94 protein-coding genes (1 of these 94 cut by a window edge) are annotated in these 106,554 nt (G+C 61.0%); 44 read left to right on the top strand and 50 right to left on the bottom strand.

The window, feature by feature from the left end:
• Positions 1-44 precede the first annotated feature (44 nt).
• Positions 45-2,492 carry an SIR2 family protein gene (locus IGB42_RS07040; protein WP_159669029.1) on the bottom strand — a complete coding sequence of 816 codons (2,448 nt, stop codon included), beginning with the start codon at positions 2,490-2,492 and terminating at the stop codon, positions 45-47.
• An 864-nt stretch (positions 2,493-3,356) separates the two neighbouring features.
• Positions 3,357-4,271, bottom strand: a complete 915-nt coding sequence (locus tag IGB42_RS07035) for a LysR family transcriptional regulator (protein WP_159669026.1) — start codon at positions 4,269-4,271, stop codon at positions 3,357-3,359.
• A 107-nt stretch (positions 4,272-4,378) separates the two neighbouring features.
• On the opposite strand from IGB42_RS07035, the gene IGB42_RS07030 reads away from it, so the two are divergent.
• Entirely contained in the window at positions 4,379-5,053 is a 675-nt protein-coding gene (locus tag IGB42_RS07030; protein ID WP_159669024.1) for a carbonic anhydrase family protein, read from the top strand.
• Between the two features lie 386 nt (positions 5,054-5,439).
• On the opposite strand, the gene fabI is transcribed toward IGB42_RS07030, so the two are convergent.
• From fabI to IGB42_RS07005, 5 genes are all read right to left on the bottom strand, one after another.
• Entirely contained in the window at positions 5,440-6,228 is a 789-nt protein-coding gene (gene fabI / locus IGB42_RS07025; protein ID WP_159669021.1) for an enoyl-ACP reductase FabI, read from the bottom strand.
• Positions 6,225-7,406, bottom strand: a complete 1,182-nt coding sequence (locus tag IGB42_RS07020) for an acetate/propionate family kinase (RefSeq protein WP_159669018.1) — start codon at positions 7,404-7,406, stop codon at positions 6,225-6,227. Before IGB42_RS07020 ends, fabI begins: the two co-directional genes overlap by 4 nt.
• A gap of 27 nt (positions 7,407-7,433) precedes the next feature.
• On the bottom strand, positions 7,434-10,235 hold the full coding sequence (locus IGB42_RS07015; protein WP_236822520.1) for a DUF3141 domain-containing protein: 2,802 nt from the start codon (positions 10,233-10,235) through the stop codon (positions 7,434-7,436).
• A gap of 409 nt (positions 10,236-10,644) precedes the next feature.
• Positions 10,645-11,100, bottom strand: coding sequence for an SgcJ/EcaC family oxidoreductase (locus IGB42_RS07010; protein WP_159669014.1), 456 nt, complete (start codon positions 11,098-11,100; stop codon positions 10,645-10,647).
• 140 nt (positions 11,101-11,240) lie between these two features.
• Positions 11,241-12,170 carry a LysR family transcriptional regulator gene (locus tag IGB42_RS07005; RefSeq protein ID WP_159669011.1) on the bottom strand — a complete coding sequence of 310 codons (930 nt, stop codon included), beginning with the start codon at positions 12,168-12,170 and terminating at the stop codon, positions 11,241-11,243.
• 120 nt (positions 12,171-12,290) lie between these two features.
• Between IGB42_RS07005 and IGB42_RS07000 the strand changes: the two genes are divergently transcribed.
• The 3 genes from IGB42_RS07000 to IGB42_RS06990 all read left to right on the top strand — a co-directional run bounded on the left by IGB42_RS07000 (position 12,291) and on the right by IGB42_RS06990 (position 22,773).
• On the top strand, positions 12,291-12,830 hold the full coding sequence (locus IGB42_RS07000; RefSeq protein WP_159669008.1) for a DUF1993 family protein: 540 nt from the start codon (positions 12,291-12,293) through the stop codon (positions 12,828-12,830).
• Positions 12,827-13,480, top strand: coding sequence for a glutathione S-transferase family protein (locus tag IGB42_RS06995; RefSeq protein ID WP_159669005.1), 654 nt, complete (start codon positions 12,827-12,829; stop codon positions 13,478-13,480). The genes IGB42_RS07000 and IGB42_RS06995 overlap by 4 nt, the downstream gene beginning before the upstream one ends.
• 353 nt (positions 13,481-13,833) lie before the next feature.
• Positions 13,834-22,773 (top strand): glycoside hydrolase family 94 protein, encoded by an 8,940-nt coding sequence (locus IGB42_RS06990; protein WP_159669002.1) that lies wholly within the window; start codon positions 13,834-13,836, stop codon positions 22,771-22,773.
• A gap of 12 nt (positions 22,774-22,785) precedes the next feature.
• Here IGB42_RS06990 and IGB42_RS06985 read toward each other — a convergent pair whose 3' ends face one another.
• The 3 genes from IGB42_RS06985 to IGB42_RS06975 form a co-directional block, all read right to left on the bottom strand.
• Positions 22,786-23,412 carry a GGDEF domain-containing protein gene (locus IGB42_RS06985; protein WP_159668999.1) on the bottom strand — a complete coding sequence of 209 codons (627 nt, stop codon included), beginning with the start codon at positions 23,410-23,412 and terminating at the stop codon, positions 22,786-22,788.
• 43 nt (positions 23,413-23,455) lie between these two features.
• Positions 23,456-23,890: an RNA polymerase-binding protein DksA gene (gene dksA / locus IGB42_RS06980; protein WP_159668996.1), complete on the bottom strand. Its 435-nt coding sequence runs from the start codon at positions 23,888-23,890 to the stop codon at positions 23,456-23,458.
• Between the two features lie 607 nt (positions 23,891-24,497).
• Positions 24,498-25,202 (bottom strand): Crp/Fnr family transcriptional regulator, encoded by a 705-nt coding sequence (locus IGB42_RS06975; protein ID WP_236822519.1) that lies wholly within the window; start codon positions 25,200-25,202, stop codon positions 24,498-24,500.
• A 287-nt stretch (positions 25,203-25,489) separates the two neighbouring features.
• Between IGB42_RS06975 and IGB42_RS06970 the strand changes: the two genes are divergently transcribed.
• The 3 genes from IGB42_RS06970 (at position 25,490) to IGB42_RS06960 (ending at position 27,444) form a co-directional block, all read left to right on the top strand.
• The gene (locus IGB42_RS06970) at positions 25,490-25,876 is read left to right on the top strand and encodes a DUF4398 domain-containing protein (RefSeq protein WP_159668993.1); all 387 of its coding nucleotides are present in this window, start codon (positions 25,490-25,492) and stop codon (positions 25,874-25,876) included.
• An 87-nt stretch (positions 25,877-25,963) separates the two neighbouring features.
• Positions 25,964-26,860: an OmpA family protein gene (locus tag IGB42_RS06965; protein WP_159668990.1), complete on the top strand. Its 897-nt coding sequence runs from the start codon at positions 25,964-25,966 to the stop codon at positions 26,858-26,860.
• Positions 26,861-26,907: 47 nt separating this feature from the next.
• Positions 26,908-27,444: a bacterioferritin gene (locus tag IGB42_RS06960; RefSeq protein WP_236822518.1), complete on the top strand. Its 537-nt coding sequence runs from the start codon at positions 26,908-26,910 to the stop codon at positions 27,442-27,444.
• A 34-nt stretch (positions 27,445-27,478) separates the two neighbouring features.
• On the opposite strand, the gene IGB42_RS06955 is transcribed toward IGB42_RS06960, so the two are convergent.
• Positions 27,479-28,201: a Crp/Fnr family transcriptional regulator gene (locus IGB42_RS06955; RefSeq protein WP_236822517.1), complete on the bottom strand. Its 723-nt coding sequence runs from the start codon at positions 28,199-28,201 to the stop codon at positions 27,479-27,481.
• A 233-nt stretch (positions 28,202-28,434) separates the two neighbouring features.
• Between IGB42_RS06955 and IGB42_RS06950 the strand changes: the two genes are divergently transcribed.
• On the top strand, positions 28,435-28,593 hold the full coding sequence (locus IGB42_RS06950; protein ID WP_159668984.1) for a DUF3309 family protein: 159 nt from the start codon (positions 28,435-28,437) through the stop codon (positions 28,591-28,593).
• Positions 28,594-28,765: 172 nt separating this feature from the next.
• A complete protein-coding gene (locus IGB42_RS06945) occupies positions 28,766-29,098 on the top strand; it encodes a hypothetical protein (protein ID WP_159668981.1) in 333 nt (110 codons plus the stop codon).
• Between the two features lie 72 nt (positions 29,099-29,170).
• On the opposite strand, the gene dgoD is transcribed toward IGB42_RS06945, so the two are convergent.
• From dgoD to IGB42_RS06895, 10 genes are all read right to left on the bottom strand, one after another.
• Positions 29,171-30,319, bottom strand: coding sequence for a galactonate dehydratase (gene dgoD, locus IGB42_RS06940; protein WP_159668978.1), 1,149 nt, complete (start codon positions 30,317-30,319; stop codon positions 29,171-29,173).
• Positions 30,316-30,942: a 2-dehydro-3-deoxy-6-phosphogalactonate aldolase gene (locus tag IGB42_RS06935; protein ID WP_159668975.1), complete on the bottom strand. Its 627-nt coding sequence runs from the start codon at positions 30,940-30,942 to the stop codon at positions 30,316-30,318. The genes dgoD and IGB42_RS06935 overlap by 4 nt, the downstream gene beginning before the upstream one ends.
• A gap of 6 nt (positions 30,943-30,948) precedes the next feature.
• Positions 30,949-31,722 (bottom strand): SDR family oxidoreductase, encoded by a 774-nt coding sequence (locus tag IGB42_RS06930; RefSeq protein ID WP_159668972.1) that lies wholly within the window; start codon positions 31,720-31,722, stop codon positions 30,949-30,951.
• Positions 31,719-32,603 (bottom strand): aldose 1-epimerase, encoded by an 885-nt coding sequence (locus IGB42_RS06925; protein ID WP_159668968.1) that lies wholly within the window; start codon positions 32,601-32,603, stop codon positions 31,719-31,721. The genes IGB42_RS06930 and IGB42_RS06925 overlap by 4 nt, the downstream gene beginning before the upstream one ends.
• Before the next feature lie 35 nt (positions 32,604-32,638).
• Entirely contained in the window at positions 32,639-33,538 is a 900-nt protein-coding gene (locus tag IGB42_RS06920; protein ID WP_159668964.1) for an SMP-30/gluconolactonase/LRE family protein, read from the bottom strand.
• A 79-nt stretch (positions 33,539-33,617) separates the two neighbouring features.
• Positions 33,618-34,382, bottom strand: a complete 765-nt coding sequence (locus IGB42_RS06915; protein ID WP_159668961.1) for an SDR family NAD(P)-dependent oxidoreductase — start codon at positions 34,380-34,382, stop codon at positions 33,618-33,620.
• A gap of 11 nt (positions 34,383-34,393) precedes the next feature.
• Positions 34,394-35,386: an L-arabinose ABC transporter permease AraH gene (gene araH / locus IGB42_RS06910; RefSeq protein ID WP_159668958.1), complete on the bottom strand. Its 993-nt coding sequence runs from the start codon at positions 35,384-35,386 to the stop codon at positions 34,394-34,396.
• Between the two features lie 9 nt (positions 35,387-35,395).
• Positions 35,396-36,910: an L-arabinose ABC transporter ATP-binding protein AraG gene (gene araG / locus IGB42_RS06905; RefSeq protein WP_159668956.1), complete on the bottom strand. Its 1,515-nt coding sequence runs from the start codon at positions 36,908-36,910 to the stop codon at positions 35,396-35,398.
• 116 nt (positions 36,911-37,026) lie between these two features.
• On the bottom strand, positions 37,027-38,013 hold the full coding sequence (locus tag IGB42_RS06900) for an arabinose ABC transporter substrate-binding protein (protein WP_159668953.1): 987 nt from the start codon (positions 38,011-38,013) through the stop codon (positions 37,027-37,029).
• 110 nt (positions 38,014-38,123) lie between these two features.
• Positions 38,124-39,137 carry a 2-dehydro-3-deoxygalactonokinase gene (locus tag IGB42_RS06895; RefSeq protein ID WP_159668950.1) on the bottom strand — a complete coding sequence of 338 codons (1,014 nt, stop codon included), beginning with the start codon at positions 39,135-39,137 and terminating at the stop codon, positions 38,124-38,126.
• Between the two features lie 104 nt (positions 39,138-39,241).
• On the opposite strand from IGB42_RS06895, the gene gcvA reads away from it, so the two are divergent.
• Positions 39,242-40,126 carry a transcriptional regulator GcvA gene (gene gcvA, locus IGB42_RS06890; RefSeq protein WP_159668947.1) on the top strand — a complete coding sequence of 295 codons (885 nt, stop codon included), beginning with the start codon at positions 39,242-39,244 and terminating at the stop codon, positions 40,124-40,126.
• An 80-nt stretch (positions 40,127-40,206) separates the two neighbouring features.
• Here gcvA and IGB42_RS06885 read toward each other — a convergent pair whose 3' ends face one another.
• From IGB42_RS06885 to ettA, 9 genes are all read right to left on the bottom strand, one after another.
• Positions 40,207-40,830, bottom strand: coding sequence for a hypothetical protein (locus tag IGB42_RS06885; RefSeq protein ID WP_159668944.1), 624 nt, complete (start codon positions 40,828-40,830; stop codon positions 40,207-40,209).
• Positions 40,831-40,856: 26 nt separating this feature from the next.
• Entirely contained in the window at positions 40,857-41,417 is a 561-nt protein-coding gene (locus tag IGB42_RS06880; RefSeq protein WP_159668941.1) for a hypothetical protein, read from the bottom strand.
• Between the two features lie 105 nt (positions 41,418-41,522).
• Positions 41,523-41,945 carry a hypothetical protein gene (locus tag IGB42_RS06875; RefSeq protein WP_159668938.1) on the bottom strand — a complete coding sequence of 141 codons (423 nt, stop codon included), beginning with the start codon at positions 41,943-41,945 and terminating at the stop codon, positions 41,523-41,525.
• 548 nt (positions 41,946-42,493) lie between these two features.
• Entirely contained in the window at positions 42,494-43,603 is a 1,110-nt protein-coding gene (locus tag IGB42_RS06870) for an HD-GYP domain-containing protein (protein ID WP_159668935.1), read from the bottom strand.
• Positions 43,604-43,919: 316 nt separating this feature from the next.
• On the bottom strand, positions 43,920-44,111 hold the full coding sequence (locus IGB42_RS06865; RefSeq protein WP_159668932.1) for a hypothetical protein: 192 nt from the start codon (positions 44,109-44,111) through the stop codon (positions 43,920-43,922).
• Positions 44,108-44,662, bottom strand: coding sequence for an NADPH-dependent FMN reductase (locus IGB42_RS06860; RefSeq protein ID WP_159668929.1), 555 nt, complete (start codon positions 44,660-44,662; stop codon positions 44,108-44,110). The genes IGB42_RS06865 and IGB42_RS06860 overlap by 4 nt, the downstream gene beginning before the upstream one ends.
• 61 nt (positions 44,663-44,723) lie before the next feature.
• Positions 44,724-47,267 (bottom strand): hypothetical protein, encoded by a 2,544-nt coding sequence (locus tag IGB42_RS06855; protein ID WP_159668926.1) that lies wholly within the window; start codon positions 47,265-47,267, stop codon positions 44,724-44,726.
• Positions 47,268-47,474: 207 nt separating this feature from the next.
• Positions 47,475-47,708, bottom strand: coding sequence for a VF530 family DNA-binding protein (locus tag IGB42_RS06850; RefSeq protein WP_159668922.1), 234 nt, complete (start codon positions 47,706-47,708; stop codon positions 47,475-47,477).
• A 100-nt stretch (positions 47,709-47,808) separates the two neighbouring features.
• Complete coding sequence (gene ettA, locus IGB42_RS06845; RefSeq protein WP_159668919.1) at positions 47,809-49,476, bottom strand: energy-dependent translational throttle protein EttA; 1,668 nt, start codon at positions 49,474-49,476, stop codon at positions 47,809-47,811.
• A gap of 126 nt (positions 49,477-49,602) precedes the next feature.
• On the opposite strand from ettA, the gene fumC reads away from it, so the two are divergent.
• The gene (gene fumC / locus IGB42_RS06840) at positions 49,603-51,003 is read left to right on the top strand and encodes a class II fumarate hydratase (protein ID WP_159668916.1); all 1,401 of its coding nucleotides are present in this window, start codon (positions 49,603-49,605) and stop codon (positions 51,001-51,003) included.
• A 69-nt stretch (positions 51,004-51,072) separates the two neighbouring features.
• Here fumC and IGB42_RS06835 read toward each other — a convergent pair whose 3' ends face one another.
• The 4 genes from IGB42_RS06835 to IGB42_RS06820 all read right to left on the bottom strand — a co-directional run bounded on the left by IGB42_RS06835 (position 51,073) and on the right by IGB42_RS06820 (position 57,650).
• On the bottom strand, positions 51,073-52,401 hold the full coding sequence (locus tag IGB42_RS06835) for an MFS transporter (protein ID WP_159668913.1): 1,329 nt from the start codon (positions 52,399-52,401) through the stop codon (positions 51,073-51,075).
• A gap of 202 nt (positions 52,402-52,603) precedes the next feature.
• Positions 52,604-53,359, bottom strand: a complete 756-nt coding sequence (locus IGB42_RS06830) for a pseudouridine synthase (RefSeq protein ID WP_159668910.1) — start codon at positions 53,357-53,359, stop codon at positions 52,604-52,606.
• Between the two features lie 57 nt (positions 53,360-53,416).
• Entirely contained in the window at positions 53,417-57,073 is a 3,657-nt protein-coding gene (locus tag IGB42_RS06825) for a DNA translocase FtsK (RefSeq protein WP_159668907.1), read from the bottom strand.
• Between the two features lie 67 nt (positions 57,074-57,140).
• Complete coding sequence (locus IGB42_RS06820) at positions 57,141-57,650, bottom strand: TIGR00645 family protein (protein WP_159668904.1); 510 nt, start codon at positions 57,648-57,650, stop codon at positions 57,141-57,143.
• A gap of 95 nt (positions 57,651-57,745) precedes the next feature.
• On the opposite strand from IGB42_RS06820, the gene IGB42_RS06815 reads away from it, so the two are divergent.
• The 3 genes from IGB42_RS06815 to IGB42_RS06805 all read left to right on the top strand — a co-directional run bounded on the left by IGB42_RS06815 (position 57,746) and on the right by IGB42_RS06805 (position 59,684).
• On the top strand, positions 57,746-58,585 hold the full coding sequence (locus IGB42_RS06815) for an alpha/beta hydrolase (RefSeq protein WP_159668901.1): 840 nt from the start codon (positions 57,746-57,748) through the stop codon (positions 58,583-58,585).
• On the top strand, positions 58,578-58,979 hold the full coding sequence (gene msrB / locus IGB42_RS06810) for a peptide-methionine (R)-S-oxide reductase MsrB (RefSeq protein WP_159668898.1): 402 nt from the start codon (positions 58,578-58,580) through the stop codon (positions 58,977-58,979). Before IGB42_RS06815 ends, msrB begins: the two co-directional genes overlap by 8 nt.
• A gap of 93 nt (positions 58,980-59,072) precedes the next feature.
• Positions 59,073-59,684, top strand: a complete 612-nt coding sequence (locus IGB42_RS06805) for a hypothetical protein (protein ID WP_159668895.1) — start codon at positions 59,073-59,075, stop codon at positions 59,682-59,684.
• 107 nt (positions 59,685-59,791) lie between these two features.
• On the opposite strand, the gene IGB42_RS06800 is transcribed toward IGB42_RS06805, so the two are convergent.
• From IGB42_RS06800 to IGB42_RS06775, 6 genes are all read right to left on the bottom strand, one after another.
• Positions 59,792-61,009, bottom strand: a complete 1,218-nt coding sequence (locus tag IGB42_RS06800) for an EAL and HDOD domain-containing protein (protein ID WP_159668892.1) — start codon at positions 61,007-61,009, stop codon at positions 59,792-59,794.
• A gap of 78 nt (positions 61,010-61,087) precedes the next feature.
• The gene (locus IGB42_RS06795) at positions 61,088-62,995 is read right to left on the bottom strand and encodes a chemotaxis protein CheA (RefSeq protein ID WP_159668889.1); all 1,908 of its coding nucleotides are present in this window, start codon (positions 62,993-62,995) and stop codon (positions 61,088-61,090) included.
• A 30-nt stretch (positions 62,996-63,025) separates the two neighbouring features.
• Positions 63,026-63,802, bottom strand: a complete 777-nt coding sequence (gene cheZ / locus IGB42_RS06790) for a protein phosphatase CheZ (protein ID WP_159668887.1) — start codon at positions 63,800-63,802, stop codon at positions 63,026-63,028.
• Positions 63,803-63,815: 13 nt separating this feature from the next.
• Positions 63,816-64,205, bottom strand: coding sequence for a chemotaxis response regulator CheY (cheY, locus tag IGB42_RS06785; protein ID WP_159668884.1), 390 nt, complete (start codon positions 64,203-64,205; stop codon positions 63,816-63,818).
• An 84-nt stretch (positions 64,206-64,289) separates the two neighbouring features.
• Positions 64,290-65,228, bottom strand: coding sequence for a chemotaxis protein (locus IGB42_RS06780; RefSeq protein WP_159668882.1), 939 nt, complete (start codon positions 65,226-65,228; stop codon positions 64,290-64,292).
• A gap of 27 nt (positions 65,229-65,255) precedes the next feature.
• Positions 65,256-66,203 (bottom strand): chemotaxis protein, encoded by a 948-nt coding sequence (locus IGB42_RS06775; protein ID WP_159668879.1) that lies wholly within the window; start codon positions 66,201-66,203, stop codon positions 65,256-65,258.
• A gap of 336 nt (positions 66,204-66,539) precedes the next feature.
• On the opposite strand from IGB42_RS06775, the gene IGB42_RS06770 reads away from it, so the two are divergent.
• The 12 genes from IGB42_RS06770 (at position 66,540) to IGB42_RS06715 (ending at position 78,544) form a co-directional block, all read left to right on the top strand.
• On the top strand, positions 66,540-67,592 hold the full coding sequence (locus tag IGB42_RS06770; RefSeq protein ID WP_159668876.1) for a PAS domain-containing sensor histidine kinase: 1,053 nt from the start codon (positions 66,540-66,542) through the stop codon (positions 67,590-67,592).
• A gap of 84 nt (positions 67,593-67,676) precedes the next feature.
• Positions 67,677-67,982: an STAS domain-containing protein gene (locus IGB42_RS06765; protein ID WP_159668873.1), complete on the top strand. Its 306-nt coding sequence runs from the start codon at positions 67,677-67,679 to the stop codon at positions 67,980-67,982.
• A gap of 10 nt (positions 67,983-67,992) precedes the next feature.
• Positions 67,993-69,720, top strand: coding sequence for a fused response regulator/phosphatase (locus tag IGB42_RS06760; RefSeq protein WP_159668870.1), 1,728 nt, complete (start codon positions 67,993-67,995; stop codon positions 69,718-69,720).
• Positions 69,721-69,864: 144 nt separating this feature from the next.
• Positions 69,865-70,509 (top strand): chemotaxis protein CheB, encoded by a 645-nt coding sequence (locus IGB42_RS06755; protein ID WP_159668866.1) that lies wholly within the window; start codon positions 69,865-69,867, stop codon positions 70,507-70,509.
• A gap of 33 nt (positions 70,510-70,542) precedes the next feature.
• Positions 70,543-71,892, top strand: a complete 1,350-nt coding sequence (locus tag IGB42_RS06750; protein WP_159668861.1) for a sigma-54 dependent transcriptional regulator — start codon at positions 70,543-70,545, stop codon at positions 71,890-71,892.
• A gap of 101 nt (positions 71,893-71,993) precedes the next feature.
• On the top strand, positions 71,994-72,317 hold the full coding sequence (gene fliE / locus IGB42_RS06745; RefSeq protein ID WP_159668858.1) for a flagellar hook-basal body complex protein FliE: 324 nt from the start codon (positions 71,994-71,996) through the stop codon (positions 72,315-72,317).
• A gap of 68 nt (positions 72,318-72,385) precedes the next feature.
• Positions 72,386-74,083 carry a flagellar basal-body MS-ring/collar protein FliF gene (gene fliF, locus IGB42_RS06740; RefSeq protein ID WP_236822516.1) on the top strand — a complete coding sequence of 566 codons (1,698 nt, stop codon included), beginning with the start codon at positions 72,386-72,388 and terminating at the stop codon, positions 74,081-74,083.
• Between the two features lie 15 nt (positions 74,084-74,098).
• Positions 74,099-75,106, top strand: a complete 1,008-nt coding sequence (gene fliG / locus IGB42_RS06735) for a flagellar motor switch protein FliG (protein WP_236822515.1) — start codon at positions 74,099-74,101, stop codon at positions 75,104-75,106.
• Between the two features lie 11 nt (positions 75,107-75,117).
• The gene (locus tag IGB42_RS06730) at positions 75,118-76,140 is read left to right on the top strand and encodes a flagellar assembly protein FliH (protein ID WP_159668849.1); all 1,023 of its coding nucleotides are present in this window, start codon (positions 75,118-75,120) and stop codon (positions 76,138-76,140) included.
• On the top strand, positions 76,130-77,530 hold the full coding sequence (fliI, locus tag IGB42_RS06725; RefSeq protein WP_159669107.1) for a flagellar protein export ATPase FliI: 1,401 nt from the start codon (positions 76,130-76,132) through the stop codon (positions 77,528-77,530). The genes IGB42_RS06730 and fliI overlap by 11 nt, the downstream gene beginning before the upstream one ends.
• A gap of 25 nt (positions 77,531-77,555) precedes the next feature.
• On the top strand, positions 77,556-77,987 hold the full coding sequence (gene fliJ, locus IGB42_RS06720; protein WP_159668843.1) for a flagellar export protein FliJ: 432 nt from the start codon (positions 77,556-77,558) through the stop codon (positions 77,985-77,987).
• A complete protein-coding gene (locus tag IGB42_RS06715; RefSeq protein WP_236822514.1) occupies positions 77,984-78,544 on the top strand; it encodes a C40 family peptidase in 561 nt (186 codons plus the stop codon). Before fliJ ends, IGB42_RS06715 begins: the two co-directional genes overlap by 4 nt.
• 65 nt (positions 78,545-78,609) lie before the next feature.
• On the opposite strand, the gene flgN is transcribed toward IGB42_RS06715, so the two are convergent.
• Both flgN and flgM read right to left on the bottom strand, forming a co-directional pair.
• Positions 78,610-79,095 (bottom strand): flagellar export chaperone FlgN, encoded by a 486-nt coding sequence (gene flgN, locus IGB42_RS06710; protein WP_159668838.1) that lies wholly within the window; start codon positions 79,093-79,095, stop codon positions 78,610-78,612.
• A gap of 3 nt (positions 79,096-79,098) precedes the next feature.
• The gene (gene flgM / locus IGB42_RS06705; protein ID WP_159668832.1) at positions 79,099-79,386 is read right to left on the bottom strand and encodes a flagellar biosynthesis anti-sigma factor FlgM; all 288 of its coding nucleotides are present in this window, start codon (positions 79,384-79,386) and stop codon (positions 79,099-79,101) included.
• Between the two features lie 224 nt (positions 79,387-79,610).
• Here flgM and fliW point away from each other — a divergent pair, with 224 nt between their 5' ends.
• The 3 genes from fliW to tilS all read left to right on the top strand — a co-directional run bounded on the left by fliW (position 79,611) and on the right by tilS (position 82,544).
• Positions 79,611-80,033, top strand: coding sequence for a flagellar assembly protein FliW (gene fliW, locus IGB42_RS06700; protein WP_159668829.1), 423 nt, complete (start codon positions 79,611-79,613; stop codon positions 80,031-80,033).
• Between the two features lie 195 nt (positions 80,034-80,228).
• On the top strand, positions 80,229-81,197 hold the full coding sequence (locus tag IGB42_RS06695) for an acetyl-CoA carboxylase carboxyltransferase subunit alpha (protein ID WP_159668822.1): 969 nt from the start codon (positions 80,229-80,231) through the stop codon (positions 81,195-81,197).
• A 9-nt stretch (positions 81,198-81,206) separates the two neighbouring features.
• Positions 81,207-82,544: a tRNA lysidine(34) synthetase TilS gene (tilS, locus tag IGB42_RS06690; protein WP_159668816.1), complete on the top strand. Its 1,338-nt coding sequence runs from the start codon at positions 81,207-81,209 to the stop codon at positions 82,542-82,544.
• Here tilS and IGB42_RS06685 read toward each other — a convergent pair.
• Positions 82,532-83,260, bottom strand: a complete 729-nt coding sequence (locus tag IGB42_RS06685; protein ID WP_159668810.1) for an ABC transporter substrate-binding protein — start codon at positions 83,258-83,260, stop codon at positions 82,532-82,534. The two genes, tilS and IGB42_RS06685, sit on opposite strands and share 13 nt — an antisense overlap.
• Before the next feature lie 140 nt (positions 83,261-83,400).
• Positions 83,401-84,387 carry a serine/threonine protein kinase gene (locus tag IGB42_RS06680; RefSeq protein WP_159668807.1) on the bottom strand — a complete coding sequence of 329 codons (987 nt, stop codon included), beginning with the start codon at positions 84,385-84,387 and terminating at the stop codon, positions 83,401-83,403.
• A gap of 115 nt (positions 84,388-84,502) precedes the next feature.
• Between IGB42_RS06680 and IGB42_RS06675 the strand changes: the two genes are divergently transcribed.
• Together IGB42_RS06675 and IGB42_RS06670 are read left to right on the top strand one after the other, a co-directional pair.
• Positions 84,503-85,141 carry a glutathione S-transferase family protein gene (locus IGB42_RS06675; RefSeq protein ID WP_159668805.1) on the top strand — a complete coding sequence of 213 codons (639 nt, stop codon included), beginning with the start codon at positions 84,503-84,505 and terminating at the stop codon, positions 85,139-85,141.
• A gap of 173 nt (positions 85,142-85,314) precedes the next feature.
• The gene (locus tag IGB42_RS06670) at positions 85,315-86,346 is read left to right on the top strand and encodes a Gfo/Idh/MocA family protein (protein ID WP_159668802.1); all 1,032 of its coding nucleotides are present in this window, start codon (positions 85,315-85,317) and stop codon (positions 86,344-86,346) included.
• Between the two features lie 514 nt (positions 86,347-86,860).
• On the opposite strand, the gene IGB42_RS06665 is transcribed toward IGB42_RS06670, so the two are convergent.
• The 5 genes from IGB42_RS06665 to IGB42_RS06645 all read right to left on the bottom strand — a co-directional run bounded on the left by IGB42_RS06665 (position 86,861) and on the right by IGB42_RS06645 (position 93,278).
• Positions 86,861-87,220: a hypothetical protein gene (locus IGB42_RS06665; RefSeq protein WP_159668799.1), complete on the bottom strand. Its 360-nt coding sequence runs from the start codon at positions 87,218-87,220 to the stop codon at positions 86,861-86,863.
• 319 nt (positions 87,221-87,539) lie between these two features.
• Entirely contained in the window at positions 87,540-89,153 is a 1,614-nt protein-coding gene (locus IGB42_RS06660; protein ID WP_159668796.1) for a methyl-accepting chemotaxis protein, read from the bottom strand.
• A gap of 138 nt (positions 89,154-89,291) precedes the next feature.
• Positions 89,292-89,900, bottom strand: coding sequence for a LysE/ArgO family amino acid transporter (locus IGB42_RS06655; protein WP_159668793.1), 609 nt, complete (start codon positions 89,898-89,900; stop codon positions 89,292-89,294).
• Between the two features lie 151 nt (positions 89,901-90,051).
• Positions 90,052-90,732 carry a Fe2+-dependent dioxygenase gene (locus tag IGB42_RS06650; protein ID WP_159668790.1) on the bottom strand — a complete coding sequence of 227 codons (681 nt, stop codon included), beginning with the start codon at positions 90,730-90,732 and terminating at the stop codon, positions 90,052-90,054.
• Positions 90,733-90,923: 191 nt separating this feature from the next.
• A complete protein-coding gene (locus tag IGB42_RS06645; RefSeq protein ID WP_159668787.1) occupies positions 90,924-93,278 on the bottom strand; it encodes a TonB-dependent siderophore receptor in 2,355 nt (784 codons plus the stop codon).
• Positions 93,279-93,908: 630 nt separating this feature from the next.
• On the opposite strand from IGB42_RS06645, the gene IGB42_RS06640 reads away from it, so the two are divergent.
• From IGB42_RS06640 to IGB42_RS06585, 12 genes are all read left to right on the top strand, one after another.
• Complete coding sequence (locus tag IGB42_RS06640; RefSeq protein ID WP_159668784.1) at positions 93,909-94,535, top strand: PepSY-associated TM helix domain-containing protein; 627 nt, start codon at positions 93,909-93,911, stop codon at positions 94,533-94,535.
• Between the two features lie 12 nt (positions 94,536-94,547).
• Positions 94,548-95,069 carry a DUF2271 domain-containing protein gene (locus tag IGB42_RS06635; protein ID WP_159668781.1) on the top strand — a complete coding sequence of 174 codons (522 nt, stop codon included), beginning with the start codon at positions 94,548-94,550 and terminating at the stop codon, positions 95,067-95,069.
• 58 nt (positions 95,070-95,127) lie between these two features.
• Complete coding sequence (locus IGB42_RS06630) at positions 95,128-95,928, top strand: DUF4198 domain-containing protein (protein WP_159668778.1); 801 nt, start codon at positions 95,128-95,130, stop codon at positions 95,926-95,928.
• A gap of 3 nt (positions 95,929-95,931) precedes the next feature.
• Complete coding sequence (locus tag IGB42_RS06625; protein WP_201799846.1) at positions 95,932-96,930, top strand: FAD:protein FMN transferase; 999 nt, start codon at positions 95,932-95,934, stop codon at positions 96,928-96,930.
• A gap of 19 nt (positions 96,931-96,949) precedes the next feature.
• Positions 96,950-98,533 (top strand): sulfite reductase subunit alpha, encoded by a 1,584-nt coding sequence (locus tag IGB42_RS06620; protein WP_201799845.1) that lies wholly within the window; start codon positions 96,950-96,952, stop codon positions 98,531-98,533.
• A 176-nt stretch (positions 98,534-98,709) separates the two neighbouring features.
• A complete protein-coding gene (locus IGB42_RS06615) occupies positions 98,710-100,044 on the top strand; it encodes a TolC family protein (protein WP_159668772.1) in 1,335 nt (444 codons plus the stop codon).
• Between the two features lie 55 nt (positions 100,045-100,099).
• Entirely contained in the window at positions 100,100-101,497 is a 1,398-nt protein-coding gene (locus IGB42_RS06610; RefSeq protein WP_159668769.1) for an efflux RND transporter periplasmic adaptor subunit, read from the top strand.
• Positions 101,497-102,258, top strand: a complete 762-nt coding sequence (locus IGB42_RS06605; protein ID WP_159668765.1) for an ABC transporter ATP-binding protein — start codon at positions 101,497-101,499, stop codon at positions 102,256-102,258. The genes IGB42_RS06610 and IGB42_RS06605 overlap by 1 nt, the downstream gene beginning before the upstream one ends.
• Entirely contained in the window at positions 102,255-103,484 is a 1,230-nt protein-coding gene (locus IGB42_RS06600) for an ABC transporter permease (RefSeq protein ID WP_201799844.1), read from the top strand. The genes IGB42_RS06605 and IGB42_RS06600 overlap by 4 nt, the downstream gene beginning before the upstream one ends.
• Before the next feature lie 61 nt (positions 103,485-103,545).
• On the top strand, positions 103,546-104,058 hold the full coding sequence (locus tag IGB42_RS06595; RefSeq protein WP_159668762.1) for a DUF3617 family protein: 513 nt from the start codon (positions 103,546-103,548) through the stop codon (positions 104,056-104,058).
• Between the two features lie 168 nt (positions 104,059-104,226).
• On the top strand, positions 104,227-104,577 hold the full coding sequence (locus tag IGB42_RS06590; RefSeq protein ID WP_174764177.1) for a DUF1304 domain-containing protein: 351 nt from the start codon (positions 104,227-104,229) through the stop codon (positions 104,575-104,577).
• Between the two features lie 65 nt (positions 104,578-104,642).
• Positions 104,643-105,494, top strand: a complete 852-nt coding sequence (locus tag IGB42_RS06585) for a PA4780 family RIO1-like protein kinase (protein ID WP_159668759.1) — start codon at positions 104,643-104,645, stop codon at positions 105,492-105,494.
• An 80-nt stretch (positions 105,495-105,574) separates the two neighbouring features.
• Here IGB42_RS06585 and IGB42_RS06580 read toward each other — a convergent pair whose 3' ends face one another.
• Complete coding sequence (locus IGB42_RS06580; RefSeq protein ID WP_159668756.1) at positions 105,575-106,093, bottom strand: Spy/CpxP family protein refolding chaperone; 519 nt, start codon at positions 106,091-106,093, stop codon at positions 105,575-105,577.
• Between the two features lie 167 nt (positions 106,094-106,260).
• Here IGB42_RS06580 and IGB42_RS06575 point away from each other — a divergent pair, with 167 nt between their 5' ends.
• Positions 106,261-106,554 carry the 5' end (the start) of a response regulator transcription factor gene (locus IGB42_RS06575; RefSeq protein ID WP_159668753.1) on the top strand. It continues 390 nt past the right edge of the window, so the window shows 294 of its 684 coding nt (coding positions 1-294); its start codon is at positions 106,261-106,263; the stop codon falls past the right edge of the window.

Raw genomic sequence — 106,554 nt, 5'->3', positions numbered from 1 at the left:
GAGACCTGACCCCGGATTTGTGCAAGAAGTAGTGTGGCGGGGTGCTATTGCCTGTTCATTTCTTTTTCGTTTTTTATCTTGTTGATTATCCCATCAAGCATATCGAGAACTCGAACGATTATTCGTGGGCGGGTAACTGGCCAAGCCTCCGGCAACACCCGAGTCAGGTTTACATGCATAGCCTTGCATGCTTGTTCAAAGTCCGCTTTTTGAGCTTTTGAAAATAACGGGAATTTCTTGTCAAAAACTTCTCCATATAATTCAACCTGACGATATTTATGAACATCGTCCGGCAGAACCTGAATAAGTTTTTTGCCATCCAAGAATAACTGAAATGATCTTGAACGGTCCTCTGCTGATATCGCTCTGAGAAAGAATAAACGCGCTTGCTGCGTGTCAAGATGGTCAGTGTGATAGTTGTACTTTTGAGCCGCTAATGCATAAGCTTGGTGGAAGTATCCTTGCGCTTTTTCGTATTGCTTGTATGTAAGTTGTGCCATTCCATACTGTAGCCAAAAATGCGGATCGTTTTTCAACCATGAAATTTCACGTTTTAAGTGTTCGTAATATCGGACCAGATTTTGCATGCGCTGTTTTTCAGGTAAAAGTCGTTCGACAACAGAAAATCTCAATAGGCTTTTTTGGATTTCTCGAAGGTCATCAACTCCCTTGTCAATAGCTGCAACTATCTTCAATAACTGATCCACGATGTACGTAGCAGAAAACTGCTGAGAAATAAGCGAGATGGCAAATGTACTCGATTTCGACACAACTTTTGTCCCCTCGATTCGGAAAATCTGTCGGAAACTTTCGTTGTTACGCAATTCGGAGGAATATATTTCATTGTTTAGGGCTATTTCCGAAATCAGGCTTGATGTGAGTGGCTTATCATTTGCGGCAAGAAGTGCAATGGAAAATATCGTATCTCGGTATTGTGGGTTTAATAAAATCCCATTCAAAATTTCTCGTACACGGCCAATCATCTGAGGGGATGATAATAGCGACAGCAAATTCAAAGAAATCTGCCTGTGATGATCATGGTTCACGATGGACTGTTTAGAATGGGGGGGCAATGCTGCTTTTTCTCCCCAATACCCAACGTTGTCTATTATGCCTATAAACTGATCTGCCTCTTCTGAAGAAAGTTCATCCAAAGCTATTTCGCTCAATTGTAGGCCTGCCTCGGCCAATCGAGAGCGAGAACGCTCATGAATGCTTGTTCGCGCACCAATAACGAGTTTGAGATTCGTCGGCTGTAGTTCCGCGTAGTGTAAAAGCAAATCAATATTCTGTTCGTAAGAGTCGATGAACAAACAGCCTTTCGTCCCTTCTTTTACGAGTTTATCAAGGTCATCGTGCTGATGTGCATCTGCCTGATCAGCAGTAAAAACTCGGATGCCGGTCAAGGCTAGTCTGCTTTTTAAGGCTCGGATAAATGTAGATTTTCCGTTGCCAAATTCTGCCGTAACGATCAAATTTGCATTTGCATTCAATAATTGATTGGCATATGTGATGTCATCGCGGGAGATGAGAATGGGGGCTCCCTTTGCTCCTGAGACTGCAGCATCAATAATTTTGTCGGAGATTTCACCGCGCATAAGGAATGCGTCAACATCAGCGTCGCGAATTTCAACGTCATCTTCACTAAGTTGATATTCCCATAGGCTCGCAAGAATCAATTCTTCTGGCTCGTCAGAAAAACTGCTTGCTTCCTGAGAGATTGCATTGGCAAAGGCTTCTGCACCAATTGGTAAAATTGAACCAAATTGTGAAATGGTAAACTGATCGCGCCCTTTTTTTAAGGATCGGGTAATGAAAAAAGTTTTTTCGCGATATGTAGGATCGGAGTGGAGAATTTTTTGCACTTCGATGTCATACATTGAATATCCGACAAATATAATTGCCGAGCAAAAATCTATATCTCGCTGAAATGGATATCTCCACCTTGATGTCAAAAATGAATCTGGCGAGAGATAAGAAGAGTTTGTTAGTTTGAATTCATTGTTGAGTGTGTCGATATTAAGATTTTTTAAGGAACCATTTAAGTGGACGCAAATATTGTTTCGTGCAGAAAACTCAGAAGGATTTGAAGCTAGATCAACTGAGTCGTATATTTTCCCCGTTTGTTCGGCAGCACGCTCGAAACAAGTGTCATAATTGGTAGTGTATACTCTCCTCCATGGCATAGATGCAATTGTGATATGATGGCTTTCTACGCCTTTAACAGAAAACGTTTCACGAAGGAGCTTTATTAAGGAGTTTTTGTCTCCACCTTCATCCAAGTAGCGGGATGAAGCATAGCGCAGGTCATTTTCCGCATCAAAGCCTTGGAGGGTTGCAATTTTTTGCGCTAAATCGTGTGCTGTAGGCATTTCTTCATTATTTATGCCGCGTGCAGAAACTGAAAATCCGGATCCTAAGAATAATATTGCATTTCGTGATGCAATATGATGGAGCGCATCAGCCAAAATAGCTTCTTCAGATGTCATCATACATTTTCCTGTGCGTTTCTATTTTAAGGGCATACTTGTATTAAAGTTTTTTTCTATTGGGAATGACATTCAGGGCATGCTGCCGTCAAAATTTTTCCATGCCGAAAGGAGTTTGTTTGTCTGTGCAATTTCGAGAGGTAATTGAAGCCAATGAAAATCTCGGCGCAATTTTTAACATTATTACCCCGAAATATCGATGTTTATGATTTGAGATGTTGATCTCACCATTCTGTAGCCCATTGATCCCACTTCTTCAATCAGCACGATTAAGGCTAAGGTGACTGGAAGGCTATCCGAATCTATAAGTCAGATTCTGAAATTTTGCCGCCTTCGCATTAACCAATAGCTTTCTCTAGACGGCGGCACGAACTGAGCCTGAAGTTAGAAAGCGGCCGCACAGTTTCCAACTTCGATGACCCCTAGTTAACACAAATGCTGTGACCATCCAGACATGTTGCGCTGGCTGCGGCCTAAGGCCTCCGTCCGAGGTAACAATACGGAAATCACGGTGCATCTGCCTGCGTCGACCTTTCGGGGATCAGGCGGATGCCGCATAGCCGGCTGAAGCTAGAGCATAACGTTTGTCCGGCAGGATAAAACCTTATGATAGAACTTGCTTTATGCTTACGCCATAATATTCACACCCCCATCCACATAAAACCGTATTACCCGAAACTCGCGGCGCATCGGGCCTGGCAAGGCGGTGGTGGCATCTCTAAATCCATGCTGCCCACCAGCGCTCAGCACTTTGCCATGCACGCCTGCCGCGACGAGTGACCACCAGCAGCGTTGGTGGCGGGCAAGATTTGCCGCAGCGATGCTCGAGTTGCTGCGGTGGTTGATGGCAGGCTGCCGCCACGCCGCCTACAACCCCGACTCCCGCCGCTCACTCCATTCCAACGCCGTTCGTTCGAGATGCTCCAGAAAAACCGCCGCAACCGGCGATAGCCGTTTGCCGCGCGGATAAAGCGTGAACCACCGTGACTGGAGGGGAAAACCGTCCACATCGAGGATGGTCAGCTGATCGTCCGCCGGGCGCGCGGCAAGCGCATGGCGCGACACCACGGCCAGGCCGAGGCCGCCGGCAACCGCTTGCTTGATTGCCTCGTTGCTGCCCAATTCGAGCCGGACTTGCGGTACGAAGCCGGCACGCGAGAAAAACGCATCGCATGCCAGGCGTGTGCCTGAACCACGCTCGCGCAGGATGAAGCGCTCAGTAGAGAGGTCTGCAAGCGCCAGATGGCGCCCCTTCAGTGGATGCCCATCAGCGGCAATCAGCACCAGCGGATTGGGCAGGAAGGCGTGCTGTTCCAGATCCAGGTTCTCTGGCGGCATCGACATGATGTAGAGATCATCACGGTTTTCGCGCAGGCGGGCGACCACGCCGTCGCGGTTCAGAATCTCCAGTGATATCTCGATGTTCGGGTGTGCTGCACAAAAGTTGCCCAGCAGGCGGGGTACAAAGTACTTTGCGGTACTCACCAGCGCCACGCGCAAGCGCCCTTGTTCCAGCCCCTTCATGGCATCCAGGGTTTGCTCGAATGCCAGCCACTCGTCGAGCATCGTGCGTGCCGTTGCGGCCAGCGCCTCGCCGGCAGCGGTCAGGAACAGACGTTTGCCGATTTGCTCGTAAAGCGGCAGACCGGCGGCGTCGGCCAGCTCGCGCAGTTGCATCGATACCGTCGGCTGGGTGACGTGGCAGGCTTCTGCGGCGGCGGTGACGCTACCGCGCTCGGCCAGCGCCAGAAACAGGCGCAACTGACGAAAGGTGGCGTTCATAGATATTTGTCGATCATTGTTATCATGAATATCGATTATTGCTTATTTCTGATCGCCGGTAATATCTCGCTCCAGCGCAATCGCTGGAAAGCTGGATAAAACGCATCATGAAAACGCACACCCTGGAAACTCAAGCAACCGTTACCCCGGCACTCGCCCTGCGATTTCTCAAGGAAGGCAACGCGCGCTTCGTCAACAACCTGCGCGCCAGCCGTGATCTGTTGCAGCAAGCCAATGAAACGCGCGATGGCCAATGGCCGTTCGCCACCATCGTGAGCTGCATCGACAGCCGTACCTCCGCCGAGCTGATTTTCGATCAGGGCCTTGGGGATATTTTCTCCGTGCGCATTGCCGGCAATGTGATCAACACCGACATCCTTGGCAGCCTTGAGTTTGCCTGCAGCGTGGCCGGATCGCGGCTCATCGTGGTGCTCGGGCACTCTTCGTGTGGCGCCATCAAGGGTGCCTGCGACCACGTGCAACTGGGCAACCTGACCGAGCTGCTGTCCAAGATCCAGCCCGCCGTGTACCAGGAAGGCCAGACGCTGGAGCCGGCCAAGCGCAATTCCAGGAACCCGGCGTTCGTCGAGAACGTTGCCAACCTGAACGTACGCCACTCGGTGCGTTCGATCATCAACCGCAGCTACATCCTCGAGCACATGGTGGCTGCTGGCAAGATCGGCATCATTGGTGCCAAACACGATCTGGCTACCGGCGAAGTCACCTTCTTCGATGACACCTGGTTGAGCGACAAGGCATCGGTTGAGGCAATGGCCGGGTAGCAGGCCGTCTTTACGCAGGACCGGAAGCAGATCCTGTTTGCCGGGCGCTCTGCGCCTGGCTTGGCCATGAACCGGTCACGCCCTGTCAGAACGGGCCTTTTGCCATTGCGGGGAGGCGGTTCGATGTCAGCCAGAAGCCGCGCGATACGGTTTTCCTTTTCGCTTGGCGCCCGTGATGAAGCGCAATGCTTGATTTGCAAAGACCCGATGCGTGCCACCGGCGAGCGTAGCGAGGCGCCCTCGCGGCGGCGAGGGCGGGGGGAATGGCATTAAACAGCAGAGCGCCGCGGTTTTCCCGTCAAAAACCCGTCAGAACCCGGCCTGGCCGGGTTGTTTGATGCCGGTTAACACATCACGGCTGAGGGTGCATGACAGCCCCTCAGCGCTCAGGCCATGATGTTCACGCCGCCATCTACATACACGGTATTGCCCGATATCCGGCGCGCATACGGCGTGGCAAGGTAGGCGGTGGCAAAGCCCACGTCCATGATGTCCACCAGCTCGCCCAGCGGGGCGCGCTCTTGGGCTTCGTTCAGCAGCAGGTCGAAATCCTTCAGGCCGGATGCGGCGCGGGTTTTCAGCGGGCCGGGGGAGATGGCGTGCACGCGGATGCCCTTGGGGCCCAGCTCGTAGGCCAGGTAGCGGCAGGTAGCTTCCAGCGCCGCCTTTACCGGCCCCATCAGCTGGTAGTTGGGCACCACCTTCTGCGCGCCGTGGTAGCTCATGGCGAACAGCGTGCCGCCTTCCCCCATCAGTGGCACGGCCAGCCTGGCCATGCGGATGAAGGAGTGGCAGGAGATATCCATGGCTATGGCAAAGCCCTCCGCCGAGCAATCGATCAGCCCGCCCTGGATATCGCTCTTGGGGGCAGAGGCAATGGCGTGCACCAGGCTATCCAGCCGGCCCCAGCGGGTGTGGATGGCATCGAATACCGCTTGCAGCTCGCCAGCGTCTGCCACGTTCAGCGGCAGGAACAGTTCGGCTTCCAGCGCCTGCGCCAGTGGTTCCACATGCGGGCGGGCCTTGTCGTTCAGGTAGGTGATGGCAAGGTCTGCACCCAGCTCCCGGAAGGCCTTGGCGCAGCCGTAGGCAATGGAGTGCTCGTTGGCGATGCCGGCAATCAGCACTTTCTGGCCGGCCAGTGGCAGATGGGCAGGGCGGTTATCCGTGGTCATGATTGCAGCAGCTCCTTGGTATGGCGGGCGATGACGAGTTCTTCGTTGGCCGGGATTACCCATGCGGCCACGGTGCTGTCTGCGCGGCTGATACAGGGCGCGCCGGATTTGTTGGCGGCACTGTCGATCAGCAGGCCCAGCCAGCGCGCGTGCTGGCACACCTGCTCGCGCACCGGCGCCGAGTGCTCGCCGATGCCGCCGGTAAACACGATGGCATCCAGCCCGCCCAAGGCCGCCGCCAGCGAGCCCAGCTCGCGGCCGATGCGGTAGCAGAACAGCTCGATCGCTTCGTGCGCATCCGGGTTGCCGGAGCTTTGCAGTACGCGCATGTCGCTGGATACGCCCGATACCCCCAGCAGGCCGGATTCCTTGTACAGCAGGCGCTCCACATCGCGCGCGGTCAGCTTCATTTCATCCTGCAGATACAGCAGCACGCCCGGATCCAGGCTGCCGCAGCGGGTGCCCATGGGCAGGCCCTCCACCGCGCTGAAGCCGGTGGTGGCCGCCACGCTGCGCCCGGCATTCATTGCACACATGCTGGCGCCGTTGCCCAGGTGCAGCACCACGGTTTTGCCGGCTGCGGCCTTGCCATCGTAAGAGGGCAACACGGATGCGATGTGCTCGAAAGACAGGCCATGGAAACCGTAGCGGCGTATGCCGGCATCGGTCAGCTTGCGCGGCAGCGCATACATTTGCGCGATCTTGCTCTGGCTGCGGTGGAAGGCGGTATCGAAACAGGCCACCTGCGGCAAATCAGGCATGGCCTGCAGCACCGCCTTGATCGGCAGCACGTTGTATGGCTGGTGCAGCGGCGCCAGCGGGGTGAGTGCTTCCAGCGCGGCCACGGTGCTGCCGGTAACGCGCATCGGCCGCGCAAAGCGCGTGCCGCCATGCACGATGCGATGGCCAACGCCGATCAAGCGCAAGCTGCCCAGATGCAGGCCCAGCCATTCACGCAGAAACTGCATGGCGCCCGCATGGCCGGGCGGCGCATCGTCGGCCCAGCGATGCTCGTCCACCACGTGGTTTTGCGCATCACGCGCCACGAAGCGTGCGTTGCCGCCCAGTTCTTCAATCAGCCCCGATAGCGCAACCGAGAGCAAATCCTGCTCCAGTGCAAACAGCGAAAACTTGATGCTGGACGAACCGGCGTTGATCACCAGAATCGCATCGCTCATTGCGCCTCTCCTTGGGGGCCGGGTGTTTCAGCGTTTGGGTTTGGTCTCTTTGCTTGCGTTTGCGCTACGGGTGGTTTTTGCCGTTGCCGGCTTCGCTTCTGCAGCCGGGGCGATCTCCGCCCCGGCGGCAGGTTTGGGTGCTGTTGCCGTGCGTGCCTTGGCTGCCGGTTTCGCAGCAGGTTTTGCTGCCGGGGCTGTTGGAACCGTCGTTGCCGACGGTGTTGCTTGCGTTCCTTCCGCGCCTGCCTTGGCGACTGCTGCGGGCTTGGGGGCTGTGGCAGGTTTGCTGGTGGCCGCTGCAGGCTTGGCCGGGATGGCGGCCTGGGCTGCAGTTGTGGTTTTGGCCGCTGTACCCGCTTGGGCGCTTGCCTTGGTTGCGGGTGGTTTGGTTGCAGGCGCAGGGTTTGTTGCAACTGCTGGTTTGGTTGCTGCCGCTGCTTTTGTGACATCAGCCGCAGCGTTCGAGGTGCCTTGGGCTTGGGTTGCCGCTGGTGCAGCGGTTGTCTTGCGCGCAGCCGGTGCTTTGGGGGCTGCCGCGGGTGCTACGGGTGCTGCTGGTGCAGCGGCGGTGGTTGTCGCTGTTTTGCTGGCAACTGGCGCGGGCGTGCTTGCTGCCTTGGCGGGTTGTGCTGCGGGTGAGGCTGCCGGCTGGTTGTCCAGCGGCAGTGGCACATCCAGCACCTGGGCAATGCGGGCTATACGTGTGTTGCGCTCGCTGCTGGCTGGCTGCAGCGAAGCCATCTGCTCCAGCAAGGCAACGCAGCGGCGGCGCTGTGCGGCATCCGGCAGCAGTGCCGGCAGGCTGGCGAGCGCCTTGTTTTCGTCATGCATGATCAGCAGTGTCTGGCGCCGGACGGTATCCCTGAGCGCGGCGATGGTGATCTGCGTGTCCAGCCCGGCATCGCGCACCACCTGGCGCAAGGCGTTGAACGGGCGCTCGTCTGCAGCCTGGCCATGTACCGCGCAGTACAGCAATGCGCGCAGATGGGCATCCAGCACGGTGGCGTGCTCAAACTGGTATGCCAGTTCCACCTGCTTCAGGCGCAGCAATTCTTCCTGCTGGGCCGAGCGCGCCACCTGCGGGCGGGCGCCTTGCGGCGCTTTCGGGTCCAGCCCCACCAGGCGTGCCAGCCATGGTGATTCGTAGATGGCCTTGAAGAGTTGTTCCTGCTGCGCGTCCCGCGTATCGCGGTACTGATCCAGCGCGTTCTCTATCGCCCGCGACTGGCGCTTTTCCAGGGCCAGCAAGGGGTTGTCTGTTGCCACTGCCTGCCGCTCTGCACGCACGCTGGCGGCCAGTGGCTTGATGGCGAGCACCGCAGGGTTCAGGTCGGAAAACAGCACGCGCTCGAAACGCGCCGGGTTCAGGTGGCGCAGCAGGTTGGCGCTGAATTCGTTGGAGAACGCCTTGATCCACGGCGAAACCCAGGTGTCGTACACACGCTGATTGGCCTGCGCCACGCGCTTCACCACCTCGAATGCCGCTTCATCCTGGCGCCCGTCATCCAGCGCCAGGATGTCGTCGATCTGCCGTGTTTCAAAGCGTACGAGGTAGCGGCCTTCCACGAATTCCAGCCCCGGCATGTCCGGGTGGGTATCGGTAATCATCGCCTCGTACAGGCCCGGCGGCAGTACGTCGATCAGATCCAGCGTGAACGCCAGTTGCTCGTGCTGCTTCCTGGCCACGCCGCCGGATACGAAAATGCCCAGGTGGCCCACTTTCTCGTGCAGGCAGTAAACAATGGTCTGGTCGTTGGCGCGGATGTCTTCAACTGATTCATACAGATCGGGAATCCAGTTCAGCGCCTGCTGCGGCGGCGTGATATTGTCGCCCCACGAGGCAAACACCACGATGGGCGAACGGATATTGCGCAAGTCCAGCCGCACCTCGCCCGCCTGATCGGTGATCTCGCCCGCAGACAGCCGGTTGCCGATGAACAGGTTCTGCACGATCCAGTCCATTTCCTCCTTGTTGAGCAGGAAATGGCCACCCCACCAGCGCTCGAAGCCCAAAAAGCGCTCGCGCTCGGTATCTACATTGGCGTACAGGTTGTAGAGCTTGCTCCAGTAGGTATTGGCCGGATCGAGCTGCTCGAAATTGTTGACGAGGTAGGTGCCGTCAAAACGGCCATTGCCGATATCGCCGGCAAACGACGCTGCCCACGATCCCCCCAGCAAACCGCCCGAATAGCGCATGGGGTTCTTGCCTTCCACGCCGGCCCAGTACGAAATGGGCGAGCCCGCCAGCAGGATGGGGCCGACCGATTCCGGCGCGGCCGCGGCCAGCATTGCCAGCGCCCAGCCACCCTGGCAGTTGCCGATCACGAACGGCTTGCCGGCGGCATCCGGGTGGCGGCGGTTGATTTCATCCAGAAAAACCTGCTCGGCGCGCGCCACGCATTCGATGGTCTGGCCCGGTACCGGTTGCGGGAAGAACACCATGAAGTAGCACGGGTGCCCGGCCCTCAGCGCAATGCCGATTTCGCTGTCGAGCTTGAAGCCGCCGATGCCGGGGCCATGCCCGGCGCGCGGGTCGATCACCACGAAAGGGCGCTTCAGCGGATCGCTGGCCGGGTAATCTGCCAGCGGCTTGATCAGCGCCAGCGCGTAATTGGCTGGCCGTGCCAGCGTGCGGCCATCGATGAGGATGTCGTAATCGAACACCAGCACCGGCGGCTTGCCGTCATGTGCGTGCTGCAGGTAGAGATTGCCGCGCTCGCGCAGCACGTCCAGAAACAGGATGCCGCGTTGCCAGGCATCCAGCCAGTACGCTTGCGCACTGGAAAAAGACTGGGAAAAGGCAGGAACGACCGAAGACGTGGACAGCATTGCACTTCCTCCGCATACCGGGTTTTGCCGTTCATTATATGCAAGCGGTGATGCGATGCAGCATAAAGTTGTTCGGTCAAGCGATGCGGTGGATTTGTGCAACAAAATCAGACGGATGACTACACGTGTAATCAGATTGTGGTGCGCCTGGGCACGTGTTGCTGTGCATTGCCCGTTGCCTTGCAGCAACGGGCAATGATCGGGTGCAGTGATTGATACCGGGGCTTGGCGCTGCCAACAAAACCCGGTGAAATGCGGGCTGCGAGGCGGTGCCGGCGAGGTGCGGCCGGCGAGGTGTGGCCGATGAGGCACGCGGAACGCAAGTGGTGCCAGGGTACGACAAGTAAGGCTCGGCGCCCCCGGCTCGGCACCCCGCACCAAGCCGCCAGATGGGGTTTGTTGGCGGCGCTTATTCCGGCATGCGCGACGAATGGTGGCTGCTGATCAGCCATTGCTTGCCTGTCCACACATAGGTGTAGGTGTAGCGGGCTTTTACCGTGCTGCCGTCGCCCATGGTGAAGGTATACAGGCCGGCATCCACGGCGGTGTTACAGCCGATGAAGATCTTGCTCAGGTCGATCTTGCCAGCCGGCTTGTTGGGCAGGAAGTGCTCGAAATAATCCAGCTTTTCTTCCCGGCTGATGCGCGGCTTGTTGGAAACCGTAGGCAGCAGGATGGAATTGTCGGCGTAGTTGCTGACCACGCGCGCCGGCTCACCGGTTTGCAGCGATGCATTCCAGCGGTCGAACAGGGCGGCAATCTGCTTTTCCGTCGTAGCATGGCAGGCCGCTGTCTTGGCCATGGCCACAGGTGCTGCACACAGGCCGGCCACCAGCGCTGCGGTGGTGAAGAACATGGTTTTCATCGTGATTCCAATAAGATAGATGCGGGCTTCGAAGGTGTGCATGACACCACCAGCTTGTATCCTATGACAGATAAATAATGCTTATTTGTATTTAACTGCTGATGAATGGCAAGGGTGCAGTCAGGATGCCGGTCGTGCATTCATGCTGATGGCGAATCCACTGGCAGATGTGCCGTCACTTCGTATTGCCCGAAGCGCCCGATCAGGAAATCGAGCAGCGCGCGCACCCGTAACGGCAGGTGTTTTGCGCCGGGGTAAACCGCGAATAGCGACACGGCGTCGCCAAGGTAGCCGGGCAGCAGTGCAAGCAGCCGGCCCGCAGCAATATCCGGCGCTACATCCAGCGCGGATTTATAGACGATGCCTGCGCCTTCCAGCGCCCATTGCCGCACCAGCGCGCTGTCGTCCGCGCAACGGTTGCCGCTGACGGGCACGGTGATGGCTTTCTTGCCGTCGCTGAATGTCCATGCAGTGGCTGGCCGCCCGCCGGTATAGAACGTCAGGCAGTTATGCCCGGCCAGCTCGGCAGGGTTGGCGGGGCTGCCATGCCGGGCGATATAGGCGGGGGCGGCGCAGGCAATCTGCCTGCTGCCACACAGCTTGCGTGCCACCAGCCCCGTATCCTGCATGTCGCCGTAGCGTAGCGCCAGGTCCACGGTATCGCGCAGCAGGTCGTGCAATGCATCGGATACATGCAGCACCACGCGCAATTGCGGGTGCAGTGCCAGGAATTCATCCAGCCACGGGCTGAGTACCGCCCGCGTCAGGTCCGAAGGCGCTGCCAGGTGGATATCGCCAGCCAGCTGCTGCTGGCCGGCCTGCAATTGGGCTTCGCCCTCGGCCAGTACGGCTAGCGCGCGCTCGCAATGATCGCGAAACAGCGCACCGGCAGCGGTCAGCCGCAATGATCGGGTGGAGCGCTCGAACAGCCGCACCTGCAGTGCCAGTTCCAGCCGCTTGATGGCGGCGCTGGCGGCAGCCGGTGTCAGCTGCAGTTGCCGCGCCGCGCTGCTGAAATTGCCGCTGTTGGCGGCGCGGATGAAGAGCTGGAGGTCGTTGAGCGTGTACATCTGCAAATTTTCATTGAAACTGAATCAATATTCGCACTGATTATCAATTTGCAGGCGGGCGAGCACAATGGCTGTGACCGGGTATCACGTTGCTTGCCCCGAACCGAGCTCAAGCCAGCCATGTCCTCTTCGCTTTATCTTTCTTCCGTTCCCGTCTTCACGCGCTACCTGCAGCAGCTGGCTGCCATGCTGGCGCTGGCACAAACCCATATCAGGCAAACCGGGATGGATGAGCAGGCGCTGCTGGCTACCCGCCTGGCTGCGGATATGCATCCGTTTCTCAGCCATGTACAGATCGCCGACGACTTTGCCCGCAGGGCATGCGCGCCGCTGGCGGGCGTAGCCAAGCCGGAATATGCCGGCAACGCCGCTAGCCTGGCTGAGCTGGCTGCGCGCATTGCCACTACGCTGGCGTTTCTGGCAGCGTTGCCTGCAGCCGCATTCGACGGCAACGCCACGCGCCAGATCAGCAGCGCGGCAGGGCAGCAGCAGCTGGTGCTCGATGCCGGCACCTTCCTGCTGCACTACGCATTGCCCAACTTCTTTTTCCACATCACGATTGCCTACGCCATCTTGCGCCACCTGGGCGTGGAGATCGGCAAGCGTGATTTCGATGGCTTCCACCTTTACCCGTCCGCCCGCAATGGAGATACCGCATGATCGATTTCTACACCGCCGCCACCCCCAATGGCCACAAGGTGGCCATCGCGCTGGAAGAACTGGGTTTGCCATACACGCTGATCCCGCTCAACCTGTCCGCGCTGGAACAGAAGCAGCCGGCATTCCTCGCCATCAACCCCAATGGCCGCATCCCGGCGATCATCGATCACGGCAATGAAGATTTTGCAGTATTCGAATCGGGCGCCATCCTGATCTACCTGGCGGAGAAAACCGGCCAGCTGTTGCCCGTGGATGCCAAGCGCCGCTCGCAGGCATTGCAATGGCTGATGTTCCAGATGGGCGGCATCGGCCCGATGATGGGGCAGGCCAATGTGTTCTACCGCTACCTGCCGGAGAAGATTCCGCTGGCAATCGATCGCTACCAGAAAGAAGGCCGCCGCCTGTTCGAAGTGCTGAACAGCCGCCTGGCCGGGCGGGAATACCTGGCCGACGAATACAGCATTGCCGACATCGCCACCTGGCCTTGGGTGCGCATCCACGATTGGAGCGGCATCGCGGTGGATGGGCTCGAGCACCTGCAGGCGTGGATGGAGCGCATGGCGGCACGGCCCGCATGCCAGCGCGGCATCCTGCTGCCACCGCAGCAATCCAGTACGCCGCAGGATGCGTTGAAGATGGTGGTGAGGTAAACACAATCTGGCCGTCATCCCTGCGGCAGCGACGGCGTTGCACAAAGCGCAGCCACATGGCTGCGTTTTTCAGTGTTGCGCCTGACGGCGCTGCCTGGCCGGCAGAGGCATGCAGGCCAGGCATGCTTGGCAAGACCCGATCATTGCGCGAATGGCGATACAGACCTTCACCCTGTTTGCCCGCCCCCGGCGCTATGTACGTCAGCGCACAGACCCCCGCTGCTGTTCACGTTAGCTTCACCGGCTGATCGTCCGATCCAGCTGTTCTCACGCGGCGCCCGCCTGCAGCGCAACGCGTTTGCCCGCCCGGGCGCTGCCGCCCCCGCCTGAACCATGTCACCACCGCAGATGCCATGCATCTGCAACCAGCAAGGAAAACCTTGAACGCATACGCCACGCTTGTCGAACAGCTTCGCAACTGGATCCCGTCGCTGCGCAGCAGTGAATGGTCACGCATCTCCACCAAGGGTGAAGAGCCGCCGTTGCGCGCTGCGCTTTTCAGTGCCGAGCAGATGGCACTGCATGGCAAGGCGCTGGCCGCCACCCATGCGCTGGCGCGCGGGCATGCGCCCGATCAGTTGCTGGCACGGCTGGCCGCCAATGAAACCGCGCTGATCAGCGTATGCAAGCTGTTGACCGAGGCGGTGACCGCCAAGCGGCGCGTATCGCCCGGTGGCGCATGGTTGCTGGATAACTTTTACCTGATCGAAGATCAGATCCGCACCACCAAGCGCCACCTGCCCAAGGGTTACAGCCGCGAGTTGCCGCGTTTGCTGCAAGGCCCATCCGCCGGCCGGCCGCGTGTATACGACATTGCGCTGCAGGTGATCTCGCATGGCGACGGGCGCGTGGATGCGGACAGCCTCAGCCGCTTCGTGGCCGCCTACCAGAGCGTGACGCCGCTCAAGCTGGGGGAGCTGTGGGCGATTCCCATCATGCTGCGGCTGGCGGTGATCGAAAACCTGCGCCGGGTGGGCGTGCGCATTGCCGCAGGGTGGGATGAGCGCAATCTGGCCGATACCTGGGCAGACCAGATGACGGAAACCGCCGAGCAGAACCCGCGGGATCTGATCCTGGTGATTGCCGATATGGCGCGCTCCAACCCGCCCATGGTCAGCGCCTTCGTGGCCGAGCTGGCCCGGCGCCTGCAGGGGCGTGGCCCGGCACTGGCGTTGCCGCTGACGTGGATTGCCCAGCGGTTGTCCGAATCGGGCCTGACCATCGAACAACTGGTGCAGCTGGAAAACCAGCAACAGGCGGCAGACCAGGTGTCGATCAGCAACAGCATCGGCAGCCTGCGCGTACTCGGTGCGATGGACTGGCGTGATTTCGTCGAATCGCTCAGCATCGTGGAGCAAACGCTGCGCGCCGATCCGGCAGGCGTTTACCCGGATATGGCCTTTGCCACCCGCGATCGTTACCGCCACGCTACCGAGGCCATTGCCAAACGCGGCAACTTCAGCGAAGGGGAAGTGGCCAATGCTGCACTGGCCATGGCCCGCGCTGGCGCGACTGCACAGCAGGGCGGCACGCAACCTGATCGCACCGCGCACGTAGGGTATTACCTGGCTGGCAAGGGTTTGCCTGCGCTGGAGCAGGCCGCAGGCGCACGGCTCTCCTTTGGCGGCCGCCTGCGCCGCAAGGCCAGGCAGTGGCCGCTGGCGCTGTATCTGGGCACCATCACTGCCGTCACCTTGTTGCTGACGGCGCTGCTGCTGCTGCCGACACGGTTTGCAGCGCTGCCACACTGGTGGCCGGTGTGGTTGCCGGTACCCGAAGCGGATCACATGGCCTTGTGGTGGTGGCTGCCGCTGGCAGCGCTCAGCCTGCTGGCAATCAGCCAGCTCGCCGCCGCACTGGTGAACTGGCTGGTGACCTTGCTGGTGGCCCCCACCGCTTTGCCCAGGATGGATTACTCGGAGGGCATACCGGCCAGCGCCCGCACGCTGGTGGTGATTCCCACCATGCTGACCGGCGCGGCCAGCATCGAGGATCTGATCGAAGCGCTGGAAGTGCGTTTCCTCGCCAATCGTGATGACAACCTGCACTTCGGCCTGCTTACCGATTTGCGCGATGCGCCGCAGCAGACCATGCCGGGTGACGAAGCACTGGTCACGCTGGCACAGCTACGCATCAACGAACTCAATGCCAAGTATGCAAGCACGCCAGATGTGGCCGCGCAGATCTTCTTCCTGTTTCACCGTGCCCGCAGCTGGAACGCGCAAGCGAACCAGTGGATGGGGTACGAGCGCAAACGCGGCAAGCTGGCCGACCTGAACGCGCTGCTGCGCGCCAGTGGCGTAGCAGAAGGCAGCAAGCGGTTTGCGGTGATCGTGGGCAATATCGCGCCGCTGCGCAGCGTGAAATATGTGATCACGCTCGATACCGATACCGCGCTGCCGCTGGATGCTGCCCGCCAGATGGTCGCCGCCATGGCGCACCCGCTGAACCGCCCCCAATACGATGTCGCCACGCAAAGCGTGGTGGATGGCTACGGCATCCTGCAGCCGCGCGTGGCCGCCACGCTGCAAGGCACGCACCGCTCGCGCTATGCGCGCATGTACAGCGGCGATGTGGGCATAGACCCGTATACGCGCGCGGTATCCGATGTATACCAGGATGTGTTTGCCGAGGGCTCGTTCATCGGCAAGGGCATCTACGATGTGGACGCATTCGAGTTTGCGGTGGGCGAGCGCTTCCCGGAAAACCGCATCCTGAGCCACGATTTGCTGGAAGGCTGTTATGCCCGGGCCGGCCTGCTCAGCGATGTACAGCTGTACGAAGATTATCCGCCCCGCTATGGCAGCGATGTCAGCCGCCGTCACCGCTGGATACGCGGGGATTGGCAACTGGCAGGCTGGCTGTTGCGCGGCGTTCCCGCGGATGGCGCCCGCAGGCAGCGCAACCCGCTGTCTGCGCTGTCGCAATGGAAGCTGTTCGACAACCTGCGCCGCAGCCTGGTGCCTGCCGCACTGATGCTGATGCTGGTGCTGGGCTGGACCGTGCTCGCGCCCGCCGGCCTGTGGACAGCAGCGGTGCTGGCTATCGTCTTGCTGCCTTCGCTGTGCGCGATGCTGCTGGACTTCCTGCGCAAGCCGGCCGAGGCCTTGCTGGTGCAACATGTATCCGCCAGCGCGCAAGCGGCGGTGCGTCGCACTGCACAGCTCGGCTACGAATTTGCCTGCTTGCCGTACGAGGCGTACTACAGCCTGGATGCAATCGGCCGCACGGTGTGGCGCATGCTGGTATCGCACCGGCACCTGCTGGAATGGCAGACCTCCGCCGATTCGGCGCAGCCAGCCGGCCGTGGTGACTTCGTTGCCACGCTTCGGCAGATGTGGGTTGCACCGGCACTGGCATTGGCAATTGCGCTGTATCTGGTTGCGACCAGCCCGGGCACCTTGCTGATTGCCGTACCGATACTGCTGTTGTGGTTGCTGGCCCCGGTGCTTGCTTGGTGGATCAGCCGCCCGCTGGCACAGCGCCAGGCGGCCTTGACGGCCGTGCAGACACGCTTCCTGCGCATGCTGTCGCGCCGTACCTGGGCATTTTTCGATCACTTCGTGGGGCCGGACGATCACTGGCTGCCGCCGGATAATTACCAGGAATACCGCGTGGCCGCGGTGGCGCATCGCACCTCGCCCACCAATATGGGCCTGGCGCTGCTGGCCAACCTGTCTGCCTACGATTTTGGCTACGTGCTGAGCGGGCCGCTGCTGGAGCGCACTGCCAATACCCTGCGCACCATGGCCAGCCTGGAGCGGCATCGCGGGCATTTCTACAACTGGTACGACACGCAAACGCTGCAGGCATTGGCACCGCTGTATATCTCCACCGTGGATAGCGGCAATCTTGCCGGCCACCTGCTGACACTGCGGCCCGGCCTGCTGGCGCTGTTGGATGACAGCATCCTGCCACCGCAACTGTATGCCGGCCTGAGCGACCCTTTCCAGATCCTGCTCGATACCGCAGATGCCAGTGCCGCTGCGGCCATGGCGATGTTCTGGAACGAGCAGGACTGCAGCTTCAGCACCCAGCCCGTGACTTTGCAGGCGGCCTTCAGCCATCTGCAGCGGTTGGCCAGCTGCGCGGATGCACTGGCTGAAAAAGTCGCTGCAACAGCACCGGCCACCTTGCCTGCCGGCAGCCAGAATGCCAATCACGAACAGGCGGCGCTGCAAGCGGCAAAAACGGCGGAAGTACATGAATGGGCGCAGGCGCTGGCCCGCCAGTGCCACGATGCCGTGGCGGAGCTGGCCTGGCTGGCGCCGTGGCTGTTGCAACCGGCTGCGCCGGATACGCTCACGCAGGCACTGGCAGGGTTTGGCGGACTCAATGCCATTCCCACGCTGTATCAACTTTCCCAATTGGTGGGCACATCAGCTGCGGAGATCGATGCATTGCTTGGCGCCCACCCGGCGAGCGCGGAACAGGCGTGGCTGGCAGCACTGCAGCAAAACGTGCAACTGGCCAGCCAGCGCGCAGACACGCGCATTGCCTGCATTGCGCAGTTGGCTGCGCAGGCCGGCGAGATGGCGCGTATGGATTACGACTTCCTGTACGACAAGACGCGCCACCTGCTCACCATCGGCTACAACGTCAGCGATCACCGTGCGGATGCCAGCTATTACGACTTGCTGGCTTCCGAGGCACGGCTGGGCTGCTTCGTGGCCATTGCGCAGGGACATTTGCCGCAGGAAAGCTGGTTTGCGCTGGGCCGCCTGCTCACGGGTACCGGGGGCGACCCGGTATTGCTGTCGTGGAGTGGCTCGATGTTCGAGTACCTGATGCCGCTGCTGGTGATGCCCGGCTACGACAACACGCTGCTGGACCAGACCTGCAAGGCGGCGGTGGCGCGGCAGATCGAATATGGCCGCCAGCGTGGCGTGCCGTGGGGGATATCCGAATCAGGCTACAACACCGTGGATGTCAGCCTGGATTACCAGTATCGGGCGTTCGGCGTGCCGGGGCTGGGGCTCAAGCGCGGCTTGGCAGAAGACCTGGTGATTGCACCGTACGCCACGGTAATGGCATTGATGGTGGCGCCGGAAGCAGCCTGCCAGAACCTGCAGCGCATGGCAGACCGGGGCTTTGTCGGCAAGTATGGGTTCTTCGAAGCCATCGACTACACGGCCACACGCCAGCGGCGCGGGCAATCGCACGCGGTGGTGCGCTCGTTCATGGTTCATCACCAGGGCATGAGCCTGCTGGCGCTCGATTATCTGTTGCTGGATAAACCCATGCAGCAGCGTTTTGCATCGGACCGGTTGTTCCAGGCCGCCATGCTGCTGTTGCAGGAGCGCATTCCCAAGGCCACCGGCCTGTTCGCGCATACCGCGCAGCGCTTTGATGTGCGTTCGATCTCGCTGGCGGCAGAACCGCCGATGCGGCTGTTCACCACGCCCGATACCGCGCAGCCCGAGGTGCAATTGCTGTCCAACGGCCGCTATCACGTGATGGTAAGCAACGCCGGCGGCGGCTACAGCCGCTGGAAGGATCTGGCGGTTACACGCTGGCAGGAAGACGGCACCAGCGATCACTGGGGCAGCTTCTGCTATATCCGCGATGTGAGCAGTGGCGCGTTCTGGTCCACCAGCCATCAACCCACGCTGGCAAAGCCCGCCCATTACGAAGCCATTTTCTCCGAAGGCCGCGCAGAATTCCGCCGCCGCGATGTACTGGGCGAGGCGGATGGCGGCAATGCAGCCGATGCGCTGGAAACGCATACCGAAATCGTGGTGTCGCCAGAGGATGACATCGAGCTGCGGCGTATCCGCATTACCAACCGCTCACGCCAGCGCCGTGAAATCGATGTAACGACGTACGGCGAAGTGGTCATCGCGCCGGCCGATGGCGATGCCCAGCACCCCGCATTCAGCAAGCTGTTCGTGCAGACGGAAATCCTGCAGGCGCAACATGCCATCCTGTGCACGCGCCGGCCCCGTGCGGTGGGCGATGCGGCGCCATGGCTGCTGCACCTGATGACCGTGCACGGCGCGGAAATCGGCACCGTTTCCTACGAAACGGATCGCGCCCGCTTCATCGGCCGCAACCGCACGCTGGCGTCTCCGCTGGCCATGCACGAGCCGGGTGCGCTATCGAATACCGATGGTTCGGTGCTGGATCCGGTGGTGGCGATACGCTACCGCATCGTGCTGGAGGCCGAGCAGACCGCCACGCTGGATGTGGTATCGGGTATGGCGGAAAACCGCGAACTGGCACTTGGTCTGATCGACAGGTACCAGGATCGTCATCTGGCCGACCGCGTGTTCGATCTGGCATGGACGCATAGCCAGGTGGCGTTGCGCCAGCTCAATGCAACCGAAGCGGATGCACAGCTGTATGCACGCCTGGCCAGCGCGGTGATCTACGCCAATGCCACATTGCGTGCCGATGCCAGCGTGCTGATCCAGAATCGCCGTGGCCAGTCCGGCTTGTGGGGCTATGCGATCTCTGGCGATCTGCCCATCGTGCTGCTGCAGGTGAGCGATGCCGCCAATATCGATCTGGTACGGCAGATGGTGCAGGCGCACGCATACTGGCGCCTGCGCGGGCTGGTGGTCGATCTGGTGATCTGGAACGAAGACCATGCCGGTTACCGGCAACGGCTGCAGGACCAGATTCTGGGCCTGATCGCATCCGGTATCGAAGCCAGCGTGATCGACCGGCCGGGCGGCATCTTCGTACGGCTGGCCGAACAGATATCCGGTGAAGACCGCACGTTGTTCCAGGCGGTAGCCCGTGCGGTGATCAGCGATGAACGCGGCACACTGGTCGAGCAACTGGATGACCGCAAGCGCGCGGAGCCACGCGTGGCCAAGCTGGTACCCACCCGCGCCTACCGCGCCGAAAACACCGCGCCGCTGCCCCGGCGCGAGCTGGTGCTGTTCAACGGGCTGGGTGGCTTCACCCGCGATGGCCACGAGTACGTGATGACGCTGATGCCCGGCCAGGTTACCCCAGCACCTTGGGTTAATGTGCTGGCCAACCCGCTGTTCGGTACTGTGGTGTCGGAGGCGGGCAGCGCATATAGCTGGCACGAGAATGCGCATGAGTTCCGGCTGTCACCCTGGCAGAACGACCCGGTCAGCGATGGTAACGGCGAGGCCATTTACCTGCGTGATGACGAAACTGGCCATGTGTGGTCGCCCGCGCCATTCCCGGCGCGTGCCGATGTGCCCTACGTGGTGCGCCATGGCTTTGGCTACAGCGTGTTTGAAACCACGCTGAACGGCATCCGCTCCGAACTGTGGGTGTATGTGGCCATGGATGCAGCCATCAAGTTCTCGGTGCTGAAACTGTTCAACGAATCAGGTCGGGCGCGGTTGCTGTCTGCCACCGGCTATGTGCAGTGGGTATTGGGCGACCTGGGCGCCAAGACCGCCATGCACCTGAATACCGAGATCGACCCGGGCACGGGTGCGCTGTTTGCACGCAACCCGTACAGCAACGAATTTGCCGGGCGCGTGGCCTTCTTCGATGTGGATGACCCGGGCCGCACGCTGACCGGGGATCGCAACGAGTTCATTGGCCGCAATGGCCAGCTGCGCCAGCCCGCAGCGCTGGCACGCACGCATCTTTCCGGCAAAACCGGCGCGGGGCTTGATCCGTGCGGGGCGATCCAGAGCAGTTTCGCACTGGAAGAGGGCGAAACGCGCGAAGTGGTTTTCCGCCTGGGGGTGGGGAACGATACGGCCGATGCCGGCAAGCTGGTACAGCAGTTCCGCGGCGAGGGCGCCGCGTTGCGCGCACTGGAAAACGTCTGGCAGCACTGGAACCATGCGCTGGGTGCCATCAAGGTGGAAACGCCCAATGTGGCGGTCAACGTGCTGGCCAACGGCTGGCTGGTTTACCAGACGCTGGCTTGCCGCATCTGGGCGCGCAGCGGGTATTACCAGTCTGGCGGTGCATTCGGCTTCCGCGATCAGTTGCAGGACATGATGTCGCTGATCCACGCCAAACCGGCGCTGGTGCGCGAGCACTTGCTGCTGAGCGCCAGCCGGCAGTTCGTGGAAGGCGATGTGCAGCACTGGTGGCATCCGCCTGCCGGCCGTGGCGTGCGCACGCATTGCTCGGATGATTACCTGTGGTTGCCGCTGGCGGTATGCCGCTACGTGACCGGCACCGGTGACACTGGCGTGCTGGATGAGCACGCGCACTTCCTGGAAGGGCGCCCGGTGAATGCCGAGGACGACTCCTACTACGATATGCCGGGCCGCTCTGCCGATACGGCCAGCCTGTACGAGCACTGCGTGCGTGCCATTCGCCATGGCCTGCGCTTTGGCGAGCGTGGCTTGCCGCTGATCGGCTCCGGCGACTGGAACGACGGCATGAACCTGGTGGGCATGGGTGGCAAGGGCGAGAGCATCTGGCTGGGTTTCTTCCTGTGCGAAGTATTGCGCCAGTTTGCCGGCGTTGCGCAAACGCGTGGCGATCAGGCCTTTGCCGACGAATGTACCCGGCAGGCCGAGCAATTGCGCCAGAACATCGAACGCAATGGCTGGGATGGCGCATGGTACCGGCGTGCCTATTTTGACGATGGCACGCCGCTTGGCTCTGCCGGCAATGCCGAATGCCAGATCGATTCGATCTCGCAAAGCTGGTCGGTGCTGTCCGGTGCGGGCGACCCCACACGGGCGAGGCGCGCCATGCAGGCGGTGGACGAGCGCCTGGTGCGCAAGGACGATGCATTGGTCCAGTTGCTGGATCCGCCATTCAATCAATCCAGCCTGAACCCCGGTTATATCCGTGGCTATGTGCCGGGTGTACGCGAGAACGGTGGGCAGTACACGCATGGCGCGGTATGGGCTGCCATGGCGTTTGCAGAGCTGGGCGAGAACGAACGCGCATGGGCACTGCTGGCGATGATCAACCCGGTGAACCATGCACTGTCGCCAGCGGCTGCAGCGCGCTACAAGGTCGAACCCTATGTGGTGGCTGCCGATGTATACGGCGTTGCTCCGCACACCGGGCGTGGTGGCTGGAGCTGGTATACCGGCTCTGCCGGCTGGATGTACCGGCTGATCGTCGAATCACTGCTGGGCTTGAAACTGCAGGGAGAAACGCTGCATCTGGCGCCACGCCTGCCAGCAGACTGGCCTTGGTTCAAGCTGCATTATCGCTACCGGAATACGGTTTACCACATCACCGTGACGCAAACGCAAAGCGGTGATGCCAGCGCAAGCGCATCGACGACGCTCAGTGTGGACGGGGTACCGCAGCAGGATACTGCAGTGCAGTTGCAGGATGATCACGGCGAACACATGGTGGAGGTCGGCGTACGGGCATCCTGAGCGCACGCGCAATCAGGCTGCAGCCTTGGCCTGTTTGCGCTCGCGTGCCAGCCGGTTTTTGTTGGTCCGCAGCGCACTGGCCCGTTCATGCCGGCGCATTTTCACCCGGTACATGTTGCGGTCGGCCTGCTGCAGCAGCTGGGCCGGCCGCTGCCTCTGGCCCTTGTACAGCGTGACCCCGATGCTGGTGCCCACCAGCACCGTTTCCTGTGCCAGCAGGTACGGCGCGGCAAGGCTGCGGCGCAGTTTGGCGATCACGGCGGATACCGATTCCGGGCCGCTGATCTGCGGCAGCATCACGACAAACTCATCGCCGCCCAGCCGGGATGCGGTATCGGTCATGCGCAGGCAACTGCTCAGCCGCCCGGCGACCTGCTGCAGCAACACGTCACCGGCGTTGTGGCCCAGCCGGTCATTGATGGTCTTGAATCCGTCCAGGTCCATCATCAAAACGGCAAGTTGCAGATGCTGGCGATCTGCCAGTGCCATGGCCTGCTGCAGGCGATCGTAAAGCAGACGCCGGTTGGCAAGCCCGGTCAACACATCGTGATCGGCGCTGTGGCGGGCAATGCGCAGCATGTCTGCCAGTTTGATCAGCCGTTTGCGCAAGCGCAGATTGGTTTGTACCAGCGTTTCCATGGGATACCCCCCCGTGTGCTTGCAGCGTGCGGCGCGCAGCTGGCTAGCGGCGCGCCCTTACCTTGCGCCGCATTTCGTGGCGCTCTTGCGCTTCCAGCGCCAGCGTGGCGGTAGGGCGGGCCGTCAGGCGCGGCAGCCCGATGGGCTCGCCGGTTTCCAGGCACCAGCCGTAGCTGCCATCCTGCAGCCGGGCCAGCGCGGCATCGATGCTGTGCAGATGCTTGCGTTCCCTGTCGCGCACGCGCAGCTCGAGCGCGTGGTCTTCTTCCACCGAAGCACGGTCGGACGGATCCGGCGTGGCCTGGAAGGTCTGGATATTTTCGGCGGTTTCATGTGCGGCATTGAGCAGCATTTCCCGCTCCGAAAACAGCAGAGTGCGGAAATACAACCGTTGTGCGGGCGACATGTATTCATCGCCGCTGGCCAGCAGCTGGGCCGGCAGGGTGGGAACGATGTGGGCCAACCGGGTGATCGTCATGAGCAGCCTCCTTGCAATGCCGGCCGGCAACTGCATGCAGGCCGACCATTAGTTGAACCGGCTGTGCCGGCGATAGTGCCAGAGCTGCTTGCCATCAGCATCGAGCAGGGGTGCCGGGTTATCCTGGGCGGTGCCCGCCAGCCAATGCGCAAGGTTCTGGCCGGCGGGCAACTGCAGCATGCTGACCGGGCCTTGTTGCAGCTTGATGTGCGTACACGAAGGGGTTTGTGCAGTAGCTGGCCCCGTTGCTGGTTGCGCGGAAGTCGCTGCTGCAGGCGCGGTGGACGATGTGCCGCTGGCCGACGGCAAAGCATTTGCGGCTGGCGGTTCCGGCTGTGGACAGGCGGTGCGGGCGGGCCCGCTTCTGCGTTCCACGCCGGGTGAGGCAGGCACGCCATAAATACCGGCTGTCCTCGGAGCCCAATCGCTCGGATGGGGTGTCAGGTACTGTTTGTAGATATTCATTTGGGGTCCCCTTTCATTCCGGTGTGCGCTGGCAGCCAAGGTGTCACCGGTTCGACAATGGCGTGGCTGGTGTACAGCGTCTGTACGCTGGCAGACGTACTGCCTGCGCCGTTCGCCAGACGGTGCGATGCCCTTGCAGCGTTCAGTGGCCCTGGCTTGCATGGCAGCTGCACGCTGCGGCTTCGAGGCCCGCGCGGTCGAGCACGGTGATGTCGCCGCGGCGATAGCTGATCACGCCAAGTCGCTGCAGCTCGGTGGCCGCCATGGTGATGCCCACGCGGCGCACCCCCAGCATGCGGGCCAGAAACTCGTGCGTGATATGGAATGCGTTGCCGGGCATGCGGTCATGCGTGAGCAACAACCAGCGTGCCAGGCGGCCTGCCACCAAGTGAAAACGTGCGCAGACAGCAGCTTGGGCCAATTGCTGCATGTGCAACTGCAGTGCCAGCTTGAGTTCGTGTTGCAGCTGGGGGCTTTGCGCCAGGCGCTGGGTAAACAATGCACGCGCCACGCACAGTGCGGTGCCCGGGCACTGCACCTGCGCATGCAGCAGCGCACTGTCCGCACCGAGGATCAGCTCGTTGCCCAGCATGCCCTCGTTGCCCACCAGGCCCACGCCCAGGCTGTTGCGGGCCGAGCCGGCTGCGGTCAGTGAAATCACGCAATCGAGCGGGAAATACACGGCGCTGATGGCTTCGCTGCAATGTGCCAGCACCGTGGCGCCCACCAGCCCGACGTATTCGCCATTGGCAAGCAGGTAGTGCCTGTCGGCAGCGGGCAGCCGCGCCAGCATGCCGTTGACTGCAAAGGGTAGGGCCAGTGGTGGGAGCATCGCCGGATTATTCATGGATTGCTGCAAAACAGCCTTTTGATCAAGGGGCCAGGCGCGTGCGGGGGACTGCTTGCGATGAATCTGCAGCGCCGATGCCATGCAGCCTGAACGCAAACCCGGGTGGGGGTCTGCGCGCTAACGCACCAACACGCAATTGCTGCCGCTGCCGCAGGGATGCGCTGCGGGGTGTGAACAATTGCCCCCGCCTATGTACGTCAACGTACCGAGCCGATCTGCAAAGGCGCCCATAAAGCAGCCATGGCGGCACTTGTCGCGTGCAGTTCAACTACCCGGGGAATCACATGAAAAACAAATCCACACTGGCGCTTACGGCCATTTTTGGCGGCATGGCGTTATTGGCTGCCGGTTGCAGCAGCATGAAAACACCGGCAACCAGCAAGGTGGCCGTATCTGCCGCAGCGGTGGATAACGCCACCAGCGCAGGCGGCGCCGAGTTTGCACCGCTGGAAATGGGCATGGCGCGCGACAAGATAGACCGGGCCAACAAGGCCATGGCGGCCAAGGATTACAAACTGGCCAATACGCTGGCCAACGAAGCCGAGGCCGATGCAAAGCTGGCCCAGGGCAAGGCAGATTCGGCTAAGGCCAAGCTGGCCGCTACCGCCTTGCAGGACGACCTGAACGTGCTGCGTGAAGAACTCAAGCGCAGCAGCGAAGCCACCCAATAAGCCACCCAATAAGCAGCCCATCCATCCCTAACCGGCGCATTGCCTGCCTTTGCAGATGCGTGCTGCCCACCCTCCAGGAACATCATCATGACAAAACGTAATCGATACACCACGCCAGTATTGCTGACCATTGCCGCACTGCTGGCCGCCTGCAGCTCGGTGCCTAAGACCACCAGCCTGCTTGAACAGACCCGCAGCGATTACCAACTGGCACAGAATAATCCGGATGTGGTGCGCTATGCCCCGCTGGAACTCAAGCAGGCTGGTGATGCACTGGCCGCGGCGGATGTGGTTGCAAAGAAGGGTGACGATGCTGCCAGCATCGACAAGCTGGCCTATGTAGCCAAGCAGAAGGTGGCACTGGCACAGGAAGCCGGCAAGAAGAAAACCGCCGAGGCCGATGTCGCTACCGCCGGCAAGGAGCGTGATCAGCTGCGACTGGATCAGCGCACGCAGGAGGCCGACAAGGCCAAGCTCAGCGCCGCGCAGGCCGATGCAGCCACCAAGGCCGCGCAGGGTGAAACGGCAGAGGCGCAAACCCAGATCCAGCTGGCCAATGCGCGCGCAGCGCGGTTTGAAGCACAGCTTGCCGAGCTTGCCGCCAAGAAGACGGATCGCGGCATGGTAATCACGCTGGGCGACGTGCTGTTCGGTACCGATCAATCACGGCTGACGGCAGACGGCATGCGTACCGCGCAGAAGCTGGCGGACGTGCTGACGCAGAACCCGGAACGCAAGGTGCTGATCGAAGGCTTCACCGACAATACCGGCAGTGATGCACACAACCAGGAATTGTCCGAACGACGCGCAACCACGGTGCAAAGTGCACTGGTGGGCATGGGCATTGCCAGTGCGCGCGTCAGTACACGTGGCTACGGTGAATCACGCCCGGTGGCAGCCAACGATACCGCGCAAAACCGCCAGCTGAATCGCCGCGTGGAAATCGTGCTGTCGGATGTGGAAGGCAAGATGGCGCAGCGCTAGGCTGTGCTTTGCAACCTTCCCTCACGCAGCACCGGCAGGAGAAACGCATGCTCAATGAAATGACGGCAATCCGCGCGGACGTGGATACGCAGGCGATCCGCGATGCGGCCCGGCGTATCGACGATGGCGCAGTAACGGTCGGTTATCGCGCTGATCGCGAGGCCATCATCGCCATGCTCAATGGCGCACTGGCCACCGAGCTGGTGTGCGTGATGCGTTACAAGCGCCACTATTACACGGTGAGTGGCCTGCAGAACGGGCCGGTGAAAGCCGAGTTCCTGCAGCATGCCAAAGAGGAACAGGCACACGCCGATATGCTGGCGCAGCGCATCGTTCAGCTCAATGGCAAGCCTGACTTCAACCCGGCTACGCTCAGCACACGCAGCCATGCCGAATATGACGATTCGGACAACATCCAAGCGATGATCAGGGCCAATCTGGTTGCGGAACGGATCGCCATCGAGGCCTACCGGCAAATGATAGAAAACATCGGCAGCATGGACCCGACCACCACGCATATGCTGGTTGGCATCATGGCGACCGAGGAAGAACATGCAGACGACATGCGTGATTTACTGATGTAAATGGCCGTGCCAGCGCCGATTGCTCGGTTTGCAATCAGTGCTGGCAGGATTCCGGCAGCAAGCGGTCGAACTCGCGTTTGACCACCGCGTAGCACTCGCAGGAGCGCGCTTCCAGCCCCGGGCGGTCCAGCACGGTGATGTGGCCGCGTGCATAACGGATCAGGCCGGCGCGGTGCAGGTTGCCGGCGGCCTCGGTCACGCCTTCGCGGCGTACCCCCAGCACGCTGGCGATCAACTCCTGGGTCATGATGAGTTCGTTGGACGGCAAACGATCAAGGCTGAGCAGCAGCAGCCGGCACAACTGCTGGTCCAGCGCATGGTGGCGGTTGCATACGGCAGTCTGTGCCATCTGCGTGAGCAGCGCCTGCGTGTAGAACAGCAGCCGCCGCTGCATGGGGCCGGCACGGAAAAATTCGTCTTTCAGCAACTGGCCCTTCAGCCGGTATGCATGGCCGGCGATTTGCACCACAGCGCTGCTGGTGGTGGTTTCGCCCCCCATGAACAGCGATACCCCGACGATGCCTTCATGCCCCACCACGGCCATCTGGCCGGCAGAGCCGTTTTCCATCACGTACAGCAGCGACACGATGCACGAGGTGGGAAAGTACACATGGCGCATCAGCCCGCCCGATTCGGACAGCACATGGCCCAGTGGCATGGGAAACAGCTCCAGGTGTGGCAGCAGGCGCTGGTAATCGTCTTCCGGCAGGGCGGCCAGCAGATGATTCTGGCGGGGATCATGTGGGGCGGCAGGCACTGCGGACTCCATATCAGCCACCGCATGCCGGCAGGCAGGCAAGGTAGGTGATCAAACCACTGTTATACGCTGATCGCCTGCATACCACGCTCATCAATTGCCGATAACCCGGCGTGCAGCGGGATGCTGATGTTCGCTAGCGCACCGATGCCGGTGCCGCTTGCGCATAGGCTATGGGTATTCAGGCGGCGCATTGCCAGCCGCTGTTCAACCGAGTAGCCAAGGAGTCGTTCATGAGTTTGGGAACCCTGTTATTGATCGTACTGGTGTTGATGCTGATCGGCGTGATACCCAGCTGGCCGCACAGCCGGAACTGGGGTTACGGCCCCAGTGGCGGCGTGGGGCTGATCGTGATCATCCTGCTGGTGTTGTTGCTGACAGGCCATCTGTAGCCAGCCGGGTATCCGGGTGCGGGCCGGCCAGCAGCGCTGGTATAGCTTTGCCTGCAGATACATGGCCTTATGATCGGCAGCGCACAGACGCTACCCCGGTTGCGACGGCAATCTTCAGCGTCACCCGGCATGCCGTATTCACGCGGATTGCCCGAACCGACCGGAGATCACCATGGACAAGCAAGCCCCGCACGGCCCGGAAGCCGTACCTGCCACGCCAGTTGGCAAGACGCGCATTGCTCCCGCTTTCGGTGGCATCGAGCGCCGTGCCGATCCCGAGCGCATGGACCGGATCAATACCATGCAGCCGCCAGCCAGGCACATCATCCACATGCCCGCGCGGCGCACTGAGCTGCTCGCTGCGAACGCGGCTGGTCATGGCAGCAATATCCAGCCTCAAGAGCCATGCAGCGTGAACGTGGATGAAATGACGGCAAAATCCGTGGGGCAAGTGGCCAGTGCACTGCAAACCTGGGATCGCCTGACCGAAAGCGGCCGGGTCTGATCCACCTGATCTGGCTGACCCTGATCAGTCGGCTACCAGGCCGACAATCTGATCAGGTGTGGTGGCCGGCGCTTACCACTCCGCCACGCTACCATCGGCATGCCGCCATAGCGGGTTTTTCCAGTCGGTAGCCTGCTTGCTGCGCGCGATCACCAGGTCTTCGTCGATTTCCACACCCAGCCCCGGTTTGGGCAGCGGCTTGATGTAGCCACCTTCCGGCGTGAAGTCGGCCTTGTTGTGTACATAGTCGAGCACTTCGCCGCCCTTGTTGTAGTGGATGCCCATGCTTTGTTCCTGGATGAAGGCATTCCAGCTCACGAAGTCCACATGCAGGCAGGCAGCCAGCGCAATCGGCCCCAACGGGCAGTGCGGGGCCAGCGCCACGTCGTGCGCTTCGGCCATTGCGGCGATCTTCACGCATTCGGTGATGCCACCGGCGTGCGACAGATCCGGCTGCAGGATGCTGATACCGCCCGCCTGCAGTACCTGCTTGAATTCAAAGCGCGAGTACATGCGCTCGCCCGCCGCCAGCGGGATATGCGTGGCTGCTGCCAGCTTCGGATAATATTCGGCCTGCTCGGCCAGCACCGGCTCTTCGATGAACAGCGGCCGGTATGGCTCCAGCTCCCGGATCAGCACCTTGGCCATGGGGGCTGCCACGCGGCCGTGGAAATCCAGCCCGAACTCGATGCTGTTGCCGAATGCCGCACGGATTTCCGCTACCTTGGCCACCGCAGCATCGATGGCGCGGCTATTGTCGACGATGCCCAGCTCTTCGCAGCCATTCATCTTGAAGGTGTCAAAGCCCAGGTCCACGCGCGCCTGGATATCGCGGATGATATCGGCCGGCCGATCGCCGCCCACCCAGCTATAGGTTTTCATGCAGTCACGCACCAGCCCGCCCAGCAACTGGTACACCGGCACACCCAGTGCCTTGCCCTTGATATCCCACAGCGCTTGGTCGATGCCGGCAATCGCGCTCATCAGCACGCCGCCGCCACGGTAGAAACCGGCGCGGTACATCACCTGCCACAGGTCGTTGATGCGGGCCGGATCTTGCCCGATCAGGTAATCGGCCATTTCGTGCACGGCGGCTTCCACGCTGCGCGCATGGCCTTCCAGCACCGGTTCGCCCCAGCCGGTCACGCCTTCGTCCGTTTCCACCTTCAGGAACATCCAGCGCGGTGGCACGCGATAGGGGGTGAGCTTGATGATCTTCATTGAACCTGTTCCTGATAGCGCCGGTAGGCGGCAACAAAGGCCTGTGCCCGCTCGCGGGTGGTTTCCAGAAACTGGCCGGGCTTGTAGAGATCACTGCCGAGGCCTGCCCCGGCGCAGCCCACCGCCAGGTATTCATGCAGGTTGGCCGGCGTGATGCCACCGACCACGAATACCGGGACGTGCTTGGGGATCACCGCCAGCAGCGCCTTGATATAGGCCGGGCCCAGCAAGCCACCCGGGAAGATCTTCAGCGCCTGCGCGCCGGCCTTGATGGCGGTAAATACCTCGCTGGGCGTCATGCAGCCGATGCAGGTGGTTTGCGACAACGCCACCGCGCTGCGGATGACTTCCTCGTTGGTATTGGGGGTGACCACCAGCTTGCTACCCAGCGCGGCCAGCAGCTCCACCTCGGCAGGCTCCAGCACCGTACCAGCGCCGATCAGCGCTTTCAGGCCGTAGGTTTGCACGGTGAGCGCGATACTGCGCTGCCAGTCCGGCGAATTCAGCGGTACTTCGATGGCATCGAAGCCTTCTTCGATCAGTACCCCCACATGATCGAGCACTTCATCCGGGGTAATGCCACGCAGGATGGCAATCAATGGCAATCGGGTAGGCCAGGGCATGGATATTCACTCGTGGTAAAGCTGCGAGCGGCCACCATCGATCAGGATGTCGGTCGCGTTGATGAAACGGGCTTCGTCGCTGGCCAGGAATACGGCGGTATACGCCACTTCTTCCGGCTCGCCGATGCGCTTGCATGGCAGCAGTTCGGCCTGGCGCTGGCGCTCGGCAGCGGGGTCTGTACAGCTGTTGAAATAGGCTTCGGCAATCGGCGTCATGATCAGGCCGGGCGAGATCGAATTCACCCGCACGCCCTGCGCCGCATACTGTATGCCCAGTGCCCGCGTCAGCCCGATCAGGCCGTGCTTGGCCACCGGGTAGGGAAAGGCACCGGGGATGATCTTGTGCCCGTGCACCGAAGCAATATTGATGATGCTGCCCGCACCCTGCGTCAGCATGTGCGGCAGCGCCGCCTGGCAGCAGTGCCACGCGCCTTTCAGGTCCACCGCGAAGCAGCGTTCCCATTCATCGTCGCTCAGCGCCAGCGGGTCGTTGAATACATTGATGCCGGCATTGTTCACCAGCACGTGCAGGCCACCGAAATAGTCTGCGGCGTGGTCTAGCGCGCGCTGCACCGCTGCGCGCTCGGCCACGTCGGCCGCCACGATCAGTGCATTGTCCGGCCCCAGCTCGGCCAGCAGCGCTTGCGCGCGGTTATCGTTGCTGCGCACGTTGATGGCCACCTTGGCGCCCTCGGCCACGAACAGCCGGGCAATGGCTGCGCCTATGCCTTGCGCGGCGCCAGTGACCAATGCCACCTTGCCATGCAGCCGTCCGCTCATGCAGCCGCCTCGTCGCTGGGGTGCACGGTAAACTGGAAGCGGCGCGACAGTGTCTGGCCGGTTTCCAGGATGGTCAGCCCGCTTTCCGCCGGGTTGCCGGCGTAGTTGTGTGCATTGATCGAGTGATCGGCCGGCTCGAAGCAGAAGAAATCCTGCCCGGGCGGGGTATACAGCACGTAATGGCCGGCATCCGCAGTGATCTGCGTGTGTACATCCCGGTTGAGCACTTCCGCCCGGCCGCTCCAGCCGGCGTAACCGTGGTTGATCATGGTGCTGGCCGGCAGCGCCTGCTGCAGGTTGAAGTCCCATTCGCCTTCCGGCGTGCTCAGCTGCGTGGGCAGGTTGTCGCTCCCGGCCTGCCACAGGCTGCGCGCCGGTGCGGTCAGCCGGGTGGCATCATCGCGCGGGAAGAACGGGTGCAGTCCCAGCCCGAACGGCAGCCGCTGGCCCAGGTTGCGCACCGATACCGTCACTGCCAGCCGGTTGCCCGACAGCTGGTAGCGTTGCCATGCCTCGAAAGTGAACGGCGTGCCGCTGTACTGCAGATACAGCTCTGCACTGCTGGCATCGCTGGCCAGGGTTTCCCACGCGCTGAAGGCGCCGTGGCCGTGTATCGGGTAAGCCTCGTCGCTGCGCGTGGGCGGCAACGTGTGCGTGGTGCCGCCAAAATCGAAACGGCCGTGGCCGATACGGTTGGACCACGGCACCATTGCATAGCACGCCAGTGTGTTGGGTTCCTGCGGATCGGCGCTGCTGCTGCGCGGGCGCAGTACCGGTATCGCCTTGCCGCCGGCTACCCAGTCGAGCCGGGCAATGCCGCCCGCCAGTTCCGGCAGCAATTCGAGGTGGAGCAGGCCATTGTCGAGTATCAGTGTGTTCATGGATGGGCTCCTGTTGGTGTGGGGCGGCGGCGGGATCAGCGCAGGCTGCCGCCGTAACGTGGCTCGGGCAAACCGTGAATGCCGTCCGGTTGTGCGGTGAACACCGCACCGGCAGTGGCCTCCTGTGCCAGTGCGGTATCGCTCATGCCGGCGCGCGCGGTGGTGATGTAGAGCGTATCGAGCGTGGCCCCCGCAAACGTCAGGCAGGTGGCTTGCGATGCCGGCAGGCGGATTTCGCGCTCGATCTCGCCCGCTGGCGTATAGCGCACCACGCGGTTGCCACCCCATTCGGCATTCCACAAATGCCCGGCGGCATCGACGATGGAGCCATCCGGGTCTGGCGCGTTGCTGCGCTGGTGCGTGGCATCGGCAAACAGCCGGATGCGTTCCGTGTTGCCGCTGGCTGCGTCGTAGTCGCAAGCCATGATGCATTTGGTGGGTGAATCGGTGAAATACAGGGTGCCGCCATCCGGGCTGAAGCAGATGCTGTTGGCGATGGCGCAGCCAGGCAGTGCCAGCTTCTGCAAGCTGCCGTCCACGCCATACCGGTAAAACGCGCCGATCGGCTCCGGCCCGCCCTCGTTCAGCGTGCCGAACACGAAATTGCCGGCCCGGTCGCAACGGCCATCGTTGATGCGGGTTTTCGGGTATTCCGGCTCTACATCCTGCAGATGGGCCAGCTCGCCACTGCCGGCATCGAAGCGGGCCAGCCCGCGTTCCAGTCCCAGCAGCAATACGCCATCCGTCGCCGTCAGCGCAAAGCAGCCCAGCCGCTCGCGCAGCGGCCAGCTGCGCTCGGCCCGGGTGGCCGGGCTGTATTGCCACAGCGTGGCGGCATGGATATCGGTCCACCACACCACCTGCAGGCGGTCATCCCACAGGATGCCCTCGCCCAGGTTGAAGCGGGATGGAGAGATGGGCTGTACATTGTGCATTCGGAAGCTCGGAAAGACCGGTGATCATTCAGATTAGGGCCGGCAGGTTGCATTTGCATCTACAGATGTATGTAGCGGCTCAGGTCCAGCCCGCGTCGACCACGAATTCCTGTGCGGTACACATGCGGCTGTCATCGGCGGCCAGGAACAGCGCCATCTGCGCCAGGTCTTCCGGCTGCAGGCGGCCGGGCAGGCACTGGCTGCGGTCGATCTCGGCCTCGCCAGCGGCATCTACCCACAGCCGCAGCTGTTTTTCCGTCATCACCCAGCCGGGGGTGAGCGTATTCACACGGATGCGATGTGGCCCGAACTCCCGCGCCAGGCTGCGTGTGAGGCCATTGATGGCGGCTTTGCAGGTGGCATACGCCGGGTAATCGGGCACCTTCAATTTCCAGCTGGTGGAACTCAGATTGATGATGCTGCCGCCGCCTTGCGCCTGCATATCGGCCACCACCGCCTGCGCGGCAAAGAACTGGTGACGCAGATTGATGGCGATGGCGGCATCCCAGAATTGCTCGGTCACGTCGGGCGTTTTATGGCGCTCGTCGTTGGCGGCATTATTCACAAGTACGCTGATCGGGCCGTTTGCCATGCGCGCGCTGGCGATGGCAGCTTGCAGCGCAGCCGTATCGGTTACATCGCACTGGATGAACAGCGGGCGCTGCGGCACTGGCGGCAAGTTGGCAATCAATGCTTCCGCCGCTTCGCGGTTGCGGCCGATAAAGGCCACTCTGGCGCCCTGGCGGGCAAAAGCGGCAACAAAACTGGCGCCGATGCCGGTGGTGCCGCCGCTGATGAACACACTCTTGCCGACAAGACTGGGGTAGTGGGCGAATTCGCTCATGCTGCGCTTCCTCAATCGGCCTGGCCGCGGTTTTTCAGTTGGTCGATCAGCACCGCCAGCAGCAGGATGCCGCCGCGCACCAGGTACTGGTAGAACGCATCGATATTCATCAGGTTCATCGCGTTCTGCACGGTACCCATGATCAGCACGCCCACGATCACGCCGCTCATGCTGGCGCGGCCACCCATCAGCGATACGCCCCCCAGCACGCAGGCAGAAATCACGTTCAGCTCGAAGCCCTGCGCGGCATTGGGTTGGCCGCTGGTAATGCGCGATGCCAGGATCACGCCCGCCAGCGCGGCAATCACGCCCTGGATCAGGAAGATATAGATACGCGTTGCATCCACGTTCACACCGGCCAGCCGCGATGCATCCGGGTTACCCCCGACGGCCAGCGTATTGCGGCCGTATACGGTCTTGTTGAGCATCACGCCGAACACCACGAAGCACAGGATGGTGATCCACACCGGGCTGGGAATGCCGAAAATGATGGTGTTGCCCAGGTTGAAGAAGGCTTCGTCCGATACGCCCACTGCCTGGCCATTGGAGGCGATGAACGCCAGCCCACGCACCATTTCCATGGTGGCCAGCGTGGTGATCAGCGCGTTGATGCGCAGCTTGGCGATCACCGCGCCATTGATGAAGCCGATCACGCCGCCCGCCAGCAGGCTGGCGGCAATGCCGACCACGATGCTGCCGGTCTGGTTGATGACCATCGCACACAACACGCCGGCAAACGCCACGGTGGAGCCGATGGACAGATCGAAATCACGCGATGCCAGGCAGAACATCATGGTGCAGGCCACCATGCCGATCTGCGATACCGAGAGTGCCAGGCCGATCATGTTCTGCCACGAGAAGAAATACTCGACGGTAAAGCTCAGTACCGCGAACAGCGCAATGAAGATCAGGATCAGGCTGTAGTCATCCAGGTGGCGGAGCAGTTTGCGTTTGTCCATGGCGTGGCCTCCGATGGCCGGGGCGGTTTGGCTTGCTGTGTTCATGATCTGTTCCTAGGCAGCAAGGCGCTGCGGGCTATCACTCACCGGCAAGGCCAGCGAGAGGATTTTCTGTTCGCTGGCATCTGCGCGGGCCAGCTCGCCGGTAATGCGCCCCTGGCACATCACCACGATGCGGTCGGCCACACCCAGTACCTCGGGCAGCTCGCTCGATACCATCACGATGGCGACGCCCTTGGCGGCCAGCTCGTACAGCACCGCATAGATTTCGTTCTTGGCGCCCACGTCGATACCGCGCGTGGGCTCGTCGATGATCAGCACCCGCAGGTCCTGCTCGGCCAGCCAGCGCGACAGGATCACCTTCTGCTGGTTGCCGCCGGACAGCAGGCGGATGGGCTGCTGGCGGTTGGGGGTCTTGATGCGCAGCAGCTTGATGTAGCCATCGGCTATCTCGGCCTCCGCGCCGTCGTTCACGAAGAAGTGCGCGCGGCGCGAATGGCGGCGGCAACTGATATTGATGTTCTCCGCCACCGAGCGGCAGCCGATGATGCCGTGCTCCTTGCGGTCTTCCGGGCAGAACACCAGGCCGGCGGCAATGGCATTGCGGATATGGCGGCCGGGCAGCGGGGCACCGTCGATCAGCACCTCGCCGCTGTCGCGCTTGTCGGCACCGTACACCAGTTGCATCAGCTCGCTGCGGCCGGCGCCCACCAGGCCGAAAAAGCCGACGATCTCGCCGCGGCGCACGCTGAAGTCTGCCGGTGGGGCCAGCTTGGGGCCATGCATGCCGCGCACGGCCAGCCGGGTTTCGCCCAGCGCGCGCGCCCGGTAGCCGAAGATATCGCTGATTTCACGCCCCACCATGCGGTTGACCAGTTCATCCCGCGTTACGCCCGCCAGGCTGGGGTAATCGGCCACCTTGCGGCCATCGCGGAAGATGGTGGCGCTATCGCACAGCGCAAAGATTTCTTCCAGCCGGTGCGAGATATAGATCATCACCTTGCCCTGGCTGCGCAGCTCGCGCACCAGCCGGAACAGGATTTCCGTCTCGCGATGCGAGAGCGAGCTGGTGGGTTCGTCCAGCGCAATCACTTTGGCATCGCGCAGGATAGCCTTGCAGATTTCCACCATCTGCCGCTGGCCGATGGACAGGTCTCGCAGCCGCGCCAGCGGGTCGATCTCCACGCCGATTTTCTGCAGCTGTTCACGCGTCCAGGCAATGGCGCCGCGCTTCTGCACAAAGCCGAAGCGGCTGGGCAGGCGGCCCAGCAGCAGGTTTTCCATCACCGTCAGCTCCGGCACGTATTGCAGCTCCTGGTGGATGATGGCAATGCCGGCATCGATGGCATCGCGGCTGCGCTGGAAGCGGCGCACCTGGCCACCCACGATCAGCTCGCCTTCGTCCGGTACGTATTCACCGCCAAGGATTTTCATCAGCGTGGATTTGCCCGCGCCGTTTTCGCCCAGCAGGCCATGCACGCGGCCGGCTTCCACCCGGAAGCTGATGTCGGACAGCGCACGCACGCCGGGGAAAACCTTGCCGATGGCCTTGAATTCGAGATCGCTCACACATCACTCCACACGTCACGCCAACTCTGTTGTGCTCTGCTTTTGTTGCCCACAGGTCGCCGCGGGGCAGGGGGCGGGTGCCGGTTTTGCTGCCGGCACCCGCAACCGGGATGGCTTTACAGGCCCATTTCCTTTTTCACTGCGGCAGCGTTGTCACGCGTCATCAGCTTGCCCGAGGTGAGGATCAATTTTTCCGGCGCCTTGCCGTTCTTGATCCACTCGTACATGTTCAAGGTGGTTTCATAGCCATGGCGCTTGGGGCTGATCAGCACGGTGCCGAAGAAACCGGTCTTTTCGTTCTTGGCAAACTCGTTGAGAGCCGACTGGCTGCCACCGATGCCCACGCCGATCATGTTGTCTGCCTTGGCACCCTGGCCTTCGGCTGCACGCACGGCACCCAGCACCGCTTCGTCATTCAGGCCGAATGCCAGCCAATGCTTGAACTTGGGGTTCTGCGTGATGGCGATATTGGCGGCGTTGAAGGCGTTTTCGGTGTCGGTCTTGGCTTGCGGCGCGTTGATGATGTTGGCCTTGGGGAAGCCCGCTGCAGTCAGTGCGGCAATCGCGCCATCGGTGCGTTCCTTGGCAGTGGGGAGCTGGTCATACGCGATGCGGATGGCGCCCACTTCTGCCAGGTTCCAGCCGCGCTTTTTGGCTTCTTCTGCCAGTGCGGCGCCCACCTGCTCGCCAATCTTGTAGGCCGAGATCCCCATGTGCGGCACTGCCTCGATCGGCTTGCCGCTGCCGTCTACCAGACGGTCATCCACCGTCATCACTTTCAGGTTGCTCTGCTTGGCCTTGGCCACCACCGCCGGCCCCAGCTTCACGTCCGGCACGCAGATGATGAAGCCTTGCGCATGTTGCGCCGCCAGGTTATCGATGGCGGTCAGTACCTTGTCGCCACTGGGCACGCCGATCTTCACCAGCTTGAAGCCTTTCTCCCTGGCGGCCTGCTCGGCAAACTTCCATTCATCCTGGAACCACGGCTCTTCAGCCTGCTTTACCAGGAAACCGATCTTCACTTCATCCGCTGCATGTGCAGCGCCACCCAGCAGCGCCAGCGACAGGCCGACCGTGCCCAGTAGTGTGCGAAATTGCTTCATGATCCGACTCTCCTAAATGCCATGGATGGCCCTTTGCGTTGGCATGGGCCGGAAAAGCGGGCAATCCGTGCAGGCAGCCCGAAAAACGCGGCGGATTTCCGCCGATCTTGTTATCGCTTGCCGGTGGTACTCAACAGGCCCCGTTCGCGCGCCACTGCGATCGCGCCGAAACCGGCGAGATCGGCTTGCTGGTCGTCGCGGGTGATCGTGACCTTGCCGGAGAAAAAATCGTCACCGCGCACGAGCAGCCCAAGGGCTTCCCGCAAGATGGGTTTGCCGGTGACGATGAACTGGGTGCCGGGGCTCATGCGGATGGCGCTGCTGTTTTTCAACGTCAGCAGGTCCGCACCGAGCACGGCGCCCAGGAGGAAGTTGGCGCGCGCATTGCGCTCGTAAATGGTGAACTGATCCAGCGTGCGCACGGTAAAGCACGCGCGCCCCAACCCGATATGGCTGGCAGAGCGGGCGCCTGCCAGCAGCATTTCTTCATCGATCTCGCTGGCAAAATCGCTATCGAGCGAGCCGGCCAGGATGGTGTTGTGGGTGATCACGTGCAGCAGCTCGCCCGCCAGCGTGGTGACGCAGCCGGTGATGTGCTGGCTGGCATCCAGATGCACAAACTTGGAGTGCGAACCGGGCAGGATGACCACGGCCGGCTCGGTAATGGCCAGGCGCTCGATCAGCGCAATGGTTTCCACCTCTTCGCCGCGCATCATGTCCATCGCCTCGCAGTTGTGCAGCCCGATGTTCTCTACCGGGTTGCGCACGCCGGGCACAAACCAGATCGGCTTGTTGCACACCTCGGGGATCAGCGCCTGCTGCATGCCTGCGCCCAGCTCGCGGCGGCTTACTGGTGCCAGCAGGTGGGGGATTTCATGCAGCCCCACATTGGAGGTGATCATGCCGGAGGCCAGCACCAGATCAACCGCATCCATGCCCAGATGCGCCTTATCCAGCGCTGCCTCGATGGTGGCGCGCACGCCTGCCTGCAGCGTGGTGGCATTGCCGGTGATTGCCGTATCGCGCACCCCTACCTGGCGAGCGGCATGCGCCACAGCGGCCTCGTGGCGCCATACGGTCACACGGGTATTGGTGGTGCCGGTGTCTATGGTCAGGATGTTCATTCTGGTGCATCGCCGTGAGGGTTTGCACCATTGTTGGTTTCGTAACTGTTTGTGGCAAACTACAAATTCTTGTTGCTTCGTTAAGAAAAACTTAATGAGTTGCCATGGTCAGACGTTTACCACCACTTAACGGTTTGCGCGTGTTCGAGGTTGCCGCGCGCAACCTCAGCTTTACCCGCGCTGCGGGCGAGCTATGCGTGACCACCGCTGCGGTCAGCCACCAGATCAAGCAGCTGGAGGAATTCCTCGGCCTGAAACTGTTCGAGCGGCGCAACAACCAGCTGCAGCTGACCAGCGCCGGAGAGAACTACCTGCCGCGCGTGCGTGATGCATTTCGTGCGCTACAACAAGCCACAGACCTGCTGCTGGACGACAAGACCATCGTGCTGCGCGCAGCGGTGCCACCTGCTTTCGGTGCCAAATGGCTGGTGCCACGGCTGTACCGCTTCTTCAACCAGCACCCGGATATCCGCGTGGAAGTCTCCACCGATCCGGTACGCGATCACCACGCATACGATGTGGTGATCGACGACCGCCAGGTGGATGCGCGTGACCTCACCGTGGAGCGGTTTGCCAGCACCGGCTTCTTCCCGGTATGTAGTCCCGCCGTGCAGGCTACGCTGAAAACCCCCAATGACCTCGCCGGCCACACGCTACTGCACGAACGTGGTGCGCAGCGCTTGTCCCACCATCCCGGCTGGCAGCAATGGCTGGACGAAGCCGGCGCCAGCAACGTGGACGCCAGCCGCGGCCCCGGTTTCTCGGACGCATCGATGACCTTGCAGGCCGCCATAGACGGGCAGGGCGTGGCCTTGGGGCAACGGCTGCTGGTGGAATACGACATCGCCGCCGGCCGGCTGGTGAAACCGCTGCCGGTGGAGGTATCGCTACGGCTGTCGTATTACCTGATCTTTCCGCCGGCCGCGCTGGAGAAGGCGGGGTTTGCGGCGTTCAGGAATTGGTTGATTGCGGAGGCGTTGCGGGATTGAGGCGGAGACGATAGTCGATGGAACCGAAGCGCTGGATGAGTGTGACTGGCAATGCCAAATTAGGCCCTTTATAGGGAGTACTAAAATTTATGGTTTCTCAGGAGTGCATCCAGAAGTTGCGTCCTGATTTCCTCGGGCCCAAGCACCATCATCTCAATAGTTGGCTTTCGCTCCGGCTCCTGCTCACGTGGTAACTTCATGCCCAGATAGCAGGCTGCTTCAGCAAGAGCGTTACGACAGTATGGATTGGAAATGCACTCCCAAGCGGAAGTGATTGCGAGTCTCACAAAGGCAGAGAAATTACCTTTATTCGGCCCATCTCTTCCCGCCCTTATTACAGGGATGCCAGACTGAAATTGCAGCAGTTCTGTCGTCATCCCGTCAATCATCATGCCGAAAACAGCATCGGGGTTTGTGATTGGAACCATTGACGCAAGCAATTTCGAGAATACCTCAGCGGAGATGGATCCTTGGGCACGATCGGTAAGCATCGGCTTGGGTTTGAACTGATGCCAAACCATGGCTCGCGCGCTGACAACCGATACTTGGCCTTCGGCGAAGGTGATACATATTTCGGGATGAAAGGAGGGCATCAACAAAATGCGCATCGCTGCTGCCGGGGCGGTGCAAGCGGCGTCGCTCTCGAAAGATGTCATCCCCATGCATTTGCAAATCGTTTCTGCGGTGTAATCTTTTGTGTGCATACAAAGATCAGTTTGTGAGTAAGTAGCTATGGCGCGGTGGATTGGTTTTCATGCTTGAAGTTTGTTATGAATATAGCCTTAACTCTCTGATCTGGAGAGTCTACAAGACTTTGCTCTTCTGCATAGAATGAAATGAGGCCCATTTCTTTTCCTTCGATGGGAACGTGCATTTCTTCTGCATCATCATATGCTAAGTCAAAAAATTGCAGTATGGTCTTTAGCTCATCACCTATTTTTACCGAACCATAGAGAGACCCACGGTATCCCACGCCGATTTCTATGCAGTCCAGCACCTCGTCCTGATTGAAGTGTAGCACTACTGCCCCTCTGCCATAATAAAGTTTCCGGCCTGATAACACCTCAGAAAATTCTCCGTTGTATTGAAAATCTGGCGAGCGAAGCTGAGCATCTTCAATCATTAGCCACTCGTCTGTGCCATCAATCGCTTGTGCGAGCTGCAACAGAGATTTATCCCAACGTGCTGCATCTAAAACAATCTCATGGAAAAATTTAAGTGACTGCCCAAGAAAGTAGCCAGCGGCACCTTGTCCTGGAGTAATGTCGGCAAAGAGGTCTGGTATCTTCATGGTGATTCTCTCTGTATGTCGAGAAAGGCGAAATTCTTAAAAAAAATCCCGAAAAATGGCAAATGATGCAATCATTCAAAATTTTCTGGATGGCTTTCTGGGTTGTTAGCTGTTTTTCTGTAAATTTATAAAACCATCAAGTATGCATTTGATGCTGGAAGGGTCAGCTTCAAAGCCCCCTGATAATTTGATTGGCCAGTATGTTGGGCCACTATATTGATATTGGCAAAGCTGAATCTCGATAACGATATGCCCTAAAGTATCCCGATTGCGAAATTCAAGCCTGAAATCTTCCGGGCTATATGATTCCAGTATGGCTGATCCACTTCTTGTCGATGCAAGAATGCTCAATTCGCTGATGAAACGGTTCAAGGGTTCTTCTTCAATCCAAACAGATTTGTGAAATGCTGAAAATTCACCAAGGGTTGCCCGCACGCTGATGTGAACGTTACCTTCATTCGGAAGTCCTTTCGGTATTCTCTCAAGTAGCGAAAGCTCTACCAGATTGTCATCGGATTTTATTTGCATATTTTATTAATGGCCAAAAAATAACATGGGCATAGCTAACCTACCAAGACATTGCCAAGGATACGTATGGGATCGGCAGTTGCAAACTCTATCGGATTTCCCTGCTGCAGAGGCTTGCTCGATCAGCACCAGTTTTTTGACAACTTGACCGTCGCAAAGTCTGTAAATCACAATTCTAAGGCTGTTTGGAGTCACAACTGAAATGTCCGCAGTGGAGGGACTTCGAGCGCTTTGCAACTTGGCCAGCCAGCAGCATGCTCCTGCCTTTCCAAACCATCCATACCGTTTACACACAAGCCGGGGATGAGCGTGTGCATACCCTGTGGGTAAGTCACTCAAGCGCTTGAACGGACAGGGTATTCCGGGGTTGCCTGTTATTTGGGCAGCGGCTGTGCACTATCCCCACATCGCAGGGATGGGGGTGTTGATACACTGTGGATAAGCCACCCAAGTGGCTGTTTTGTATGGCTTGTTGGCCGCTGCCTAATTAACGGGCAGGTTCTGCATGGCAAGATACCCGACGGGGAGCAGTCCAGCCGCTATCTAGCTTATGCGTATTCCCAGATGCGCGGCGGGGCGGGCAGGCGCAGGTTGAGCTTTTTCGGGCACACCACTTCGCTGACTGCGTAGTTTTCATCGGCGGTATTGCGTGGTTGTGGCGGCCATACCGGCGAGCGATGCTGGTTGAACAGCGTGAGTACACGCGGGGCATTGGCTTTGTCGGTGCGCCTTACCACCAGGCCGATATCGCCGTTTTTCAGCCGCACCACGGTGCCGGGTGGGTAAACGCCCAGGCCCTTGATCAATGCGCCGGAGATCTGCTGATCCAGCTGCTTCCCTTGGAAGATCAGCGCCAGGGCCTTGTTGGGCGGCAGCGCTTCGCGATAGCCGCGTGGCCACAGTTTGGCGCCCAGCACATCAGCCACGTGCAGCAAATGGGCCAGCGGATTGATACCGGCTTTGTCCAGGTGACAGGGGTAGCCGCTGCCATCCCATTCTTCATGGTGTTGTGCCACGATCTGCAGCCATTCCTGATCTGCCACGCCGGCATCTTGCAGCAGTGTCACGCTGCGTTGCGGGTGCTCATCCACCTGGCGGCGCTGATCGCTCGATAGCTGGCCCGATTGCTGGAACAGCCGGTTCTGCAGCGCATACATGCTGATGTTCATGGTGAGCGTGGCGGACAGCAGCGGGTTCAGCTGCGCTGCCGGCAGTGCCAACTGGTTGTTGGCGCACAGCACCAGCACCGCACAATGCACGGCATGCTGCGTGGCATAACAGCCGGCATCACGCTGGTGCAGCAGGGCAGCCAGCGCGGCATCGGGCTTGAATTTCCACAGCAGTTGCAGATCGGTGTGGATGCCGCCCAGCTGATTGGCAAATTCGCCATTGGGCCGGTTGGAGAGCAGCAGATCCAGCTCGCGCACCACGTTGCTGTAAAAGCCGAACGGATCACGCATGACCGGGTGCAGATCGGCGTTGCCACCGGCCTGCACGCTGGGCAGTTTGTAGAACAGTGATTTTTCCTGCAGCTTTTCCAGCAGGCTGCCTGCTTCCAGCGTAAAACCTTCACGCAACAGCAGTGTGCCGCCTTCGTCGTACAGGTTGTAGGGAATGGTATAACCCGCATGCAAGCGGCTAGAAACAAAACGCTCCATTTCACTTTTCCTGACTGGTGCATGCAATTGCTGCATACATGTTTCAGTAGAGCATGCTTTTCTAATATTTAGTAAGCAATGTGCCCACGAAACGAGGGAATACGTGATTTTTTCTGCTGAGCGGTGGCTTTTTACTTGTAAGCGTTGCGCTGACCTTGGCAAAACAGCAGGGATTTTTTTGGCCTGACCAGAACCAATTCCCGAGAAAATGTAATACCACTTTGTTTTTAATTACTTTCTTTGTTTGTAATAGACAACGGACAGGCAACAAAAAGCCGGCCCATGGGCCGGCTTCGGGCAGCGCGGGCCGTGGTTATTACTTGCCCGTTGCATCGTCCAGTTGCTTTTGTTGGGCTTCGTCCTGCTTCTGCATCGTCTGCTCAACACCTTTGGCTTTTTCCAGTGCCTGGCGTTGTGGCTCGGCAATCTTGGCCGCGGGCTCATCTTTTTTCTGCCCGCAGCCTGCCAACAACAGCAGTGTGGTCAGGGTCAGTAGCGCGGTTTTCATACGGTGTCCTTTTCGCGGTCATGAACAGCATTGCAGAGGGTGGCCAGCACGGCGCCAAGTGATGCGGCGCTGTCCGTGTGTTTGATTTCCCCATCCAGGCCAAAATGGATTGCCACTTGCGGAATCAGCAAGATAGCATCATCGCTGACGCTGGCACTCATCACCCGCAGTGTTTGCACCAGCGCAGCACTGGCCTTGTCGCCACCCGCACCGGATGATGATGCGGTGATCACTGCAGTGGGTTTGTCCACGAATTCACCTGAAGAGACCACCCAGTCTAGCGCGTTCTTCAATGCACCAGGTACGCCAAACGCATACTCGGGCGATGCAATCAGGATGGCGTCCGCCGCAGCCAATGCCGTGCGCCAGTGGGCGACCGCCGCTGGCACCTCTTCCGTATCCTGATCGGGGTTGAATGCAGGCACTTCGGCCAGCGCGTTGTAGCGCATCAGCGTGGTAGCGGGCGGCAAAACCGCTTGTGCAGCGATCAGCACACCGTTATTGAATGAACCGGCACGCAGGCTGCCACAAACTGCCAGTATTCGCGTCATTGCCAAGGTGGAGATCCAGGATGAAAAGCTGCCGGCCAGCCGGCCGGCAGCGTTGCTGCAGTTAACGGCGGAAGCCGCCAAAGTGCGGCCGGAAGCCACCCACCTTGCCGCTGAAACCGGAAGAGAAATTGCTGCGGTCAAAGCTGCGGGTAGGGGCCGGTTGCGGGCGTACCGGTGGGCGCGGGTTGTTGAAGGTGTTGTCATGCGCAAAGCTGCGCTCTGATCCACGGTCGCGGGCCAGCCGGTCGGTGTTGATGCCGGCATCTGCCGGCGGTGCCGCTTTCTTGAACGAGCCATCCGGCGTCACTTGCTGCCAGCCCTGGCCCTTGTCGTAGCGGTACACATTGCCGTCCTTGCCGGCATACACATGATCGCCATTGTTCACCACGCCGCCGTGGCTGATGTCGCCGGTGTTCTTGTCGTAGTGTACATAGCCGCCGCCGCTCACATCGCCGCCCTTGCCGGCACTGTTGAAGCCGCCGGCAGCAGTGGCGCCGTTATTGGTGTTCACTGCGCCACCCTTGCTGTTGGTTACGCGGCCAGTATTGGTGTTGACGGTGGTTTTGCTGCCGCCAGCAACGCCGTTGCCGGTATAGATATTGCCTGCGGCACCGCCTTGGCCGGCCACCACACGGCCGGTTTCCGGGTTGTAGCGCACGCCGCCCGCTGCGGCGGTGGTGTTGCCGGTGTAGGCATTGGTGTTGCGGCCGGCATAGCCCCAGCCACGGCCACCGGTGGCCTCATTGTAATAACGGCCACGGCCGGCGGCGCCGTAGTTGCCGGTCCACGGGTTGGCCCATGCTGCGGCACGGCCGGCAGCAACGGTATTGCCCCAGCGGCCATACACATTGGCCACTGCTGCGCCACCCCCCCAGTACCACGGGGTATAGCCGCCCCACGGGCCCCACCACGGGCCGTACCACGATGCCCATGCCCAGCCGAATGCAAAGCCGAAGCTCCAGCCGATATACGGATCCCAGCCAAATGCCACGCCATAGCCATAGGTGGCCGGGCAGCCGTACCACACGTCACCTATCCACGCGTTGCAGGTATAACCGGTGCCGTATACCACCACGCCATTGCTGGCCACGGTGCCGTAGTAGCCCGGCGTGTAGCCCACGTACACCACCTGGTCGTTGTAACCGTATACATAGACATAAGTGATGTAATGCAGCGGTGAGCTGGCCGGTATGGTGTAAACCACCGCCGGTACCGATGTGGCCACTACCCATGGGCCATTGGCACTGGTGGCGGTGAACCAGATGCCGTTCTGCACCGCGTAGAAGGCGTTTTCCGTTACCTGGATCACCGGCGATGCGGTATTCCATGCATAGGTGAGCGTGGTACCGGGCAGCGGTTTGAACTGTGCCGGGCCATCGTAGGTGATATTGGCCTTGGCCTCGTTGCGGTTCACGGTGGCCGTTTGCGGGATCGCGTTGGCAATCAGCGATTCACGTGCTTCCGGCGTGCCGGGGATGGATGCCAGCACTGCGCTCTTTTCGCTGCTGCTGGGGATTTTGGCAAAGTCTGCCGGCAGCTTGTCGCCGGCGATATACGTCCACGGCCCCCTGGATGACGTAGCGGTAAACCAGCGGCCAGACAGCAGCACGTACCAGGCGTTATCCGCGCTGGCATCGACGAACACATCCGCGGGGGTATTGGTGATGTAGCTCAGCTGCGTGCCCTTGAGCGGCGCAAACTGCGGTTCGCCATCCACCACCACCAGCTCGGTCGGCGTGGTGCTGGTGTAGATCACCGGGAACTGGCCGGCAGCAATGGCTGTTTTCAGTGCCTCCGGCGGCGGGTCCAGCACATCCACCTGTTTGGCGGCCTGTGCCTGCTTCACGGCCTGATCCACGCCTTGTGGCACGCTGCTGGTACGGTTCCATGGCCCGGTGATATCGCGCGCGGCTGCCCAGTGGCCAGCAAAGCGCAGGAAGTATTCACCCTCGAACACGAATACCGCAGAGCGGGTATTGATCACGCGCTGCACGCCGGCCACTGTTGTGGGCTTGAGTACCGGCTTGCCGTCGACGGGCAGCAACATGGCCGGGCCAAACGAGAAAATCACCGTTGGCGCGGTATTTTCCACCGCGACCGATGCGGTTTTGGCCTCGTTCTGGTCGATGGCGAGTGCAGATTCGAGATGATCCAGGTTCACCACCAGCTTCTGCGCGGGCACCACCTTTTGCAGCAGTGCCTGGTAACGCGCCTGGTTGGCGGTATCGGTGGGGAAGTTCACCTTGTCGACGGTGGTGTTGTCCAGCGTCACGCTGCGCGCCTGTTTGTCCGTATCGGTACGGGCGGAGAACCACAGCACGCCATAGGTCAGCTTGTCGTGCGATTTGCCATCACTGCCTTGCACCACGCCGGTCTTGATCGCCACGGCGATGCGGCCTTTCAGTTGATTGCCTTGCCAGCTATCGAGCTGCGGCTGGTGCAGCGTGAGGCTGGTATTGTCCACCGTGTAGCTGCGCGGCCATGGCTGGCCTTTGGTCGGGGATTGCGTGGTGGATTTGGCTGGCGCGGTGGCCGCCATGACGGGCTGCAGCAAAAAGCCGCTGGCCAGCAGTGCAAAGAGCAGGGTACGACTGGTGCGCAACATGGGTGAGCTCCTGGGATGGATATCCACGGCGTAATGGAATTTGACCCACCATCTTCGCAGCTGGTTCAGTTGCTGACAATCGCTGTTTGTACTGATGAAAGCAAAGCGCGGCCTTTTTTCCCGGGCGCAATGTGCCAGCCATCAAGACGGGAAAGCCCGTGTCTGGCACGGGCTTTCAAAGGCAACTGCGTGGGCGATGTGGGCCGCCTATTTCTTGCCGTAGCGTTCCACGCAGTATGCGTACAGCTGCTCTACCTGCTCGCGCGCCCATGGGGTGCGGCGCAAAAAGGTCAGGCTGGATTTGATGCTGGGGTCCACCTGGAAGCAGCGCACATTGATCTTGCGGCCCAGCTCTTCCCAGCCGAAGAAATCCACCAGGTCGATCAGCATGTTTTCCAGCGTTACCCCATGCAGCGGGTTGTTGGCTTGTGGCGTGGACATCGCGGTCTCCTGCAATCAACGCGGTAGTAAAGCAAACGGGCCGGAGCGAACGCCGGCCCGCTTGCGTGGCGCTGCCGGCACAGCGGCAGCGCAGCCATGCTCAGCGCGTAACCGGCTTGTAGCGGATACGCTTGGGCTTGGCGCCTTCTTCACCCAGGCGTTTTCTCTTGTCGGCTTCGTACTCCTGGTAGTTGCCGTCAAAGAATGTCCATTGGCTGTCGCCTTCCGCCGCGATGATGTGCGTGGCGATACGGTCGAGGAACCAGCGATCATGCGAGATCACGAACACGGTGCCGGCAAATTCCAGCAGTGCGTCTTCCAGCGCGCGCAGGGTTTCCACGTCCAGATCGTTGGACGGTTCATCCAGCATCAGCACGTTGCCGCCCTTGAGCAGGGTCTTGGCCAGATGCAGGCGGCCGCGTTCGCCACCGGATAACGAGCCCACTTTCTTCTGCTGGTCGCCACCCTTGAAGTTGAAGCGGCCCAGGTAGGCGCGGCTGCTCATCTCGAACTTGCCCACGGTGATCAGGTCGTTGCCGCCGGATACATCGTCGAACACGGTTTTTTCGTCTTCCAGGCCTTCACGGCTTTGTTCGACGAACGCCATCTGCACGGTCTGGCCGATTTCCACCGTGCCCGAATCCGGTTGTTCCTTGCCAGCAATCATCTTGAACAGCGTCGATTTACCGGCACCGTTGGGGCCGATGATGCCGACGATGGCACCCGCCGGGGCGGAGAAGCTGAAGTTGTCCATCAGCAGGCGATCACCGAATGCCTTGGACACGCCGTTGAAATCGATCACCTTGTCGCCCAGGCGCTCGGCCACCGGGATGAAGATTTCCTGCGTTTCGTTGCGCTTCTGATGCTCGAAGCTGGACAGTTCTTCAAAGCGGGCAATCCGCGCCTTGGATTTGGCCTGGCGCGCCTTGGGGTTCTGGCGTACCCACTCCAGCTCCTTGTTCAGCGCTTTCTGGCGTGCCGATTCCTGCGATTCTTCCAGCTTCAGGCGGGCCTCTTTCTGCTCCAGCCAGCTCGAATAGTTGCCCTTCCATGGAATGCCATGGCCGCGGTCCAGTTCCAGGATCCACTCTGCTGCGTTATCCAGGAAGTAGCGATCATGGGTGACTGCCACCACGGTGCCGGGGAAGCGCACCAAGAATTGTTCCAGCCATTCCACCGATTCCGCGTCCAGGTGGTTGGTGGGTTCGTCCAGCAGCAGCATGTCGGGTTTGGACAGCAGCAGCTTGCACAGCGCCACGCGGCGCTTTTCACCGCCAGAGAGGTTGCCGATCTTCGCATCCCATGCTGGCAGGCGCAGTGCATCGGCGGCCAGTTCAAGCTGCAGCTCGGTGTTGTCGCCGGCACCGGCAGAAATGATTGCTTCCAGCTTGCCCTGTTCTTCGGCCAGCGCATCGAAATCCGCGTCTTCCAGCGCGTATTCGGCGTATACCTCTTCCAGGCGCTTTTGCGCGGCCATCACTTCGCCCATGCCGCTTTCCACTTCTTCGCGCACGGTGGCTTCGTTGTCGAGCTTGGGCTCCTGCTCCAGGTAGCCGATCTTCACGCCGGCCAGATGTTGCACTTCGCCGTCGAATTCCTTGTCTGCGCCGGCCATGATGCGCAGCACGGTGGATTTGCCCGCGCCGTTCAGGCCCAGCAGGCCGATCTTGGCACCCGGAAAGAAGGACAGCGAGATATCCTTGATGATCTGACGCTTGGGCGGAACGATCTTGCTCACGCGGAGCATCGACATTACGTATTGGGCCATGACTGAAACCGTGAAGGTGAAAGATGCGTGATTTTAACAGGCGCTGGTCGGCCTGATGCGTATGGTGGAATCATTTTGCGATCAGGGCAGTCTAGCCTTGAATAAACCGCGTGCCGGAGCACCACGATGACCTATTTCCGTACCGAAACCGATTCCATTGGCACCATCGACGTCGCTGCAGACCGCTACTGGGGTGCACAAACGCAGCGCTCCATCGTCAATTTTCCCATCGGCGTGGCGCGCTTCCGCTGGCAGCGGCCGATGATCCGTGCGCTGGGCATCCTCAAGCGCGCAGCAGCGGAAGCCAACCTGGAATTGGGCGAGCTGACGGAGGATGTCGCCGCGCTGGTGGTACAGGCGGCCGACGAAGTCATAGCCGGCGAGCTGGACGGGCACTTCCCGCTGGTGGTATTCCAGACCGGTAGCGGCACGCAGTCGAACATGAATGCCAACGAGGTGATCAGCAATCGCGCCATCGAAATGGCTGGTGGCGAGCAGGGCAGCAAAACGCCGGTGCACCCGAACGACCATGTGAACCGGGGGCAAAGCTCCAACGATACTTTCCCTACCGCCATGCATATTGCCGTGGTGGAACAGGTATGCGGGCGGTTGCTGCCGGCGGTGCGCACCTTGCGCGATACGCTGGCGCACAAGGCCGAGGTGTACGAGGACATCGTCAAGACTGGCCGCACACACCTGCAGGATGCCACGCCGATCACGCTGGGGCAGGAAATCGGCGCTTGGGTGGCGCAACTCAATTTCGGGCTGGAGGCCGTGAAGGCGGCGCTGCCCGGCGTGTTGCAACTGGCCATCGGTGGCACGGCGGTAGGCACCGGCTTGAACGCACATCCGCAGTTTGGCCGGCTGGCCGCACAGAAGATCGCCGCCATCACCGGCCAGCCGTTCGAGGATGCCAACAACAAGTTCTTTGCGCTGGCCGCGCATGATGCGCTGGTGCAAACCTCGGCCGCGCTGCGCACGCTGGCAGGCGGGCTGATGAAAATGGCCAACGATGTGCGCTGGCTGGCCTCCGGCCCGCGTTGCGGCATCGGCGAGCTCAATATCCCGGAGAACGAACCGGGCTCGTCCATCATGCCCGGCAAGGTCAACCCCACGCAGTGCGAGGCAATGACCATGGTGTGCGTGCAGGTTTTCGGCAACGATGCCGCCGTGGCCTTTGCCGGCAGCCAGGGCAATTTCCAGCTCAATGTGTACAAGCCGGTGATGGTGCACAACGTGCTGGAGAGCATCGAGCTGCTGGCCGATGCCTGCCTGGCGTTCAACGAACATTGCGCGCAGGGCATCACGCCCAACCAGGCAAAGATCAGCGAGAACCTGGCGCGCAACCTGATGCTGGTCACGGCACTGAACCGCCATATCGGCTACGACAAGGCGGCTGCCATTGCCAAGAAGGCACACAAGGAAGGGCTGACGCTCAAGGAGGCCGCGCTGGCGCTGGGTGATGTGAGCGAGGCCGATTACGAGCGCTGGATCGTGCCGCTGGACATGACGCGGCCCAGCGCATGAGTTATCGACGGTGATAAAAAACACCCGGCATGGCCGGGTGTTTTTTCATGCTGCAAGCGGGCGGTGGCGTTACACAGTCGTGCTGCCCAACGCGCCGGATGTCTTTCCGGCCGGCTGATTGGCCGCATGGGAGGTGAATGCCAGTGCAAAGCCCAGAATCGCCAACGCGCCCACGTAATAGGCCGGTGCGTGTGGCTCTTTGCTCACCCACCAGCTCAGGAATACAGGCGTCAGGCCGCCGAAGATCGCATACGCGACGTTGTACGAGAAAGACAGGCCGGAGAAACGCACCGCGGCCGGGAAGGCGCGTACCGCCACATATGGCACGGTAGCAATGGCACCGACAAAGAAACCGGTGAGTGCATACGTGGCCATCAGGTGTTCCGGCGAGCCAGGCAAGCCGCTATAGAACAGGTAGCTGCTGGCCAGCAGACCGGTGTAGCCCACCAGCATGGTGTTGCGCGCGCCAAAACGGTCTGTCGCCCAGCCAAAGACCACGCAACCCAGCGTAAGGGTCAGCGTGGCCAGTACATTGGCTTCCGATGCCAGTACCGGCAGGATATGGTGGATTTTCTGCAGATAATTCGGCGTGAGCAGGATCACCACCACGATGGCGGCAGACAACACCCAGGTCAGCAGCATGGATACGACCACGCTGCCGAGGTGATTGCGCAGGATGGGGGCCAGTGGCAGGCCTTCGGCCAGCGCCTTGCGTGCGTGCAGCTCCTTGAAAATGGGCGTTTCCTGCAGGAAGCGGCGCAGGTAAACGGCCAGCAGGCCAAACACGCCACCCAGGATGAACGGAATACGCCACGCCCACGCGGTGATTTCTTCCTGCGTGTACTGCTTGTTGATGATCACGGCCACCAGCGAACCCAGCAGGATGCCGAAAGTGAGGCCCGCGGTCAGCGTACCCACCGCCAGGCCGGTTTTGCTGCCGGGCACGTGTTCGGAAACGAATACCCAGGCACCCGGCACTTCGCCACCGATGGCGGCGCCTTGCAGGATGCGGAACAGCAGCAGCAGCAGCGGGGCGGCAATGCCGATGCTTTCGTAGGTAGGCAGCAGGCCGATGGCGAGGGTGGGTACCGCCATCAGGAAAATGGACAGCGTGAACATCTTCTTGCGGCCCAGCTTGTCGCCGTAGTGCGCAATGATGATGCCGCCCAGCGGGCGCGCAAGGTAGCCAGCCGCGAAGATGCCGAAGGCCTGCGTCTGACGCAGCCACTCGGGCATATCGGGCGGGAAGAACAAGTGGCCGAGCACGGCAACAAAGAACACGAAGATCACGAAGTCATAGAACTCCAGCGCGCCACCCAGGGCAGACAGCGAGAGGGTCTTGTAATCGTTGCGGTTCAGCGGCCGGTGCAGCTCGGCATCGGTAAATTCGGTGGTCATGGGCGTATCGCTGGCAGGGAGTCGATAAAGATCGGCTGTGCGTCGACATGGCGGGGATAGAGCCTGCCGGCAGCGGTCCAGATCACTTCGGAGTGGGAAGCAAAACAGCCCGGATCGGGGGTGGAACCCGGGCGCGGTAACCGGCATGCACAGCCAGCGGGCATTGTAAGCTCGTTTTGGTGCGCAGCGGCAGCTGCCGGTTTCACTGATAGGGTTGCTGCAACAAAACATCCTGCCAGCCCAGCGCGTCGATCACGCTTTGCATGTCGTCCGCCAGCGCGCAGCGCAGATCGACGGCTTCACCGCTCACCGGGTGGATAAAGTGCATGCGCGTGCACGCCAGCAACATGCGCTGCACGCCGAAGCGCTCGGCAAACATGCGGTTGTGCGGCCCCTTGCCATAGGTGGCATCGCCGATGATGGGGTGGCTCAGGTGCTTCATGTGGCGGCGCAACTGGTGGCGGCGGCCGGTGACCGGATGCAGCAGCGCCAGCGCATAGCGGCTGGTGGGGTAGCGGTCGTTGGCCACTGCCAGCTCTGCGGTGGCCAGGCGTACGTAATCGGTCACTGCATCCTGGATCACCGGTTCCTGCGAGGCCAGGCCCAGCTGATTGCCATAATCGTCGGCCTGGCGCACCAGCGCATGATCGATATGGCCGGCTTCGGGCAGCCAGCCACGCACCACCGCCAGGTAATCCTTGCCGACGGTCTTTGCCTCGAACGCGCCAGACAGGCTGCGCCCGGTGGCCGGGTCCAGCGCAAACAGCAGGACGCCGGAGGTACCCTTGTCCAGCCGGTGCACCGGGTACACATGCCGGCCCACCTGGTCACGCACGATCTGCATGGCAAAGCGCGTTTCGTGCCGGTCTATCATCGAGCGGTGCACCAGCAGGCCGGATGGCTTGTGGACGGCAACGAGGTATTCATCCTGATACAGGACGGGAAGGACTTCTTTCACGTGGATACAGCCAGAATGGGCGCCGCAGCTGGGCTGCGGCGCGGGTGTTGAAGGAGATCAGGGCTCGCCGGCGGGGGCAAGGATGGTGCGGTTGCCGTTGCTTTCCATGCCGCTGACCAGGCCGGCAGCTTCCATGCTTTCGATCAGCCGCGCCGCGCGGTTGTAGCCGATGCGCAATTGCCGCTGTACCGATGAAATCGATGCGCGGCGGCTTTGCATCACGAAGGCCACTGCTTCGTCGTACAGCGGATCTGCCTCGGCATCGGCCGGTGCCCCGCTCAGGCCCGGTGCTGCTTCGGCATCGAAGCCCGGGTTGAGCACGCCATCTACATAATCGGGTTCGCCAAACTGCTTCAGGTACTCCACCACTGTATGCACTTCGTCATCTGCGCAGAACGCACCATGCACGCGCTGCGGGTAGCCGGTGCCCGGCGGCAGATACAGCATGTCGCCCTGGCCCAGCAGCGCTTCGGCGCCCATCTGGTCGAGAATCGTGCGCGAATCGATCTTGCTGGAAACCTGGAACGCAATCCGCGTGGGGATGTTGGCCTTGATCAGGCCGGTGATCACGTCCACCGACGGGCGTTGCGTGGCCAGGATCAGGTGGATGCCGGCCGCACGCGCTTTCTGTGCCAGCCGGGCGATCAGTTCTTCGATCTTCTTGCCGGCCACCATCATCAGGTCGGCAAATTCGTCTACCACCACCACGATGAAGGGCAGGTGTTCCAATGGCTCCGGGTTGTCCGGCGTCAGCGTGAACGGGTTGGTAAGTTTGCGGCCGCTGGCTGCTGCTTCCTTCAGTTTCTGGTTGTAGCCGGCCAGGTTGCGTACACCCAGCGCACTCATCAGGCGATAGCGCTTTTCCATTTCGCCCACACACCAGTTCAGTGCGTTGGCGGCCAGCTTCATGTCGGTGACTACCGGGGCCAGCAGATGCGGAATACCGTCATACACGGACAATTCCAGCATTTTCGGGTCCACCATGATGAAGCGCACTTCATCGGGCGTAGCCTTGTATAGCAGGCTGAGGATCATCGCGTTCACGCCCACCGATTTGCCCGAACCGGTGGTGCCGGCCACCAGCATGTGCGGCGCCCTGGCCAGATCGGTCACCACCGGCTTGCCGGTGATGTCCATGCCCAGCGCCATGGTCAGTTTGGAATCGGTCCGGATGAATTCATCCGATTCCAGCACCTCGGACAGGCGGATCATCTGCCGCACCGGGTTGGGCAGTTCCATGCCCATGCAGGTTTTGCCGGGTATGGTTTCCACTACGCGGATCGACGCCAGGCCCAGCGCACGCGCCAGGTCCTTCATCAGGTTGACGATTTGCGCGCCGCGCACGCCCACTGCCGGTTCGATTTCGTAGCGGGTGATCACCGGGCCGGCGTAGGCATCGAGCACACGCACCTTCACGCGGAACTCGCCCAGCCGTTCTTCGATCAGGATGCCACGCTCGATCAGTTCTTCTTCCGATTGCGCGGCCACGGCAGCGGCGCGCTCATGCAGCAAGGTCAGTGGTGGCAGGATGCTTTCATCGTACTGGGTGCGGGCAATTGTCGGTGCTGCTTGAGCCGGGACCGTTGCCAGCGCAGGAACAGCTTGCAGCGCAACGGGGGCAATCGTTGCGGCAAAGCGCTCGCTGGCTGCGGCCAGTGCAATGCCCAGTGCCGTGGTTGGCGCTGTAACCCCATGCAGCGGTACCGGGATCGCAGCCGGTATGGCGATAGGGGCCGGAACAGCGTGGTGCCACGGCGCAGTGCCGGTTTCGCTGTCCGGTGTATTTGCTAGCGGCAGCGAGGCTGGCGATGCTTCTTCATCGATGGGCAGATCGAAATCTTCATCCACCAGCACCGCAGCCTGGCTGTGTTCGAATACGGGCAGCCCGGGTTCAGCGTACGGGCTTGCGTTGTTGGCTAGCCAGGACAGCGTGACATCTTCCGCGGGTATGGCTGGCGGATCGATCTGTACCGGTTCCGGCACCGTTGCCCGGGCTGCAGTGTCTATCTCCGCTGCACTGGATTGCCAGGTCGGCAGCGACGATGTGGCATCGGCACTGGCTTGCGCCGGGCTCTCGGTGGCACCGGCCGTTGCCATCACCGTAGCGGTTACTGCAGCAGGTGCTGCTACCGGCTCTGGCTGCTGCAGGATGCCCGGCGTTGCCGGGGCCAATGCATCGGCAGCTGACAGGACCGCTGACCACGCAGCAGGTGCAGCAATAACTGCCGGAGCGCCAGGCGGCAAATCTACTTGCAACAGCGGCGCTGCCGGCGGCGTAATGGTCGGCGCGACGGGCTGGAGTTCGACGGCTGGCGGCAGCTCGATCGCCGCCAGTTCGATCGGCGGCAGCAGTGCGTCATTGATCTCGAGCGGTGGCAGCAATGGCACTATCGCAGGCACCGCTGCGGGCAGAACTGCGCTGGCCGGGGCTGCGCCATCGCCAACAGGCGGGTTGGCTGCCCTTTCCAGCGGTGTGGCGGTATTGTCGGCACTGGCGATATTGGGGATCACCATGCGCGGCTTGGCAATGATGCTGCGCCGTGCCGGTTCTGGCTTGGCGGCGCCGGTGGGCGTGGGGGCGGCGGGCGTGTCGATCTTGTCGCCATGGATCTCGCGCAGCCGCGCCCGCACTTCCGCGGGATTGATCACCGGCAGTTCGCTGGCTGCGGGCGGCGCGGTGCGATGGCCGTGCCGTGCGTAGGAGGCCTGCTTGAGGTTGTCGAGTACCTGCGGCAATTCTATGGTGGGCAGCGGCCGCGGTGCGCGCGTTTGTGCTGTTGCAGCGCGTGGTGGCGCAGCCAGTTTGACGATTTCCGGCGCCGTGTGTGGCGCAGGCACGCCTGCTGGCTTGGTAGATGGGGTTGCCAAGCGCGCAGTCGCCACCGGCGCGGTGGTGCCGGGCTGGCCGGCTACTGCCGTTGCCGCTGGCGTGCTATCGCTTTGCATGGTGACCGGTGTTGCGCTGCTTGCTGTTGGTTGCAGGTTTTCCGCCACGGTATCAGCGGCTTCGGGGGCCAGTGCGCGTTGCAGGCGGGCCCGCATGCGTTGCAGCAGGGTGGGCATCCGGTCCGTGGTTTCTTCTCCGTCGTTATCGGCATCGCCATGCTCATCGGCGCCGGGCTGCCAGGCGGGTTCCGCTACGGCGGGCACTCCCATTGCACCGGCATCTGGTTGTGGCGTGTAGTAGGGCTGGCTGCGGATATCCTGCCACCAGCTGGTGACGGCCTCGCCCCACGGGCGGCGGGCATCGTCGACCTCGCGGGCCGGCTGCAGCAGTCGCAGCAATGCGGGCCAGCTCAGCCGTGTGAGCAGCGGTACGGCGATTGCGGTGGTCAGCACCAGCCCCAGCAGGGTGCCGATGGCCGTATCTGCGGCGATGCCCATCCTGCCCAGCAGCCATGCACCCAGCAGCGGGTGGCCGTCGTTGCCGGCCAGATAGTCGGTCAGCGTGAAGCCCAGCAGCAAGGTGGCAGCGCCGGCCATGGTTTGCCAGTGGTAGCGGGCAAGGCCTGCGCGACGATGGCAACGCCAGGTCTCACGTGCCAACGGCAGCAGCAACAGCAGGCTGGCGTGCCCGAGCAGCGCAAATAGCGGGCCGCCAGGCATGCTCATCAGCAGCACCAGCGCACAGGTGAATAGCCACGCCAGCAAGCGGATGAAATGATGCTGGGCGGAGGAAGGAAGAAGGGGATCTTGCTGTGGCACTTCGGTCATGCTTGCGGGCTTTGCAAAGCCTGCGCAGCCGGGGCGGCGCAGGCGGGGAAAACGGGAAAGGCGGCGATCAGTGCTTGCCGCCGAAGGCGATACGATCCATTACGGCAAACAGCACGCCGGAAACCACGAAAGTGAGGTGGATGCCCAACTGCCACGCCAGGTGCGTCTGGTCCATCGACTGGATGTTGACGAAGCCCTTGAGCAGGTCGATGGCGGAAATGGCCACGATGGAGCCGATCAGCTTGAGCTTGAGATCGGCATAGCTGACCTTGCCCATCCAGCTGGGTTTGTCGACCGAATTATGCGCGATATCGAGCCTGGAAATGAAGTTCTCGTAGCCGCTGAAAATCACGATCAACAGCAAATTGGCCACAAGTGTCACATCCACCATGCCCAGAATGGCGATAATGGCATTACCCTCACCGGTGAGCAGGATCTGGAAGAGCGCAGCCACTTCTTTCAGCATCTTCACGAACAGCGCGAGGATGCCCAGTATCAGCAGCAGGTAGAACGGCGCCAGCAGCCAGCGGCTATTGAAAATGGCGCCTTCAAGGGCAGATTCAAGTTTGTCGCGCATGGCAGGGATTCCGTGGGGCATGATGCAATGGGCCGGGTTGGGATTGTACCGCGCAAGGCGATGAAGGACAGCGTATGAAGAGCGGGAAATATTGAATGAGTCGTGAACTGGAAGTTCTGCACCATCCGCCAACTGGCGCGGCACAGGATGCGCCACCATTGTTGTTCGTGCACGGGGGCTACACCGGCGCGTGGTGCTGGGATGCGCATTTTTTGCCCTGGTTTGCCGAGCGGGGATTCGATGCGTATGCAGTCAGCCTGTCCGGGCACGGCGGTAGTGCCGGGCGGGAGCGGCTGGACTATCTGGGCCTGCATGATTTCAAGGCTGACGTGATGCAGGTAATGGGAGACTTGCCACGTGCGCCGATTCTGGTCGGCCATTCGCTGGGCGGTTATCTGGTGCAGGCGATCGCACGGCAGATGCCTGTTCCCGGTATTGCGCTGCTGGCCAGCGTGCCGCCGTCCGGGCTGGCAGGCTCGATCAGTTATATGGGTTTTACCGCGCCGCATCTGCTGTGGGGCTTGGGCCGCCATCAGTTCGAGCATCCGCTGTCTTCGCGGCTGCCGGAGTTCGATCTGGTGTTGATGCGCGAGCTGCTGTTCTCGGATGAAATCGATTCTGCGCTGATCCGCGACTTTGCCGCGCTGACCCAGCCCGAATCGATGCGTGCATTGACCGAGCTGCTGATTCCGCATCCGTTTCAGGCGCTTGGCGTTGCAGGCGTGCCTGCGCTGGTCATCGGGGTGGAGCGTGACCGCGTTATCCCCAGTGGCGATGTATGGGCAACAGCCCGCGCATGGCGTACGGAACCGCAGTTTTTCAGTCACACCGGGCATGCCTTGATGATAGACACCGGTTGGGAACGGATCGCAGCCCGCATTGCCCAATGGGTGACGGCTGGCATGCCACCCAGTACAGGAGAGCAGCATGGATGAAAAATATGTAAAGACCGATGCCGAGTGGCGCGCTCAGCTCACACCGGAACAATATCGCGTTACCCGCCAGGCGGGTACCGAGCGGCCGTTTTCCGGTGAGCATTACTATCACAACAACGCAGGCGAATACCGCTGCGTATGCTGCGATGCATTGCTGTTCAAATCCGATACCAAGTTCGATGCCGGTTGCGGCTGGCCCAGTTTCTTCGAGGAAGCAGGCGAGGGTGCGATACGGCGCATCCGTGACGATAGCCACGGCATGACCCGCGTAGAGGTGCGCTGCGCGCGCTGCGATGCGCACCTGGGCCACGTGTTTCCTGACGGCCCGGAGCCCACAGGGGAGCGTTATTGCATCAATTCCGTGGCAATCACATTCGATCCAGAACGTAACTAAATGTAGTGGAAAGAATTGTGGTAATTTTGATACCCGAAAAGTGCAGCCAGGGAAACCTGATTTTGCGTTAATAACCTCGTCGAGAGTGAGCTTATGAAAACGACTTATAAAACTGGATTGGTGTTGGTATTGGCCGCGTTCGGCCTGATGGCTTGCGGCAAGAGTGAAGATGCAAAAGATGCGAAGGTCGACCAGGCCGAGTTGATTGCGTCCATCAATGGTGACCTGAGCACCGCAGAGCATAACTGTGTTGCCGTGCCAGTCCGTTTTGATGAGCCTGTCGAGAAAGACTATGCCAAGCTCACGGAGCCCAATGGTGCGCAGCTGGAAGCGTTGGTAAAGGTCGGCCTGATCAAGGCAGACCCGGTTGAGGGCGGCAAGGTCAGCTTCACCGCTACTGATGCCGGCAAGGAAGTGTATTCCGGCCTGGCGGGTACGGGCGGCCCCGGTTTCTGTGCGGGCGAAGTAACGGTGGCGTCGATTACCGAAGACAAATCGCTGGAAGAGCGCGAAAAGCTCAGCCGCCATGTGGTGACTTACCAGTACAAGTTTGAGCATCCCGCTGCCTGGCAGTCTGATCCCGCCGTGCGCACAGCCTTCCCCAAGCTGGCCGAGTTGATCGACCAGGCTGGCAAGCAGCCGTTGAAATCCGAGCTGACCAACCGCGGTACCGGCTGGAACGTGGTGGCGCCGTCGAGCAAGTAAGCCGCTGTCCGTGGTGCGGCATTTACCGCAGCCAGCAAAGCCGCAGCCAACAAAAAACCCACCGATGCGGTGGGTTTTTTGTTGGCTGGCGTGCCGGAGCGAGCGGTTCAAACGCCCAGTTCTTCCACCCAGGTCAAGGATTGCACATGGGCGCGGTTGAGCATTTCCGGCGTCAGTTGCAGCTGTTCGCACAGGCGCGGCACTTCGGACATTTCCGGGTCTTCGCATGCTTCTGCAAGTTCCAGGAACGGGCCATACACGCCACTGCGGTGCTGCAAGGCATCGCAAACGTTTTCCGGCAGGATGAGCGTCTCGAGTACGCGGTCCATCGGCATATCCAGCAGCACGTCCAGCAGCGAGAACATGCCGACGATGAACAGGTTGTCACGATCCTGGCCATCGAGGAAATGCGCGCCCAGCAATTCGACCAGCCGGCCACGGGTGACCGCTGTCTTCAGCAACGCCGGTGCCGCACCGGTTTCAGCGCCGGCTGTGACCAGCAGCAGCGTCAGCCAGCGGTACAGCTTCTGGTAACCGAGGATGGTCACTGCATGGCGGAACGACTGGATTTCGCAGGAAAGACCGAAGCCTGCCGAGTTGATGTAGCGCAACAGCTTGAACGACAGCGCCACATCGCGCTTGAGCGCGTTCTCGATATCCTTGATCTCTGCGTTGTTGCGCAGCATGTTGAGCAAATTGAGGATGTTGGCGTAACTGGGGTTGATGACCTTGGCCGACAGTGTTTCCGGGTGGGCAAAGTAATAACCCTGGAAACAGTCGAAGCCGATGTCCATGCACTCCTTGAACTCGGGCTTGGTCTCGACCTTCTCCGCTACCTGCAATACCGGGTATTTGCGCAGCTCTTTCGAGATCGCCGGTACCTGCGGCATGCCCAACTGCTGGATATCCAGCTTGATGTAGTTGGCAAATTCGACGAAGGCAGCGGTCTGCGGGGTGAGGATGAAGTCATCCAGCGCAATGCCGAAGCCCTGTGCGCGCAGCTCTTTCAGCCTGCCCAGCAGCTCAGGCGTGGGCTGCGTGGTTTCGACGATTTCCAGCACCACGCGCTGCGGATGCAGCAGCTCGAGGAAATTGCTTTCCAGCATGGATTCGGCAACGTTGATGAAGGCAAGCTTGCTGCCTACCAGCCAATCCGTACCCATATTGGATATGGTATTGACCAGCACATTGGTGCCGGCCTGCATGTCACTGGAGAACTCTGCCGAGATCGCCTCTTTGTTCAGGCGAAACAGCAGTTCATAACCGATGATCTGCTGCTGGCGATTCAGGATAGGTTGACGGCCAATAAACGCGTGGTCTTGCATCTGTTCTGCCCCGAAGTGGCTATTTTCAGCGAGTATATCAGTTTGTACTGATTAGGAATGCCGGGCTTGCGCCCGGCTCTAGGCTGCGTGCGTGATGAAACGGCTGGTTTTCAGCGATGACGCATCTGCGGTACTGGATGCCAGCAAGCTTTCCATATCGAGCACCAGCACCACGGATCCGTCGCCAGACAGCGTGGCGCCTGCCACACCATTTGGCCGGATATTCTGCAGCGGCTTGATCACCACGTCATCACGGCCGACAAAGCTATCGACAGCCAGGATGAAGGAATGTTCTGCCGTTTGCATCAATACCCCGAAATGTGGCACCTGGGTTTCCTGCCAACCCAGCAGGCCGGCCAGTGACTTGACCGGCAGGATTTCGTCGCGCACCACGATGGTGGCTCGGCCGGATACTTCCTGTACCTGCTTGGCATCGATCGGGATGATCTCGCGCACCATGGCCAGCGGGACTGCAAACGGCTGGTCGCATACACGCACCACCAGCACCGGCAGGATGGCCAGCGTCAGCGGCAGCGAGATCGAAAAGCGTGATCCTTCGCCCACCGCAGAGTTGATGTCGATGCGGCCGTTGAGCTTCATGATGTTGGTTTTCACCACATCCATGCCCACACCACGGCCAGAAATGCTGGAAATCTGGTCCTTGGTCGAGAAACCCGGCAGGAAAATGAGCTGCAGGCTCTGCTTCTCGTCGAGGCTGTTGGCGGTCTCGACGTCGATCAGACCTTTCTCGATGGCTTTCTTGCGGATCACGTCCGGGCGCATGCCGCGGCCATCATCGGTGATTTCGATCAGGATATGGTCGCCAACCTGCGTGGCCGACAGTTCAACCACCGCCTTTGCAGACTTGCCGGCAGCAATGCGCTCTTCGATGGTTTCCACACCATGGTCGACTGCGTTACGCACCAGGTGAACCAGCGGATCGTTCAGATCCTCCAGCATGGTCTTGTCGAGCTCGGTTTCTTCGCCGGTGAGCACCAGTTCCACATCCTTGCCCAACTGGCGGGCCAGGTCGCGCGCCAGGCGCGGGTATTTCTGGAACAGGCGGCCAATCGGCTGCATGCGGGTCTTCATCACCGCATTCTGCAGATCGCCTACCAGCAGGTCGAGCTGGCTGATGGCTTCGTCCAGCGCCTTGAGCGTGCCGGTGTCCATCTTGCCGGCCATGATGTCACTGCGCAGCGTAGTCAGCCGGTTTTTGGTCAGGCCGATTTCGCCGGACAGGTTGAGTACCTGGTCAAGACGCACGGTATCGATGCGGATGGTGGTTTCCGGCGCCGCAACCTGCTGCATGCCGCCTTGCGGCTGGGTCTTGGGCGCAGGCGCAGGCTTCAGGCTCTGCATGGGCTCAACCATGACGGCTCTTGCTTCGCCTTCGATCACCGCGGGTGCGGCAGGAACAGGTGCCGGCTCAGCGGCAACGGCCGGTACCGGTGTGGGTGCCTTGTCGAGCAGATTATCGTAGAGATTTTGCCAGTCCGGCTCGCTGCCGCCTGCCGGTGCAGCAGTTGCGGGCGCGGCGACAGGGGCAGCAACCGGGGCTGCCGGAGCAGCAACGGGTGCCAACGCAGCAATTTCGCCTTGCAGCACCAGATCGAGCGCGGCGAGGATGTGCGCAGGGGCCGGTGGAGGCTGGCGTTTCTGCGACAGCGCACCGAACATTTCGCGCACTTCGCCAGTGGCCGCCATGATCACGTCCATGTTTTCCAGGCTGAGCGTCAGTTCGCCATTGCGCAGCTTGTCGAACAGGTTCTCGGTGCGGTGGCACAGGCTGACCATTGCCTCGACATTCAGGAAGCCCGCACCACCCTTGATGGTGTGAAAGCCCCGGAAAATATCGTTGAGCAGGTTTTTGTCGTTCGGCCGCTTTTCCAGCTCGACCAACTTGTTGTCAACCTCGGACAGTAATTCCGACGATTCGGTCAGAAAATCCTGCAGCAGGTCTTCCATTCCGCCAAATTCACTCATTTGGCCTCCCGAGCATGTTCGTTAAGCGGGTCAGAAACCCAGGCTGTCCAGCAGATCATCGACCTGCTGCTGATTGGTTACCACATCGGTACGGCCATCGCTGTTGACAACCGGCCCGTTGAGCAAGGAGTCATCGTGCTTGCTGATGACCGCACCTTGCGGCGAGAACATCAGCAGGAAGTCCAGCAACTGGCTTTCCATGGTTTTGGCCATTTCGACCACTTTCTTGATGACCTGCCCAGTCAGATCCTGGAAGTCCTGCGCCATCATGATTTCCAGCATCTGGCCGGAAATCTGGTCGGAGTTGCTGACGGTGTTGCCCAGGTGCGTACGCGTGCGGGCAACCAGTGCCTTGAATTCATCTACCGACAACTGGTTGGCGTAGAGCTTGTCCCAATCGGCGGCCAGCTTGCGCGAATCCTCACAGATGCGGTCCTGCAGCGGCTTGGCCGCATCCAGCGCATTCAGCGTACGCTCCGCAGCCTGCTCGGTCAGCGTTGCAATATAGGACAGGCGGTCTTTTGCGTCCGGAATCTGCGACACCGCCTGTTCCAGCGATTTGTCGAGGCCCAGCTCGCGCAGCGTATCGTGCAGCTTGCGGGTCATCTGGCCGATGTGCGAGAACATCGAACGCGCAGGCTCTGCCAGTTCTTCAGTCGGACCGGCTGCGGGGGCCGCAGCGGATACCGGGGCCGCGGCGCTGGGTGCAGGTGCCGGCGCTTCGTCGGCGTTGCTGGCCTTCAGTATGCTGTCGAACAGTGCTTCGAGTTCGTCTGAATCGCCGGTATTTTGGGCTTGATCGCTCACGTCAGCCTCCTGGTTATTTATTCATGTTGGCGAAGATTTTCTTCAGCTTTTCGTCCAACGTAGCGGCCGTGAACGGTTTGACGACGTAACCGGAAGCCCCTGCGGTTGCCGCCTCGATAATGTTCTCCTTTTTGGCCTCGGCCGTGACCATCAGCACCGGCAGGTGCTTGAGTTGGGCATCCGCCCGGATGGCCCGCAGCAATTCGATGCCGGTCATGTTTGGCATGTTCCAGTCAGTAACGACAAATTCATAGTTGCCGTTTTTCAGCTTGTGCAAAGCAACCTGACCATCTTCGGCTTCCTCGACGTTCGAGAAGCCGAGTTCTTTCAGCAGGTTGCGGACGATGCGACGCATGGTGGAAAAATCGTCCACCACGAGAAAGCGCATATTGGAATCAGCCATCTTGTTCTAGCTCCGTCGCGTTCCCCAAAACCGGGGGCGCGTTTCAATGTCTCAAATCTAAAGCGTGCAGATCGTTGCAGCTACTCAGCCTACCAGTAGCGGCGACAGGGTATCGGCGAGGATCAGCGGATCGAATTTTGCCACATAGGCGTCCACACCGACGCTGGCGCCCATTGCGCGGTTGGCATTGGACGACAGCGACGAGTGCATCACCACGGGAATCCCCTCGAAGCGATGATCGGATTTGATGTGCTTGGTCAGCACGTAACCGTCCATTTCCGGCATCTCTGCATCGACGAGGATCAGGCGCAGCTTCTGATGCAGCGCCTCGCCATCCTGGGTGGCACGGTTGGCCAGCCCCTGCAGTTTTTCCCAGGCCTCGAGGCCATTGTTGGCCTGGTAATACTTGATGCCGATCTTGTCGAGTACGCCGACGATTTCCTTGCGGGCTACCATCGAGTCATCAACGAAGAACATGAAGGTGTCCTGGTCGACCGCCACCGCGGCAAGATCAGGGATCACCGGCTCGCCGATCACCGTGGCCAGGATCTGCTCCACGTCCAGGATCGAAACCAGCTTGCCGTCGGGCAGTTCGGTAATGGCGGTGATCAGCGCCTGACTGCCGGCCAGCATGGTTTCCGGTGCGCGCACCTTGTCCCAGTCCACCCGGATGATGCGGTCCACGTCATGCACAAGGAAGGCCTGCGTATGCTTGGAAAACTCGGTAACGATCATCGTGCTGGTGGTATCGACCGCCGGGTAATCCTGTGTGGCGATGAACTTGGACAACGCGATGACAGGAATGATGTTGCCGCGCAGCGACAGCACACCCTCCACGCCCAGCGGCATGTTCGGGGTCTTGGTGATCTTGGGTGTTTGCGATACTTCGCGCACCTTGAACACGTTGATGCCGAAAATTTCCTTGGTGCCCAGCGAGAACAGGAGGATTTCCATCTTGTTCGAGCCGGCGAGCTTGGTCCGCGCGTCAATGCTGTCCAAGAGATTGGTTTGGTTAGCGCTCATTCGGTACTCCGTTCATCGCAGCGATGATTACTTCAACAAGTAACTGGCCAGCATTTGCGACAGCTTGTGCGGCTCGAACTTGGGTACGTATGCATCCACACCGACCGATTGCCCCAGCTTCTGGTTGGAGGCGCCCGATAGCGAAGAATGCATGATGATGGGAATGCCGGCAAAACGTGGGTCGCTCTTCACCATCTTGGTCAGCATGTAGCCGTCCATTTCCGGCATCTCCACGTCGGTGAGGATAAGCTGGATCAGGTCTTTGACCTGCTTGTGCTGGATTTCGGCCGATTTGGCCAGCCGCTGCAGGTCGTCCCATGCGCGCTTGCCGTTGATGGCCTGCATGTAATGCACGCCCATCGCATCGAGCGTCATCTCGATCTGGTGGCGGGCCACGATGGAGTCGTCGGCAAAGTAGACGGTCATCTCGCTGAACTTGCTGTCGCGGATCACCACCGATTCATCGATGGAGTGGTCGGTCTGCGTGGTTTCCGCCAGCACCTTTTCCACATCCAGCATCATCACCAGCCTGTTGTTGTCGAGCTCGGTCACCGCGGTAACCAGACCGCCCATCTGCGCGGTCAACATGTCCGGCGGAACACGCATCGATGACCAGTCCAACCGCAGGATGGTATCCACCGCCTCGACCAGGAAACCCTGCGTGTGACCGTTATACTCGGTCACGATCATGATCTCGGGGCGGTTTTCGCTGATCACGCCGGTGTACTTGGCCAGATCGATCACCGGCACCAGCGAGCCACGCAGGCTGACCATGCCTTCAACCGATGGCGGCATTTCGGGCGCCTGGGTGATTTCGGGGGTGCGCATGACTTCGCGCACCTTGAATACGTTGATGCCGAAGTTTTCGCGCCGACCGGAGCGCTGATCCAGCCCCAGTGTGAATAGCAGGATTTCCAGCTTGTTGGTGCCGGCGAGCTTCGTTCGGGCATCAATCTTTTTCAGAAGGTCAGACACGATGAGGCTCCACGCTGCGGATGTGCGTAAGGTACGGCGGTATTGGGCAACTTGATTTGTCTTTCTTTTACAAAAAAAGCCATGAGGTCAGGGTAAACCGTAATTGTAATCGGCTGGCGGAATGAAAACTTGATCAATAATCGCCAAACCAAGGCTGTAAGCGGGTTCTAGCCTCTTTATAATTCAAAAGCGCAAAAGCAACAAGGACACGGAGTTGTGACTGAACATACCGGTGGTATTGGTCCTCAAGAGTTGGAGGCCGCATTTTCCCTGTTTACTGCTGCATCGCAGCAATTGACCGATGCTTACGCTGATTTGGAACGGCAGGTGGTTTCATTGACGCAGCAGCTGGAAATCGCCAATGGGCATTTGCGGCGGGAGCTGGACGAGAAGGCTGCCTTGTCGCGGCGTTTGTCGCTGCTGCTGGAGCGGTTGCCGGGCGGCATGCTTGAACTGGATGCCGAGGGCCGGGTCGCGCTGATGAACCCCGCAGCCGCCAGGATGCTGGCGCCGCTGGCTGTGGGCATGGCTTGGGCGCCGTTTGTGGCAGAGTACCTGAACCAGACGTCGGTGCAGGATATCTGGCTGCACCCCAAGGCCGGGGATGAGCTGCGGCTGAGCATTGTCAGTGCGGATGTGCCCGAGGAGGGTGGCCAGATCCTGCTGGTGCAGGATCTGACGGAAAGCTGGCAATTGCAGCAATCGCTGGCGCACCACAAGCGCCTGGCGGCGATGGGCGAGATGGCCGCAGGTCTGGCGCACCAGTTGCGCACGCCGCTGGCCACTGCCTTGCTATACGCCGGCCACCTGGCCAAGCCGGCGCTAGCCGAGCCGGACCGGCTGAAGTTTTCCGCCAAGGCGCTGGCGCGGCTGCGGCATCTGGAGTCGCTGATCCAGAACATGTTGTGGTTTGTACGCAGGCAGGAAATACCGATGGAGCCGGTGGCGATGAGCGCATGCCTGCACGAGGCGGTGCAGACGCTACAGCCGCAAATTGACGCCGCGGCCATCATTCTCAAGCTGGATGTCGATCAACCTGGCGAGGTGATTGCCAACCGCAAGGAGCTGCTTGGTGTATTTATCAACCTGCTGGAAAATGCACTGCAGGCAAGCCCACCCGGTGCTGTCATCGAACTTTCCCTCTTCTTTGCTGCGGATTTCGCTACAATTGATGTCATTGATCACGGCAAAGGCATGCCGCCTGACGTGATCGAGCGCCTGTTCGAGCCGTTTTTCACCACGCGCAAGGAGGGGACAGGGCTGGGGCTGGCCATCGTGCGCAACCTGCTGGATCAGTTTGGCGGGGATATCGCGGTCAGTTCAGTGTTGGGCCGGGGCAGCACTTTCTCGGTAAAGTTGCCAGTCAAGGGCGATGCATCTAATGTTTGATGGCATTGCGGGTAGCGATGGGCTTAAACCACGCTGTTCGCTATGGTAATTTGTGGTCGTGATTTGCTAAAAGGTTCTTACTTTATGACCCCTACGGTTCAAATTGAAGAGGAAGTCGGCCGAGTTGTCCTGTCTGGTCAATTCGATTTCAGCGCACATCGCGAGTTTCGTCAGGTTTGCGAAACGTTGATTGCGAATTCGTCTGTCAGAGAAGTGCTGATCGATTTCCAGAACGTCAACTATCTGGATAGCTCCGCACTGGGCATGCTGTTGTTGCTCAAGGAAAAAATCGGCGCCGCCAACAAAAGCCTGGCACTGGTCAATTGCCGCGATACCGTAAAGCAAGTGCTGGAAATCGCCTGCTTCGGCAAGATCTTCACGATCCGTTAATCGCTGCTTCATGAAAATACTGGTCGTTGACGATACCGAAGCAGTCCTGCTATTGATTTCGCGGTTCGTCGAGGCGCTGGGGCATGTGGCCATCGCTGCACGCAACGGTGTCGAAGCACTGGATACCTGGCGGGCAGAGCGCCCGGACCTGGTATTGATGGACATGATGATGCCGGTGCTTTCGGGCCCGGAAGCAGCGGTTGCCATCAAGCGCGAGGCCGGCGAAAGCTGGGTGCCCATCGTATTCGTGACCGGTGTGGGGGAGGAAAACCGCCTGGCGGAGGCCATCGAGCAGGGGGCCGACGACTACATCACCAAACCTGTCAATTTCCGCGTGCTGGAGGCCAAGCTCAAGGCCTTCAACCGCACGCTGGAGCTTAACCGCAAGGTGCGCGAGCAATCAGCCAAACTGGCTGATTACTACGATCGCACCGAAGAAGAAAAGCGCGTGGTGCGCCATCTGATGGAACAGATGGTGAATGCCGAACGCCTGTATGACCCCCAGCTCGAATACTGGTTGTCACCGGCGGAAAGCCTGTCTGGTGACCTGATTGCCGCTGCGCGTACCCCGGGGCAAGCGCTGCATCTGATGCTGGCCGACGGGATAGGTCATGGCCTGACTGCGGCGCTCAACGTCTTGCCGCTCACCCAGCCCTTCTACAGCATGACCGAGAAGGGCTACGCGATTTCCGACATCCTGATCGAGATGAACGACAAGGTGCGCCAGGTGTTGCCGGTGGGGCGCTTCGTTGCCGTGGTACTGATTTCGATTGATGAAGCCGCCGGCTGCATCGAGGTGTGGAATGGCGGCATGCCTACCGTCCACGTGATCGACGCACAGGGTGTGGTCCGGAAAATCTGGAAATCCGCCCATCTGCCGCTTGGTATCGTACCGACGCCATCGATCGAATTGATGACCGAGCGGTATTATTTCCATGAACCAGGCACGTTGCTGGCGTTTTCGGACGGCCTGATCGAGGCGCGCAACCCGGATGGTGAAGCCTACGGGCAGGAGCGGCTGTTGCAGGAGCTGGCCAACTCGCCGCCCGTCGAGCGGCTGGCCAGTTTCCAGACGCGCCTGGCCGATCACCTGCAGGGGCAGCCGCATCACGACGATATTTCCATCGTGCTGGCGAGTTTCGGGGCCAATGTCGATGCACAGGCAGCCGAACAGCAGCGCGATGGCGAGCCCGGCTGGCCGGAGCTGGCCGCTCTTGCGCACACCAATGACTGTGCGTGGCGCTACAGCCTGGTGCTGGGGGCCGAGGAACTCAAGTACATCAATACCGTGCCATTCATGATGACCTTCATCAACGAGGTTGCCGCGCTCAAGCACAGCCAGTCGGATGTGTTCCTGATCCTGACCGAGCTGTTCGTCAATGCGCTCGATCATGGCGTGCTGGGGGTGCCGTCATCCATCAAGCACGAGGAAGACGGCATGGAGCAATATCTGCTGGCGCGTTCGCGCAGCCTGGCGGCATTGAGGGATGCGCGTATCGAGATCGATCTGGCCGGGCTCGTGGTGGGCGGGCGCGATGTGTTGCGCATCGGTGTGCGCGATAGCGGCCCCGGTTTTGACTGGCAGCGCGTGTTGGCGCGTCCGCTTGATGTCACCACGCCTTGTGGCCGCGGTATTGCATTGGTACGTGCACTCTGTATCAGTGTGCAGTATTTCGGCAATGGCAGCGATGTGGTTGCCTACTATCTGCCCCATGCCGATCCTGCTGTCGAGGTATAAGGCGCGCTGCCGGATGGCAGTGCCAGGCCTGATCCTGCAAGACATCTGGCCGATAGGCGCAACGGCTGGCAGGCATGCTCCGGCGCTTGGCCGAGCCCCGGGCATGGCGCAGCGCAGCTGCAAAACATCAATCCGGGCGTAAGCATGGATGTTGTTCCCAACCACAATGCCGATGCAGTGCTGCCGCTGCATATTCACCCCGTTGCCAGATCCGCCCCGCTGATCGTGGTCGGCGCGTCTACCGGCGGCACCGAAGCCCTCAAGGTGCTGTTGCTGGCCATGCCGGCGGCTGCGCCGCCGATCCTGATCACCCAGCACATGCCTGCATTGTTTACCAAGGCGTTTGCCGACCGGTTGAATGCACAGTGCCGGATCACGGTGAAAGAGGCCGAGCACGGCGAGCCATTGCGTGGCGGCCATGCCTATGTGGCCCCCGGGCACTCGCACCTGCTGCTGGCACTGCATGGCGGACGTTATCTGTGTGAGCTGTCGCAGGCACCAGCGGTCAACCGTCATCGCCCGTCCGTCGATGTGTTGTTCCGTTCTGCTGCCAATGTGGCCGGGCAGAATGCCATTGGCGTGATCCTGACCGGCATGGGCCGCGATGGCGCGCAGGGAATGTATGAGATGCACCGCGCAGGCGCGTACAATTTCGCCCAGGATGAAGCAAGTTGCGTGGTGTTCGGCATGCCGCGCGAGGCGATCGCGCTGGGCGGCGTGGACGAAATCTGCGCGTTGACGGACATGGCGCCGCGGTTACTGGCCCATGTAGCGAAAGCCGGTCGCTGAATTCATATCACTCGCTGGATAAAGGAAGTTGCATTGACCTTGCCGATTCTGGTTGTTGAAGACGACGATGCACTGCGCGAGGCGCTGGTGGATACGCTGGAGCTGGGTGGCCACAGCACCGTGACGGCCATCGACGGTGAAAGTGCGCTGGCGCTGCTGGAAGCCGGCCAGCGCGTGGGACTGGTGCTGTCCGACGTACAGATGCAGCCCATGGATGGCGAAGCGTTGCTGCATGAGATCAAGCAGCGCCAGCCATGGTTGCCGGTGATCCTGATGACCGCGTATGGCGTGGTCGAAAAGGCGGTTGCCGCTTTGCATGCCGGTGCCTGCCATTACTTGCCAAAACCGTTTGAGGCGGATCGCCTGTTGCAGGAAGTGGCCAAATATCTGTTGCCGGGTACTGACGACGAGCAGGTGATTGCCGAAGATCCCGGCATGCGGCGATTGCTGGACATGGCGCGGCGCGTGGCGCAGTCGGATGCATCGGTACTGGTGACTGGTGAATCGGGTACCGGCAAGGAAGTTGTTGCCCGGTTCCTGCACCGCAACAGTCCGCGGGCCAACAAGCCGTTTGTGGCGATCAACTGTGCGGCCATTCCCGAGCAGTTGCTTGAATCGACGCTGTTCGGGCACGAGAAGGGCGCGTTCACCGGTGCTGCCGGCCAGCACATCGGCAAGTTTGAGCAGGCGCATGGCGGCACCTTGCTGCTGGATGAAATCACCGAGATGCCGCTGGGCCTGCAGGCCAAGTTGCTGCGCGTGCTGCAGGAACGCGAGGTGGAGCGCGTTGGCGCCACGAAGACCATTCCGGTTGATCTGCGCGTGCTGGCTACGTCCAACCGCAATGTGCTGGATGAGGTGGCGGGCGGCCGCTTCCGTGAAGACCTGTATTACCGGCTGAATGTGTTTCCGCTGCATTTGCCGGCGCTGCGCGAGCGCCCGGACGATATCCTGCCGCTGGCCCGCGCCATGCTGGCCCGCCATGCCGCCCAGCAAAAACGCCGTGCACCGTCATTCAACAACGCTGCGTGTGCGGCGCTGCTGGCTCATGCGTGGGAAGGCAATATCCGCGAGCTGGACAACCTGGTGCAGCGTGCGCTGATCCTGGCGCCTGGCGATGAAATCGGCAGCGAGCACCTGTATTTGCCACCGGCACCGGCAAAAGCTGCCGGCCACGGTGCCCAGGCGATGCCGTTCATCGCCTCGCCCGAACCTGTGGAGGTCACCGATATCAAATTGCTGGAAAAAAGGCATATTCTGGATACGCTGAAAGCAGTGGGTGGCGTACGCAAGCTGGCGGCGGAAAAGCTCAACATGAGTGAGCGCACGCTGCGCTACAAACTGCAGCAATATCGTGAGGAAGATGGTGAATTGCCTGTCTGAGCGAAATTCCGGGCTTCGGGGCCAAAAGCTGGCGCAGGATTTGCTTGTATAACGATGCCCAGGCACCTACAATTTCAGTTATCACGCAAAGACACGAATCAATGAGCGTTCAAGGTATCGACTCCCTCCTCGGCGAATTACAGTCCATGTCCGCATTGGCGGCAGGGCAGACTGCTGCCCAGCCGGCGACCGATGCGCAAGGCCAGGACTTCGCCACCGTGCTCAAATCGTCGATTGACCAGGTCAATCAGATGCAGCAGGACGCCCAGGCCAAGCAGCAGGCTTTCCAGGCCGGCGCGCCCGAGGCGGACCTGCAGGACGTGATGGTTTCGTTACAGAAAGCCAGCCTTTCCTTCCAGACCATGGTGCAGGTTCGCAACAAGCTTGTGAGTGCATATCAGGAAGTGATGAATATGCAGGTATAGTCCTGCCTATTCATACCCCAAATTTTTAATCTATGGCAGAGGCGGGCGTAGCGGCTGACAGCAACTTGGTGACAGCTCGAGGGGTCGGCGGTATCCGCCAGCGCTTCGATGCCTTATCGAGTGGCAAAAAGCTCGCCATCATGGTTGGCATTGCGGCGCTCGTCGCAGCCGTAATCGGTTTCTGGCTTTATTCCAAAGAGCCGGTATACCGCATCCTGTATACCAATATCCCGGATAAAGACGGCGGTGCCATCGTGCAATCGCTGCAGCAGATGAATGTGCCGTACAAGCTTGAAGCGGGCGGCACCATCTCGATTCCGGCTGACCGGGTTTATGACGCGCGGCTCAGGCTTGCCGCGCAAGGTTTGCCGCGTGCCGGCAACGCAGGCTTTGAAATCCTCGATAACCAGAAGTTCGGCGTGTCGCAGTTCGCCGAACAGGTCAATTACCAGCGCGCGGTCGAAGGCGAGCTGGCCCGCTCGATCGAAACCATTTCGTCGGTCGAGAAAGCCCGTGTCCATCTCGCGATGCCCAAGCAGACGGTATTTCTGCGTGATCAGCAGAAGCCGACTGCCTCGGTGATGCTGACCATGTTTCCGGGCCGTGCGATGGATGGTGGCCAGGTTGCCGGCATCATCCATCTGGTGTCCAGCAGCATTCCCGATTTGCCGGTCAAGAATGTCACCGTGGTAGACCAGGACGGCAATCTGCTGTCCAAGATGCCCGGGCTCGATGGCAGCCGCACCGATCTGGATCCGCGCCAGATGCTGTACGTGCAGCAACTGGAAAAGAACTTCAACGATCGTATCGAAGCGATTCTGACGCCCATCATCGGCAAGGACAATGTACGTGCGGAAGTGACCGCGCAGGTTGATTTTTCCGAGGTCGAGCAGACCAGCGAATCGTTCAAGCCCAACAGCCCCCCCAACCAGTCGGCGATCCGCAGCCAGCAGACGCTGCAGCAGGAAGGTGGCAATCGCGACGAGAATGCAGCCGGCGTGCCGGGTGCATTGTCGAACCAGCCGCCGGGTGCTGCAGCCGCGCCGATCACTGCACCGGTGGCATCAGGTGCGTCCGCGACTGCTGCCAGCGGCAGCTTCAACAACCGCAAGGAAGCGACCACCAATTACGAGGTCGACAAGACCATCCAGCACGTGAAGCAGCCGATCGGTTCGGTCAAGCGCGTGTCTGCTGCCGTGGTGCTCAACTTCAAACCGGGCAAGGACAAGGACGGCAAAGCCACCTACGTACCTTTCAGCCCGGCGGAAATGACCCAGATCAACAATCTGGTACGTGAAGCGATAGGCTACAACAAGGATCGTGGTGATTCGGTCAACGTGGTGAATGCGGCGTTTGCCGATCAGGCGCCGCTGGATGAAAAACCGCTGCAGGAAAAGGCCGTTGCCTATGTGCAGGCCAATTGGCCTGATCTCGTCAAGCTGGCACTGATTGCGCTGGCGGTGATCTATCTGCTGTTCTTTGTGGTGCGCCCGTTGATGCGCGACCTGACCAAGGCGCGCGAAGAGCCCGGTATGCTGGAGCTGGATCTGGGCGACAACACGCCACCGCTGGACGAAGAAGGCTCGGTGGCTGCAGCGCTCAAGGCCGCGCAGGAAGAAAGCGATTCGGCCCGTGCATCGGCATTTGCCGATCTGCTGCAACAGGCCAAGGAAATCGCCAAGAACGATCCGCGCATGGTTGCAACCATCATGCGCGAATGGATGTCTCAGGCAGAAGACAGCGGCAATCCCAACAAGGTGGCGTAAGCCGGAGGTGGCAATATGGCAGCCGCAATGAACGAAGAGGGCGTGCGCAAGGCCGCCATCCTGTTGATGACGCTCGGGGAAGATGCCGCCGTCGAAGTATTCAAGTATCTCGGTCCCAAGGAAGTGCAGAAGCTGGGCTTCGAGATGGCCAGCATGAACAACGTCAAGCGTGAGGAAGTCGATAGCGTGCTGGGCGATTTCCTCTCGTCCACGCAGAATCGCGCCAACCTCGGCGCTGCAGACGAGTATATCCGCTCGGTGCTGACCAAGGCCTTGGGTACCGACAAGGCTGCAAACCTGCTCGATCGCATCCTGCAAGGTAATGACAATAACGGCATCGAATCGCTCAAATGGATGGATTCGGCCGCAGTGGCCGAACTCATCAAGAACGAACACCCGCAGATCATTGCCACTATCCTGGTGCACCTGGAGCCGGATCAGTCGTCCGAAATCATGGCGCAATTCGTTGAACGCTTGCGCAACGACGTGGTGCTGCGGATTGCCACGCTGGAAGGCGTGCAGCCAGCGGCGCTGAAGGAGCTGAACGACGTGCTGACGCAACTGCTGTCGGGCTCGGACCGCGTGAAGAAGAGCGCGATGGGTGGGGTGCAGATGGCCGCCGACATCCTCAACTTCATGGGGGGTGTGGTGGAAGCATCGGCCATTGCCAACGTGCGCGAATACGATCCGGAACTGGCGCAGAAGATCCAGGACAAGATGTTCACCTTCGACAATGTGCTGGATATCGACGACCGTGGCATCCAGTTGCTGCTGCGTGAGATCCAGTCCGATTCACTGGTGGTGGCGCTCAAGGGCACCAGCCAGGCGTTGCGCGACAAGATCTTCAAGAACATGTCGCAGCGGGCTGCGGAGATGCTGCGCGACGACCTGGAGGCCAAGGGCCCGGTCAAGTTGTCGGAAGTCGAATCCGAGCAGAAGGAAATCCTCAAGATTGTGCGGCGTCTTGCCGATGAAGGCCAAATCGTACTCGGCGGCAAGGGTGACGAAGGGCTGGTTGAATAAGGCGATACATCGTGGCAGGTCCGAATCAGCGCGTCATTCCGCGCGAACAAACTACTGCCTGGGAGCGCTGGGAACTGGCAGCGATCAACGAGGATGCCAAGAGCACCCGTGCTGCACGCGCGCTTGTGCCCAAGGTGGAACAAGCTGTTGTCGAGCCCGAGTTGCCGCCGGAAGTGGTAGCGGCCGAGCCCGAGGTGGTATGGGCAGAACCCGTTGTGCCGGAAGTCGAAGAGATTCCTGTCGATGCGGTGCCGCTGCCAACGGCGGAGGAGCTGGAGGGAATACGCCGGCAGGCGCACCGCGAAGGCTTTGATGCCGGCCTCGAACAGGGGCGGCTGGTGGCCGAGGACGAGATGGCCAGGCTGGGCGAGCTGATGCAGGGCCTGAGTGCATTGAGCGCGGATAGCGAAGCGGGCATAGCGGAATCGGTACTGGATCTGGCATTGGTGCTGGCCCGGCAGCTGACCCGTACGCAGGTGGAAGCGGACCCGCTCAATGTGTTGCCGGTAATCCGCGATGCGATTGCCAGCCTGCCACTGGCGCGTGCGCCATCGCGACTGTACCTCAACCCGGAAGACCTGACCGCGCTGGGCGCATTGCTGGAAGCGGAATTGCCCAGCGATGTATGGCGTTTGCTGCCAGACCCGCAATTGGCCCGTGGTGGCAGCCGTATCGAAACCCCGTCCTCACAGCTGGATATGTCGCTGGCAACGCGCTGGGCCACGCAGCTGCGCGTGCTGGGGCGCGACAAGCGTGCCGATCTGGCGTGGAATGCGCCGATTCCGGCCAGTTTGCCCGCGGCAGCGCCTACGCCGTCCGCTGCTGCGCCGCAGGAAGCTGTGGCCCCTGAAGCCGCACCAACGGAGTCGATGCCGGCGCAGCCGGATGCCCAGCCAGCCGCGCAACCCGCGCCAGTACAAACGCATGCATCGGCAGCGCCACCGCCAGCCGAAGGCGCAGAGGTTGTTGCAGCGAATCAGGCGCCGGCCGCCGCGCCAGCCCAGCCTGCTGCTGCGCAACCCGATGATGAATGACCTGCTCGATCGTACCCGGCAATACCTAGCCGACAGCGCTGAAGCTGTTCAGCATATTCGCCCGTGGTTGCCGCGCGGCCGGCTGACCCGTGTATCCGGCCTGGTGCTGGAAGCCGTGGGCCTCAAGCTGCCGGTGGGGGCATCGTGTGAAGTGATGACCGCCAGCGGTCACCCGGTGGAAGCCGTGGTAGTGGGCTTCCAGGAAGAACGGTTGTTCCTGATGCCGATTGCCGAGGTGTATGGCGTCGAGCCAGGCGCCGCGGTGATTCCGCACGAGGACGTGGCCGCCTGGGTGCCAGAGTACGGCAAATCCCGCGCGCAGCAGCGTCGCCAGGAAGACCACGGCCGGCAAGTGCCGGTGGGCTGGGGCTTGCTGGGGCGTATCCTCGATGGTCTTGGCCGCCCGCTCGATGGCAAGGGCAAGCTCGATATCGCCGGCTACATGCCGCTGTTTGCCCGCCCATATAACCCGATGGACCGCGAGCCGGTGCGCGATGTGATGGATGTGGGTGTGCGAGCGATCAATAGCATGCTCACCGTAGGCCGCGGCCAGCGGCTGGGGCTGTTTGCCGGCTCCGGCGTGGGCAAGTCGGTATTGCTGGGCATGATGGCGCGCTATACCACCGCCGATGTAGTGGTGGTGGGCCTGATCGGCGAGCGTGGCCGCGAAGTGAAGGACTTCATCGAGAACATTCTTGGCGACGAAGGGCGTGCACGCTCGGTGGTGGTGGCCGCGCCGGCCGATACGCCGCCGTTGCTGCGCCTGTATGGCGCTGCCTACGCCACCAGTATTGCCGAGTATTTCCGCAACGAAGGCAAGAACGTATTGCTGATCATGGATTCGCTGACGCGCTATGCAATGGCGCAGCGGGAGATTGCGCTGGCGGTGGGCGAGCCACCGGCCACCAAGGGCTATCCGCCGTCCGTATTTGCACGGCTGCCGCAACTGGTGGAGCGTGCCGGCAATGGCCGCGAAGGTGGCGGCTCGATTACCGCGTTCTACACCGTGTTGTCCGAGGGAGACGACCAGCAGGATCCGATTGCCGACAATGCGCGGGCCATTCTTGATGGGCACTTCGTGTTGTCGCGCCAGCTGGCGGAATCAGGCCATTACCCGGCAATCGATATCGAGGCATCGATTTCCCGTGTGATGCACGACATCATCAGCAAGGAAGAATACGATCTGACGCGCCGCTTCAAGTACCTGTGGTCGCGTTACCAGCGCAGCCGCGACCTGATCAGCGTGGGTGCCTACGTGCCCGGTTCCGACCCGGTGCTGGACGATGCCATCCGGCGTTTCCCGGCGCTGGAGGCGTTTTTGCAGCAGGGCATCAATGAACGGGAATCCTACGATGGTGCCAGAATGAAACTGGCCGCGCTGTTTGGCTGACGTGAACACCTGACGGGAGTGCCGATTGGCTGCATTTCGTTTTGCCTTCCTGCTGGATCTGGCGCGTGAATCACGCGAGGATGCCGCGCGCGACATGCAGGCTGCGCAAGCCGCCTGGCAAAGCGCGCAGGGCAAGCTGGAGCAGGTGAACGTATACCGGCAGGAATACCGTGCCCGGCTGGCGCAGGGTGCAGAGGGCGGCATGACGATGATCCAGTGGCGTGATTTCCAGCTGTTTCTTGCCAAGCTCGATCAGGCGGCGGATAACCAGAGCCGTGAAGTACAACGGTTGCATGGCGAGTACGAACGGCTGAAACAGGTGTGGTTCGATTGCGAAAAGAAAGTGAAGGCGTTCGAAGCGCTGGAGCATCGCCACCTGACCGCGGAACAACTGAAAGAACTGAAGCGGGAGCAGAACTTGCTGGACGAATTCAATTCACGCAGGCGTGAATCATGATGCATGCGCATGCCATCCCGGTGCGTGCGCCGCGCATGACCTGGCCTGTGCTGCTTGCCGCTGCCTTGCTATGCGGCTGGCTGGCTGGCTGCAGTACCGCGCCGCCGGCGAAGAAAACCGGCAAGGCCACCAATCCCAACCGCAATGCAATTGCCAAACTGCAGGTCGACAGCAAGGACCGGCAGGAAGTGGTGCTGTACGCGCTGGGCCTGCTGGATGTGGGTTACCAGTTTGGTGGCAAGAACCCGGAAGCGGGCCTCGATTGCAGCGGCCTGGTGCGGTTTGTATACAAGAGTGCGCTGGATATCGATCTGCCGCATAACGCCGCAGAAATGGCGCGGCTGGCGCGCCCGGTGAACGGGCAGGGGTTGCAGGCTGGTGACTTGGTGTTCTTCAATACCAGCGGCAAGCCCTACTCGCACGTGGGTATCTATCTGGGCGATGGCAAGTTCATCCATGCGCCGTCAACCAATGGCAAGGTCAGGGTGGAATCGATGGGATTGGCTTATTTTGCCAGCCGCTACCAGGGCGGCGCGACACTGTTTGCAGAGAACTGAGCGCTACTTGATGAGCGCCATGCGGCATCCGGATCGTTGCGTGATGCCGTGGCCCGGAGCCGGGATCAGATCTTGTCGCGGCTGAGGCTGCCGCCCGAGCCGCCACGCAGTTGCCCGGCTTTGGAGTACGACAGCGAATCGCCACGGGCGCTGGCCAGTTGTGTGACGAACTGATCCAGCAACTGCCGGCGTGTTTCGATCAACTGGCCATTGCTGCGATTGTATAGCGCGGCTTGCCGGGCGGTTTCGCGCAGTTGCTGCCAGGCTTCCAGTGATTCCGGTGCATATCGGGTAAACCAGGCGGCGACATCGATATCATTGTCCACGCCGATCGATTGCAGTGCGGTTTGCAGGCGCTCACCGGCGGTTTCAGCCACGCTGGCAGCCTGGTGCTTCTGCAGGCTGAGCGCTGCCAGCTGGTCGATCTGGTTGTGGGTAAGCAGGTTCTGTTCTTGCAGCAACAGCTGCAACAGCTGGTCCAGCGCGGCATGCGCGGTCTGCACCAGCGATAAAAGCAGGGGATAGGTTGGCGTGTCGGGGGTGTTGCTCACAACTTACTTGCCCAGGAGTTCCTTGACGCTGTCGATCAACCGGTCGGCAATCACGTCGGTGCGTACAGTGAAACGGCCTTCGGAAATAGCTTGGCGCAACGCCTGCACGCGGTCGTTGTCGAACACCTGGGTGTTGCCGCCATCGAGCTTGCCAAGCTGCGCAGCTGCCGGATTGATGGTCACACTGTCATCCACGCTGCCGGTATCGCTGCGCTTGTTTGAGGTGACGGTGCGTTCCCCACTCCGACCCAGCGGCTGGGAAAGCGTTTTACCCGCTTGATCGATTTTCATGGTTAGATTCCTGTCGCCAAGCTGTTTACCCCGAGGCGGATACACAGCAAACTTATCTCTATTATGCCCATTATCGACAATGGCTGCGAAAACTTTAGCAAATCAGCGCTTTATGTTAGAACGCGCGCTGTTGCGGTAGCCACGGGCTAGGGTGAAGCAGCAAGCTGGGCTATGCTGCAAGAGCCTTTCGAGGCATTCAAACACTGGATTATATGGAGACATTCATGCAGATCGTGCATACCCGTTTTGGTGATATCGAAGTGGACCCGGATACCGTGCTGACCTTTCCGCGTGGCTTGCCCGGCTTTGAATCGCTGACGCGCTACAAGCTGTTGCATGAGGATAAGCCCAACCCGACCGTGCTGTGGCTGCAGTCGCTCGATGATGCCGAAGTCGCATTCAGCGTGGTGCAGGCAGAGCTGCTGGGCATCAATTACCAGATCGAGCTGAATGACGAGGAAACCGCGTTGCTGGGCCTCGACAAGCCGGAAGATGCCATCCTGCTGCTGACCCTGGCCAAGCGTGATGAAAGCAAGAACAGCATTTCCGCCAATACCGTGGCGCCCATCATCCTGAATACCAAAACCCGCAAGGGCCTGCAGAAGATAGGGCTGCATGCGGATATCGTGTTCCGCAACGGGGCTTGATGCGCCACTGGCTGAAAGCCGGATCAAACGATCGCTTGTAAGGGCGTCTTTGGACACCCGCGGGCTTGCTGTATGATTGCGCGATTCCGCGTGTCGGCCCCGGCCGGCACAGCCAGTATTTGCCGCGTTGCTGCGTCAGTGTTGCGCCTATGCGCACGCTGCCGGCGCAGCCATGCGCTCCAGAGGTAAAGCTTGATGAAAACCACGTTTCTTGATTTCGAACAGCCGATTGCAGAGCTGGAAAACAAAATCGAAGAACTGCGCTTCGTGCAGGATGATTCAGCCGTCGACATTTCCGTTGAAATCGGCCACCTGGAAAAGAAAAGCCAGGAACTGACCAAGACCATCTACGCCAAGCTCACCGCCTCGCAGATTTCGCAGGTGGCACGGCACCCGCAGCGCCCGTACACGCTCGATTACCTGGGCGCATTGTTTACTGATTTCGAAGAATTGCATGGCGATCGCAGCTATGCGGACGATGCGGCCATCGTTGGCGGCATGGCGCGCTTCAACGGCCAGAGCGTGATGGTGATCGGCCACCAGAAAGGCCGTGATACCAAGGAAAAAATCTACCGCAATTTCGGCATGCCGCGCCCGGAAGGCTACCGCAAGGCGCTGCGCCTGATGAAGCTGGCCGAGAAATTCAATTTGCCGGTGCTCACTTTCGTCGATACCCCCGGTGCTTATCCGGGCATCGGCGCGGAAGAGCGTGGTCAGTCCGAAGCGATCGGGCGCAACCTGTTTGAAATGACCAAGTTGCGCGTACCCATCCTCACCACGGTGATCGGTGAGGGCGGTTCCGGTGGCGCGCTGGCGATTGCCGTAGGCGATATCGTGCAGATGCTGCAGTACTCGACTTATTCGGTGATTTCACCGGAAGGCTGTGCATCCATCTTGTGGAAAACCGCCGAGAAGGCATCGGATGCTGCCGAAGCGATGGGTATTACCGCCACGCGCCTGAAAACACTGGGCTTGGTGGACAAGGTGGTAAACGAGCCGGTGGGCGGCGCGCACCGCAACCATGCGCAAATGATGGTGGCGATGAAAAAATCGATTGCCGATGCGCTCAAGGGCTTGCAGGAGAAATCGGTCGACCAGTTGCTGACCGACCGGTTCGAGCGCCTGATGGCTTACGGAAAATTCAAGGAAGTGGCCGTTCACTGATTGCGCATCGTGAACGCTGCTGATCTGCTCCGGACGGTCGAGGCGAGCCTCGGCCGTTTTGTTTGTGCGCCGCCGCTGCGCGTATGCGTCGGCTATTCGGGCGGGCTCGATTCAACTGTTTTGTTGCATCTTGCTGCCGCGATACGTGACCGCACTGGCTGTACGCTGAGCGCGGTGCATGTGCATCACGGCCTTTCGCCGAATGCAGATCATTGGGCGGCAGCATGTGCGGCCGTGGCGGCTAGCCTGGGCGTGCCGCTGTCGGTGCAGCGGGTGCAGGTGGCGCATGACGACGGCAAGGGTGTCGAAGCGGCGGCCCGTGCGGCGCGCTACGCAGTGTTCGAAGCGGTGCAGGCCGATGTATTGCTGCTGGCGCATCACCGCGGCGATCAGGGCGAAACGGTGTTGTTCAATGTATTGCGTGGTAGCGGCCTGGCCGGCCTTGCTGGCGTGCCCGTACAGCGCGCACTGCGCAGCGATCTGGCCTTGTTGCGGCCGCTGCTGCGCTTTGGCCGTGCCGAGCTGGCTGCGTATGCTGCCGCGCACGGCCTGCGCTGGATCGACGACGAGAGTAACGAAAACCTGCATTTCCGCCGCAATTTCCTGCGACATCGGGCGTTGCCGGTGCTGGCTGAATCGTTCCCGGCGGTTGAAACGGCGCTGGTGCGCGTGGCACGGCATGCCGCCGAGGCGCAAGCGCTGCTGGATGAAGTGCTGGCCGATGATCTGCTGCGCTGCGTGCAAGGCTGCGTGTTCGATCTGGCCGCAGCCGCCGGTTTCAGCCCGCTGCGCCGCAACCATGCATTGCGTGGCTGGCTGAAGCAGCACGGCGTGGTGCTCGATACCCGGGCATTCGATGAATGGCTATCGCAGCTGGATGCACCAGCGGATGGCCAGCCCGCGCTGGTGTGGCGTGAGCGGGCCATCCGCCGCTACCGCCAGCAGCTGCACGTTACGCCGGCCAGTCTGTTGCCCGGTCCGGCGCTGGCAATCACTGCAGATACGGTTGGCGCATTGCCGGGCTGGAGCGGTTGTTTGGGCTGGCAGCATCAGGCTGGCGGTCTGGATGCCGGGTTGCTGCGCCGTGCTGCGCTGATGTTGCGGCCACGGCAGGGCAGCGAGGCATTGCGGCTGCATGCGGGTGGGCCCAGCCGGCAGATGAAAACGCTGTTTCAGGAACGCCATGTGCCGCCGTGGCTACGCGCGGCCACGCCGCTGCTGTATATCGATGGCGAACTCGCTGCGGTGCCCGGCCTGGGTGTGGCAGCAGCATTCGCAGTGGCAGATGGCGTGGTGCCTATCTGGACTATCGATGATCCAGCCACGCCGGCAGCTCAGAAGTCCTGATATTTCTTCTCGACAAGCTGGTAGTCGCCCCGTTTGCGCATCGCAGCCAGGCCGGTATCGAAGCGATCCCGCTGTTCCTGGTTGCGGAACACCATCTGGTACTCGGTGGCAGGAAAAATCTCGTACCAGGTGATGGCCTGGCGGATGTCGACCTGCGCCGGGATGTCGCGCATGAAGTAATTGATGATGCGCCGGTCACCAACGATTACATCTACCCGGCCGGACAGTAACAGCAGGTTGCGCACCACCTGCTGTGCCTCTTCGCGGTAGCTGGGATTCTCTTCCGCCATGCGGCGGAATGCCGGCCCCAGCAGCACGTGTGCGCGCTGGAAAGCGCTGACCGAATAGCCTGCCAGATCGGCAATGCTGCGGATGGTGTAGCGCCGCGCGGTCAATGCCGCCGCCATATTGTGGTAGGTGACATAGGGCTGCGAAAAGAAGCCCTTTTCTCCTGCCTGCGGGTTGGTGGTAGCAATCGCATCCAGCTGCCCGGCTGCATACATCACGTGCAGCCGTTCCATCGGCGCAAACGTGGGCTTGATCTCGAAGCCGGCCAGCCGGCTCGCTGCCGCGACGATATCGACCTCCAGCCCGCTTTGCGTGGCTTCGAACACATAGGGCGGCTTGTTGGTCCCGAAGCCCACGCGCAACCCCGGCGCGGCAGCGGCCCATGCGCAGGTCAACAGGATCAGTGCAGCAAGCCAGCAGCATTTCATGCATTTACCTGTATCGATGCCACACACGGCATTCCCATACCGTTGTTATAGACGCTGCCTGCGGTGCTGATCATGCCTTTGGCCTGGCTGCAACGACGAGGGCCGGGCTGCCTGTGCCAGCGGCATGCGACCGGGGGCTGTCAGTAATTGCCCTGCCACAGTGGCGGCTCCGTCATGCGTTCCACCTGATCGGACAGCGTGACGATCTGCTCCTGCCAGTAGCTGGCGGTGCCGAACCACGGGAAGGCAGCCGGGAAGGCCGGATCTTCCCAGCGGCGGGCCAGCCACGCGCTGTAATGGATCAGCCGCAGCGTGCGCAGCGCCTCGATCAGATGCAGCTCGCGCGCATCGAAATCCATGAAGTCCTCGTAACCGGCCAGCACGCTGGCCAGCTTGCTGCGCATTTCGTCACGGTCGCCGCCCAGTAGCATCCACAGGTCCTGGATGGCGGGCCCGCTGCAGCAATCGTCCAGATCGACAAAATGCGGGCCGGCATCGGTCCACATGATGTTGCCGGGATGGCAATCGCCATGCAGGCGCAAGGTCTTGACGTTGCCGGCACGCGCATAGGCAGCACGCACCCCATCCAGCGCGCCCTCCACGGTGGCGGTGTAGTTGGCGAGCAGATCCGGCGGCACAAAATGGTTGGCCAGCACGAAATCACGTGGTGCAGTGCCCCAGGTGGCGATGTCCAGCGTCAGCCGCTGGGTGAAGGGCTGGGCTGCGCCCACCGCGTGGATACGGCCGATGAAGCGGCCTATCCATTCCAGCACGTCCGGATCATCCAGCTCCGGCGCGCGGCCGCCACGCCGCTCGAACAGTGCAAAGCGATAGCCCTCATGCTCCTGCAGGGTTTGCCCGTTGATGGCGAGCGGTGCTACGGCGGGGATTTCGGCTGCGGCCAGTGCCAGCGTGAACGTGTGTTCTTCCGCAATGGCGGCATTGCTCCAGCGGCCGGGCCGGTAGAATTTGGCGATCAGTGCGGGGCCTTCTTCCTGCCCCACCTGGTAAACGCGATTTTCAAAACTGTTGAGTGCCAACAGGCGGCCATCGCAGCGGTGGCCACTGGCATCGACGGCATCCATGATGCAATCCGGGGTGAGCTGGGCGTACGGGGCAGGTGTCATGTGCTGATTGTACCCGCCGGCCGCTGTGCGGACGCGGCTGATGATCGACTGTATCTTGGGAAGGCCAGCAACGCGTGGCAAGATCGGCCTTTGCTTGCCCGCAGCGAGGCTCAGCTTGTACCAACTCTATTACTATCCGGGCAATGCCAATCTGGCACCGCATATGCTGCTGGAGGAAATCGGTGTGTCCTTCGAGCTGCTGCTGGTTGATCGCGCTGCCGCCGCCCACAAGCAACCGGCCTATCTGCGGCTCAATCCCAGTGGGCGCATTCCGGTGCTGGTGGATGGCGATCTGGTGTTGTTCGAAACCGCCGCCATCTGCTTGCACCTGGCCGATTGCCACCCCGCAGCGGCGCTGGTGCCTGCCGTGGGCAGCATAGCCCGCGCGCAATGCTACAAATGGTTGATGTATCTCACCAATACGCTGCAGGCCGAACTGCTGTGTTACTTCTACCCGGAACGGCTGGCCGACGATGAAGCCGCCGTCAGCCAGGTTTGCCTGCATGCGGAAAAACGGATCGAAGCAATGATCGATCTGCTGGAAAACACACTGGCGGATGGCCGCAGCTGGCTGCTGGGGATCGAATACAGCATTCTGGACCCCTATCTGTTCATGCTGGCGCGCTGGACGCGCAATATGCATCGCCCCGCCAAAGCATTGCCGCATTTTGCCGCTTACCTGGCGCGTGTGCATGCACGGCCGGCAGTACAGCGGGCGCTCGCACGCGAAGGGCTGGGCGAGCCGGTATATTGATGCAGAGGGTATGCAGCTGCATGCTGGTTGCATCGTGCAGCAGGTCATTTCTCCCAGGCGCGCGGGGAGGGGGCTGGGCAGAAGTTGTGGATAAGTCTGGCAAGTGCCTGAGCCGGAAGGCTGGGGCTGGCATGGTCGGTTTTCGTGCAGCGTACTGCACGGCAAGGAGCAACATGGCGCAGGTGATGGCAAACGAGGGGCGGCCGCTGCGGCTGGGTCTGATCGGTACCGGGGTGGCCGCGCGCGAGCTGCACTGGCCTGCTTTGCGGCAACTGCAGGAGCAGATCACGCTGGTGGCGCTGTGTGGCCGCACCATGGAAAACGTGCAGGCGTTTGCCAGCCATGTGGCGGAAACCGGTGGCCCTGTCACATTGCCCTGTTATACCGGCTGGGCGGATTTTCTCGATCATCCCGGGCTGGATGCGGTGCTGGTGGCTTTGCCTGCTACCGAAAACCTGCAGATCAGCCGCATCGCGCTGGCGGCCGGCAAGCATGTGCTGGTGGAAAAGCCGCTGGCTGCCAATGGCGACGAAGCGCTACAGATGCTGGCGCTGGCCGCAGCACACCCGCAGCTTGTCACCATGGTGGCAGAGAACATCCGCTACAGCAGCGCATTGTTGCGCATCAAGGCATGGCTGGATTCAGGCGTGGCCGGGCGCGTGTATGCGCTGCACTGGCAGGCAGCCAACCACATGCTGGCGGACAACCGCTATATTGCCAGCGGCTGGCGCACCGATGCGGCTTTTCCCGGTGGTTTGTTGCTGGATGCGGGGGTGCATTACAGCGCTGGCGTGCAACTGTTGCTGGGCGATATTGCCGAGGCCCGCCTGCTGACCAGCAAGGCCGCTACGCATCTGGGCGCTTGGGATGGCGCCAGCCTGCAGTTCACTACCCGCAACGGTGCAAACGGCACGCTGGACCTCTATTTTGCCGCAGTGGGGCAGGCCGGCTTCCGGCTGTTGCTGCTGGCCGAGCGCGGTAGCGCGCAGTTCGACGGCCACACATTGCTGCTGCATGGTGCCGATGGCAGCTGTATCGAGGAAGACCATCGCAGTGATGATTTTGGCTATGCGGCCGAGTTCCTGGCTTTCCGGCAGGCCATTGCTACAGGGACGGCAACTGCAAGCCCGTTTGCACAGGCGTGGCAGGATATGCGGGTGTGGACGGCAGCGCTGGCGCAGCCCGGGCAGGTTGTGCAGTACTGAGCAGGTGGGCTGGGCAGCAGCGTTGTCCGGTAGCGCTGTGTATAAAAGGCATGCTCATCCCCACAAGGTGGGGAGGGTGCTGTACACAAGCTGTGGGCAACCACTTCAAGTCATTGAAGTATAAACAGTTTGTATCGATGCCTCTTTTTTGGGCGATGGTAGCCAAGGGTTACTTGATATGCGTTTGTACTATCCCCATGTCACGGGGATGGGACTGTCGATAAATTGTGGATAAGTGGCGCAAGCCATTGAGCAGGCAGGGTTTGCCTGGCGTGACCAAATTTTGGGCGCCATTGCAGGACAAGCAAGGAGAATTGCGGTTTGCAGCGTATATACCGTTTGCTGCAGATCGCGCCCGGCTTCTCCCCAAACCATGGGGGGCGGCCTGTAGATAAGCTGTGGACAAGTGCGCTAAACCCTTGAAGCAGCAGGCGCCAACAGCAGTGCCTGTTCTTTGGGCAGGTATGGCGTGCTGCCCCGTGCGCATCGGGGCAGCACTTAAAGGCGCATGAGTTCAGGAGCGCGGGTTCAGGTAACGTTCTTCGTCATCCAGCCCGTCTTCCAGCGCCAGTGCAGCCTCTTCGGCCAGCACGTCTTCTTCACGCAATTCGGCCTCTTCCGCCAGCGCATCTTCTTCGGCCAGGCCTTCGTCGTCTTCGGCAGAACCATCATCCGATCGGGCTGGTTCCTTGCCTTCGGCATCGATGGCCAGCAGCGCTTCCGCTTCCGAATCGTAATTGCGGTAGGGGATCAGCGGCCCTTCGGTATCGACGATGGTGTAGCCGACAATGGTGGCCGGGTCCGTACTGTCGTCCATGATGCGGCAAGGTTGCAGGCCCAAGTTGGCGGAAGCGGGGTCGTGTCTGAGTGGCATACGGGACTCCTAAGCGTGCGTGCAGCGGTGCAATTTTTTATTCTGGCTCATTTCCTGATGATTTGAGCTGCAGAGATGGAACGGTGCGCTGAACGTGTACCGGCTGCGCGGCAACAGGTATGGCACCCGTTTGCCCGTGCAGCAAGGCCCAGTGTGAGCGCATGCGTGCCGCTACTGCATGTGAAAATGCCCACAATCGCCCCCACAAAATGGGGAGGCATCTGTACACAAGCTGTGGGCAAGTATCACAAGCCCTTGAAAGAGCTACGTTTGATGGCGCAGCCTGTTTATCGGGCAGGTTCTGCAAGCCGTCGCAGGGTCAAAGCCGGTAGCGGGCCACTTCGCGCTGCATTTCCACCGCCAGCTGATCAAGGTTGCTGGCCGATCCTGCCGTGCGCTGTGCAGCGGCGCTGCTTTCCTCGCTCATCTGGGCAATGCGCTCTACCAGGTGGGCGATATTGGTGCTGGCGGCGCTTTGCTCGCGGATGGCACCGCTGATGTCGCCGACCCGTTCCACCACTTCTGTCGAGCTGTTGCGGATGGCCGCGATGGCCTCGCCTGCAGCGCGCGCCTGCTCGACGCCCTGGCCGACCTGCTCCACCACTTGTTCCATGCTGCTGACTGCGCGGCCGGCGCTGTCCTGGATGCTGATGATGGTGGTGGCGATTTCCTGCGTGGATTGCGTGGTGCGCTCGGCCAGCTTGCGCACTTCGTCGGCCACCACCGCAAAACCACGCCCCAGCTCGCCGGCACGGGCAGCTTCGATGGCGGCATTGAGCGCCAGCAGATTGGTCTGGTCAGCAATTTCCTTGATGGTGTTGACCACCGCATTGATGTTGGCGCTTTGCTCGCGCAGCAGGCTGATCTGCTCGGCCGCGCCACGCACGGTGCCGGCAATGCCATCGATGCGGGCAACCGTGGTGTCGATCACCCCGGCACCGGCGCGTGCCTGCTGGCCGGAGTTGCGTGCCAGCTCATCGGCTTCGTTGCTGCGCTCGGCGATGTGGTTGATGCTGGTGGTCACTTCTTCCACCGTCGCCGCCATGCTGCTGGATGCCTCGCTGGTGTGGCCGGCATTGTCGGACATCTCGCGCGCGGAACGGCTCATCTCGCCGGCGGCACCGGTGACATTGCCGATACGCCGGGAGATTTCCTTCAGGCTTTGCTGCATGCGCTCCAGCAAGCGGTTGAAGGCGCTAACGGTATTGCCGATTTCATCGTTGCTGCGCACTGGCACGCGCTGGGTGAAGTCGAGGCTGGTTTCGATCTGGCTGACGATGCGCTGCATGTCCTGCAGCGGGCCGCTGATCGAGCGATACAGGATCACGCCGAACACCAGCAGTACCAGCAAGGCAACTACCATCACCACGATCAGTTGCACCCTGGCGGCGCTCTGGCCTTCTTTTACCAGCGCAACCTGCGTGTGCGCGCCATCCACGTTATAAGCAGTGAGTTTCTGCAGCGCGGCTTCAGCGGCAATGGCTGCGTTGCGTCCCTGGCCGATCATCAGCGCATGCGCGCCAGTGGCATCGCCATCCTTGGCGGTTTTGCGCACCTGCTCGAAAATCTGGTTGAATTCCCCGATGCGGGCGCTGAAATCCTCGAAATTCTTGCGGTCGCTTTCCTCCGCCACCGAGCTGCCGTAGCCCTTCATGGCCTCTGCCAGCCGCCCGCGTTGCTCGGCAATCCCGGCTGCGAGTTTTTCCTGCTTGGCGGGGTCTTGCTCGGTAAGGTACTGATTGGTGACGATCTGCTCCACCTTGTAGGCGTTGTTGATCTTGTGCACCAGCACCAGTCCTTCCACCGCCACGCTGGACATGAAATCCACGCTGGCCGCAGTCTGGTTGAACTTGATGATGGCGGTGGTGCCCACCACCAGCAATGCGGCGATCGCAACTGCAATCAATGCGCCGAGTTTCTGGCCGATATTCATGCTTTGTCCCCCAATGCCCCGTGTTGACCGGCCCCGCTGCAAAACGTGGCCGTGGTTTCCGTTCATCGTAGGCTGGCCGCGCCGGGCTCGCCAATAAGGCGTTCAACCTGCATCGGCGGGCGATGTGGGTAATGAAGGTCAAACCAGCTTGATCAGGCTCCAGGCAATGGCGAACATCATGATGGCGATCAGGATGTCCAGAATGCGCCATGCCACCGGCTTCTTGAACAACGGAGTGAGCTTGCTGGCGCCGAAGGCCAATGCAAAGAACCAGATGAAGGAAAAACTGACCGCACCGGCGAGGAACAACGGCCGCTCCGCCAGTGGCTGCTGTGCGCCCACGCTGCCCACCAGTACGACGGTATCGAGGATCGAATGCGGGTTGAGCAGCGAGAAGCCCAGCGCTGCCAGCACTACCGCCTTAGGGTTGGCAATGCCTTGCGTGGCTTCCGGTGCCAGTACGCCGGGGTGAATGGCTTTCTTCAATGCCATCAGCCCATACCACAGCACGAACACGGCGCCGGCCAGCGCCATCCAGCGCTGCAGCCCCGGTGCGGCGGCCAGCAGGTGGCCCATGCCGGCCACACCGGCACTCATCAGCACCAGATCGCATAGCGAACAGGTAAGGGCGGTCAGGAACATGTGGCGGTGGGTAATGCCCTGGCGCAGCACGAATGCATTCTGTGCGCCGATGGCCATGATCAGGCTGGCGGTCAGCGCCATGCCTTTGAAAAAGATGCTGAACATATCGGATTGCTGGCAAACGGGGACGCCAAGCTAACCATGCGGCGCAAGCGGCCACAATGCGGGCTATCCCGGCCTGATGTGCCTGTTGCGGTAAGCAACAGGGGGCTTGGCTTGTGGATGGTGTGGCTGGTGGTGCCTGGCTATGGGCAGATCAGAGCTCGGCCCACATGCGCAGCAGGTTGTGATAGTGGCTGGTCAGCGCCACGACTTCATCGCTCTCGCCCCCCTTGATGCGCAGCTTCTGGATGGTGGTATCCAGGTTGAACAGCATGGTGCGCTGCCAGTCGTTGCGGATCATGCTTTGTACCCAGAAGAACGATGCAACCCGCGCGCCACGCGTGATGGGCTCAACGCGATGCAGGCTGGTTGATGGGTAGAGGATCAGGTCACCGGCAGGCAGTTTCACTTCATGTGCGCCATACAGGTCTTCCACCACCAGCTCGCCACCATCGTACTCATCCGGATCGGAGAAAAACAGCGTGCACGACATGTCGGTGCGCACGCGGTCGCGGTTGCCGCGGCTTTCGCGGATGGCATTGTCCACATGGTTGCCGAAGCCTTCGCCCACTTCATAGCGGTTGAATAGCGGCGGGATCAGCTTTTGCGGCAATGCGGCGGAAATGAACAGCGCGTCCTTGGCCAGCGCCGCCTCGATGATGCCGCCCAGCTCGACGGCCAGTGGCGAGCCATCGGGCAACTGCTGGTTTTTCTTCACACGCGCTGACTGGTGACCAGCGGTGACCTTGCCGTTGACCCAGTCTGCGCCATCCAGCACGCGGCGGAAATGCGCCACCTGTTCGCGTGTAAGTACTTCCGGGATATGCAACATCATGGGCAGCGTCCTTGGCTGAAAATCAACGGCATCTGTATGGGGAACAGGTCACGCATGGTGCGCAAGCCTGCAGGAAAATGCAAAGGCCCCGCCAGTGACGGCGGGGCCGGGTAGTGCAAGGTTAGCACCCGGCTGGCAGGCCACGTTGATCGGGATCAACATGGCCCTGCAGCGGGTATCAACCGGCGTGCTTAGAACTTGTAGGTTGCATCGAGCACATAGCTGCGGGCATCGCCCGGTGTCGCCCAGCCCGAACCACGCGGACGGGTGTAGTACAGCTCGTCGAACAGGTTGTTGACGGTGAAGCGCACGTTCAGGTTACGGTTGACCTTGTAGCTGGCCATCGCACGATGCACCCAGTAGCCCGGCAGCTCATCCAGCGGGCCGGTCTTGTAGGTGGCCGAGTGCTGGTTCAGGTACACGCTGCCCTGATAGGTTGCGCCGTAGCCCAGTTGCACGCCTTGTGGCAGGTCGTACGTGGTCCACAGGCTGAATGCATGCTCGGGCACGTTGGTCAGCGGGTCGCCGGCAACCGGATCGCCACTCTTGGCCTTCACGCCATTGGAAACGCTCTGCAGCACCTCGCTTTGCATGTACGAGTAGTTGGCGAAGACCGACCAGTTCTTGGTGATCAGGCCGGCAACACCCAGTTCCAGGCCCTGTACGCGGCTCTTGCCGTCCAGTTGCTGATCCGGAATCGCCGGGTCACTGGAAGCCACCTTGTAGTTGGTGCGTTCGGTGCGGAACAGCGCGCCGGTCAGTTCCAGCTTGTTGTCCAGGACGGACCACTTGCTACCCAGCTCGTAAGTCTCGGCTTTTTCCGGATCTACCGAGCAAGTGAAGCCGGTGGTGGTGCTGCTGGTGCCAGCCGCGGTGCAAGTACCATTGACAGTGGATTTGGACGGTGTTTGCGAGTTGGCATACGACACATAGATGCTGCCCGCTTCAACCGGTTTGTACACCAGGCCAGCCTGATACGACAGCATGCGGTCGGTCTGCTTGGCCGGTGCGTACGCGCCCAGCACCTTGCCGGCATTGGCGCCTGCGGTGGCTGTGCCGACGTTGTAGGTGGTCGATTCGGTATCGTTGTATTCCCAACGCAGGCCACCGTTCACCATCCATTGTTCGCTGAACTTGACGGTATCGAACACGTAAGCAGCGAGGTTATCGACAGTCGAATCCACGCGGCTGTTCAGGCGGCGGAAACGCGGGCCGCTGTAGATGGTGTTCGGGTGATACAGGCTGGTGGTCGGGATCACCACGTTGGTGCCATTGGCGTTGGCAAATTCCTGGCTGCTGCTGACTTCGTAACCTTCATGCGTGATGGCAAGGCCGGTCACCAGATCGTGTTCGATGGAACCGGTCTTGAAGTTCCAGGTCACGTCGGTCTGGTTGGCGAACATGGTATTTTCGGTATCACGCACGTTGCCGCGCGAACCACCCGAAGGGGTGAACGACGGGCTGTACTTGGAAAGTTCCGCAGCCGAACAAACCGGATTGGTAGCGCTGACCGTGGTGCCAAGCGGCGGCTGGCCAACGGTAAAGCACATGCGGCCTTCCGGGCCGTCGGTGATGGTGAACTGCGAGGTCTTGCTCAGCCGTGTCTGGTTGCGCAGCTTCACCTTGTCGCTGAAGTCATGCTCGATCAGGCCCGTAAGCGAATCGGTGGTGCTTTCCTGGGTATCGACGTTCTCGAAACCGTAGTACTGCGCACGGTCAACGCCCGGTACCACCTTGTTGCCGCGGAACGGCACGCCAAATTGGGGAATGCTTTCGTCTTCCTGATGGAAGTAGCTCAGCGTGGTGCGGGTGCTGGTGCCGAGGCCAAACGCGATCGATGGGGCAAAACCCCAGCGCTGGTTGTTTTCAACATCGCGGCCCGGTACGTCGTTCTTGTGGCCCATCAGGTTGATACGCAATGCTGTGCTTTCACCCAGCACGCGGTTCAGATCAGCCGTGGCGCGGTAATAGCTGTCGCTGCCGATACCGGCGGTGATGATCTTGCTGTCTTCCAGCTTCGGGCTTTTGCTCACCAGGTTGATGTTGCCGCCTACCGAGCCAGCACCGCTCACGGTGGAGTTGGAACCCTTGGTGATTTCAAGCTGTTCCAGATTGAACGGGTCCGAACGGGTGTACTGCGCGCTGTCACGCATGCCGTCGATGGTGATGTCGTTGCTGCCGGAGAAACCGCGGATGTTGATGTTATCGCCATATCCGCTGCCCCCTTCACCCGCGCCGAAGGTAATGCCTGGGACAGTGCTGAGAATGTCACGCAGCGACAGCAGGCCCTGATCTTCGATCAGTTCCTTGCTGATGACGGTGATGGTTTTGGGGGTATCGCGCAGCGGTTCGGTGTATTTGGGCGATTGTACCTTTTCGACCACGTAGGGTGCGGGTGCTGCATCGGCGGTGACTTCCACGGTGGGCAGGGTTGCGTCTGCTGCGTAGGCACCAGCAGCCGGCAGCGCGAGTGCAAAGGCCGTTGCCGCGACGGAGGTACGCAGTCGTGGCAATTCTTGATGCTTGCGGCTCTTGATGTGGGCCATCTCGGTAATGCTCCAGGTTGTTGTACTGAATCTGTTTTTCTCACACCGGTACCCAATCAAACGGGCTGCACGGGCGCTGGCTTGGCTTGTGGCCGGCTGGCAGTGCATTAACTGATCTGGTCGGTGATAAGCCGGGTTGCCCCGTATTGCATGTCTGCTTGCCATTTTTCCGTCACGTTTTCACTACAACCCGCCAGAAAGAATGCGTGGCATGCGGAGGGAAGTCAGGAAAAGCGGGCTTTTAACGCTTTTCTTTCGAAATAGGCATCTAACCGGACGCATTGTAAGCAAATTTTACAATTCAAACAAGAATAATTATCATTTGCTTTGTTGTAAAAGCCACACAATCTCCCGCATGGCATACGCTGTTCTCATCGACCATGCTGATCATTTCTATTAAACATTTTTGTTCTTATTCATGATGTTGAAACGTATTCCAGATTTGTGAATGGGCGGAATTTCTGTAGTGCCTACCTTGGAGGCTCGCATTGCTGTGCAAATGTGCAAAGCAATGGCATTGTTGTTTTTGTGAGAGAATGCGTCATGTTCTCATTAACTCTTGCTTGTGGCTGGAAATTAAATTACCAAAATGGTAAGTAATTTCACCGCCCGAGCTTAAGCTTTGTATCTATGAAAAAGCAGCCGGATCAAAAAAACCGGGGGTTCTGGTTAAAGCACCTGCATCGCTGGCACTGGATCAGCTCGGCGGCCTGCTTGGTGGGTATGCTGCTGTTTGCCGCCACCGGGCTCACGCTCAATAACGCCGCGCATATCGAAGCCAAGCCGGTGGTCACCAAGAAGAATGCGGTGCTGCCGGCGCAGCTGCAGCGACTGCTGGGTGCGGCGCCGCCGGCCGACAAGGCCACCTTGCCGCCGCCGGTGGCCAGTTGGCTGGTGCAGCACCTTGCCGTGGAGGCTGCGGACGCCAAGGGGGAGTGGTCTGCCGATGAAGTGTATGTATCGCTGCCCCGCCCCGGTGGTGATGCGTGGCTGACCATAGATCGCGCCAGTGGCGACGTGAACTACGAATTGAGCGACCGGGGCTGGGTGTCCTACTTCAATGACCTGCACAAGGGCCGCCATACCGGCAGCGCCTGGAGCTGGTTTCTGGACGTTTTTGCCGTGACCGCGCTGGTGTTCTGTATCACGGGCCTGTTTCTGCTGCATCTGCACGCCGGCAACCGCCCGGCAACCTGGCCGCTGGTGGGGCTGGGCCTGGTGTTGCCGCTGATACTGGCCATCCTGTTCATTCATTAATCGAGGTGATGTATGCGTAAGTCGATTCCCGCCCTGTTGCCGGGCCTGATTGCCGGTGCGTTTGCCGGCCACGGCATTGCGGCCGATCTGGGTGTGAAGATTGAGATTCCGCGTTTGACCGTGGCCGAGTACCACCGCCCGTATGTGGCCGCGTGGATCGAGCGCGCCGACCAGAGCGTGGCTGCCAATCTGGCAGTGCTGTACGACGTGAACAAGAAGGGCGCGGAGCCGGGCACCAAATGGCTGCAGGATTTGCGCCAGTGGTGGCGCAAGGGCGGCCGTGATCTGCAGATGCCGCTGGATGGTGTTTCCGGTGCAACCCGCCCGGTAGGCGAGCACGCGCTCAACATCGACAAGGCCACGTTGGCCAAGCTGCCAGCCGGCGACTACAACCTGGCGGTTGAAGCCGCGCGCGAAGGTGGTGGCCGCGAGCTGGTGCGCGTGCCGTTCAGCTGGCCGCCCAAGAAGGCCGATACCGCCAAGATCCAGGGCCAGCATGAGCTTGGCGCCGTGACTGTCGATCTGAAGCCCTGATCCGCAGCCACATACACAAGACGTTTCCTGATTCAAAACCACATCAAGGAAGACTCACATGAAAAGCCCGCTTAAAGCCCTGGCCGCCGCACTGTGCGTGCTGGCTGCTACCGCTGCGCATGCGCACAATGTATGGCTGCTGCCCTCCAGCACCGTGCTGGCTACGCCGCAGTTCGTGACCGTGGATGGTGGCGCATCCACCAAGCCGTTCGTTGCCGACCATCGCCCGCTGCAGATCGACCAACTGGTGATCCTGGCGCCGGACAACAGCAAGCTCAGCCCGGTATCGGTCACCAAGGGCGAGTTGCGTACCACGTTCGACGTCAAGCTCGAGCAAAAAGGCACCTATCGCATGGAGCTGGTGCGTGAAGGCGTGCGCGCCAACTGGAAGGTGGATGGCCAGCCCAAGCGCTGGATGGGCACCGCCGAAGCCTTTGCCAAGGAAGTGCCGGCCGATGCGGCCGATCTGCAGGTATCCGAATCGGCCAGCCGGCTGGAAACCTTCGTGACCGTGGGCGCGCCCAGTGCGATCAAGGCTACGGGCAAGGGCCTGGAGTTGATCCCGGTCACGCACCCGAATGACCTGGTCACGGGTGAGCCGGCCGTGTTCCAGTTCAATGTCGACGGCAAGCCGGCAGAGGGCGTGGAAGTAGTGCTGGTGCGCGGCCAGACGCGCTATCGCAACCAGCTGGACGAAATCAAACTGACTACCGGCAAGGATGGCAAGGTCACCATCAAGTGGCCGCAGGCCGGTGTCTACTGGCTGGATGCGGATATCAAAGACAGCAAGGTCACGGTGAAGGCTGCCAAGGAACGCAGTCTTGCCTACACCGCCACGCTGGAAGTGCTGCCGCAGTAAACGATGATGCGCCGCGTACTGATTCCGCCCACCCTCGCGGCGCTGCCCCCGCGTTTGCCGGCCGGGCAGGTTCACCTGCTGGCCGGGCAAACCATGGGCACGACTTGGTCGGTCAAGCTGGTGGGGCCGGCCAATTTGCCGCTGGGCGCAGTGCGTGCCGGCATCGAGGCCGAGCTGGATCTGGTGGTGGCGCAAATGAGCACCTGGCGTGCCGATTCGGACCTGAGCCGTTTCAATGCGTCGCCCGCTGGCAGCTGGCATACGCTGCCTGCAGCGTGCTTCAAGGTGCTGGGTACGGCGTTGCAGATTGCCGCGCTCAGCGATGGCGCGTTTGATCCGACGGTCGGGCCGCTGGTCAACCTGTGGGGCTTCGGGCCGGATGGTGCGCGCAATGCACCGCCGGACGCGGCAGCACTTGCTGCTGCGCGCGCGTGCTGTGGCTGGCAGAAGGTGCAAGTCGATACCGTAACGCAGGCGGTGCGCCAGCCCGGTGGTGTGTATCTGGATTTTTCCGGCATTGCCAAGGGTTATGGTGTTGACCGCGTGGCCGCATGGTTGCGCAGCAACGGTATCAGCAATTACTTGGTGGAAGTGGGTGGCGAGCTGGCCGGTCATGGCATGAAGCCCGATGCGCAGCCGTGGTGGGTGGCGCTGGAAAGCCCGCCCGGTAGCGAGATAAGCGAAAGCATCGTGGCCCTGCACGGGCGGGCGGTGGCGACATCCGGTGATTACCGGCGGATGTTTGCACACGAAGGCCGCTGCTATGCGCATACGCTGGACCCGAATACCGGTCAGCCGGTGCTGGATGCACCGGCATCGGTTACCGTATTGCACGCCGATTGCATGCTGGCCGATGCCTGGGCGACCGCGCTGATCGTGCTGGGTATGGCAGCAGGCGGTGCGCTGGCTGAACGCAACGGCATTGCCGCGCTGTTTGTCAGCCAAGTTGCGCATGGCCACACCGAGTACCTGACCCCGGCGCTGGCTGCGCTGCTTGAGTAAACGCTTGATGTCCGCATCCATGTCCATATCGCTACGCAGCCTGGTGCTGCCTTTGTTTTTTCTGGCCGCGCCCAGCCATGCAGCGTTGGGCCCCGCACCGGCGCGTGCCACCGGCGCCGCGCTGGTTGGAGCGCTTTACCTGCTGTTTTGCAGCTGGACCACCTGGCAGCACCGGCGCAAAACGCGTGCCGTATTGCCGGTGGCGGGTGACGATGCCGGCGCGGTGCTGATTGCGTATGCCAGCCAGACCGGCTATGGCGAATACCTGGCGGCGCAAACGCAGCTGGCGTTGCAATCGGCCGGCGTGGCAGCGCAGCCGGTGTCGTTTGCGCAACTGGATGGCGCGATGCTGGCGCATTTCCGCCGGGCATTGTTCATCGTCAGTACCACCGGCGAGGGCGATGCGCCGGACAGCGCTGTACACTTCGTACGGCACCAGATGCAGGCCACGGCCACGCTGGCAGGGCTGGAGTACGGCGTGCTGGCGCTGGGTGACAGCAGCTATGACCACTTCTGCAGCTTTGGTCGCGCGGTGGAAGGCTGGCTGGTGCACGCGCATGCACAGCCCTTGTTCGATCGCGTGGATGTGGATAACGGTGATGAAGGCGCGTTGCGCCACTGGCAGCAGCAACTGGGCTTGCTGGCCGGCAGTAGCGACATGGTCGACTGGAGCGCGCCGCATTACCGCAACTGGCAACTGGCCGAGCGCGAGCTGTTCAACCCGGGCAGCGCCGGTGCCGCCACCTACCGGCTGGCGCTGACCAGTACCGATCCCGCCGTGCATTGGCAGGCTGGCGATATTGCCGAGATCGGCCCGCGCAACCCGCCCGCCGTGGTAGCGGCATTGCTGGCTGAGTTGGGCCTGGCCGCAGCAACATTGCTGGACGATGGCACGCCGATGGCTGCTGCGCTGGCTGATCGTTTGTTGCCACATGATCAGGCCGCTATTGCTGCGCTGCGCGGCCTGGCAGCGGGGGCGCTGCTGGCTGCACTCAAGCCACTGGCGCACCGCGAGTATTCGATCGCGTCGCTGCCGAAGGACGGCAAGCTGGAACTGCTGGTCCGCCAGGCCCGCCACCCTGATGGCAGGCTGGGGGCGGGATCGGGCTGGCTGACCGAATGCGCGCCGCCGGGTGCGGACATTGCGCTGCGCATCCGTGAAAACCGCGGCTTTCATCCGCCGGCCAGTCAGGTACCACTGATCCTCATCGGCAACGGTACCGGTATTGCCGGCCTGTACGCGCATCTGAAAGCTCGCGCCGCTGCGGGCAATACCCGCAACTGGCTGATTTTTGGCGAGCGCAACGCCGATGCGGATTTCTATTTCCGCACCGAACTGCAGCAATGGCAGCAACAAGGCGTGCTGGCGCGGCTGGATACCGCGTTCTCCCGCGATCAGCCGGCGCGCATCTACGTACAGGACGTGCTGCGCGCAGCCGCCGTCGAGGTCAGCGCATGGCTGGCCGATGGTGCGGCCATCTATGTGTGCGGCAGCGCCACCGGCATGGCGCCAGCGGTGAATGCGGTGCTGACCGGTTTGCTGGGGGATGACGGCGTGGCCGACCTGATCGCGGCCGGCCGTTATCGCCGGGATGTGTACTGATGCGGCTTCCGCCGCAGGCGCAGGCCAGTGCGGGCATTTACGAAACCATTACATTGCACTAACCCCGATTTACACACCTGTTCGGCATACTCATCGCATCAGATCGTGCGTTCACCGGCCTTTGCCTGGCGGTAGCGACGGTCTCCGCAGGCTGAACCAGACACCAGAAGCGATCCATGTTCCAGCTCAGACTTTCCCTTGCCAGCTTGGCCTTCGTGGCACTGCCGGCCTTCGCCATCGACAGCCAGCCGCCATGCGGTGATGCGGTGCCCGCCAGCCCGATGAACCTTGCCGCATCGCTCGATTACGCGCTGTGCCACCAACCGCAAACCCGCGCCGCGTGGGCGCAGTTGCGCCAGCAATCCGCCGGAGTGGATATCGCCCAGGCGGCGTTTGTGCCGGATCTTTCTGCCGGCGCATCGCTGAACCGCAGCCAGAGCAATCTGGGCGATGGCAATACCGCCGCAGGCGCCAGCCTGAACCTTTCCTACGTGCTGTTCGATTTTGGCCAGCGCAGCGCGCAACTGGATCAGGCGCGTGCATTGCTCGATGCCAGCCGTGCCGGGCTGGATGGCACGCTGGCCACGGTGTGGATCGATACCGCGCGTGCGTATTTCAATGTGGGCAAGGCCGCCAAGCAGATCGACGCCTACCGCGCTGCCGAGGCATCCGCGCAGGCCAGTTTCGATGCGGCCGAAAAACGCTCTTTTGCCGGTACCGCCACACCACTGGATGTGCTGCAGGCACGCGCCACGCTGGCGCAAGCCACTTTGAACAAGACCCGTGCAGTCAACGACCTGGCCACCAGCAAGGGGGCACTGGCCAAGGCCATGGGCCTGCCGCCCACGCAACTGCCGGTGCTGGCCGAGCTGCCCGTCACCTTGCCCGATCTGCCATTGCCCGAATCACGGCTGGACAGCCTGATGACTGCCGCCGTGCGTGATCGCCCGGAGGTGCGTGCCGCGCTGGCCAGCCTGGCGGCAGCCAATGCCAACGTGGCCGCGCGCAGCGCGGATGGCAAGCCCAAACTGAGCCTGTCTGCCGGCTTGGGGCTGAACCGCAACCTGCCGGATGGCGATAACCGCAGTACTGGCAGTATCGGTTTTTCGCTAAGCATTCCGTTCGATCTGGGGGGTGCGATTGCCGCGCGCAACGTACAGGCGGAAGCGCAACGCGATGCCACTGCCGCGCAACTGGAAGCCGCCCGCCAGGATGCCGAAAACGATGCCTGGCAGGCGTTCTACACCATGCGTTCCGCGCTCGATACGCTGACCGCAGCCAATGTGGTGGCGGAAACCGCCGCCAAGGCATCCGATGCGGCGTTGACGCGCTACAAGGCAGGCCTCGATACCTTGCTGGACGTACTGGCCGCGCAGAACACGCTGGCCAATGCGCAGCAGCAGCAAGTGGCTGCGCGTTACGACTGGTATGCCGCGCGCGCCTCGCTGGCGTGGGCACTGGGCGGGCCGTTGCCTACCCAGCCGGGCCAGTGGCAATTGCCGAATCCATGATGTGGCTGCCTGAACCCAGACAGCCCGAGAACAGACTCCTCCGTCGAGAAAAACAATGAAATCGTCCCGCAAAATCCTGCTAGGCCTGACCGGCACCGCGCTGATCGCCGCTGCTGCCGCTTGGGCGTTCTGGCCCAAGACCGATCCGGTGGCCAAGTACCGCACCCAACCCGTCAGCCGTGGCGAACTGATCCAGACCGTCAGTGCCACCGGCACGCTCAACCCGGTGCTGGTGGTATCGGTCGGCACCCAGGTATCGGGCACCGTGCGCAAGCTCAACGTGGACTTCAACGATGCGGTCACCGAGGGCCAGATCCTGCTGGAACTGGATACCGATCAGCTGCGCGCCAGCTTGCGCCAGAGCCAGGCCACGCTGAGCAGCGCCCGCGCCAAGCTGCAATACGCTACCGCGCAGGCCACGCGCATGCGCAGCCTGTTCGGCCAGAACTATGTATCGCGCCAGGAACTGGACCAGGCCGAATCGGATCTGGCTGCGGCCAAGGCCGGCGTGGTGCAGGGTGAAGCCCAGGTGGAGCGTGATACCGTGAACGTGAGCAACGCCATCATCCGCTCGCCGGTATCGGGCATCGTGATCGACAAGCAGGTGGACGTGGGCCAGACCGTGGCCGCCAGCTACCAGACACCCACCTTGCTGAAGATTGCGCAGGATCTGTCCAAGATGCAGATACACGCCAACTTTGCCGAGGCTGACCTGGGCAAGATCAAGCCGGAGCTGCCAGCCACCTTCCGCGTGGACGCACTGCAGGACATGACCTTGCCGGGCGTGGTGCACCAGGTGCGCCTGAACCCGACCACCACGTCGAACGTGGTGACCTACGACGTGGTGATCAACGTGGATAACCCGCGCCAGCGGTTGCTGCCGGGCATGACCGCGTACGTGGATGTGGAAATCGCCCGCCGTGATAACGCGGTGATGGTGCCGAATGCCGCATTGCGTTACCGCCCGCCGGGCGCTGCAGCAGCCAGTGGTACTGCGGGCAAGCGCGCTGGTAGCGGAGAGCGTGCTGGTGGTGAGCGTGGTGCCGAACGGGCAGGCGCAGGTGCTGGTGAACGTGCCGGTGCACGCAGCGAAGAGCGCGGTACTGAAGCTGCCGGCGGCCCGCGCAATGCATCCGGCATGGCCAATGCATCCAGCCCATGGGGCAGGAATGGCGGTGGCAAGGGCCAGCGCATGGGCGGCCGCCAGCGTGGCACCGTGTATGTATTGCAGCCGGATGGCCAACTCAAAGCCATCCCGGTACGCTTGGGCATTACCGACGGCAAGATGACCGAAGTACTGCCGGGCCGCGACGAGAAAGAACCTGCGGTGAAGGAGGGGCAGCAACTGGTGATCGGTGAAACCGTGCCGGAAAGCGCGCAGGCCGCTGGGGGCAACCGCCAGCAGCAAGGTGGCCCGGGCGCTCAGGGCGGCCAGGTGCCGCGGAGATTCTGATGTCGGCACGCGAAGCAGATCAGGCCGGCCGGCCACCGCAGCCTGACGGCAAGGCGGTGATCGCGGTCAGCAGGCTGACCAAGACCTATAGCACGCAGGCGGGGCCGGTGCCGGTGTTGCACGGCATCGATTTCACCTTGCGTGAGGGCGAGTTTGCCGCGGTAATGGGCCCGTCGGGCTCGGGCAAATCCACCTTCATGAATATCCTCGGCTGCCTGGATCATCTGACTGGTGGTCGCTATGAGCTGGCCGGGCAGGATGTCGAGGCACTGGATAACGATGCATTGGCCAGCTTGCGCAACCGCGTGATCGGCTTCGTATTCCAGGGCTTCAACCTGCTGCAGCGCGCTACGCTGGAAGACAACGTGGCGCTGCCGCTGGTGTATGCCGGCGTAGACCGCGCCACCCGGCGCCAGCGTGCGCGGGACATGCTGGCCAAGGTGGGTCTGGCCAAGTATGCGCAATCACGCCCCAACCAGATTTCCGGCGGCCAGCAGCAGCGCGTGGCCATTGCCCGCGCACTGGTGAACGAGCCCCGGCTGATTCTCGCCGATGAACCCACCGGCAATCTCGACAGCAAAACCAGCGATGAAGTGATGGACCTGTTCTGCGCACTCAACGACGAAGGCATCAGCATCGTGCTGGTGACACACGAGCTGGATATCGCCCAATACGCACGCCGGCTGGTGCGTTTTCACGATGGCTTGCTGGTTGAGGATACGCCGGTACTGAACCGCAGCTGGCACGGAGTAAAACCATGAACCAGCGCATGATCGTTCCCATGCTGGGCGAAGCGTGGCACGCCATCGGCGCCAACCGCATGCGTGCATTCCTGACCATGCTGGGCATGATGATCGGCGTGGGTGCCGTGGTGCTGATGTTGGCCGTGGGGCAGGGTGCCAGTGCCGCCGTCAAACGGCAGATCGAGGCCATGGGTAGCCATCTGTTCGTGGTGCTGGCCGGCTCGCAACAGGCTGGTGGCGCCCGCACCGGTGGGGGCAATGCCACCACGCTGACCAGTGATGACGCGTATGCCATCCGCGAGCTGCCCGGCGTGACGGCAGCGGCGCCGGTGGTGATGGGCAGCTACCAGCTGATTTTCGAATCCAATAACTGGAACACCCAGGTATTTGGCACCACGCCCGATTACCTGACTGCACGGGACTGGAAAATTGCCGATGGTGCCGGCTTTGACGATAGCGATGTGCAGGCGGCGCGGCGTGTGGCCATCCTGGGCGCCACCACCGCGAAGAACCTGTTTGGCGATGCCAGCCCGGTCGGCCAGGTGCTGCGCATCAAGAACGCGCCGTTTACCGTCATCGGCGTACTGGCCCCCAAGGGCCAGAGCCTGGATGGGCGTGATCAGGACGATACCGTGATGGTGCCGCTCAATACCGCGATGCGTACCCTGTCCGGCAGCCGTTTCCGCAACGCTGTGCGCATGATCATGGTGCAGGCGGAGTCGGATGGCGCGATGGCGATTGTCGAATCCGGCATGAAAGACCTGCTGCGCGAACGGCACCGGCTCAATGGCGTGGATGATGACTTTTTCGTCAGTAACCTCACTGCCGTGGCCAACTCGGCGGCGGAAACCGCCAAGACCATGTCCTTGCTGCTGGGGGCCATTGCTTCGGTCAGCCTGCTGGTGGGCGGCATCGGCATCATGAACATCATGCTGGTGAGCGTGACCGAGCGTACGCGCGAAATCGGCATCCGCATGGCCATCGGTGCGCGGCAGAAGGACGTGATGGCGCAATTCATGCTCGAAGCGCTGATGCTGTCGCTGACCGGCGGCCTGATCGGCGTGGCGCTGGGGGCGGGTGGCGCCTACGCGGTACAGGCCATCTGGCAAACCGCGGTTGAGGTCACCACGCAATCCATCGTGCTGGCCTTCGTGGTATCGGCGGTGATCGGCCTGTTTTTCGGCTTCTATCCGGCGTGGAAAGCTGCCCGGCTCGATCCGATCGAGGCCCTGCGTTACCAGTAAGTATTTCTTCGGGCCGCAGCATGCGGTCCGCTTTACATCACTTGTGATCCAACGGAGAAAAATGATGCGTGCATTACCCTTGCTGGTCTGTCTGCTTGCTGTACCCGCGTTGGCAGCGCCTGCCACCGCACCACAACCGCCGCTGTTGCCTGCTGCCGGCCAGTGGCAGATCGTTACCCAGCTCACCCAGGAGCAGATTGCCCGCATGCAGGAACGTGCTGGCGATGGCCGCGGCCAGGGTGGCCCGGGCGGCAAAACCATATTCGATGCCAAGGCCGGCACCATGACGCGCACGCAGTGCCTGAACAAGGAAAGCATCAGCCGCTGGGGCCAGGGCATGCGCCGTGGCCGCGACGAAGACGAACAGCCCAAGTGCGACGCGCCCAAGTATGCGGTCAGCAACAAGACCACGCTGACCATCGACCTCAAGTGCACTGCGCCCGAGCCGTCCAGCAGCCACGCGGTGTACAAGTTCGATGCCGCACGCACCAGCTACACGTTCGAGCAAACCCACACGCGTGATGGTGAAGCCCGCAAGAGCAAGGGCACGGCCAAGCGCGTTGGTGATTGCTGAGCAGGTTGTTGCAATGCTGATCACTTGCGGCTAAACCTTACTGGCAGCTGCACGTATTCGGCGGCATAGTACAAGGCGGTCGGCTTCATGAGCCTGCTGCCTTTATTGCGTCCGGCTACGTCAAAGCGTTTGCACGCAGATGATTTTGCAGTTTCAACGGGGAAACAGATGATTGCCACCATCCTGATCGTGCTGGTTGCAGTGTTGCACGGCTATTTCCTGCTGCTGGAAATGGTGCTGTGGACCAAGCCGCTGGGGCGCAAGGTATTCCGGCTGACGCCGGAGTTTGCCGAGGCCACCAGGGCGCTGGCGGCCAACCAGGGCTTGTATAACGGCTTTCTGGCAGCAGGACTGCTATGGGGGCTGAGCCAGGGGGCGGCAGGTTTCGGGGTGAAGGTGTTTTTCCTCGCCTGCGTGGTGGTGGCTGGCGTGTTCGGTGCGGCCACAGTCAGCCGCAAGATATTCTTTATTCAGGCCGTGCCGGCACTGCTTGCGCTGCTGGCGCTGCAGCTGGGATAAACTGCGAGCCCTGCACCGCCAAAGCTGGCATGTGCAGGCCCGTTGTTTCTACTCATAAGCCACTGATGAAAACCCCGAAAAGAATCGAACCACTGGTCGAAGACGGCCTTGTCGATGAAGTGCTGCGCCAGTTGATGAGCGGCAAGGAAGCCACCGTGTACGTGGTGCGCTGTGGCGAAGAAATCCGCTGCGCCAAGGTCTACAAGGATGCGGAGCAGCGCAGCTTCCGCCAGGCTGCGTCTTATCAGGAAGGCCGCAAGGTCAAGAACAGCCGGCAGGCGCGCGCGATGGAAAAGGGCAGCCGCTACGGGCGCAAGATGCAGGAAGAGGTATGGCAGAATGCCGAGGTGGATGCGCTGCACCGGCTGGCTGCTGCGGGGGTGCGTGTGCCCACGCCATATCTGTGCTTTGAAGGCGTGTTGCTGATGGAGCTGGTGACCGATGCCGACGGGCATGCAGCGCCGCGCCTGAACGATGTGGTGCTGACCGAGGCCATGGCGCTGGATTACCACGCCAAGCTGATCCGCCAGGTGGTGCTGATGCTGTGCGCGGGCATCATCCATGGTGATCTGTCCGAATTCAATATCCTGGTCGATGGCGAAGGCCCGGTGATCATCGATTTGCCGCAGGCGGTGGATGCCGCCGGCAACAACAATGCCGAGCAGATGCTGGCGCGGGATGTGAATAACCTGGCAACGTACTTCGGCCAGTTTGCGCCAGCGCTGAACGATACCCAGTACGGCAAGGAAATCTGGCGGCTGTACGTGGCGGGTGCTTTGCATCCGGATGTGGTGCTGACTGGCCATGTGGAAGCCGATACCGGCCCCATCGACGTGGAAGGCGTGCTGCGCGAAGTGGAAGAAATCCGCAAGATCGAGGCAGCGCGGCAACGCGCGTTGCTGGAGCAGGATGATTGAAGTAGCGGGTGCTGGCGCAACGCTTTACCGCCCCAAATGAAAAACGCCGCATAGCGGCGTTTTTTGTTGCGTGCGCGGGGTTACTTCTGCGCCGGGGCGGATGCACGGTCGTGACGCGGGCCACGCTTGTGATCCTTTCTTTCCTTCAGCAACTGTTGCAGCTGCTGTTGCTGTGCCGGGGTCAGCACCGCCAGGATTTTCTGGTTCAGCTCAGCGTGCAGCACGCTCAACTCGGCACCAGCTTTGGCTTGTGCATCTGCCGCAGCGCGTACCTTGGCCGGATCGGCATCGGGGGTTTCGATCAGCGCCTCGAATGCCTGGTGTTGCTGCTTGAACGCATCGCGCTTGGTTTCAAACTGTGGCTTCAGCGCTTCCTTGATCTGTTTTACCTGTTCTTTCTGCTGGTCAGTCAGATCCAGCGTGCGCAGTGGCAGGCCAAACGGGCCCATGCGGTGTTCATGGTCACCACGGCCATCCCGGTGATGTTCGCCATGTGGCGGTGGGACATCGCCTTTTTCCGGAGCGGCGTAGGTGAGGGCGGCGCCACCAAGCAGGGCGGCAGACAGGGCGGCAAGGCCGAAACGGTTGATCGCATTCATGGGGCAAGGCTCCTGGTTGCGCAACTGGTGTTGCGATGACAGCCAGTTTGCACCGGTGCAATGTAAACGCGGGTTAGGGCAGTGTAATCGTTTCGAAAAGGTGGCTTTGCGCGCTTGGCGCACGCGCGCGCATGGCCGATCATCCACCTATCAAAGGAGTGATTGCAATGGCAAACGCGCGCGTATTGCTGGTGGACGACGATGCAGATCTCTGCGCCATGCAGGCTGAATACCTGGCCACCGAAGGGTTCGATGCCGATGCGGTGTTCGATGGTGAGGCTGGCGTAAAAGCCGCCCTCAGCGGCGATTATGCCGCGGTGGTGCTGGATGTGATGATGCCCAAGCTGGGCGGGGTGGATGCGCTGCGGCAGATCCGTGCGCAATCGCAGGTGCCGGTGATCATGCTGACTGCCAAGGGCGATGGTATAGACCGCATCGTGGGGCTGGAGCTGGGTGCCGAC

The organism is Andreprevotia sp. IGB-42, assembly GCF_009848685.1.
Classification (GTDB): Bacteria; Pseudomonadota; Gammaproteobacteria; order Burkholderiales; family Chitinibacteraceae; genus Andreprevotia.
The sequence above is the reverse complement of the archived record's forward strand: the minus strand, read 5'-3'. Positions and strand labels throughout refer to the sequence as shown.

Bases quoted from the DNA above. Each gene is read 5' to 3' on its own strand.
- IGB42_RS07020 (WP_159669018.1), bottom strand. From the start codon at position 7,406: ATGAGCGATGCGATTCTGGTGATCAACGCCGGTTCGTCCAGCATCAAG.
- IGB42_RS06660 (WP_159668796.1), bottom strand. From the start codon at position 89,153: ATGAATATCGGCCAGAAACTCGGCGCATTGATTGCAGTTGCGATCGCC.
- IGB42_RS06685 (WP_159668810.1), bottom strand. From the start codon at position 83,260: ATGAAATGCTGCTGGCTTGCTGCACTGATCCTGTTGACCTGCGCATGG.
- gcvA (WP_159668947.1), top strand. From the start codon at position 39,242: ATGGTCAGACGTTTACCACCACTTAACGGTTTGCGCGTGTTCGAGGTT.
- IGB42_RS07010 (WP_159669014.1), bottom strand. From the start codon at position 11,100: ATGAAAACCATGTTCTTCACCACCGCAGCGCTGGTGGCCGGCCTGTGT.
- IGB42_RS07040 (WP_159669029.1), bottom strand. From the start codon at position 2,492: ATGATGACATCTGAAGAAGCTATTTTGGCTGATGCGCTCCATCATATT.
- IGB42_RS06900 (WP_159668953.1), bottom strand. From the start codon at position 38,013: ATGAAGCAATTTCGCACACTACTGGGCACGGTCGGCCTGTCGCTGGCG.
- IGB42_RS06835 (WP_159668913.1), bottom strand. From the start codon at position 52,401: ATGACCACCGAATTTACCGATGCCGAGCTGCACCGGCCGCTGAACCGC.
- fliI (WP_159669107.1), top strand. From the start codon at position 76,130: ATGATGAATGACCTGCTCGATCGTACCCGGCAATACCTAGCCGACAGC.
- fliG (WP_236822515.1), top strand. From the start codon at position 74,099: ATGGCAGCCGCAATGAACGAAGAGGGCGTGCGCAAGGCCGCCATCCTG.
- fliW (WP_159668829.1), top strand. From the start codon at position 79,611: ATGCAGATCGTGCATACCCGTTTTGGTGATATCGAAGTGGACCCGGAT.
- dksA (WP_159668996.1), bottom strand. From the start codon at position 23,890: ATGACGATCACCCGGTTGGCCCACATCGTTCCCACCCTGCCGGCCCAG.
- IGB42_RS06850 (WP_159668922.1), bottom strand. From the start codon at position 47,708: ATGTCCACGCCACAAGCCAACAACCCGCTGCATGGGGTAACGCTGGAA.
- IGB42_RS06820 (WP_159668904.1), bottom strand. From the start codon at position 57,650: ATGCGCGACAAACTTGAATCTGCCCTTGAAGGCGCCATTTTCAATAGC.
- IGB42_RS06990 (WP_159669002.1), top strand. From the start codon at position 13,834: ATGCATCTGCAACCAGCAAGGAAAACCTTGAACGCATACGCCACGCTT.
- fabI (WP_159669021.1), bottom strand. From the start codon at position 6,228: ATGACCACGGATAACCGCCCTGCCCATCTGCCACTGGCCGGCCAGAAA.
- IGB42_RS06640 (WP_159668784.1), top strand. From the start codon at position 93,909: ATGAAAAAGCAGCCGGATCAAAAAAACCGGGGGTTCTGGTTAAAGCAC.
- IGB42_RS06965 (WP_159668990.1), top strand. From the start codon at position 25,964: ATGACAAAACGTAATCGATACACCACGCCAGTATTGCTGACCATTGCC.
- IGB42_RS06815 (WP_159668901.1), top strand. From the start codon at position 57,746: ATGAGTCGTGAACTGGAAGTTCTGCACCATCCGCCAACTGGCGCGGCA.
- IGB42_RS06825 (WP_159668907.1), bottom strand. From the start codon at position 57,073: ATGACCGAAGTGCCACAGCAAGATCCCCTTCTTCCTTCCTCCGCCCAG.
- fliE (WP_159668858.1), top strand. From the start codon at position 71,994: ATGAGCGTTCAAGGTATCGACTCCCTCCTCGGCGAATTACAGTCCATG.
- IGB42_RS06935 (WP_159668975.1), bottom strand. From the start codon at position 30,942: ATGCCCTGGCCTACCCGATTGCCATTGATTGCCATCCTGCGTGGCATT.
- IGB42_RS07005 (WP_159669011.1), bottom strand. From the start codon at position 12,170: ATGTACACGCTCAACGACCTCCAGCTCTTCATCCGCGCCGCCAACAGC.
- IGB42_RS06635 (WP_159668781.1), top strand. From the start codon at position 94,548: ATGCGTAAGTCGATTCCCGCCCTGTTGCCGGGCCTGATTGCCGGTGCG.
- IGB42_RS06590 (WP_174764177.1), top strand. From the start codon at position 104,227: ATGATTGCCACCATCCTGATCGTGCTGGTTGCAGTGTTGCACGGCTAT.
- IGB42_RS06860 (WP_159668929.1), bottom strand. From the start codon at position 44,662: ATGACGCGAATACTGGCAGTTTGTGGCAGCCTGCGTGCCGGTTCATTC.
- IGB42_RS07015 (WP_236822520.1), bottom strand. From the start codon at position 10,235: ATGCTGTCCACGTCTTCGGTCGTTCCTGCCTTTTCCCAGTCTTTTTCC.
- IGB42_RS06645 (WP_159668787.1), bottom strand. From the start codon at position 93,278: ATGGCCCACATCAAGAGCCGCAAGCATCAAGAATTGCCACGACTGCGT.
- flgM (WP_159668832.1), bottom strand. From the start codon at position 79,386: ATGAAAATCGATCAAGCGGGTAAAACGCTTTCCCAGCCGCTGGGTCGG.
- IGB42_RS06960 (WP_236822518.1), top strand. From the start codon at position 26,908: ATGCTCAATGAAATGACGGCAATCCGCGCGGACGTGGATACGCAGGCG.
- IGB42_RS06665 (WP_159668799.1), bottom strand. From the start codon at position 87,220: ATGCCACTCAGACACGACCCCGCTTCCGCCAACTTGGGCCTGCAACCT.
- IGB42_RS06985 (WP_159668999.1), bottom strand. From the start codon at position 23,412: ATGGAAACGCTGGTACAAACCAATCTGCGCTTGCGCAAACGGCTGATC.
- IGB42_RS07030 (WP_159669024.1), top strand. From the start codon at position 4,379: ATGAAAACGCACACCCTGGAAACTCAAGCAACCGTTACCCCGGCACTC.
- IGB42_RS06780 (WP_159668882.1), bottom strand. From the start codon at position 65,228: ATGAGCGCTAACCAAACCAATCTCTTGGACAGCATTGACGCGCGGACC.
- IGB42_RS06970 (WP_159668993.1), top strand. From the start codon at position 25,490: ATGAAAAACAAATCCACACTGGCGCTTACGGCCATTTTTGGCGGCATG.
- IGB42_RS06585 (WP_159668759.1), top strand. From the start codon at position 104,643: ATGAAAACCCCGAAAAGAATCGAACCACTGGTCGAAGACGGCCTTGTC.
- IGB42_RS06945 (WP_159668981.1), top strand. From the start codon at position 28,766: ATGGACAAGCAAGCCCCGCACGGCCCGGAAGCCGTACCTGCCACGCCA.
- IGB42_RS06610 (WP_159668769.1), top strand. From the start codon at position 100,100: ATGAAATCGTCCCGCAAAATCCTGCTAGGCCTGACCGGCACCGCGCTG.
- IGB42_RS06625 (WP_201799846.1), top strand. From the start codon at position 95,932: ATGATGCGCCGCGTACTGATTCCGCCCACCCTCGCGGCGCTGCCCCCG.
- ettA (WP_159668919.1), bottom strand. From the start codon at position 49,476: ATGGCCCAATACGTAATGTCGATGCTCCGCGTGAGCAAGATCGTTCCG.
- IGB42_RS06875 (WP_159668938.1), bottom strand. From the start codon at position 41,945: ATGCAAATAAAATCCGATGACAATCTGGTAGAGCTTTCGCTACTTGAG.
- IGB42_RS06650 (WP_159668790.1), bottom strand. From the start codon at position 90,732: ATGATGTTGCATATCCCGGAAGTACTTACACGCGAACAGGTGGCGCAT.
- IGB42_RS06755 (WP_159668866.1), top strand. From the start codon at position 69,865: ATGGATGTTGTTCCCAACCACAATGCCGATGCAGTGCTGCCGCTGCAT.
- IGB42_RS06805 (WP_159668895.1), top strand. From the start codon at position 59,073: ATGAAAACGACTTATAAAACTGGATTGGTGTTGGTATTGGCCGCGTTC.
- dgoD (WP_159668978.1), bottom strand. From the start codon at position 30,319: ATGAAGATCATCAAGCTCACCCCCTATCGCGTGCCACCGCGCTGGATG.
- IGB42_RS06920 (WP_159668964.1), bottom strand. From the start codon at position 33,538: ATGCACAATGTACAGCCCATCTCTCCATCCCGCTTCAACCTGGGCGAG.
- IGB42_RS06995 (WP_159669005.1), top strand. From the start codon at position 12,827: ATGATCGATTTCTACACCGCCGCCACCCCCAATGGCCACAAGGTGGCC.
- araH (WP_159668958.1), bottom strand. From the start codon at position 35,386: ATGAACACAGCAAGCCAAACCGCCCCGGCCATCGGAGGCCACGCCATG.
- IGB42_RS06885 (WP_159668944.1), bottom strand. From the start codon at position 40,830: ATGCACACAAAAGATTACACCGCAGAAACGATTTGCAAATGCATGGGG.
- IGB42_RS06870 (WP_159668935.1), bottom strand. From the start codon at position 43,603: ATGGAGCGTTTTGTTTCTAGCCGCTTGCATGCGGGTTATACCATTCCC.
- IGB42_RS06880 (WP_159668941.1), bottom strand. From the start codon at position 41,417: ATGAAGATACCAGACCTCTTTGCCGACATTACTCCAGGACAAGGTGCC.
- IGB42_RS07000 (WP_159669008.1), top strand. From the start codon at position 12,291: ATGTCCTCTTCGCTTTATCTTTCTTCCGTTCCCGTCTTCACGCGCTAC.
- IGB42_RS06895 (WP_159668950.1), bottom strand. From the start codon at position 39,137: ATGAACATCCTGACCATAGACACCGGCACCACCAATACCCGTGTGACC.
- IGB42_RS06760 (WP_159668870.1), top strand. From the start codon at position 67,993: ATGAAAATACTGGTCGTTGACGATACCGAAGCAGTCCTGCTATTGATT.
- IGB42_RS06715 (WP_236822514.1), top strand. From the start codon at position 77,984: ATGATGCATGCGCATGCCATCCCGGTGCGTGCGCCGCGCATGACCTGG.
- IGB42_RS06580 (WP_159668756.1), bottom strand. From the start codon at position 106,093: ATGAATGCGATCAACCGTTTCGGCCTTGCCGCCCTGTCTGCCGCCCTG.
- IGB42_RS06605 (WP_159668765.1), top strand. From the start codon at position 101,497: ATGTCGGCACGCGAAGCAGATCAGGCCGGCCGGCCACCGCAGCCTGAC.
- IGB42_RS07035 (WP_159669026.1), bottom strand. From the start codon at position 4,271: ATGAACGCCACCTTTCGTCAGTTGCGCCTGTTTCTGGCGCTGGCCGAG.
- IGB42_RS06655 (WP_159668793.1), bottom strand. From the start codon at position 89,900: ATGTTCAGCATCTTTTTCAAAGGCATGGCGCTGACCGCCAGCCTGATC.
- IGB42_RS06795 (WP_159668889.1), bottom strand. From the start codon at position 62,995: ATGAGTGAATTTGGCGGAATGGAAGACCTGCTGCAGGATTTTCTGACC.
- IGB42_RS06855 (WP_159668926.1), bottom strand. From the start codon at position 47,267: ATGTTGCGCACCAGTCGTACCCTGCTCTTTGCACTGCTGGCCAGCGGC.
- IGB42_RS06615 (WP_159668772.1), top strand. From the start codon at position 98,710: ATGTTCCAGCTCAGACTTTCCCTTGCCAGCTTGGCCTTCGTGGCACTG.
- IGB42_RS06865 (WP_159668932.1), bottom strand. From the start codon at position 44,111: ATGAAAACCGCGCTACTGACCCTGACCACACTGCTGTTGTTGGCAGGC.
- cheY (WP_159668884.1), bottom strand. From the start codon at position 64,205: ATGGCTGATTCCAATATGCGCTTTCTCGTGGTGGACGATTTTTCCACC.
- IGB42_RS06925 (WP_159668968.1), bottom strand. From the start codon at position 32,603: ATGAACACACTGATACTCGACAATGGCCTGCTCCACCTCGAATTGCTG.
- IGB42_RS06915 (WP_159668961.1), bottom strand. From the start codon at position 34,382: ATGAGCGAATTCGCCCACTACCCCAGTCTTGTCGGCAAGAGTGTGTTC.
- IGB42_RS06695 (WP_159668822.1), top strand. From the start codon at position 80,229: ATGAAAACCACGTTTCTTGATTTCGAACAGCCGATTGCAGAGCTGGAA.
- msrB (WP_159668898.1), top strand. From the start codon at position 58,578: ATGGATGAAAAATATGTAAAGACCGATGCCGAGTGGCGCGCTCAGCTC.
- fumC (WP_159668916.1), top strand. From the start codon at position 49,603: ATGACCTATTTCCGTACCGAAACCGATTCCATTGGCACCATCGACGTC.
- IGB42_RS06680 (WP_159668807.1), bottom strand. From the start codon at position 84,387: ATGACACCTGCCCCGTACGCCCAGCTCACCCCGGATTGCATCATGGAT.
- IGB42_RS06630 (WP_159668778.1), top strand. From the start codon at position 95,128: ATGAAAAGCCCGCTTAAAGCCCTGGCCGCCGCACTGTGCGTGCTGGCT.
- IGB42_RS06600 (WP_201799844.1), top strand. From the start codon at position 102,255: ATGAACCAGCGCATGATCGTTCCCATGCTGGGCGAAGCGTGGCACGCC.
- IGB42_RS06930 (WP_159668972.1), bottom strand. From the start codon at position 31,722: ATGAGCGGACGGCTGCATGGCAAGGTGGCATTGGTCACTGGCGCCGCG.
- IGB42_RS06620 (WP_201799845.1), top strand. From the start codon at position 96,950: ATGTCCATATCGCTACGCAGCCTGGTGCTGCCTTTGTTTTTTCTGGCC.
- IGB42_RS06595 (WP_159668762.1), top strand. From the start codon at position 103,546: ATGATGCGTGCATTACCCTTGCTGGTCTGTCTGCTTGCTGTACCCGCG.
- IGB42_RS06670 (WP_159668802.1), top strand. From the start codon at position 85,315: ATGGCGCAGGTGATGGCAAACGAGGGGCGGCCGCTGCGGCTGGGTCTG.
- IGB42_RS06765 (WP_159668873.1), top strand. From the start codon at position 67,677: ATGACCCCTACGGTTCAAATTGAAGAGGAAGTCGGCCGAGTTGTCCTG.
- IGB42_RS06950 (WP_159668984.1), top strand. From the start codon at position 28,435: ATGAGTTTGGGAACCCTGTTATTGATCGTACTGGTGTTGATGCTGATC.
- IGB42_RS06975 (WP_236822519.1), bottom strand. From the start codon at position 25,202: ATGAATAATCCGGCGATGCTCCCACCACTGGCCCTACCCTTTGCAGTC.
- IGB42_RS06800 (WP_159668892.1), bottom strand. From the start codon at position 61,009: ATGCAAGACCACGCGTTTATTGGCCGTCAACCTATCCTGAATCGCCAG.